This window comes from Candidatus Clostridium helianthi (genome assembly GCF_045310795.1).
In the GTDB taxonomy this organism is placed as follows: Bacteria; Bacillota; Clostridia; order Clostridiales; family Clostridiaceae; genus Clostridium; species Clostridium helianthi.
The window spans coordinates 1-115,343 of record NZ_JBJIAB010000006.1 but is presented as its reverse complement, the minus strand read 5'-3'; the positions used below and the strand labels follow the sequence as shown (position 1 = coordinate 115,343).

Genomic DNA, 115,343 nt, shown 5'->3' with positions numbered 1-115,343 from the left:
TAGTGGGACTGGGGAAATATTTTTAGAGCCTTCTTTCGGTCATTTTGCATTAATAGAACTAGAGGATGATGAAATAGTTGTGGGAGATAATATGTTCTATGCATGTGAAGAAGGTATAGAAATTGATGCAACAATGCAAAAAAATGTATCATCAGCCTTTCTAGGGAATGAGGGGTTATATCAAACTAGGATAGAAGGTAGCGGAATAGTTGTTCTTAAGGTTCCAGTTCCAGAAAGTGAAATATTTAAATGTATATTAATTAACGATACTTTAAAGGTAGATGGAAACTTTGCTATCTTAAGGACAGGAAACATTGAATTCTCAGTGGAGAAATCATCTAAATCAATTATAGGAACTGCAGTTAGTGGAGAAGGTATGGTTAATGTATATAGAGGTACTGGAGAAGTTTGGTTAGTACCTACAAAAAGCATATACAAGCATTTAAATATTAAGGGATTGGACGCGATAAGTGGCATAAACCCAGAAAGTAATGTTGAAGATTTATGATTAGAATATATAAATAGAGTATTATAAATTTAATTAAAGAAGAAGTGTATTATAAATTTTATTTTATAATAAGCTTCTTCTTTGTTTTATGAATTTTATGTAATTCATATTAATATATGCTTTGATATATTAAAGTTGTAAAGTAAGCTTTAGATGGTTATAATTAAAGAGAAAATAAGTATTACAAGAGGTGATAAAGTGAGTTCTTTAGAGTCAAAGCTAAAAAGTAAAGAATTAGATTTATTTTTTAAATCAATTTTAGAACTTAAAAATATAGATGAATGTTATAAATTCTTTGAAGATGTAGCTACAATAAATGAAGTTAAATCATTAGCACAAAGATTACATGTAGCAAAGCTACTTAAAGGTAAAAAGACTTATTCAGAAATAGCTGAAATAACTGGCGCGAGTACTGCAACTATTAGTAGAGTTAATAGATGTTTAAATTATGGAAGTGATGGATATAATTTAGTTTTAGAAAGATTAAATGATGAAAATATAGACTAACATAGATGCTGATTCTAGAAATACTATTCTTATATGTAATTAATTGTAAAATAGTAATATTATAACAGAAAGAGAAGATTGTAAATACGTGTTAAAAATATTATACTATTTAAGGTAGGCACTGAAGAAATTACAAATAATATTATCCATTGTAGATGATTAAGTATATTATAGTAATTGAGTGACTATAACAGAATAAAAAAGTGAGGTAAAATTATGGGTAGAATGTTTGGAACTGATGGCGTTAGAGGAGTTGCAAATACAGAATTAACAGCAAGAATTGCGTATGATCTTGGAAGAGCAGGAGCATATGTATTAACAGAAGGAGCTCATAAGCCTAAAATATTAGTGGCAAAAGATACAAGAATATCAGGAGATATGTTAGAATCAGCATTAATAGCAGGAATACTATCAGTTGGAGCTGAAGCAATAGTGCTTGGAGTAGTACCTACACCAGCTGTTGCATACTTAACAAGAAAATATGGAGCAGATGCGGGTGTTATGATTTCTGCATCGCATAATCCGGTAGAATATAATGGGATTAAGTTCTTTAACGATAAAGGGTACAAGCTTTCAGATGAATTGGAAGATGAGATTCAAAGAGTTATTGAAAGTGATTTTGAAGAAGTTCCAAGTCCAACAGGCACAGATTTGGGAAGAGAGACAATTGAAGTGTCAGCATTAGATGATTATATAGAATTTGCTAAAAACACAATACCTTATAGCTTGAAGGGATTAAAAATAGCATTAGATTGTGCCAATGGAGCTGCATATAAATCATCAGTAAAAGCGTTTAGAGAGCTAGGTGCTGATGTATTTGTAATTAATGACAATCCAGATGGAACAAACATAAATGAAAATTGTGGATCTACACATCCAGAAGAATTAATGGAATATGTAATTAAAAAGAAATGCGATTTAGGTTTTGCCTTTGATGGAGATGCAGATAGGTGTTTGGCTGTTGATGAAAAAGGTAATTTAATAAATGGTGATTTCATACTAATGTTATGTGCAAAATATTTAAAAGAACTTGGTAAGTTAAAAGATGATACATTAGTTGTAACTGTAATGAGTAATCTTGGATTAGATATTGCATGCAAAAATGAAAAAATAAACATTATTAAGACTGCTGTTGGAGATAGATATGTTTTAGAAGAAATGGTTAAAAACAAATATGTCTTAGGTGGAGAACAATCAGGACATGTTATATTTTTAGATTATAATTCAACTGGAGATGGATTAGTAACAGCGCTTCAAATTGCAGGGATAGTTAAGAAAAAGGAAAAAACATTATCTGAATTATGTTCAATAATGAAGGAATTACCACAAGTTTTAGCTAATGCAACAATACCAAATGATAAAAAAGATTTGTATTTGACAGATGATGAAATACAAAACGAAATAAGAAAGATAGAAGAAGCTTTAAATGGTGTTGGAAGAGTACTTATAAGACCATCTGGAACTGAACCGCTAGTAAGAGTAATGCTTGAAGGAGAAAATCAAGCTGAGATAGATGAAATGGCTCATAATTTAGCAAATTTAATCGAGAAGAAATATAATTAATTAAATAAGGTATATATAACTTTGTTAAGAGGAACTCTATTAAATGAGTTCCTTTTTTGTTTATCTATCTAAAATGGATAAAACTAATTTAAAATTGCTATAAGTTTATAAAATTGCTTGAAACTTTGCTTTTTACAGATAATTTTTTATGAATAACAAATGAGCAATAAGGGGATAAATAGATTAATACATAAAATAATAATACGTTGATAAAGGAGGCATTTATATGGACAAAGAACCTTATAATGAATATCTAGTAGTGATGCCAACTGGTAACTGCAAGGGATTTAACGATATAGAAGGAGCAAAAGCATATATTAATATGTATTATGAATTACGTCTTGATGATGTTTTTCATAAGGATGGTTATAATGATGCTACTGAAATAGGTGGAGATGAATATAGGTACAACGTATTTACACAGTTAGGTGCCGAAGAGGGAGCTAAATGCGAGATATATAAAACTGTGTCATTCATTGAAGAAATTAATAAAGAGTTAGTCTTTGAAGATGAAAAGGAAGAAATAATTTCAAAGTTATGTGAAGCAAAAATAAATTTTAACATATATGATTATAGTTTAGATACAGTTTTAGCAAACATTCAAGAAGTTGAATATATGGAGGATTATGGAACAAAGATTAGTAGAATGTAATACTCCAAATTAAAAAATCAATAAAAGCAAGCTTATTTAAATTGTTAATTTAAACTACTATAAAAATTGATATAATTAAATTAAGTATTGGTGTATTGATATATAGTTAAAAAAATGCGTAAAAAAATAACAAATAGTTAATTTTCATATATTGTAAATATATAAAAAAATGATAATGGAAAATATATAATTAAAATGTTGACAACAATAAAAACCGAGAGTACAATTTAGTCTAACAGGAAAATCAAATAGGTCCTTAAGCTATAAAATGCTGAGATGGAGAAAATTATTTAGTAGATAAGTTGCAGAGAGTCGATGGCTGGTGAGAATCGATACTTTAGCTCTATAATTATCACTCCTGAGCAGAATCCAGAAAGAGGAATAACCGTTCCTTGAGTAAAAGATATCCGGTGTGCATCCGTTATATGCAAGGGTTTGTTAGAACCTAGTGATATTATGTAAGGCGGAATATTATCCCACTTCTTATGATTTATATCATTAAGGGTGGATTTTTTTAACCATTTTTAAGGGGGGAAGGCAATGGAGAAGCATGTATTATCTGTCTTAGTAAAGAATTCATCTGGTGTTTTGAGTAGAGTAAGTGGATTGTTTTCAAGAAGAGGATACAATATCGATAGTTTAACTGTGGGTAGAACTGAAGATCCTTTGATTTCGAGAATGACAATTACACTTATGGGAGACGAGAATGTATTAGAACAGGTTAAAAAGCAATTAAACAAATTAGAAGATGTTATAAGGGTTATAAACTTTAAAGCTGATGATTCTGTTTATAGAGAATTAGTGCTAATTAAAGTAAAGGCAAATGCAGAAAACAGAGCAGCAATAAACGAAACTGTAAATATTTTTAGAAGCAAGATAATTGACCTGTCTACAGACACTTTAACGATAGAATTAACTGGGGATGAAAATAAAATATCAGCATTAATAAACCTGATGGAGGAGTATGGAATAGAAGAATTGGTTAGAACAGGTGTGACAGCACTACAAAGAGGGGAAAAAACTATAAGAAATTCCATTGAATCTTATTAATGTATATTAAATAAAGATAATCTAAAAGCAATAAGGCAATAAAATGAAAAGGGGGATAATCATATATGGCTCAGAATCAGGTGAAAATATTTGATTCTACTCTAAGAGATGGAGCCCAAGGTCAAGGAATTTCATTTTCATTAGAAGATAAAATTAAAATAGTAAAAGTTTTGGATGAGATTAAAGTTGATTACATTGAAGCTGGTAATCCAGGATCAAATCCGAAAGATATGGAATTCTTTAAAAGGCTTAAGGATGTGGAACTTAAGAACGCAAAGGTCGTAGCATTTGGATCTACACGAAGACCTAAAATTAACGTAGAAGATGACAAAAATCTAAAAGATTTACTGTCATCAGGGGCAGACACAATTGTTGTATTTGGGAAGTCATGGGGCTTTCAAGTAACAGATATTATAAAAACTTCTTTAAGTGAAAATGTAAATATGATAAAAGACACAATTGAGTATTTGTGTGTTAAGGGGAAAGAAGTAATATTTGATGCAGAACATTTTTATGATGGATATAAAGCTAACAAAGAGTATGCGATGGCAACTTTAAAGGCAGCAGAAGAAGCAGGGGCAAAAGTAGTTGTGCTATGTGACACTAATGGAGGAACTTTACCTCAAGAGATATATAACATAACTAAAAGCATAAAAGAAACAATGAAGGTTGAACTGGGAATTCATAGCCATGACGATATGGGGATGGCAGTTGCAAATTCGATTATGGCAGTGGAGGCAGGAGCGAGTCAGATTCAAGGAACCTTTATTGGAATAGGAGAAAGATGCGGGAATGCTAATTTAAGCACAATAATACCTACATTAAAACTAAAGCTTGGATATAAAGTTTTAAATGATAACGAGCTAGTAAATCTAACAAAAACATCTAGGTATATTGCTGAAATTTGTAATATCACATTATCAGATGAAGATCCATTTGTAGGAAATTCAGCGTTTGCTCATAAAGGTGGAATGCATATAGATGCAGTAACTAAATCACCAAAATCATATGAACATATAGAGCCAGAATTGGTAGGAAATAAGAGGCGCTTTTTAGTATCTGAGGTAAGTGGCAAAAGTACAATTTTACAGGAAATACAAAAGATATTTCCTAATATATCTAAGGATGATAAATCGGTTCAAAAAATTACAGATAGATTGAAAGAACTAGAATATGATGGGTATCAATTTGAAGGAGCAGAAGGAACAGTTGAATTAGTTATAAGAAAAATTATTGGAAAGTACAAACCGTTCTTTAAATTGAATCATTTTAAGATCATTGGTGAACAACCCTATGGATCCGAGGATTTCTCATCAACAGCAGTAATAAATATTACAGTTGATGGACAAAATGAGATGACAGCAGCAGAAGGGGAAGGACCTGTGAATGCTTTAGATAAGGCTATTAGGAAAGCACTAGAAGTTTTTTATCCAGAATTAAAACAGGCAAGATTAGTAGATTATAAAGTTAGGGTTTTGGATTCTGAAAGTGCTACTGAGGCAAAGGTAAGAGTATTAATTGAATCAACAGATGGGATTGAAAGTTGGAGTACTGTTGGGGTATCTCGGGATGTAATTCAAGCTAGTTGGATAGCTCTAGTGGATTCAATAGAATATAAATTAATAAAAGATATTGAAAGAAAAGTAAAAGCATATTTTTAAGGGGGACTAAAACATGGGAATGACAATGACTCAAAAAATCTTAGCAGCACATGCGGGATTGGAAGCTGTAAAAGCTGGACAATTAATTGAAGCAAATCTTGATTTAGTATTAGGAAATGATATTACAACTCCAGTAGCTGTAAATGAATTTAAGAAATTTGGAACAGATAAAGTATTTAGCAAAAGCCAAATTGCTATAGTACCAGATCACTTTACTCCTAACAAAGATATAAAGGCAGCAGAACAAGTTAAATATATTAGAGAATTTGCTCAAAATATGGAGATAGAAAATTTCTTTGAAGTTGGAGAAATGGGAATTGAACATTGCCTACTTCCTGAAAAAGGACTAGTTGTTGCTGGAGATGTTGTTATAGGAGCTGATTCACATACATGTACTTATGGAGCACTTGGGGCTTTCTCAACAGGTATTGGATCAACTGATATGGCAGCTGGTATGGCTACAGGAAAGTGTTGGTTTAAAGTGCCTTCAGCTTTAAAGTTTGTTCTTAAGAATAAACCAGCAAAATGGATAAGTGGTAAGGATATAATCTTACACATAATCGGAATGATTGGTGTTGACGGTGCTCTATATAAATCAATGGAATTTGTAGGTGATGGCTTACAATATCTTTCAATGGATGATAGATTTACAATGGCAAATATGGCAATAGAGGCTGGTGGAAAGAATGGAATTTTCCCAGTTGATGATAAAACAGAAGAATATTTAAAAGATCATGCTTCTAGGGAATGGAAGGTTTATGAAGCTGACGAAGATGCAGAATATGATAAAGTATTTGAAATTGATTTAAGTGAATTAAGACCAACAGTTTCATTTCCTCACTTACCAGACAATACAAGAACAATTGATAATACTGGAGATGTAGCTATTGATCAGGTTGTAATTGGATCATGCACAAATGGTAGGATTTCAGATTTAAGAATAGCTAGAGATATCTTAAAAGGAAAGAAAGTTAAAAAGGGTATTAGATGTATAGTTATCCCTGGAACTCAAAAAATTTATTTACAAGCAATAAAAGAAGGAATAGTTACTGACTTGGTAGAGGCTGGAGCTGCATTTTCAACACCGACTTGTGGACCATGTTTAGGTGGACATATGGGAATCTTAGCTAAAGGTGAAAGATGTGTATCGACAACAAATAGGAATTTTGTAGGAAGAATGGGGCATGTTGAGTCAGAAGTATATCTAGCAAGTCCAGCAGTGGCAGCAGCGTCTGCTTTAACCGGAAAAATAACTGATCCTGAATTAGTGTAGGAGGTATTTAGTAATGAGCGTAAAAGGTAAAGTATTCAAATATGGTGATAATGTAGATACAGACGTAATAATTCCAGCAAGATATTTAAACACTTCGGATGCTAAAGAACTTGCTGCACATTGTATGGAAGATATAGATGTGGATTTCGTTAAAAATGTAAAGAGTGGAGATATAATTGTTGCAAATAAAAATTTTGGATGTGGTTCTTCAAGAGAACATGCACCTTTAGCAATTAAAACAGCAGGGGTTAGCTGCGTTATTGCATCAACTTTCGCAAGAATATTTTATAGAAATGCAATCAATATTGGGTTACCAATTTTAGAATGTGATGAAGCTGTAAAAAATATTGATGCAGGAGATGAATTAGAAGTTGATTTCTCAACAGGTCTTATTAAAAATTTAACTAAGAGCCAAGAGTATCAAGGGGAAGCATTCCCTGAATTTATGCAAAAAATCATCGATAATGATGGATTGATTGGATATATAAGAAATAGATAGAGAAACTGATTATTAAAAGAAGAATCAAATTAAACTAATATATTTTCTTAAGAGAAGGATACTAATAACTAGAATTAATAATTAAATTTTGATTAAAAAGCAATAAGAAATAGGCAATTATAAGAGGGGGATTATCATAATGAAATGTAATATAGCTGTAATACCAGGGGATGGAATTGGCCCAGAAGTGATAGATGAAACAATAAAGGTTTTAAAAGTTATTGGAGATAAATTTGGGCATAGATTTGAATATGAATATGTATTAGCAGGTGGATGCGCTATTGATAAAGAAGGAACTCCGCTTCCAGAAGCAACTTTAGAAGCATGTAAAAAAAGTGATGCAGTTCTACTCGGAGCTGTTGGAGGCCCTAAGTGGGATGATCCTACTGCTAAAATAAGACCAGAGCAAGCACTACTAGGATTAAGGGGTGCATTAAATCTTTATTGTAATTTAAGACCAGCAGTACTATATGCTCCACTAAAAAATGAATCACCACTTAAAGATAGCATTGTTAAAGATGGGATAGATATCTGCATAGTTAGAGAATTAACAGGTGGAATTTACTTTGGAGAAAGAGGATTGGAAGAAGTAGATGGAGTAAAGAGTGCTTATGACACTGAAAGATATAATGTAAATGAAATAACTAGAATTGCTAAAATAGGATTTGAAACAGCAATGAAAAGAAATAAGAAACTTACAAGTGTAGATAAAGCTAACATATTAGAAAGTTCTAGACTTTGGAGAAGTGTAGTTAACGAGATGGCTAAGGATTACCCAGAAGTTGAAGTAAATCATTTGTATGTTGATAATACTGCTATGCAGTTAGTAAAAGATCCAAATCAATTTGATGTAATTGTAACTTCAAATATATTTGGAGACATATTATCAGATGAAGCAAGTATGGTTACAGGTTCAATAGGTATGTTACCTTCAGCATCGCTTGGGGAAGGAACTCTTGGAATGTATGAACCAATTCATGGAAGTGCTCCTGATATCGCAGGACAAGGAATTGCTAATCCGTTAGCAACTATTCTTTCAGCAGCAATGATGCTTAGGTATAGTTTTTCATTGGAGGAAGAAGCAAAATCTATTGAAAATGCAGTTTTAGCAGTTCTTGAAGATGGATATAGAACTGGAGATATAATGACTGAAGGTAAGAAGAAAGTTGGAACAATTGAAATGGGAAATCTAGTTCGCGAGAAATTAGAGGCAACAAAATAGAATCTAAATCAATTTATACATTGCTAGTTATCAAACAGAGATCATTTTATAAGCAAAGGAGTGAATAAAATGTTATTGACGGGGGCTGAAATATTAATAAAGTCATTGCTTGATGAAGGGGTAGAGACTATATTTGGATATCCAGGTGGGGCGGTATTAAATATATATGATGAGTTATACAAATATAAGGATAAAATTCGTCATGTTCTTACTTGTCATGAGCAGGGAGCATCACATGCGGCTGATGGATATGCAAGGGCCACTGGAAAAGTTGGAGTTTGTCTTGCAACTTCAGGACCTGGAGCTACCAACTTAGTAACAGGTATTGCCACTGCATATATGGATTCAATTCCAATGGTTGCTATTACGGGAAATGTGGCAAAGCCATTACTTGGAAAGGATAGTTTTCAAGAGGTTGATATAACTGGAATTACAATGCCTATAACAAAACATAATTATATTGTAAGGGATATTAATGAACTTCAGGATATAATAAGGGAAGCTTTTTATATAGCTAAGGAGGGTAGACCAGGCCCGGTATTAATAGATATTCCAAAAGATATTACTGCTGAAAAAACTCAATATAATAAAATAATTCCTAAAGAAATAGTTAGAAAATCAGAGCATATTACAGAAAAATCATTACAGGAAGCTGTTGAGTTAATAAATCAAAGCAAGAGACCTCTTATATATGCAGGCGGAGGTATAGGTATATCTGGAGCAACATCTGAATTAACAAAATTTGCAGAAAAGATCAATTGTCCTGTATCAACATCTCTTATGTGTATGGCAGAGTTTCCAAATGATCATGAATTATATACTGGTATGATCGGAATGCATGGAACAAAAGCATCAAATATTGCTGCAACTAAATGTGATTTATTAATAACTCTTGGAGCTAGATTTAGTGATAGAGTTATAAGCAATCAAAATCATATAAAAAATGCAAAGATTTTACAAATAGATGTTGATCCAGCAGAAATAAATAAAAATATAAAAGTTGATACATGTATCGTTGGAGATTTAAAGGTAGCACTGAATCAATTAATACCAATAATTGATGAAAAGAAAAATGACGAATGGTTGAATACTATAAATAATTTAAAAGAGAATAATAAATTAGTGCCATACTGTGACTTGACTCCGGAATTGTTCTTTGATAGGTTGAATAAATTAAATGACGGAAGTTTTATAATTTCTACTGAAGTTGGGCAACATCAAATGTGGACTGCTCAATATTTCAATTTTAAAAGTGAAAGAACATTTATAACATCAGGTGGACTTGGAACTATGGGATATGGTCTTGGAGCAGCAATTGGAGCTCAGATAGGCAGATTTGATAAAAGAGTATTTAATATTGCAGGAGATGGAAGTTTTGGAATGAACTGCAATGAATTAGTTACTGCTGTTAAAAACAATCTTCCATTAATTCAAGTTATTATGAATAACAATTGTTTAGGAATGGTAAGGCAATGGCAAGATTTCTTCTACGAAGGAAGATATTCTGAGACAACTTTAGATAGACCTACAGATTATGTTAAGCTTGCTGAAGCTTTTGGAGCTAAAGCATTTAGAATAACTCAAGTAGATGAAATAGACGATATACTTAGAAAAGCTCTGGATTCAGAAGGTCCAGTTCTTATAGATTATCTAATAAACAGTGATAAAAAAGTTTTTCCTATGGTTGCACCTGGTGCGCCAATTAACCAAATAATAAGTGAAGAAGATATTAATATTAACTAGGAGGTCATTAAAATGCCAAAAATGTATTATGAAAAAGACACAGATTTAAATTTATTAAGAGGAAAGAAAGTTGCTATAATAGGATATGGTAGCCAAGGGCATGCACATGCATTAAATCTTCATGAAAGTGGAGTAGATGTTGTTGTTGGATTGTATAACGGAAGTAAATCTTGGGCTAAAGCAGAAGCAGCAGGGTTGCAAGTTGCAACTGTTGCAGATGCGGCAAAAGCAGCAGATTTAATCATGATTTTATTACCAGATGAAAAGCAAGCAAAAATATATAATGAAGAAATTGCTCCAAACTTAGAAGAAGGAAATGCATTAGTTTTTGCTCATGGATTTAATATACACTTCGGTCAAGTGGTTCCACCTTCATACGTTGATGTATTTATGGTTGCGCCTAAAGGTCCAGGGCATTTAGTAAGAAGAACATATATTGAAGGTGCTGGAGTACCTTGTTTAATAGCTGTACATCAGGATGCAACAGGAAAAGCTAAACAATATGCATTAGCATATGCTAATGGAATTGGAGGAGCAAGAGCAGGAGTTCTTGAAACTACATTTAAAGATGAAACAGAAACAGATTTATTCGGAGAACAAGCAGTTCTTTGTGGCGGAGTTTCAGAACTTATCAAAGCTGGCTTTGAAACTTTAGTAGAAGCAGGCTATGCTCCAGAAAATGCTTACTTTGAATGTATGCATGAAATGAAATTAATTGTTGATTTATTATATCAAGGTGGATTAAGCATGATGAGATATTCAATTTCAGATACTGCTGAATATGGAGATTACCAAATTGGTAGAAGAATCATCACAGATGAAACTAAGAAAGAAATGAAGAAAGTTCTTACTGAAATTCAAGATGGTACATTTGCTAAGAATTGGTTGTTAGAAAACCAAACTAATAGACCAGGATTTAATGCAAGAAGAAGAATGGAAGCAGAACATCCAATTGAAAAAGTTGGTAAGGAATTAAGAGGAATGATGAGCTGGATTGATACAGCTAAAGTAGACTAATATTTAATTATATGTATTAGGGTAGCAGATTTTGAATCTGCTACTTTCTTTTTTTATGAATTTATAGTTTAGCAGAATCTGTGCATAACTATTGAAAGTAATAGAAATGCAGGGGCCACGAATTAGAACATGTTATTAATTCAGAAATATTTTATATGAGAAAAGTAATTTAAGTGGTATTATGATCAACTAAATGTTTAAAAAGTATATACAATAAACTTATATGCTATAGAATTAATAAAAATGAGAATATATTACATCCAAAAATGAAGTAAAAATGATATACAAGAAAAGTAAAATAGTGTACCATATCAGTATAAAAAATCGCGTAGTCTACAATGTTTTCGGTTACGCGATTTTTTGTATTTTTAGGAAATTGAATTATAAAGGGGGAGAATAGAAAAAATGACATTTCTATTTGGCACAAATTGTACCGTGGCATAGATATTGCTACTATAAGATATTATGGAATAAAAAGTATGAAAATAAACACATCATAATCACTAAGGTGCAAAATAATTATAGTATATCGTGGAGGGATTACATGCAAAGATTAATAGAACTTATTAATAGTGAGGATAAAAAGAATCCTTATACCGATCAAGAACTTGCAGAATTCTTATCTATACCAAGGCTAAAAGTAATACAAAAAAGAAATGAACTAAATATTCCAGATTCTAGGGATAGAAGAAAAGAACTGCTATTAGCAGATCTAAGAGAAATATTGAAAAAAAATATAAATTTATCGGAACGAAAAGTAACAGAACTAATGATGGAGAGAGGCTATAATATTTCACGTAGTATTATAAGTAAAAATATTAAAGACGTTATTCAAGAGATCAAAGGGGGAAATGAGTCTACACTTCCAAATGAAACTCTAGTGATTAAAGAAAAAGATAATAATAAAAATGAGGAAAGCTTTCAAAAACTTATAGGATATAGAGGGAGTCTTAGAAATAAGATAGACCTAGCAAAAGCGGCTATATTATATCCACCGAATGGACTTCACACCTTAATTTATGGGGGCTCTGGAGTTGGGAAAAGTGAGTTGGCGGAATGTATGTATGAGTTTTCTGTATTAAGTGGAGTAAAGTCTAAAGATGCCCCTTTCATAGTATTTAATTGCGCAGACTATGCAGAAAATCCAAATTTGCTCATAGCCCAGTTGTTTGGAGTAATTAAAGGCGCATATACTGGGGCTAATTCAGATAAAGAAGGATTAGTTGAAAAAGCAAATGGGGGAATTTTATTTTTAGATGAAATTCATAGACTTCCATCGGAAGGGCAAGAGATATTGTTTTATCTTATAGATAAAGGAAAGTATAGAAGGTTAGGTGAAACTAATGTTGAACGAAAAGTAAACGTTCTTATACTGGCGGCGACTACAGAAAACCCAGAATCTAATCTACTATTGACTTTTAGAAGAAGGATACCTGTACTTATTGAATTACCTAAATTAACGGAAAGACCGTTATCTGAAAGATTAGAGGTCATAGTAATGTTTTTAACAAGAGAGGCCAGAAGAATTAATAGAAATCTCTTGGTTAAAAAGGATGTATTAACGTGCTTGATGATGTATAACTGTAAAGCTAATATAGGTCAATTAAAGAGCGATATTCAAGTTATATGTGCGAAGAGTTATGTAAAATATATGTTTAAGAATACAGATGAAGTTGTTATAGATATAGAAGATTTGAGTCTTTCAATCAAGAGTGCACTTTCAGAAGGCCAGAAAGAGAAGAAGCAAGTTAAAAATCTTGGAATAGATGACTTATATATAGATATAAAGAATGAACAAAAAAATAAAGATGAAATATACAAATATGTAAACGAAAACGAGATATATCACTATATAGAGGAACAATTTAAGAAGCTTGAATTAGAAGGAATAAAAAATGAAGAGATGGATGAAATTCTTTTAGAAAAAGTTGAGAATAAGTTAGGTAAAATTATTGATAATAAAAAGATAACTAAACTTTTAAATATTAATGAGCTAAAAACAATAGTAAGACCAGAAGTTATAAACATAACAGAAGGAATTCTTGAATTAGTGAGGGAAAAATACAAATTTATAAATAATAGTTTTTTTATTGCCTTAGCAATCCATATTAATTTTACAATTGAAAGAGTAATGAATGGAAAAGTTATAACAAAATCAAATATTCATATGGAAAAGGCAACCATGGTACAAGAAATGAAAATTGCAGAGAAAATCAGAATAATGATAGAAAAATCCACAAAGTTAAAAATTCCAAAGGAAGAAACAACGTATATAGCAATTTATATAAAGAAATTCTGTTCAGATGTGTTTAATGTAAAACCAAAGGTTAGAGTAATCATAATAACTCATGGACATGTAGCCTGTGGAATTGCAGACATTGTTAATCAATTGTTGGGGGTGGAAGATACAGTTGGTATAGAAATAGCTTTAGATGAATCTCCAGAAAGCGGTATAGAAAGAACTATTGAGTTAGTTCAGGAAATAGACGAAGGACGGGGATGTTTACTACTTGTAGATATGGGGTCATTGGGAATGTTCTCAACAATAGTGGAAGAGAGGACTGGAATCAAAACTATGAGTCTAGCTAGAGTTGACACGTTATTGGCATTAGAAGCCGTTAGAAAAGCCTCTATAGAGGGAGCAAGCTTGGAAGATATAGTTGAAATGCTAAAGGAAGTTAAAGAATATAATGGTACGTTTAAGTCAGAAATAGCAGGTAAAAAGAATAAGAAAAAAGCAATAATAACTGTTTGTTTGACTGGGGAAGGAAACTCGCTAAGTATAAAGAAATACCTTGAAAGTCATCTGAAAACAGCTAACCATAGTATAGAAATTTTTGCAATGGGGCTTATTCGTGAAAAAGATGTGGAGGCTGAAATTACTAAGATGTCAAGTGAATACGATATTGTGGCAGTATGCGGAACAATAAAAGTAAATATTGCAAACATACCATTTATAGATTATGACAGTATATTAAATGGAAGTGGAATTAATAGATTAATCAAGCTTATGGAGATACAGTTTGATAATAAGGAAATGTTAGTTTATGAGAGGCTAAACAAGCTAATATATGAAGAATTTATTTTATTAAACTTAGACTGTGTATTTAAAGAAGAAGTCATAGATAAAATGGCAGAGTTACTTGAAGAAAAGGGATTTGTAAATAATAAGTTTATGTTAAATCTATATAAAAGAGAAGCAATGGGAAATAGTGTGTTTAATAAAGAGGTAGCTATTCCCCATGGACTTCCTGAAAATATAATTAGACCAGCTATAGTTATAGCAAAACTAAATAAACCAATCCAATGGGATAACGAAACAGCGGTAGATATAGTTTTTATGTTGGCACTTAAAGAAGACAATAGAGAAGAGATAAAAAAATTGTTTTATATGGTTAGAGAAAAAAACTTAGTAAACAACGTGCGTATAGCTCAATCTGAAAAAGAGGTAAAGAAATTGTTTTCATAAAATCAAAATATTCCAAAAGTTTGGCATGAGTCTTGCGATATAAATAGCCATAAAGGTTAAGTAAAAAATAGTGTAGTGAAAGGAGAAGTAATAATGGAACTAGTTAAGTTTATTAATGAAAAATTAATAAAAGTAAATTTACCATGCAAAGACAGAAATGAATTGTTCAAGATGATGCATGATGAAGCCTTTAAATATGGATATGTAGAATCAAGTTTTTTAGATGGCTTAATATCAAGGGAAAGCATTTTTCCAACAGGAATAAAACTAAATAATTATAGTGTTGCAATACCTCATACTGATGCAGTTCATGTCAAAAAGGAATTTATTGCAATAGTCGTACCAGAAAATCCAATACAATTTAAACTAATGGAAGATGAGAAACAGGAGGAAAAAGTAGATTTAGTATTTATGTTAGGACTGAACAAACCTCATAGTCAATTAGAAGTGTTAAGAGAGCTAATGGATCTTATACAAAGAGAGGATCTAGTAAAACAAATTATAAGAGCAACTAGTCAAGAAGACATTGAAAATATTTTGAATAAATTACAAAGTGTATAAAGGGAGGAATTAATTATGAAAAAACGTATTTTAGTGGCATGTGGGGCTGGAATAGCAACATCAACAGTGGTTTGTGACAGAGTGGAAAGATTAGTAAAGGAAAATAATATTGATGCAACTGTAACTCAATGCAAAATAGCAGAAGTTGGGTCATTAGAAGATCATGCGGATTTAATAATTTCAACAACTATTTTGCCAAGAGAATTTAAAATTCCAGCTATAAAGGCTACAGCGTATATTAGTGGAATAGGTACTGATAAGTTAGATGAAAAAATATTGAGCTATTTAAGATAACAAAGCTATAAATTACCTTTTTAATGATGTTAAGAAGGTAATTTAAATAAATAAAATAAAGGGAGGAAAAATGTCATGAATAATTTAATGGGAGTTATACAATATGTCCTAGGTCTTGGACCAACTGTAATTTTACCAATTGCTATTCTGATAATAGGATTAGTTTTTGGTATAGGATTGAAGAAAGCATTAAAAGCTGGTTTTACAATTGGAATTGGGTTTGTTGGCATAAATTTAGTAATTAATTTACTTACTGGAAGTCTAGGGCCAGCAGCACAACAAATGGTTGAAAGATTTGGATTAAAATTAACAGTACTAGATACGGGATGGCCGTCTGCAGCTGCAGGGGCTTGGGCTTCTCCAGTAGCAGCAATTTTAATACCTATAATCATGGGCGTTAATATATTAATGATATTAACTAAAACAACAAAGACTTTGAATATAGACATTTGGAATTATTGGCACTTTATAGCAGCTGGAGCAACAGGGTATATATTAACTAACAATTGGTTTTTCGCAATCTTCTGTGCAGTTCTCTTAGAAGTAGTAACTTTATTTATAGCAGATAAAACTGCCCCAATGATAGGAAATTTTTATGACTTAGAAGGTGTATCACTACCTACAGCCTCAACAGCATCTTTCGCACCTTTAGGATTTTTAGTGGGTTACTTAGTTGAAAAAATTCCGGGATTAAACAAAATAAAAGCTGATCCTGACACTATTCAAAAGAAATTTGGTATATTTGGTGAACCTATGATGATGGGAATAGTTATAGGTTGGGTACTAGGAATTTTAGCAGGATATGACATTGGTAAGACATTTAATATGGGAATAACAATGGGAGCAGTTATGCTTCTAATGCCAAGAATGGTTAAGATAATAATGGAAGGTCTAATACCAGTTTCAGAAGCAGCAAGAGAGTTTTTACAAAAGAAATACGGAGATAGAGAACTTTATATTGGATTAGATGCTGCAGTTGCAGTTGGGCATCCAGCAGTTATATCAACAGCACTAATTTTAGTACCAATTACAATCTTTTTAGCTGTAATATTGCCAGGAAATAAAGTATTACCATTTGCTGATTTAGCAACAATTCCTTTCTGTGTAGCATTTATAGTAGGATCAAGAAAAGGAAATATCGTGCACTCAGTTATAACAGGAACAATAGTAATGGCCATTTCATTATATATGGCTACAGATTTTGCACCAGTATTTACACAAATGTTGGCTTCAGCTCAATTTAAGATGCCAGAAGGTGTGGCATTAGTATCTAACATAGATACAGGTGGTAATTTGCTTAACTGGTTAGTACTAAAATTATCACAATTAGTTCAACCTTTATTTGGATAACAACGAAGTAATAAAAAATTTAATAGAATAAATAATTGTAGATTTATTTAAAGCAGGAGGTTAGCAATAATGAAAGCATTAACAAAAACAAATCCAGGATATGATCAAATGGAACTATTAGATATGCAGGAGCCAAAAGCTACTAAAAACTTTGTGAAAATAAAAGTAGAGTATAGTGGAATATGTGGATCAGATTTACATTCATTTAAAGGTGAATATGGAAATATAAAGACACCTGTAGTTTTGGGACATGAGTTTTCGGGAACAGTAGTTGAAGTAGGGGAAGAAGTTAAGGAAATTAAAATAGGAGATAGAGTAACAAGTGAGACTACATTTGAAACTTGTGGAACATGTGATTACTGTAAGAGTAAAGATTATAATTTATGTCCTTCAAGAAAGGGTATTGGAACTCAAGTAAATGGTAGTTTTGCAGAATATGTGCTATCACGAGAAGAAAGTGTACATGTATTACCTGATAATGTTAGTTTTTTGGCAGCCTCATTAACTGAACCACTTGCATGTTGTGTACATGCTGCTTTAGAGAAAACGACTATAGATAAAGATGATGTAGTTTTAATATTAGGACCAGGACCAATAGGATTACTTCTAGCTCAAGTAGTTAAGTCACAAGGTGCTAAAGTAATTTTAAGTGGAGTTACAAAGGACAAAGAAAGATTAGAGTTTGGTAAAAAATTAGGTGTTGATGTGATTGTTGATTCATTACAAGAAGATTTAGAAAAAATAGTAATGGAAAAGACTAATGGATATGGTGTTAATAGAGCGTTTGATTGCTCTGGAGCAGTTCCAGCTGTAAATCAGGGATTAAGACTTATAAAGAAAAAAGGTGAATTTGTTCAAGTAGGATTATTTGCAAATATTAAAAATCCATTAGACCAAGAAGCTATTATTCAAAGAGAGATTAAATACGTTGGATCTAGATCACAAAAACCAAGTTCTTGGATAAAATCACTAGAGTTAATGGAAGCAAAAAAAGTTGACCCAGAAGCATTAATAACAAAAATTGTAGATCTTAAGGATTGGAGATCTGGAATAGAGGCAGCTATGGAAGGTACAGAATTAAAAGTAGTAATAAGATCTTAATTACTTAGAAGGAAGTGTTATTTGTGAACGAAAATTTAAAAAAGATAGCGAACAATATAAGAATAAGCATTATTAAAAGTGTATCAGCAGCAAAATCGGGGCATCCAGGCGGTTCCTTATCAATTACAGATATTCTTACTGTATTATATTTTGAAAAGATGAATATAGATCCTCAAAATCCTAAGAATCCAAATAGAGATAGATTTGTATTATCAAAGGGACATTCAGCACCAGCGCTATATGCTACTTTAGCAGAAAGAGGATATTTTTCTAAGGAAGAACTTTTAGGATTAAGAAAGTACGAATCTAAATTACAAGGACATCCAGACATGAAAAAAATAATAGGTGTTGATATGTCTACAGGTTCACTAGGACAAGGGCTTTCAGCAGCAAATGGAATGGCTTTAGCAGGAAAGTTAGATAAAAGTTCTTACAGAGTTTATGCAATACTTGGAGATGGGGAAGTACAAGAAGGACAAATATGGGAAGCGGCAATGAGTTCAGCTCACTATAAGCTTGATAATTTAACTGCTTTTCTTGATCTTAATGGATTGCAGATAGATGGTTCTAATGATGAAGTAATGAGTATAGGTCTTGTTGACGAAAAGTTCAAATCATTTGGGTGGAATGTTTTAACTATAAATGGGCATTGTTTTGAAGAAATAGTTAAGGCAATAGATGAAGCCGCAGCTACAACAGGTAAGCCAACAATGATAGTTTGTAATACGGTAAAGGGAAAAGGCGTTTCATTTATGGAAAATAACGTTGCATGGCACGGATCAGCGCCAAATGAAGAACAAACTATGAAAGCGTTAGCTGAATTAGAAGGAGGCATAAGATAATGGGAATGGCAACAAGAGAAGCTTATGGAAAGGCTCTAAAGAAATTATCAGAAGACAGAAATGTTGTAGTATTAGAAGCTGATTTAGGAAAGGCAACTAAAAGTATAGAATTTAAAAAACATGCACCAGAAAGATATTTCGATATGGGAATAGCTGAAGGGGATATGATTGGAACTGCAGCAGGCCTTGCTACATGTGGAAAAATATCATTTGCAAGTACATTTGCTATGTTTGCAGCAGGAAGGGCATTTGAGCAAATAAGAAACTCAGTGGCATATCCAAATTTAAATGTTAAGATAGTAGCAACTCATGCAGGAATAACAGTTGGTGAAGATGGAGGAAGTCATCAAGCTATTGAAGATATTTCTTTAATGAGAAGTATACCTAATATGGTTGTATTGAATCCAGCAGATGCTATTGAGGCAGAAAAAGCAATATTTGCTGCGAAGGAATACTATGGACCAGTATATATAAGATTAGGAAGATCAGCAACTCCAGATATACACAGTGAAGACTATGAGTTCAAAATTGGAAAAGGAGAAGTCTTATTAAACGGTGAAGATATAGCTGTAGTTGCAACAGGATTGATGGTAGCAAAGGCATTAGAAGCAGCTAAAAAGTTGAGTGAGCAAGGAATAAACGCAACAGTTGTAAATATATCAACTATAAAACCTTTTGATAATGAATTAATTGTTGATATTGCAAAAAGAATAGGAAAGATTGTAACTGTAGAAGAACATAGCATAATAGGTGGATTGGGTTCAACAGTCGCAGAGTTATTGATTGAAGAACATCCAGTAAAGATTAAAAGAATTGGAATAAATGACGAATTTGGAAGATCAGGAAATGCTGAAGTTTTATTAGAAAAATATAATTTAACAGCAGCACATATAGTTGAAACAGTTAAGTCATTATTATAAGTCAAAATAAAGTAATAAATGAAGTAAGAATGGGGGATTGTAGATGGAAACAATAATTTCACCATCACTATTATCAGCAAATGTATGTAATTATTCAGATGATTTTAAAGTATTCAACGAAAAAAATATTCAAGTCATCCATATTGACATTATGGATGGGCATTATGTTCCTAATATATCCATAGGATTAGATCAAGTGGCTTCTTTAAGAAAGTTAACCGATGCTGAGTTTGATGTTCATTTAATGGTCACAAATCCAGATGAATTTGTTGAAGCTTTAGTGGAAGCAGGCGCGAATAGTATTACTATACATTCAGAAGTTGCAACTCACTTGTATAAAAGTATACATTATCTAAAAAGTTTTGGGATAAAAGCGGGAGTAGCTTTAAATCCAGCAACACCAATAAGTTGTTTAGAACACGTTTATTCTCTTCTAGATAGAGTTTTAGTAATGTCTGTAGAACCAGGATTTGGGGGACAAACGTTCATTCCGTTTAGTTTGGAGAAGATAAGGAAACTTAATGATATTAAAAGCGAGAACAATTATGGATTTACTATTCAGGTAGATGGAGGAATAAATTTAGATAATATAGAAGATGTGATTAAGTCAGGAGCTAGAGATATTGTTATAGGTTCATCATTATTTAGAGAAAACTTATCAGACAATATTGATTCATTTAATCAAAAAATAATAGGCATCAACAATACCCCATAACTCATTAAGAATAATTAAAATATCAGGAGAATATTGCGAGTATTCTCCTGTTAATTTAACATCAATTATACTACTAGTCAGCATAAGTTTCAATTAATAAATATAGAAAGAAGATGAAGCGAATGAAAATTGCATTAGGTTGCGATCATGGTGGCATTAATTTAAAAGGAGCTATAAAAAAGCATCTTATATCTAAAAATATAGAGGTTGAGGATTTTGGAACTAATAGCAGTGAAAGTGTAAATTATCCTGAATATGCAATTAAGGTTTCTAAAGCAGTGATATCTAAAGAATGCGATTTGGGAATATTATGTTGTGGGACAGGAATTGGAATGTCAATTGCAGCTAATAAACATAAAGGAATAAGAGCCGCTGTCGTTGGAGATTGCTTCTCAGCTAAAATGACAAGAGAGCATAATAATACAAATGTTTTATGTTTAGGTGAAAGAGTAACAGGAGAAGGATTAGCACTTACAATTGTAGACATTTGGATAAATTCAAAATTTCAAGGTGGACGTCATTCAGAAAGGCTTGCTTTAGTGGAAGAAATTGAAAATAAGTAAGTAACATTCAATAGTGAAAAAGTATTTATTAGTGTTTATTAAATATATTAAATTTATTGCAGTAGGTGTCTTATCATGAATTTTTGTTTTAGAGGGGAGTTATTATTATGCTACAAGAACTTAAAAAACTGCAAAGTGGAACTGACATAAGGGGAATAGCTATAGAATATGAAGGAGCTAAAAATCTTACACCTAATTTAGTGAATAATGTGGGATTTGGTTTTGTAGAGTGGCTTAAAAAAACTAAAGGACTCAGTAATAAAAATATAAAAATAGCAGTTGGCATGGATTCAAGGTTATCTGGACCAGAATTGAAAAAATCATTAATAGAAGCTTTAGTTGATTCTGGTTGCAATGTTTATGATTGTGGAATATGTACGACTCCTGCAATGTTTATGACAACTATATTAGAGAATTATTCATGCGATGGAGCTGTAATGATAACAGCAAGTCATCTTCCGTATTACTATAATGGATTGAAGTTTTTTACTAAAGAAGGTGGATGCGAAAAAGAAGATATTGAAAACATAATTGAATGTTCTAACTTAGTAGAAAAGAAATGTACTACTAAAGGGCTAGTTGAAACAATCTATTTCATAGATGTTTATTCAAATATATTAGTTGATAAGATACGAAAGAATGTAAATTCAAAAACAAATTATGAGAGACCTTTAGAGGGAACCAAAATAATTGTAGATGCAGGAAACGGAGCAGGTGGTTTTTTTGCATATAAAGTTCTAGAGAAATTAGGTGCGAGTGTTGAGGGAAGTCAATTTACAGAACCGGATGGAAATTTTCCTAACCATATTCCTAATCCAGAAAATGAAGAAGCTATGAATTCTATAAAAGAAGCAGTACTTAATAATAAAGCTGATTTAGGAATAATTTTTGATACAGATGTAGACAGAGCGGCTATAGTTAGTAGTGATGGAAAAGAAATAAATAAAAATGCACTTATAGCATTGATATCTTCAATAGTGCTAGAGGAAAATCCAAATTCAATTATCGTTACAGATTCAGTAACCTCTACTGGACTTTCAGATTTTATAACTAGTTTAGGTGGTATCCATCATAGATTTAAAAGAGGATATAAGAATGTAATAAATGAATCTAAAAGGTTAAATAAAGAAGGAAAGTTAAGCTGCTTAGCAATAGAAACATCAGGACACGCAGCTTTAAAAGAAAATTACTTTTTAGATGATGGGGCATATTTAATAGCCAAAATACTAATTAAGATGGCTAAGTTAAAAGATGAAGGAAAAGAAATATCAAGCCTTATAGAAAATTTAAAATATCCTAAGGAAAGTATGGATATGAGAATAAACATAAAGAGGGAAGATTTTAAATCATATGGAGAAATGATAATAGAAGGCTTGAAGAAATATGTAGATCATGTGAATGGATGGACTATTGAACCTAAAAATTATGAAGGAATAAAGATAAATTGCGATAAAGAAAATGGAGATGGCTGGTTATTGTTAAGATTATCGCTGCATGAGCCTGTGCTGCCATTAAATATAGAATCAGATTCTGAAAACTCCATTAATAAAATATTAGAAAGATTAATGCCATTTTTAAGAAAATATGAAGATTTGAACTTAGATAACTTTAGCAATGTATTTTTTGGAGACAGTTAAAAAAATAGAAGATTATAAATCTAAGATAAATGAGATAAAAGAAATTTAACATATGTTTTAAGTATAAACCGATTTTAAATAATACTATATTGTGTGAAACTATTAAATTGTTAATAATCATAGGACAATGAAAATATAAATTGTCTTATGATTATTTGCATTATAAAATATATATAGATTAATATAAGTTTTTTGGAATTGGAGAGCGAAATGAATTATGTGTATATTGTAGAATGTTCAGATAGAACACTTTATACAGGATGGACAAATAACTTAAGAAAAAGAATCCAAATGCATTCGGATGGAGGTGGAGCAAAGTATACAAGGGGAAGAGGGCCAGTTAAATTAGTATATCATGAAGTGTTTGAAAATAGAAAAGATGCAATGAAAAGAGAATATGAAATAAAAAAGTTAACAAGAAAAGATAAGTTAATATTAATAAGTACGTATAAAGCCGAAAATAGGTATGAATAAATGAGAAGAATCTATGCAACCGTTTTTATAAAGCGGCCTATAATTGAGTAAATGGTAATAAAACATAGAAAAGCCATCAAATTTAATCGAAAACAAAGGAAAATATAGGTTGTAAAAGTTTTCTTTAGTTGATATACTTATATCATTAAGAAGTAGATTTACTTAAGAAAAGGTTAACAAACAGGATCTGGATAGCTTGAAATGCTAAAAAGACTACATTTTTTTAGAACTTTCGCAATCGTTTGCGAAAGAAAGTGATTAACATACATGCTTAAATAAATTTTTGGGTATGTGTTATATAAATATATGTTTGGTATTCTTGAAAATCATTTAGAATGTTAAACAAAATTTTAATGGAGGGGTATTTAAATGAAAACAAAACAAATATTATCAACAATTTTAGCTTCTACATTATTGGCAGGTACTATGGTTGGATGTGGAAGCTCATCAGGAGCAAGTTCACAAAGTTCAAGCGATGCTGGAAGTGGAAAAACAATTAAAGTATATCAATTAAAGGTTGAAATTAATGATGCACTTCAAGAACTTGCTAAGAAATATGAAAAGGAAAAAGGTGTAAAAGTCGAAGTTACTTCAGTGGGCGGTGGAGCTGATTATGGCGCATCGTTAAAGGCAGAATTTCAAAAGGGTACTGAACCAGACATATTTATGATTCAAGGTGCTGGAGATTATGAAACTTGGAAACATAAAATTGATGATTTAAGCGATCAAGGTTGGGTTAAGAATGCTGTTAAAGGTACATTAGATACGGTGACTATTGATGGAAAAGTGTATGGAATGCCAGCAGCAACAGAAGGTTATGGATTATTATACAATAAAGATATTTTGGACAAGGCTGGTATCGATCCCAAGTCTCTAGATTCTTTTGACAAATTAAAAGCAGCGTTTGAAACACTAGATAATAAAAAGGCAGAATTAGGTCTTGATAATGTTGTGTCTTATACAACAAAAGAATTTTGGGTTACTGGTAATCATACATTTAATATACCGTTAGCAACTCAAGATAATCCAGCTCAATTTACAAAGGATTATCTTGCAGGTAAAGCGGACATAGTTAATAATAAACAATTTAATGATTGGATGAACTTAGTTGAATTACTTTGTAAATACGGTGGAGGAAAAAGTCTAGATACTATAGATTATAGTACTCAAGTTGGTAACTTTGCACTTGGAAAAACTGCATTTTTACATCAAGGTAACTGGGTTTCTGGAGATTTACAAAAGCTAGAAGATCCAAATAAGAAGTTCCATATGGGATTTGCACCACTTGCAATTAATAATGATCCAAAAATGAGTGGGTCTATTCCAGTGGGTGTTCCAATGTATTGGGTAGTAAATAAAGATTCTAAAATTAATAAAGAAGCTAAAGAATTCTTAGATTGGATGGTTACAAGTCAAACAGGTCAAGAGGCATTAGTTAAGGATATGAATATGATTCCAGCATTTACAAACTTTACAGTTGAAAGTGATAATGAATTAAATAAATCAATTTCGGAATATAACAAAGAAGGAAAGACTCTTCCTTGGGCATTCACTAATCTACCAGATGGATTTAACAAGAATAGCTTAGCGCCTTTATTCTCTAAATTTATTAATACTGATATGGGGCCACAAGCAAAGAAAGATATGTTACAAGGAATTCAGGATGCTACAAAAGCTAAATAATATTAGATAAGATTTATTCATGAGGGGATTAATACCTCCTCATGAATTTTGTATAAATATTTTAAATTATAAGATAGCGCTAAATATTATTAGGAAAGGAGAAAGTGTATGAGCAAGAAATCACGAGATATTAAAGATTTTTGGATTTTTGTCGGACCAGCATTATTTGCTATGACAATGGTTGTAATAATTCCGTTTATAATAGGTATATATTATACATTTACAAATTGGAATGGTGCTAATCCTCATTATGATTTTGTTGGAATAAAAAATTATACAGGAATCTTTAAAGATGTACAATTTATATATTCTCTTAAGATAACAGTATTATATACAATTGCGAGTGTAATCACTATAAATATAATAGGGTTTGGACTAGCATATATAGTAACTAGAAAATTAAAAACTAGTAGTTTCTTAAGAACCGGATTCTTTATGCCAAACTTAATAGGAGGATTAATTTTAGGTTTTATATGGCAATTTATGTTTAATTCAGTATTTACAGGAGTTGGTAAAGCATTGGGAAGTGCAACACTTTCAACATCACTTTTACAAGCTCCAACTACGGCAATGCTAGCAATGTTGATAGTTTCGACATGGCAATATGCTGGATATATAATGGTTATTTATGTGGCAGCCCTTGAAAATGTTCCAACTGACTTAATAGAGGCAGCGCATATTGATGGAGCTAATGGGTGGCATACATTTAAAAATATAACAATACCTATGGTTAGACAAGCAGTCACAATTTGCTTATTCTTAACTTTAGCAAATTCATTTAAGTTATTTGATTTAAATTTTTCACTTACACCAATGAAAACTACTGAAATGTTAGCATTAAATATTTACAATGAAGCTTTTATTGTGAACAATATGGGAATAGGACAAGCAAAAGCTATTATATTCTTTGTACTAGTAACTACTATTTCTTTAACTCAAGTTTACTTTAATAAGAAAAAGGAGGTAGAGGTATAATGGAGCCAAGTAAAGTTGTTAATAATATAGAAAAAGTTAAAGCAAATAAAAAGCTGAAGACACTAGATAGTTATACTGGTAGATTAAAACTATTAGAAGTATTTTCATGGTTACTATTGATAGCATATATGACACCATTTTACTTGATGCTTATAAATTCATTTAAGACACGAAGAGAGATCTTTTCAAACACAACTGGTCTTCCTGACACATGGAATTTTCAGAATTATTTAGATGCTATGAAAAAAATGAGTGTAATAAGTTCATTTGCAAATTCTATGATAATAACTATAGGAAGTGTGGTACTAATAATTCTTTTTTCATCAATGGCTTCATGGATGTTAGTAAGGGATCAGTCAAGAAAGAGTAAGATAATATTTTATATATTTACTTCAGGGATGATCGTTCCATTTCAAGCAGTAATGATACCACTTGTAAAATGGATGGCAAAAATTCAATTCGGGCCATTTCAAATGCTAGGAACACACTATGGACTCATATTCATGTACATAGGGTTTGGCGTTAGTATGAGCATATTTTTATATCATGGCTTTATTAAAGGAGTTCCAAAAGAAGTTGAAGAAGCCGCAACCATAGATGGATGCAGCAAATGGCAAACATATGTGAAAATTATATTACCATTATTGAAGCCAATTACTGTTACAGTCGCAGTTTTAAATAGTATATGGATATGGAATGACTTCTTACTTCCGTTTTTAACTATAAATGGAAAAATAAATACTATACCATTAGCCATGAACAATTTCTTCGGAGCATTCTCAAAGCAATGGGAATTAGCAATGGCAGCGTTAATTTTAGCAATAATTCCAATAATCATATTCTATTTCTTTGTTCAAAAGCATATTATTGCAGGTATTGTTCAAGGATCTATAAAATAGTTATTAATAAAGAGTTGAGAATAACTTAAAGGTATAGAGTATCTTAGGTAAGGTTTTTTAATCAAAGTTCAACTTTTGCTAGTTAAAGTATTTACTGAAAGTAAGGCAATATAATTTAAATTTTAGTTAGGAAACCTAAAAAATTAAAATGCTTTTGAGATGACCTTTTACTCTTTAGCTACTATATTTTATTAGTTTAATTTAATATGATTTTTCATGCAAGCGGTTGCCTAAGGCGTGAGAAGAATAGAGAATGGTTATAAAAATAAATTTTAAACAAAAGGTGGAAATTAGGAGGAAGATATGAATAGAAGTAGTGGTATAATAATGCACATTGCTTCTCTGCCAGGAAAGTATGGAATAGGGACATTTGGTAAAGAAGCATATAAGTTTGGAGATTTTCTAAAAAAGGCTGGTCAGAAGTATTGGCAGATATTACCGGTTGGGCCTACAAGTTTTGGAGATTCACCATATCAATCTTTCTCGGCATTTGCTGGGAATCCATATTTTATAGATTTTGATATTTTAAGACAGGATGGACTTTTAGATGCAAGTGATTATTATTCAGTGAACTTTGGAGAAAATTCAGAGGATATAGATTATGGTTTGATTTTTAAAGAAAAATTAAGAGTATTAAGAATAGCATATGAAAAATTTAAATTAAATCAAGATGAAGATTTAATTAAATTTCAAGAGGCTGAATCCTATTGGCTTGATGATTATGCATTGTATATGTCAGTAAAAAAACATTTTGATTTAAAGAGCTGGCACGAATGGGATGAGGACATTAGGTTAAGAGAAACAGAAGCAATAGATAGGTATAGAAGCTTATTAGAAGATGAAATAGGGCTTTGGAAGTTTTTGCAATATGAGTTCCATAAACAATGGAGAAATCTAAAAGCCTATGTTAATAATTTGGGAATTGAAATAATAGGAGACATGCCTATATATGTAGCAGAGGACAGTGCTGATGTATGGGGAAATCCCGAAGCATTCTTACTTAATAAAAAAACACTGAAACCATTAAAAATTGCTGGATGTCCTCCAGATATATTTGCCGCTACAGGACAATTATGGGGAAATCCAATCTATGATTGGTGCTATATGGAGAAAACGAACTATAAATGGTGGGTTGATCGCATAAGACAAAGTTTGAACTTATATGATGTACTTAGAATAGATCATTTTAAAGGATTTGAATCATATTGGTCAATTCCTTATGGAGATCTAACAGCAGAAAATGGTGAATGGGTTAAAGGTCCTGGAATAAAAGTTTTCAATGCAATTAAAGATGAGCTTGGCGATGTTAATATAATTGCAGAAGATCTAGGTACACTCACTGAAGAAACAATAAAGCTTAGAAATGATACGGGCTTCCCAGGAATGAAAATATTAACATTTGGGTTTGATTCAGATAGCTCAAATCCTTTTTTACCTCATAATTATGAAAAGAACTTTATAGTTTATACTGGTACACATGATAATGATACTGTAAGAGGATGGATTGAAAAAACAGCACCTAAAGAAGAAGTTCAAAGAGCAATAACGTATTTAGGTCTAAATAAAGAAGAGGGGTATAACTGGGGATTTATTAGGGGAGCTTGGAGCAGCATCGCTAATATTTCTATAGCACAAATGCAAGATTTCTTGAATCTAGGCAATGAAGCTAGAATTAATTTACCTTCAACATTGGGGAAGAATTGGCGCTGGAGAGTAAAAAAAGGCGTATTGACAGATCAGTTGGCAGAAAAAATTCATCAGATTACTAGAACTTATGGAAGGTCTAATAATTAGCAGGTACTATAGTAAAAGTAAAGGATAGTGATAATTTATATGAAAGATAATCTCTGCAATAATATATACTCATTAATTATGGTGGAGATTAGCTACATATCTAGTTGCTAATTAGAGGTATGCCTCAGTTTATACTTCATAGTAATAGAAGGAGAGATTATTTGATTGTTGTTTAATAAAACCATATATATGGTAATTGTAACATCATTTTAAGTATGTTAATATTAAAATTATTAGAGGAAAATAGTTATAAAGCATGACATAGATAAGTTTTTACTGTCATTAAGTGATTATTCCTAAAAAGATAGTATATTAGAATATGACTTAGATGTTTTTATGTTAATAAACTTTATGAGTGATTTATTATTGAGAATAGGAGTAAGTTATGAAAGTTACAATAAAGGAAGTAGCAAGAGAAGCGAATGTATCTCCATCAACTGTATCGAGAGTTATATCAGATAGTTCGCAGATAAGTGAAGAGACTAAGGAAAGAGTTAGAGATGCGATAAAAAGATTGAAATACAAGCCAAATGCAATAGCTAGGAGTCTTGCAAATAGGAAAAGTAGAATATTAGGTGTGGTTTTACCTAATGAAGCTCAAGATTTGATAACTAACACGTTTTTTATTCAAGCTATGAAGGGAATGAGCAAATATGCTCAAAATAAAAGGTATTATATTACATATGCATTTAGCGAGGATGAAAAAGCTGAATTAGAATATATAAATAATTTCATAACAAGTAACTTAGTTGATGGAATATGCTTATTACGTGCAAGAACTGATGATAGAAGTATTAAATATCTTAAAGAAACACAATTTCCATTCGTAGTAATAGGAAGGCCAGAAGAATCAGAAAATTTACTGTGGGTTGACAATGACAATTTTCAGGCGACTTACAATTTAGTAAATGAGCTTGTAAAAAAGGGACATAAATGCATTTCTTTTCTAGGGGCAAAGAAAGACTGGAATGTTACAAAAGATAGATTTAAAGGATTCAAAGTTGCATGCGAAATTAATGGCATTTCAATACAGGATAAAAATTTCGTAATTATGGATGATTTTAATGAACAAGAAGGAATAAACGGAACAATTAAATTGCTAGAAAACATTACTCCTACAGCAATTATAGCAGAAGATGATGTATTAGCATTTGGGATACTTAAGGTACTTAATGAGAGAAAAATTAAAAATATAGATGTGGTAGGATTTAATAATAGTCCATTAGCGGAGCTCCAAATACCACCATTATCATCAGTTGATATTAATTCTGAAGAATTAGGGTATCATGCTACAAAAATTTTAATAGATTTTTTAGAAAATGATTATACATCGATAAATCACTATATTATAGATACTAAGCTAGTAAAAAGAGAATCATTTAAGTAACAAAATATGAAATTTAAATTTATATAATTGCAGGTAATTGATGAGAGTTAAAACTTTATCAACACTTATTAGGTTTTATTAAATATTAGGAATATATTTTAAATAAAAGAATTCTTTTACGAACAAATATTGTTTGGATTTAGAGGAATTCTTTTATTCTTATTTACATAATTACTATTAATATTATTATAGGTGAGGAGAAATAAACAAGAACCGATACTTTGTTAACGTTTAATTTGATATAAGTGGTACTTTACAAGATATTGGTTTAGGTTAAAATCACTTTATTAAAGGAGAGATTATGATGGGGGAAAAAGATATATTATTAAAGAGAAGTAATAGGTATAGTCTTAAGAGTAAGGTATTATTGAGTTATGTTATAGTTTTAAGTTTTATGTTTTCTATTGCAACTATATGCTTATATCAAATGAAAAATGTTATAAATGAACTAGGAGTAACACAAAATATAATAAACAATGCAGCGGTACAAACTGTAACTAAACAAAATATGAGGGCATCGATTGTAGAAATGCAAAACTCAATAAATAAATTTACGAATATAGCAGGTATAATATCTATCATTGGCGTTGTAGTAACTATAATTCTATCCATAGGAATAATGAGAGGAATACTTAAGCCCCTAAAGGATTTAAGTAAACTTTCACATTCGTTAAAAGAAGGAGATTTAACTGCTAAGATTGAAGGGACTTATGATAGAGAAATTGGAGATGTTATAGAAAGCTTAAATGGGGCTATTAATGTAAACAGAGATATGGTTGGAGATATACATTCATATTCAAGGTTATTAACAGAATCAAGTGAAAAACTAGATAAAATAGTAAGTAATATAAATCAAAGAATAGTGGAAGTTAATTCATCTACTAAATCAATATCGAGTGAAGTTGAACAATTAAGTGAGATTTCTCAAATTGTTAATAAATCAACATTTGATATAAAAACAGTGGTTTCAGGATTAAATCAAATAGCCATAAAAGATAGTAAGTCAGCAGAAGTAATAAGATGCAAGGCTGTTAAAGTTAAAGAAAAAGGAGAAAGAGCGGCTCAGAAAGCAAGGGAAATCTGCGAAGAAAAGATTTATACTATTACAAATGCGATTGATCAAGGAAAGGTAGTTAGAGATATAAAGATAATGGCAGATGTAATAGCGAGCGTATCAGAGCAAACAAACCTATTAGCACTTAATGCATCTATAGAGGCCGCAAGAGCTGGAAATCAAGGGAAAGGCTTTGCTGTGGTTGCTGACGAGATAATGAAACTTGCAGAGCAAAGCAAAGAAACTGTTAACGAAATAAAAGATGTTATTAATGAAGTCCAAGAAGCATTCAATAATCTGAGTAATTATAGCAAGGACTTACTGACTTTTTTAGAGAATGATGTTTATAGTGATTATGATTTACTGATTCAGACTGCGACAAGTTATGAAAGTGATTCTGAATTGATTACTAAGATGGCAGAAGAAGTCAAAAATACAAGTGTAACAATTCAAAAGATCATAATGGAGATAACAAGGGGAATTAATGTAGTTAGTGTAAATTCAATGGAAGCAGCTAACAAGTCACAGGATATACAAAAGAATGTGAATGGAGTAACTAACCAAGTGCAAGTTATTGTTAATGCCATAAGGGAACAAATGAAAATAGCAGAAGAACTTAAATCTGTGATTAATATATATAAAATATAGAGTCAAAATGTATAATATGTTAGTATTTATATAAAGATAACTCAAAACTAAAAAGTTAGGGGTCTATATATGAATGATAAAAACTCTAGGATCAGCCATGGAGAAACATACATAAGAGATAAGAAGAAAAATAATTATTTAAAATATATAACTTTTATATTGGTAACTATATTAGTCTTAACTAGTTCATTAATTTATTTAAAGTATAGAGAAGGATTAAGCGATAAAAAAAATACAGCCAACGATAAAGTAAATGGAGAAACTGATAAGTCAATTGATGATGACAAGTATAAAACTAATCAACTCAAAGAACCAATAAAGAAAACGATTGTTATTTCTTTCGCAGGGGACTTCACTTTAGGGACTGATACTAAATTTCCTTATGATGGTAGTCTAACAGCAGCGTTTATAGGTAGTGGAAAGAATTACTCTTATTTCATGCAAAATGTATCGAGCATATTTAGTAAAGATGACTATACATTAGTGAATTTAGAAACTACATTTACAGATTCCAAAGATAAAGCACATAAAGATGGAGAAGTATTTTATAATTTTAAAGGACCTAAGGAATACGTTAATATTCTTACTAACGGATCAATAGAAGGTGTTACGATAGCAAATAATCATATTTATGATTATGGAAAGCAAGGGATAAATGATACGATTAATACTTTAAAAGAAAAGAATATTGATATATGTGGTGAAGGATATAAAATCTTAAAGGATATTCAAGGAATAAAATTTGGATTTTTAGGGTATACAGGTTGGGAATATTCTAATAATTTAAAATCTAAAATAATAAGCGATATTAGTGAGTTAAGAAAGCAGGGAGCAGAAGTTGTTATTCCATACTTTCATTGGGGAGTAGAGAGAAAATATGAACCAGATGATGTTCAAAAAAGTTTAGCTAGATTTTCTATAGATAATGGAGCTAATGCGGTTATTGGTTCTCATCCACATGTAATTGAAAGTATGGAAAATTATAAGGGGAGATTTATAGCATATTCCATGGGAAACTTTTGTTTTGGAGGAAATTCTAATCCATCAGATAAAAGAACTTTTATACTTCAAATTAAAGTTAATATTGAAGATGATAAATTATCTGGTCTTGAATATAAAGTAATTCCAGCAATGATTTCTTCAAGAAATGATAAAAATGATTATATTCCAACTTTAGCAGGTGGTGAGAGTAAGACTAGTATATTAAGGAAATTAAATGAATTATCGCCTACGCTAAATGGGAATATTAAAGATGAGTTTTTTAAAATTAAATAGAGTTTTTATTGTTAACAAATATAAAAGGCTGCTTTGGAATAAGTATTTCAAAGCAGCCTTTATGTTAAGTGGAATTATTCATAATGTATCTTTAGCTATATTATTGTTACAGAATTGAAAGGTAAATGTAAGGTTTATCAATATAAGAACAATTAAACTTAGGTTATTATATAAGTGATATGACAGTAATGGATTTGTATTAGCTTTTGTTTAAGGAAAAATTAATGTTTTGTTAAGGGTTATATTAAAGTATTAATGATATACTGATGAATATTAGGTTAATAAAGTTACATAAATTCTATATAGTGGACGTTTATAACAACAGTGTAAGTTTTAGTGGGACTTAAAGAGTAACATATATAATAATGTTAGTTAATTACTATTACATGGATAAAAAGGCTGTTAAGAATAGGGGGAAGTTTTAAAAATGCCGAAATTAGATGTGAAAAAGTTAAAACCTAAGGGCATAAGTCTTAAGGGGATGAAACTAAAAAAGAAGCCAAGCAAAAAAGTAGTATTAATATGTACAATATTTATAATAATTGGAGCTATCATAATAGGAAAGTTTATTATGCCTAAGTCAGCTCCGCAAGTAAAGAGTACAGTTCTTTCTAAGGGGAAGATTGTAAATAGTGTTAATGTTTTGGGAGAAATAAAAAGTAAAGAATCAACTAACATATACAGTACCTTGAACAATCCAGTCCAAGAGGTAAAAGTAAAAGAGGGAGATAAGGTTGAAGCAGGAGATGTTCTAGCGGTACTAGATTCAAATGGATTAGAAAAAGATATTGAACAGGCTATAGCTACAGCAGATGCAACTGAAGCTAATGCTAAGACACAGCTTGATTCAGCTCAAAAGGAATATAATGATGAATTGAATTTATATAATAACAATTCAAATGCAGATATTAAAAATGCAGAAGAAACACTAAGTTTAGCACAAATTACTCTTGATGATAAAGCGAAAATATATGATAAGAATAAAGCCTTATTTAACGCTCAAGCAATTTCTGAGAGCGACTTAAATAAGATAAAGATAGATTATGACACTGCTAAATCAGATTATGAGAAGGCAAAAACAGCTCTTGAAAATGCTAAGGTTAAAGTTGACCAAGCTCTTAATAAGGCTAAAAGTGACTATGAAACAGCACAAACAAACTATAATAATAAAAGCCAGAGAATTGCGATTGAGAAGCAAAAACAGCAGCTAGATGATTGCACTATTAAGGCTACAAGTGGTGGGATAGTTACAAATGTAAATGCTGTTGTTGGAAATTCAGGAAATGGAGTTTTATTTCAGATTGAAAATTTAGATAATATAGAAATAACTGTGCCAATTACGGAAGTCGACATAGCTAATGTTAAAGTAGGACAGAGAGCAGAAATAAAAACAGATGCAACAGGGGATGAAACCTTTGCAGGAGAAGTGGAAAGTGTTAGTCCAGCTGCTAAAAAGGGAGGGGGATCTGTACCTCAAGCACAATCTGAAAATTCACAAAGTCAGTCTCAAGGAGCAAGCTCAGATGCAGGTTTTGAGGCAAAAATTAAAGTGGATGATACAAATGAGAATATGAAGGTAGGAATGAGTGCAAGGATAAATATTATTACAAATGAAAAGTCTGATATTTATACAGTTGCATCTAATAGCATAGTTGAAAGTGGAGATACGAAGAGTATATATGTTGCAGAAAAAAGCAGTGAAAAACCAAATGAATATATAATTAAAGAGTTACCAGTAGATACAGGACTTGAATCTGATTTCAGTGTAGAAATTTCAGGTGAAGGAATATCAGATGGAATTATCATAATTGATGACCCTTCAACTCATAAAGTTGGAGAAAAAATTCGAATAAGTGGAAGGTGAGTTTTTTGAATGATAATATAATAGAAATGAGAAACATCGTAAAAAGCTTTTATATTGGAACTCCCAATCAATTAGATATTCTCAAGAATATAGATATAACAATAAAAGAGGGCGAATTTGTATCAATAGTTGGTGCGTCAGGGTCAGGAAAAAGCACTTTAATGAATATTATAGGAGCACTTGATAGACCAACATCTGGAACATATATTTTAAGTGGAACAAATGTTGGTGAAAAAACAGATAATGGATTATCAGAAGTTAGAAATAAGAAGATAGGATTTGTGTTTCAAACTTATAACTTAATACCGAGGAGTTCAGCTTTGAAAAATGTTGAGTTACCAATGCTTTATTATGGAATGGGAAAGCAGGAGAGAAAAGAACGGGCAGAAAAGCTTCTAGAACTTGTTGGAATGAAAGATAGAATGAAGCATCTTCCAAATGAATTATCAGGTGGACAGAAACAGAGAGTGGCAATTGCACGTGCACTTGCAAATGATCCAAGCATAATACTTGCTGATGAACCAACAGGAGCACTTGATTCATCAACTGGTAGGCTAGTTATGGATTTATTTCATAAGGTACATGAAATGGAGAAGAAGACAATTGTCTTTATAACTCATAATTATGAACTTGCAGGAGAAACAGAGAGAATCATAACATTGAAGGATGGGAAAATAGTATCAGAAGAACATAACGACAAATATACTAGAAGGTTTCAAAATGGTGAAAAGTTATGTTTATAAAAGAGAATATAGCACTTGCGATAGCAGGTATAAAATCAAGCAAAATGCGTTCATTATTAACTATGCTAGGAATTATAATAGGAATATCATCTGTTATAGGGATTGTTTCTATTGGAAGTGCAATTACATCTACAGTATCATCTCAAATGGATAAAATGGGTGCAAATAATATAGACATTGGTATAGCGATAAAAAAAGAAGACGGAACTGCTAGTGGGAATGGGACTAGTAAACAGCCAGAAGATAGTGATCTTATAACAATGGAACAGATAAATTCATTTAATGAAGTATTTAAAGATAAAATTAATAGTATAAGTGTACAGGAACAATTAGGACAAGGAAAAGTAAAAGATGGATATTCTTATGCAAATGTCAGCACCACAGGAGTAAATGAAGGATACAAACAGGTTAAAAACTTAAAACTAATTAGTGGAAGATTTATCACTGATAGGGATGTTAAAGCAAATTCTAAAGTCGCTATAGTTTCTGATAAGCTTGTTAATAATATATTTAAAGGAAAAACTGATCCGTTAGGTAAAGAAATTAAAGTCTATGCAAATGATGATATCCAGACATATGTTATAGCTGGTGTATATCAATATGAAAATTCATCATTATTTGGAATGGGTGAAGGTTCCACATCAGAAAAGGACAGAAGAACTTCTTTATATATCCCTATAACAACTGAAAAAGCACTACAAAAAAATAAAAACTTTGAGTATTTTACTGTAGTCCCTAAAATGGGGATAGACAAAGGGAAATTAGTTAGCGATATGCAAAAGTACGGGAATAAGATGTACAAGAATAATAAGAATTGGACATTAATGGTTCAGAATAATGAAGCTGATGCTGCAGAAATAACATCAGTGCTTGGTATGATATCTATGGGGATATCTGTAATTGCAGCTATAGCATTACTTGTAGGAGGAATAGGAGTAATGAATATAATGCTCGTATCTGTTACAGAGAGAACAAGAGAGATAGGAACAAGAAAGGCTCTCGGTGCTAAAAGTAGTCACATAAAGATGCAATTTATAATTGAATCAGTTATAATATGCACCATTGGTGGAACAATTGGTATAATACTTGGAATTGGTATGGGAATAATTGCATGTATAGTATTAAAATCACCAATATCGATATCTATTCCAACAATTTTAATAAGCTTTACTTTTTCAATGGCGATTGGTGTGTTCTTTGGATATTATCCAGCTAAAAAAGCGGCTAGCCTTGATCCGATTGAAGCCTTAAGATATGAGTAAGCAGTATGAAAAAGTAGTAGATAAAAAATAAAACACATATATCCTAAAGAAGTTTAATTCATCGAAGTTCACCTTAAACTAGTGAATAGTAAAAATTATATATTTTATAAAGAATGAATTGTATTATTTAAAATGTATATGCAAAATATGATTAGTGTTATGAAGGTTAAATTTGTGAAGATAGATATTTTATTAAGAATTAAAATATCTATCTGTTTTTTTATTTAGAAGAAGTCTTAAGGTAGGAATGAAACTTTCATAATTTAATTACATAGAAAGTCGATATTTTTACTAATAATTGTTGACAAGTTTCTGTAACTATGTATAATTAGTATTAACAAAAAAATATCTGGATAAGTTAATCTTATTAAGAGCGGTGGAGGGACTGGCCCTTTGAAGCCCGGCAACCTGAAAAATTTTTATATATAAATTTTTTCGTTGGTGCTAAATCCTGCAAGAGAATATCTTGAAAAATGAGAGGAATTAAGTTTTTGTAGAACTTATAATATGACTATAAAGTCACTTCTTGTTTTGGAAGTGGCTTTTTTTATTAATATTATCTCTGGTATTAGCAATAAGTAATGCATTAAGCAAGACAAATTTAAGGAGGCAAAATAATGACTTTAAAAAAATCTTTTGAAACAATTGCAGTCAGTGGAGTATCAGGTGGAGATAAAGAAACAGGTGCTATAAGTTTTCCAATATATCAATCTGCCACATTTAAACATCATGGCCTTAATAATAGCACAGGATATGATTATGCAAGAGCTCAAAATCCAACTAGAGAAGAAGCTGAAAAAACATTAGCTGTTTTAGAAGGCGGAAAATCAGCGATAGGGTTTTCTTCAGGAGTTGCAGCAATTACAGCCTGTATACATTTATTTAAGTCTGGAGATCATATAATCTTATCTGATGATTTATATGGTGGGACATATAGATTGTTTGATGATATTTTTAGGGATTTTGGATTAGAAGCTACCTTTGTTGATACTACAATTACTAAAAATATATTGAATTCTATAAAAGAAAATACAAAGGCGATACTTATAGAAACTCCATCTAACCCTATGATGAAGGTAACAGATATAAAAGCAGTTGCAGAAATAACAAAAGCAAATAAGTTACTGTTAATTGTGGATAATACTTTCTTAACTCCGTACTATCAAAGACCGCTAGAACTAGGAGCAGATTTAGTAGTTCACAGTGGAACAAAGTTTTTAGGTGGGCATCATGATTTACTTGCAGGGTTCATAGTAGCAAATGATGAAGAAATATTAGAAAAATTAAGAAGAATTCACATGTCAACAGGAGCAACTTTATCTCCTTTTGATTCATGGTTAATTTTAAGGGGTATAAAGACTTTACATATAAGGTTGGAAAGGTCGCAAGAGAATACACTTAAGATAGCTAAGTTTTTAGAAGGTAATCCTAAAGTAGAAAAGGTGTATTACGTGGGCTTAGAAGGTTTTGAAGGCTATGAATTAAATAAGAAACAATCGACAGGTTTTGGAGCAACATTATCTTTTAGAGTAAAAGAAAAAGAATTAGTTGCCAAGATTTTAGAAAGAGTTAAAGTAATAAGATTTGCAGAGAGCCTAGGGGGAGTAGAGACATTAATAACATATCCATTTACTCAAACACATTCAGAGATACCAGAAGAAATTAAGCAAAGACTTGGAGTAGATGAATATCTGCTTAGATTATCAGTAGGAATAGAGAATATAGAAGATTTGCTAAAGGATTTGGAAAATGCTATAGGAAAATAAAATTTATAATTAAAATAGAATGGGGCGTTAAATATGAATTTTGGAACTAAATTAATACATGCAAGTGGAGATATAGATCCGGCAACAGGATCAGTAAGCACTCCAATATATCAGACATCAACATTTCACCAATTTGATATAGAGAATTTCGGAAAATACGATTATGCAAGATCAGGAAATCCAACTAGAGATGTGGTAGAAAAATTAATTGCAGAACTTGAAGGTGGCGAGCGCGGATTTGCATTTGCATCAGGAATGGCAGCTATTTGCTCTGTATTATCAATATTCTCTGCAGGAGATCATATTATAATATGTGGCGATGTATATGGGGGGACATATAGAGCTACTACAAAATTATTCTCAAGATTCAATATAGAATTCACTTTTGTAGATGCATCAAATATTGAAGAGATAGAAAAAGCATTCAAAGAAAATACTAAAGGCCTTTATTTAGAAACACCTTCAAATCCACTGCTAAAAGTTATAGACTTAAGGACAGCTAGTAATTTAGCTAAAGAAAATGGAGCAATAACTATAGTAGATAATACATTTATGTCACCATACCTGCAAAGACCTATTGAACTAGGAGTAGATATTGTTGTTCACAGTGCAACTAAGTTTCTTGGAGGGCATAGTGATGTTATAGCAGGTCTTGTTGTAACTAAAACAAAGGAATTGGGAGATAGGGTTTATCAAATACAAAATACTTTTGGGGCAGTACTTGGACCACAAGACTCGTGGCTTTTGGTTAGAGGTATCAAAACATTAAAAGTTAGACTAGATGCACTTCAAAAAAGTGCTCAAAAGCTAGCAGAATGGCTTGAATCAAGAGAAGAAGTTGAAAAGGTATATTATCTTGGATTACATTCTATGGAGGGAAGAGAACTACATTTAGAACAAGCCGATGGAGCAGGTGCTGTATTATCATTTAAATTCAAAACATTTGAAAGAACAAAAATATTTTTAAATAATGTAAAGAATGTAGCGGTAGCTGTTAGCTTGGGTAGTGTTGAAACTATAGTTTCATATCCAGCTAAGATGAGTCATGCTTCAATTCCAAAAGAAGAAAGAGAAGAGCTTGGAATAACAGATACATTGATAAGAGTATCCGTAGGGTTAGAAGATATAGATGATTTAATAGAGTCATTTAGAGAAGCAATGGAGAAATAAAAAATTACAGAGATAAGTTATATATAAAAGTTGATGAAAAAGGGTGATTTATATAATCATCCTTTTTTCATGCTTCTGATTAGAGGAATAATTCGATTAAATTTGGTGAAATGAAAGAAATAGAATTAATCGAGATATTATAATTTAAAAAATATCCTTTATGTAAGCAAGTGATTAGGTAAGTGTTATTTTAATTTTTTTAATATATTTATAAGGTTTATTATGGAATCATCTAACGTAATTACTTCATCATCAGAAAGAGAAGAAATTTTTTCAGCGAAAGAGCTACAGATGGCATTACGAAGAGAATTCAGTAAATCATAAGCTTTTGGTGTTAGCTCAACTCTAAGAACCCTTCTATCATTAGGATCTGGATATCTATTAACTAATTCATAATTAATAAGGTTGTCTATAATTGGAGTCATATTAGATTTTGATATACCTATATTATCTGCTATTTGAGAAATAGGAGATGAATTACTGTGAAAAAGATAGAATATAACTCTGGCGTGTGAAGGAGGAATAGAAAAATCAGAGCAACATTGTTTATTATTTTCATGTAATGATTGAAAAATTTTAGATATATCTTGTACTTTTAATATATTACTTTGAATAATCCATAAAAAGTTAATTAAGGAATCTGCAACTTTAAATAAATTTTCTTTTTCCATATTAAAACAAATCCTTCCCGAGGTGGTATATTAGTAAATTATAAACTATTGATAAATTGAAGACAATAGATAAGGATTATTATAATATTTAATATACTTAATAGGTTAAAAACACTTACTAAGTATATTTTTTTGTTTTGTAAAGATAATAAAAGTATGCTTTCTTTTCGATCATTTTAGGCTATAACCATGTATTTTCAACAGTTTAACATTAACTTTAAATTTGTCATTGAAAACGTAACTCAAATTTGAAGTTGTTTAAATTGAAAAGGTATTCTTCATAGTTTAAGATAGTAAATGAAAGAACTAATAATAAATTATATAAATAAAAATAGATGGAGGTTTTATTATGGAAACTAACAAATCGTCTCTTAAAGGAAGCGTGCAAAGATTAGGTAGTTTTTTAAGCGGTATGGTATTACCTAACATTGGTGCATTTATTGCTTGGGGTTTAATTACAGCTTTATTCATTCCAACAGGATGGATTCCAAATGAATATTTCGGTAAAATGGTAGGCCCTATGTTAAGTTACTTATTACCATTACTTATTGGATATACAGGTGGTAAGATGGTATATGGTCAAAGAGGAGCAGTAGTTGGTGCAATAGCAACAACAGGAGTTGTAATTGGTGCTTCTATCCCAATGTTCTTAGGAGCAATGATCATGGGACCATTCGGTGGATTTGTAATTAAAAAAGTTGACCAATTCCTAGAAGGAAAAGTTCCAACAGGTTTTGAAATGCTTGTTAATAACTTCTCATCTGGAATTTTTGGAGGAATCGTAGCACTTATAGGTTATACTTGTATTGAACCAGTAGTTACAGCTTTTTCAAACACATTAGGAAGTTTAGCTACTATAGTTACAAATATGGGACTTTTACCTCTAATAGATATATTCATTGAACCAGCTAAAGTATTATTCTTGAATAATGCAATTAATCATGGAATATTATCTCCACTTGGAATACAACAAGCACAAGAAGTTGGTAAATCAATATTCTTCTTACTTGAAGCAAATCCAGGTCCAGGTCTTGGTATACTTTTAGCTTACACTTTCTATGGTAAAGGAAATGCAAAACAATCAGCTCCAGGAGCTATAATAATTCACTTCCTTGGAGGAATACATGAAATATATTTCCCTTACATTTTAATGAAACCAGCATTAATATTAGCAGCAATAGCTGGTGGAATATGTGCAGATTTAACTTTTGTATTAACTCATGCTGGACTTGCAGCACCAGCTTCACCAGGTAGTATATTTGCAGTACTTGCTATGACACCAAAAGGTAGCTATGTATCTGTTTTAGCAGGAGTTGTTGTAGGTGCAATTGTATCTTTCTTAGTTGGTTCAATAATTCTTAAGGCATCAAAGGACAATGGAGAAGAAGAAAATCTTGAAGAAGCTCAAGCTAAGATGAAAGGTATGAAAGCAGAAAGTAAAGGCGCAAAAGCTTCAGAAACTGCAGTTAATGTATCAAAAGCTGATGTTAAATTAATAGTTTTTGCTTGTGACGCAGGTATGGGATCTTCTGCAATGGGAGAATCTATTCTTAAAAAAGCATTAAAAGATGCTGGAATTACTGATGTTGGAGTTAAACATTCATCAGTTGATAGCATTCCACAAGAAGCAGATGTTGTATTCACTCAAGAAAACTTAGTTGAAAGAGCAAGAAAATCAGCTAGAACTGCTAATATAATTACAGTTAAGAACTTCTTGGATCGTTCTAAGTATGATGAGTTTATTAACACATTAAAATAATAAGATATTATTAATTAGAGTAGATTTTAGTAATATAACTTACAGGCATTGGTAAACGGACTGATTTACCAATGCCATTTTTAAATTTGATAAATAATAGAGATGAGAGTGAATGATAGTCAAACTTTAAATTTGTCATTAGAAATGCATCACAGTTTTGAACTTGTTTGAATTGAAAGGATGTTTCATATAGAGTAATATATATATTGAAAGAAGCAATAATTTATAGTAATTAAATAGGAGGTTTTATTATATAAAACTTTATTTAGACAAAGTGACTTCCAGCTTGAACTTTGGATAAACTGGTAGATCTGATGATAACGTTTATGATACAAAGGGTTATTAACTTTAAATTAGCAGTTTTATTTAAGATGTACGTATGGGATCTTCTTTAATAGGAAAATCTATTTTTAAAAGAATTTAATAAATTCAAAATCTAATGACATCTGAAGATTCTACTTGAAGTTAAAATTAATTGTTATAGATATGATCAGTCTATCAATATATACAAAATAATAGATAAATCAGGTGAGATATTATGAATAATTTAACGCCTAGACAACAATTCATATTAAGTACAGTATTAAATGAAGGAACTTTTAATATAAAACGGCTTCATAAAGATCTTGACATAAGTGAGAGAACTATTTTAAGAGAACTTTCTTCTATTAATAAAAGATTAAAGAAGAATAGTATAACTATATTTAATGACGAAAATATGAATTTAAGTATTTCAGGTAATAAAGAAAATATAGAAGAGATAAAGAAATCATTAGATATGGTTCCGATTCCTTGGCTATTAAGTAAAGAACAGAGACAAATAGTTATCATATGTGAATTATTAGTTAGTAATGAGCCACTAAAAGCTTCGTACTTTTGTCATAAGTTCAATGTTGTAATGGGAAGTATAAGCCTTGATATAGACAATATTGAAGAAAGGCTAATATCTAAGAATTTATGTGTGATTAGAAAACGTAGCTATGGGATAAGTATTCAAGGGTCAGAGTGGAATAAGAGAAATGCATTAGTGGAGCTATTCTTTGATTTTAAACCTTTTGAAGATTTAATAGCATTTCTTTATGATGAAAAAGTTGATCCGATAGTTAAAACTTTGTTTAACATTGTTTTTGGGAATGAGGCTATCCAATTAGTAAAGGATATATTAAAAGATATAGATTTTGATTATCTTAAAGGAAATGATGTCAAATACTTTAGTTTATTTATCCAAGTATTGCTATCTATAAAAAAGACAAAAAATGGAGAAATTATATATTTACCTCAAGAGATTAAAAATAGTATATTATCTTTAGAGGAATATAAAAAAATACAATATTTAGGTAGTGTTTTACAAAAGAATAATATAGATATATGTGAAGATGAACTTGTTTACTTATGTTTATATTTAAGTGATTACAAATACTTTTTTAACAATAAGCATCTTATAGAATCAGACATTAATTATGAGAATATTGCTAAAGAGGTTACAGAGGAAATATCAACAAAAATATATGTAGATATTACCAAAGATGAGCAGCTAATAAGGGATTTGACTCAGCATTTTAAACAAACATTTTATATGTTAAATTTAGGATTGAAAGTTATAAATCCTTTGATTAATGAAATAAAGGAACATTATTTAGAGTTATATAAAATTATAAAAAATACTTGCAGATTAATATTCTCTAGGTACAATTTTAAGATTCCTCCAGAAGAGGTTGGATATATAACAATGCATATTGCTGTTGCAGTACAAAAGCAACAGGCGATGTCAAAGAATATAAAAGCACTTGTTTTATGTCCAAGTGGAATAGGTACTGCAAGAATACTTTGTAGTAAAGTAAAGTCGATATTTAATGAAATCAATGTTATTGATGTAGTATCTTTACATGACATTAATAGTATAATTGATAAAAATAAATATGATTTGATCCTATCCACTGTTCCTGTAAACCTGAAAACAAAACATAACCTGATTGTTGTTTCTCACTTTATGACTGAAGTGGATATAGAGAATATAAGTAATTTTATTTCTAACTTTAAAGCTAGTAATAATGAAAGAGAACTAGAATTATTTGCTCAAACAAAAGATAATACAGTGACAAATCACGAATATGAATTAGCCAATACGATGGTTAAGAATTTTCAGCTAAAAAAATCAGATAGTGATTCATTTATTAATTTAATAAATTATATAGTAGATGATATTCACAAGATTGATATTGGAACAGATAAAGAGGTAATAAGGGATCTTATATTTAAGAGAGAGGAAAATGGAAATGTTGTAATTCCGGGAACTCATGTAGCCCTTATACACACAAGAAGTGATACAATAACTTCTCCATTTGTAGGAGTGTATAGAATAAATAAACCTTTATCTATGAAGAGTATAGGATTTTCAACAGAAGATGTAGATACCTTTATAGTAATGTTTGCAAGAAATACTGAAAGTAATTATATACTTAAGATTCTTGGAAAAATAAGCGTTTCATTAATAGAAAAGAAAGAATTTGTTGAAATGCTAAGACTAAGTAACACTATAGATATTAGAGATTATTTAATTAATATTATAAATAACGAGGAGGAAGACTAATGGAAAAAGGAATTTTAGTAAAAGAAGGAATAGTATTAAATGTTGCGTCAGAATCTAAGGACAAGGCAATAGAAAGAGTTGGTAAACTTTTAATTAATGGAGGATACGTTAAAGATAATTATATAGAGGGAATGAAAGCTAGAGAAGAAGAAGTTACAACTTACATGGGAAATGGTGTTGCTATTCCTCATGGTATGAATGAATACAAGAAAGAAATACTTGAAACAGGAATAGTTATAGCTCAATATCCTAATGGTGTAGATTTTGGCGAAGGCAATACTGCTTATATAGTAATAGGAATAGCAGGAAAAGGCGATGAACATATGGAGATATTATCAAAGATAGCTTTAACTATTCAATATGAAGAAAATGTTGAAAGACTTAGAAAAGCAAAGACACCAGAAGAAATAATGGAGATTATAGAAGAAGGAGAAATGTAATATGAAAGCAATTCAATTCGGTGCAGGAAACATAGGAAGAGGATTCATAGGTGCATTACTTTCAAAAGCAGGATATCATGTAGTATTTGCTGATGTAAATAAAGAAGTAATTGATAAAATCAATGAAGATAAAAAATATACAATACATGTAATGGATGTAAATTGTGAAGAAATAGTAGTTGAAAACATAAGCGGAGTTATTTCTATAAATGATGAAATTTTAGATGAAATAAAAGAAGCTGAAATTATAACAACAGCAGTAGGTCTTGTTGTATTACCAAGAATAGCTCCAACAATAGCTAAAGGAATACAACTTAGAAAAGAAGCAGGAATCAAAACACCATTAAATATAATTGCATGTGAAAATGCAATAAAAGCAAGTTCTCAATTAAAAGCAGAAGTTGAAAAATGTCTAAGCGAAGAAGAAAAAGCTTATTTAGAAGAATTTGTTGGATTCCCAGATTGCTCTGTAGACAGAATTGTTCCACCAGTTAAGAGTGAAAATATTCTAGATGTAGTAGTTGAAAAATTCTATGAATGGAATGTTGAAGAAAAAGCATTCAAAGGAAGTATTCCAGCAATTGAAGGAATGAATTTAGCAGATAATTTAATGGCTTATATAGAAAGAAAGCTATTCACATTAAATACTGGTCATGCCATTACAGCATATATAGGAAATTTAAAAGGTTATGGAACAATAGATGAAAGTATAGCTGATGAAAAAATATATAATGTTGTTAAGAAAGCAATGACAGAAAGTGGAATGGGCTTAGTAGAAAAGCATAAATTTGATAAAGAAGCTCACTTCAAATATATAGATAAGATTATTGGAAGATTCAAAAATCCTTACTTAAAAGATGATGTATCAAGAGTTGGAAGAGAACCACTTAGAAAATTAAGTGATAGTGATAGATTAATAAAACCATTAATGACTGCTAGAGGATTTGACTTAAGCGTTGACAATTTATTACTAGGAGTAGGTGCAGCATTACACTACAATAATCAAGAAGATACACAAAGTGTAAAACTACAAGAATTAATAAAAGAAAGGGACGTAAAAGGAGCTATAGCAGAAGTTGCTAATATCGATGATAATGACTTATTAGAAAAGATAGAAAAGGCATATAATGACGTTTTAGCAATATAGAAAACTCATTTAAGGTGGATAATTATCCACCTTAAATATTTTATTAATAATTTTTAGTGATTTAACATATTAATAATTAATTATCTGAAGATGATTTTGTAACCAAAAAGTAATAATAAAATATATATATAAATATAGACAATTGAAAATAATGTGATAAAATAGTCAAAGAGGCATAAATAAAGAAAACAGAGGTGATGAATGGAGAAGAAAGAAAATCTTAAAATCAATAAAAAGCGCCAGGACTAAGTGAGATTTAGTTGAAAGTGAATTTTTACAGGGTTGGTTTTTAGAAAAGGAATTTAGTTAATAGTAAGCTTTGATATAAGTTACGCGAATAGCTAATTAAATCTTTTTAAAGGAAACTCGACTCACGTTCGTTCGCTGAGTAAATTCAACTATCCAAATCGAAGATTTGGAGTTTCATTTACGTCGACGAGGTTGGGGAGTATCGAAACTTCGGCGGGTGCCCCACGGTATCGCACTACCGTAAACGACTGGTAAAACTGTGAAGTGATTCACAGGACAAATTCAGTCTGGTGTTAAAACCTTTGTTTTAATTTTAATTTCTAGGATTACTATGCCCTTTTATAATTGTGCTAGGAATGAAGTTAAAAGAAGAATTAAAATTAAATATTATATGAAAAAAGAGAGGAAGATAAATATGTGCGGAATAGTTGGATATTTTGGAAGTAAATCAGCAAAATCTTTTTTAGTAGATGGATTATCAAAGTTGGAGTATAGAGGTTATGATTCAGCAGGTATTGCAGTTGTTAATGATGGTAAGGTAAGCATCGAAAAGCATAAAGGTCGTCTTACTAACTTAACTGATAATTTAGGACAAGGCAAAGCTGAAGGAACACTTGGTATCGGTCATACTAGATGGGCAACTCATGGAGAGCCATCAGATATTAATTCACATCCACACCAAAGTTCAAAGGGAGATATTACTGTAGTTCATAACGGAATTATAGAAAACTATCTAGAACTTAGACAATGGCTTAAAGGAGAAGGATACGAATTTGTATCTCAAACAGATACTGAAGTAATACCAAATTTGATTCACTACTATTATGAAGGAGATCTTTTTAAAGCAGTAGTTAAAGCTACTGAAAGATTAGAAGGAAGTTATGCATTAGGTGTAGTAACTGGAGCAGAACCAGACAAGCTAATTGCAGTAAGAAAAGATAGTCCGCTAATTGTTGGTTTAGGACAAGATGAAACATTTATTGCTTCAGATATTCCAGCGATAATAAGCTATACAAGAGATATCTATCTTTTAGAAGATAGAGAATTTGTTGTTATAAGCAAAGATGGCGCTAAAATTTTAAGCGCTGATGGAAGTGAAATAAAGAAAGATGTTTTCAAAGTAACTTGGAATGAAGATGCTGCTGAAAAGGGTGGATATGATTCATTCATGTTAAAGGAAATCAACGAACAACCAAAAGCTATTAGAGATACAATGGCATCAAGATTATCAATGAGTCATGATATCACTTTTGGAGACTTTAAGTTATCAAAAGAGGATCTTAATAATATAGATAGAATCTTTATAGTAGCTTGTGGAACTGCATATAATGCAGGACTTATGGGAAGAGTAGCAATTGAAAAATTAGCAAGAATTCCAGTTGAAGTTGATATAGCATCAGAGTTTAGATATAAAGACCCATTAGTAACTGATAAATCCCTTGTAATAACATTAAGCCAATCAGGAGAAACTGCTGATACATTAGCGGTTCTTAGAGATTGTAAGAAAGCTGGAGCTAAAACTTTAGCTATAACAAATGTTGTAGGAAGTACAATTTCTAGAGAAGCTGACGACGTATTATATACAATGGCAGGTCCAGAAATAGCAGTAGCTTCTACTAAGGCATATACAACACAAGTTGTTGTTATGTATATGATGGCAATGTATTTCAGTGAATTAAAGGGATTAATGACTAAGGAATTAGAAAAAGAATTAAAAGAAGCATTATTATTAGTACCTGAAAAAGTTCAAGTAATTTTAGATAAAGCAAGTGAAGTAGAAGAAATTGCAAATCTTTTAACTGATGAAACAGATGTATTCTATTTAGGTAGAGGTGCTGACTATGCATTATCTATAGAAGCATCATTAAAGCTTAAAGAAATTTCATATATCCACTCAGAAGCATATGCTGGTGGAGAATTAAAACATGGAACAATTGCTTTAATTGAAGAAGGAACTAAAGTAATAGCATTATTAACTCAAAAATCATTAAGAGAAAAAATGGTAAGTAATATAGTTGAAGTTAAAGCTAGAGGAGCAGAAGTAATTGCAATTGCTTACGAAAATGATGTATTAGATGAATCAATTTTCGATAAAGTAATTAGAATTCCAGAACTTCTTAACTTAGTTTCACCAATAGTTGCTGTAGTTGCATTACAACTTTTAGCTTACTATACAGCTAGAAATAAAGGTTGTGATATAGACAAGCCAAGAAACTTAGCTAAATCAGTAACAGTAGAATAATTGATAATTTAAAACAATTTATATTTGTGGCTTTATAATAAAGTTGTATCGTTTATAACAAAGTCGTATCGTTTTGAATAAAGTTATATCATTTATAATAGAGTCGTATCAAAAATAATTGGATGGTAATACTAAACTTGATGTTTAGTATTACCATTTAAATTGATTATATAAGGTAATTCATAGAAGGCTAGACATTTTAAGTAAATTTAAATGTCTAGCTTTTTGCTATATTGGAGGTGAAGTGGTTGTGAAAAGAGAAAGAACAAAAGATATTGATAAAATGCTTAGGGAAGGCCGTGGAAGTGGTATAGGAAAAGAATATCTTCCGTGGATAAAGATACAAGACGTTGCGTCCTTAGGTAGGGTGACAAGAGTAAAAGGAATTAAAACAGGCAGGCAGCATGAATTAATGTCTGATATGGAAAGAAACTATTTTTATTTACTTGAGTTTTCAGATGAAGTAGTTGATATCAGAGAACAATATCCGTTACTTCCTTTGGAAGATACCTTGGCAATAGCTATAGAACTTGGAATAACACATCCGAAGGATCCTAAAACTAATGAGCCGATAGTTATGACTACGGATTTTCTAGTAACAATTGAAGAGGAGGGAGAATATTTTGAAGTTGCAAGAACCATAAAAAGTAAAGATGATCTTTTAAATAAAAGAATAATTGAAAAGTTTGAAATTGAAAGAAGGTATTGGGAGAAAAAAGAGATAGACTGGGGAATAGTAACTGAACAGGAAATCAATAAGATAATAGCTAACAATATAAGTTTTGTACAAGGATATAAAGATTTAATGTTAGTAGATTGTTTTCAGGCAATTGATAATTTAGATTTGAAAGATTTAATATATGAGTTTATAAAACGAATTGTTGATGATGAAAGAACTGTAAGGAAAATATGCTTTGAGTTTGATAAGGATATGGATTTGGAAAAAGGAAGTGGCTTAAGCATATTTAAATATTTAATTATAAATAAGATCATTCAAATAGACATTTCAAAAGAAATTGATGTTAATAAACATATCCCTATTATTAGTGTACGGGAAGAAGAAATTAAGAAGGTGGAAGCTATATGATGGAGATTAACTCTGTATATAAATATATTGATAATAAGGAAGAAAGAATTAGAGTTATTTATATAATAGATAAATTTACTTACATAGTAAATCTAGATGGTGCAACTTCAATGCCTAGAAAGGAATTAACAGAAACCATTTCACAAGAAATTAATGCTGAAGAATTAATATTGATTAAAGATCCTTTTGCAAAAATAATTGATGAAAAAGCTCTATCGGAATTACAAATAAGTAAAAGGGATTCAGATTGGGAAGTTATTTTAAAATATTGGTTTAATAATAGAGAAGAATTACTGGAAAAAAAGTCTAGAAACATGATGTTTGAGCAAATTTCACGAGAAATAGGTATAAGTGTTCCGAAGGTAAAAAAGTTGTTTAGTCGATATTGGCAAAGAGGAATGAATAAGAATGCTCTGTTACCTGATTACATTAATTCAGGAGCAAAAGGTAAGGAAAGAAAGTTAGCAATTAATAAGGTTGGAAGACCTAAAAAAACAAATTATCACGGTGAAATAGTTGAAGGAATTAATATAACAGCTGAAGTTAAAAAGCATTTTCAAGTAGCAATAAACAAGTATTATCGAAATAATAATAAGTTATCACTTAAAGAAGCATATATGTTTATGCTAAAGGATTTTTATTCAGATATTTATATAGAGAATAATGAAATTAAAAACAAAGTGTGGGACATAGCAAGAATACCTACCTATAATCAATTTTATTATTGGTTCAAGAAAGATGAAGACATAAAGAAAGACATCACTTTTAGAGAAAGTGAAAAAGAATTTAATCTTAAGCATAGAGAACTATTAAACAATTCAAAGCAAGAAACTGATGGACCAGGTACAAGATTTCAGGTGGATGCAACAATTGCTGATGTTTATTTAGTTAGTTCATTAAATAGAAATAGAATTATAGGAAGACCCATTGTATATGCGATTATAGATGTTTTCTCAAGACTCATTGCAGGAATCTATGTTGGTTTAGAAGGCCCTTCTTGGCTTGGTGGAATGATGGCTTTAGATAATATGCTTCAAGATAAGGTTGAATATTGTAAAGTGTATGGAATTAACATAGAAAAGGAACAATGGCCATGTGAACATATTCCTGAAATCATAATTGCAGATAGAGGAGAATTTGAAGGATATTCAGTAGAAAATTTAATAAATAATTTAAGCATTAAAATTGAGAACACTTCACCATATAGAGGAGATTTAAAGGGAATTGTTGAGCGAAGCTTTAGGACTACAAATGAGAAAATAAAACATACAACGCCAGGAGCAATTCAAAAAGAATTTAGAAAACGTGGTGATAGGGATTATAGACTAGATGCAACCTTAACCTTAGAAGAGTTTACTAGGATCTATATAAATATTGTGCTGCATCATAATAGTAAAATAATTGATAAATATCCGATGGATAAAGAAATGCTTGAGGATGAAATAACTCCTACTCCATTAAATCTATGGAAATGGGGAATTGAAAATAGAAAAGGCAGATTAAAAACTGTAAATCGAGAAATTCTAAGGCTTAATATATTGCCTAGAGGAAAAGCAAGTGTATCAAGAGCTGGAATAAGGTTCAAAGGTCTATATTATAGTTCAGATAAAGCTATTAAGGAGCAATGGTTTATAAATAATAAAGTCAGAAGTATTGAAATAGTATATGATCCTAGAAACATGAATAAAATATACATCCCTTTTGATAATGGCTTAAGTTATGATGAATGTTATTTGACTAGCACCTGTATTCAATATAAAGACTGCTTATTAGAAGAAATCATATTCAATGAGGAGCTTGAGGCGGAATTGAAAGAAAAACAAATGAAAGAGCAAAATCAAAATAATATAGATCTAGAAAAAGAAATTAATAAGATAGTTAGCAAAGCTAGGAAGATAAAAGAAAAAGATATTGATTATAGTAAGAGTACTTCAGAAAAATTGAAAGGGATAAAGCGAAACAGAAGTATAGAAAAGGCCATTAATAGAGAGAATGAGAGTTTTGATTTGAAGGAAGAAAATAGAAACAAGAAGACTGAGATAGCAGAAGTTATTGAAATAATCAGACCCAAGGACCTTAGTCAAGAAAATAAGGGAAATAATAGAGTAATGGAAATGATTAAAAGAAAAAGGAATGAGAAAAAGTGATGGATGAGGAAAAGATAACAATACTTAAGGGAAGTGTTGAGGAAGCAGTATATAAAGAACAAGAATTAGAAGAATATGCGTATAATCCTTTTATTGAAGCCTTGCCACCAATATTTAACGAGGAAGATGTGATAGAAAAATTTACGGTTTTACCACAAATATCTGATAAAGATAGAAATAAGCCAGATAATTTAAGATATCACATAATAAAAAGAACCAAAAACTTTATACAGCCGTTACCGATACATATTGAATTAGAACGAAGAATATCTTCTCTTATAAGGCGTGGATATCTAAGCAGAAATCCAGTAGATAAAATGTTCTTACAGAACTTAAGAATATTGAATGGCTTAGATGATAACTCAATTAAAGAAAATGATTTAAAGGATGAATTAGTCAATATAAGATCAACGGCCGATAGCTTATCAATTATAGGAATTTCAGGTATAGGAAAAACTACAGCTATTGAAAGACTTCTTTTAATGTATCCTCAAGTAATTAAACATTTTGAATACAAAGAAAATAAGCTTACTAGAACGCAAATAGTCTGGCTTAAGATTGACTGTCCCTATGATGGCAATTTATCTACATTGTGTAAGAACTTTTTTTCAGCAATAGATGATATCTTAGGAACTAGATACTTAGAGAAATTTGGATATTCAAATAGAGTTACCTCGACAATGTTAATTAATATGACAAAGTTAGCGTGGAGATATGGAATTGGTGTTTTAGTAATAGATGAAATACAACATCTATTAAACACAAAAAATGATATGGAAGAAATGTTGAATTTCTTTGTTACACTTACTAACACGGTTGGAATACCAACCATATTAATAGGAACTAGTAAGGCACAAAAGATTTTTAAAGGTAACTTCAGACAAGCAAGAAGAGCTGCCAGTGAAGGTTCAATTATGTGGGATAGAATGAAACGCGATAGTGAGGAATGGCATTTCTTCATGGAGTCTATATGGGATTTCCAAGGTTTGAGAGAAATAACACCCTTAACAGATAAACTTATCGATGCATTTTATGATGAGTGCCAAGGAATTACAGCAGTGGCAGTTAATTTGTTTCTATTAGCTCAGGAAAGAGCCTTACAAGAAGGCAAGGAAGAAATAACTGTAGATACTATTAGAAAGACTGCAAAAAATGACCTTCAGATGATTAAACCAATGATTAAAGCGCTTAGAAATAATAATATATCTGAAATCGCAAAATATGAAGATATATCAATTAATCTTGATGAGTTGGAAATAAACTACAAGGGAAATATAGAGCTTTCAGGTTTAATTAAGGAATCCTTTAAAGAAAGAAAAAAATCTATAGAACTTAAGAAAAGAAGTACAGTTGAAAATTTAATTTTAGATCTAGCAGCTATGAATATTTTTGATGAATTAAGCGTGGAAGATATTAAAAAAGTATGTGAAAAAGTAGTAGAAAAATCATTAATTGATGAAGAGTATAACTCACAAAAGCTTCAAGTTTTAAAGAAAGCAATGGAACTTAACGAAACCTTAAAAACCAATATAAGTAGAAAAAAATCCTTTGAAATGAAGGAAGGTTTAATAGGAATATACGAAGCATCTAAAGAGCAAAACGTACATCCATATGAACTATTAAAAGAAAAAGGTTTTATTAAGAATCCAATAGAGGAGTTTTTAAACATTAGCTAATAACTGGGGGATGGGATAATAAAGGAGCGAAAAATATTGTTAGATTTTTTTACTGATCCATATAAAGATGAACTTATATATTCAGCTATAGCTAGGTATCATTATTATTCAGGAAATGTGGATTTTAGGGATACTATTGAAGAATGTTTTGGAAAGAGAACCATGATACCAACCTTAGAAATAGGTGGTAACTTTGAATATTTATCTAAAGCTTTGGGCAAGAAATATGATTCAGAAAGCTTAATAGCCAAGCAGACAATTCTACCCTACTATTTACCTTTTATAGATGAAGAAATAAAGAAAGAAATAATTGGAGCAATAAAATTTGAAGGAAGTTCTTCAATATATACAAAGCTTGGAATTGTAGCAGGTGGTATATGTAAGAAAGCTGGTATTTTTTATTGTTCAATATGTGCAGCTGAAGATATTAGAGAAAAGGGAGAACCATATATTCATAGAGAACATCAATTAGAAGGAATACTACTCTGCCCTCACCACGGAATGTTATTAGAACCGTATCCATTAAAAAGAGCGGATGTAAGTAGGCTCGAATATATAAGATTTAGAGAACAAGGTATGGATTTGAAGGCTGAAAATATAGAAATCAAAGACTATGAAAAACATTTAAAGCTTGCAAAAGCTTCATATTACCTATTAGATAATAATTTAAATAAGGTTTGTAAAGCAAAAATATTTAATAGATATAGATATTTGTTATATAAAAAAGACTTACTTAAAGGCAATAACTCTATAAATCAAAGAAAACTATATGAAGAATTTATAAGCTATTATGGTGAAGGATTTTTAAAGCAGCTAAACTCAGAAATAGAATATGATAACGAATATAACTGGCTTAAGATAATATCAAGAAAATCAAAAAGAGCTTCACATCCTTTAAGGCACTTGCTATTTATTGATTTTTTGTGTGAAGATATTGAAGTGTTTTTTAGTGAAATTGATATTTGTACTGTGAATAAAATCAAAAAAAGAAATGAAGTATATTTTATCGAGAACGTTAATTTAAAAAAATTGAAGACTTATAAAGACACAATTCTAAAAGCTATAGGTAATGACAGTGGTGTTTCCAGATCTTGTATAAGAAATAAATGCAAAAAAGAATATATGTACCTTTATAGATATGAGAAAGAATGGCTTTTTAATAATTTGCCTGTTAAGGGTAAGGTAAAGCAGGATAAGCAAAGAGTAGATTGGTGCGAAAGAGATAAGCAATACTTAAAATTATTGAAAGATAAACATGAAGCGTTAATCAATGATGAAGCTATGATTAGAATTACTAAAGGGAATTTAGCTAAGTCTTTAGGATTATTAGCTAACATAGAAAAGAAAATAGAATTATTGCCATTAACAAAGAGTTTTTTTTATGAAGTTTGTGAAAGTACAGAAGCCTTTGAAATAAGAAGAGCAAAGAAAGTAATAGATAGGCTAATTAATGAAGAATTAGAAAATATACAAATGTGGAAGATTCAAAGAATAGCTGGGATTAGAAGTGAACATTTTAAAAATATAAAATGTGAATTACAGAAGTATTTAGAGGGGAAACAGGTGAAGACTAAATTATGAGGGAAAGAAAAAAACTTAAATTAGATAATTGGCCTTTTGAGAAAGGCAAAAAGACTAAATTGATATGGATTGGAGAACCATTTAAATTGAACAATAAGTGGATGCTTGATACATATTTTAATGATGGTGCAAGTACAGAAAGGATTATTCAAGATTGGGCTAACTTATATTTTTTATCGATAGATAAATATTATACAGATGGAGATTTAAATTCGGGAGAAATAATAGATGATGAAGGAGGAATGCAAACAATAGAGATAGATTTAAGCGGTATTACCCCTAAGTATAATGAAACAGAATGGTACATATTAAAAAGTAAATATAGAAGTAAGTCAAAAACCTTCAGCTTTTGGAAACACAATGTACTATATACTATTCCAATAATTGAAATAGTAAGAGCTGTTTTAGCACCAAATACCTTTATGTTAAATGCTATTTTATATAATGATGCATGGGAAGATTATTTTACGTATGAGCTTGAGGATAGAAAGCTTAAAATAGATTTCACTAATCAATATAAGAGATCCTATTTAAAAAACGAATATTATAATCATTTGGCTTGGATTATAAGTAATGAGGAAATTTTAAAAATGTGTGATGATATTGGATTCAATATGTTTAGCAAAGGAAAACTATATTTTGATTTCAATATGTCAAACTTAAGTATTACAGCTAGAGTGAAGAAAAATAAGTATGGCTTTACCATAATAGAAATATTAAAAGTTAATCAAAAAGAAATTAATATAGATGAATTAAAGGCATATCATCCTAGTTTTGAAGAACGTAAGAAAAGTAATGAAGCAAAATTAAGAACTTATACATACTTAAATAATAAGTCTGAGGATAGGACAATTGATAGTGGTATTGATGGAGCTAAGGATTATGGTGAAAGAATAAATAATAGGTTAATAATACAAGAGTATATTAATATCCCAATTGTAAAAAAGGAAAAAGAAGGTAGCCAAAATTTAAGAACAAAGGAGGATAATAATACTAAGAAATATATTTTAGATGATGATAATTTAAGAACTTTGTCTTCTGAAGGTGGAGTGAAGAAAGCAAGCGGGATTGAAACATCAGCACTAGATGAAACAATAATACCAGTGGAATTGAATGAATTCGTTTATAATCTAAGAGAATTAGAAAAGCTTGACTGGATTGAAAAGGTGGATATGAGAATTGTAATGTTGCCATTAGGAAGGAAATTTTCATATTTAAGTAATGGGATAGATAGACGAAAGTGTTTGATAATAGAAATATTGAAAACTAACGGCGATGCTTTTGGAATTATTGAAGTTCAAAGAGAAGTAAAATTAATATCTACTTTAATATTGAGTTTAACTTCAAGGAAAAAGTTTAAAGTGATATTTAGAGAATTACTAAATGGTTTAGTTCAAGAAAGTGGAAAGTGGAGCAATAAAATATTAGCTAATCTAGAAAAAGAAAATATTATGATATATAGAAAAAATCATAGTAAAAATTATTTGTATAATATTATGAGTTGTATAAAATAATATATTATTTTTTATGATATAAAAATATAAAGTATATAATTACCACTGATTAAAAAGTTTAGAAGGATTTAGGATCACTTTTTAAATCTTTTTTATATATTTTTATTGAATATTTAAGTGATTCTTCCAGTAAATGAACAAGTTTTATATTGTTTTGTTTAGAATAAATTTTAAAATCATTCCATAAGTTTTGATTGATAGTTAAATTTATAGGAGATCTAATGACGCTTCTTTTTGATGGAAGTAATTGCTTTTTTAAAGCATACTTCATTCCGAATTCAAGTATACGGCTTTGTGGAAAATCTAATGATTTTGAAATGTAATATAGTTCGTTTAATAACTCAGTATCTATATTTTGATTAATTCTAATTCTATTTCTTATTTGCATACAATACACCTCGATATAATGAATTATATAATATGAAAGGATCTTATGCAATCATTTTCTGTACATAATGCAGAAAATATGGTATGATTTACATATAGGAATAACTATTTTATATAGGCTTATTGGTATGATATAATAGTTTTATCATATGGAGGAATTATATGAAGAAGATGGAAAGGATTGCTGTGGATTTGTTTTCAGGAGCTGGTGGAGTTTCATGTGGTTTAGAAAAAGCAGGAATTCAAGTAAGCGTAGCAGTTGAATTATGGGGAGTAGCAGCAAATACTTATGAAAGAAATTTTGGTGAAAATAAAGTAATAAGAAAAGACATTAGGAATGTAAAAGGTAAAGAAATATTAAAAAAAATTGGAGTACGGAAAAACAGATTGTTTTTACTTGCGGGATGTCCACCATGTCAAGGCTTTTCTTCTCAACAGAAAAATAAAAAAGGCGAAGATGATGAAAGGAATTTATTAGTCTTTGAGTATTTTAGAATAATTGATGAAATAAGACCTGTCTTCATATTGATGGAGAATGTGCCAGGACTTAAAAATGAAAAAAAAATATTTGATAAGTTATTGGCTATGTTTGATGAAATAGGATATGAGATTAGATTTGATGTATTAAATGCTGTTAATTATGGCGTGCCTCAGACAAGAAAAAGATTAGTTTTACATGGAGTTAGAAGAGATGTTTATAAGAAAATGATTGCTAAAAATATTGATGTAGAGTTTCCAAAAGAGACACATTGCAAACTGGGAAGGCTAAATGGGGAAAACTTAAAAAAGTGGAAAACTGTAAGAGATACAATATCACATTATCCTAAAATTAAATGTGGAGAAAGTCATGAAATAATTCCTAATCATACTTCAGCTAATCTTAAGGAAATAAATCTTGAACGTATTAGAATGATACGAAAGTACGGTGGAAGCAGAAATTCTTTGCCTCAAAAATTGCAACTAGATTGTCATAATAACAAAGATGGAGAAAAGAAAGTTGGATATGGAGACGTATATGGAATTATGGATTGGGATAAACCAGCACCTACACTAACAGGAGGGTGTTTGTCATATAGTAAAGGCAGATTTGGACATCCGGAACAAGATAGGGCTATTTCAGCTAGAGAAGCAGCGGCATTACAAACATTTGATGATAATTTTATTTTTGAAGGTAATTTACAAGATATTGCTCAGCAAATAGGAAATGCTGTGCCAGTTGATATGGCGGCCGCAAGTGGTAATTATTTTATCGAATTAGCAAAAAGATTACATGTAATATAAATTATTAATACATTTATAAAAGATTGAGAGGTGAAATGATGTCAAAATTTAGGGCAAAGGCAAGAGCGATTGATTTATTGGGAAAAGGGCAAATTGCTGATTTACCTACAGCTATAACAGAACTTTGGAAGAATGGGTATGATGCGTATGCAGATAACATTCAATGTAATTTATATAGAGGTGGATACAAAAATTTAAAGAATATAATATTTACAGTAACTGATGATGGAATGGGAATGACAAGAGAAGACCTTGAGGAAAGATGGATTGTTCTGGGTACTGATTCGAAAACTAGAAGAAAGCCATTAGATATAGAGTTTTCTTCTAGTAAAAAGAAACGAGCGATAATGGGTGAAAAAGGTATTGGGAGATTATCTGTTTCATATTTAGGTAATCAAATGTTTTTGATATCCAAAAAGAAAAATGAAAAATGTGTCTGTTTATTTATGGATTGGAGAATATTGGAAAATTTCAATCTGTTTTTAGATGATATAGATATTGATATATATGATATTGAATCAGCAGATAATTTGTTTGATAATTATAAAAAAATAATAGAAAATTTTAAAAGAAATTTAAATACCGGCGATTGGAGCGAGCATGAAGAATTAAGAGAAAATATTTTAAATGAATTAAACAATATATCACTAACCAAAGAATTTGTAAATGATAGCATAAAGAATATTGAAGAAAATGATGAACATGGAACAACATTCATAATAGTTAACCCATATGAACAAATATTAGACTTTAGCTATTCGGCAATGGAGTTAAATAAGTATCAATATAATGACAATTACTTAAGAGGTTCATTGATAGGATTTTATAATTCATTCAAAAAAGAAAAACCAGATTTTAATGTCAATTTCTATATTCATGATGAAAATGGAAGATATGATTTAATTGATAATACAGATTTCTTTTCGTATGAGGATGTATTTGGCGCTGATCACTGGATTAATGGAGTTTTTGATGAACAAGGATTCTTTTCAGGAGAAGTAAAAGTATATAATAAAATAACCAAACATTCTTTTAGACCAACAAGATCTCCAGGAAAGACACCATATGGACCATTTGAAATATGCTTTGGATTTTTAGAGGGTGAAAAGAAAAAAAGTATTTTAGTAGAAGAAAAATGGGAAGAATATCAGAAAAAGTTAAATAACTATGGTGGATTATATATATATAGAGATGGTATAAGGGTTTTACCATATGGGAGGCAAGAGACAGACTTTTTAAACTTTGAAAAAAGACGTACATTAAGAGCTGGTCAATACTTTTTTAGCTATCGTAGAATGGCCGGATATATAGCGATAAGTAGAGATAAGAATTTTAATCTGATTGATAAAGCTGGCAGAGAAGGTTTTATTGCAAACAATGCATACAAGGAATTGGTAAGTAATTTGATAGAGTTCTTTATTGATTTAGCTGAAAGATATTTCGCGAGTAACGAAAATGATATAACAATGCGTCAAGAACAACTTGAAGACGTGATCTCTAAGAATGAAAAAATCTTGGAGGCTGAAAAGAAAAGAAATAAAATGACTCTGGCAAGTTTTAAAAGTGAACTAAAAAACAATCATTCAAAGGTAAATATGATAATAGATGAATTATATTGTTTAAGGGACAAACTTGATAAAGCATGTAATGAGAAGGAAATAATATATAATAATGTTAATTTATTAAGTGCAGAATTAGAAAATAAAAAAATTCAGTTGAAAAAATTAAAGATATCAAAGCCCAAAAGAGGTAAATTAACTGGTATACAAGAAAGAAAATACTTTGAATACAATGAAAAAATTGAAGAAGCAAACAATATTATAAAGGGAAATAATGAGTTAATAGCTAAAATTCAACCTAAATTATCGGAAGAAAATTTGTATAAAGAATTTGAGAATAGATATACTCAGTATAAAAAGGACATTAGAAATTCTTTGAATATGTATACTAACAGATATACTGATGCATCGTTATACTTAGGAAGCCAATTTCAAAATGAAAAAAAGAATTTAGAATCTATATTTATTGATAGAACTAAGAATTTGGTCGGTGAAAATTTGAATAAGATAGTAATACAGAACAATATAAAAAAATTAATGGATATACATGAACAGACTAAAGAAGAAATAGACAATAGAATTGAGCCTTTTATAAAGCATTTGGAGCAACTAGATTTTGACATTGATGAAGAACTGTTAGTAGGGTGGTATAAGCAAGAATATGATAAGTTGAAAAGTAAAATAGATGAATTACATGAACTATCTCAATTAGGATTAACTATAGAAATAATTGATCATGAGTTTAATGTTTTATATGCTCAAATGTCAGAATCAATAAAAATTATTGGGGAGTTTTCTAAAAAGAATGAAACGATTAGAGATACACATAATCAATTAAAAATTGCATTTCAGCATTTGGAAACTAATCATAAACTTTTAACACCATTATATAAAACTACAAGAAGAATGAAAACAGAAATAAGTGGAGAAAGAATAGCTGAATATATAGAAAGTTTTTTTAAAAAAGCATTTGAGAAGGAAAAAATAACATTTAAAATAACAGAAAGCTTTAAATATTACAAATTTTATACATTTGAATCCATTATAAACCCTGTATTCATAAATATAATAAATAATGCTATATATTGGTTAACTCCAGTTGAAAATAGGAATATATTAATAGATTATATAGATGATAAAATTTTAATAATTGATTCAGGAACACCTATTCATCCATTAGATATAGAAAAAATATTTGAATTATTTGTAACAAAAAAACCAGGAGGAAGAGGTATAGGGTTGTATTTGGCTAAAACTAATTTAAGAACAATAGGTTATGATATTTATGCTACTAACGATAGGAAGTACAATAAACTTAATGGAGCATGCTTTGTGATTAGCGAATTGGGAGGAGAATATAATGGTTAATTTTGAGGAAATAGCAAGTAAAATTGTTAAAAAGTCAATAGCAACAGCTGCATGTATAGATGATAGGTTTGTAGAACCTTTTGACAATGATAGTGAAGAATTGGATTTAGATCGCACTAAAAAGTTATATAGTACATTTAAAGAAAACGGATGCCTATTGGATATTAATAGATATAATGAGGAATACAATTCGAATAGAATTGATAGTATTATAGATAATAAAGATTTATTAATTTTAGATTGGGAACTAACTGAAAGTGATCCTAAATATACAAGCAGTTTAGAAATATTAGAACAAGCGGTTAATAAGGATAACTTGTTATTTGTATGTATTTATACACATATAACGGAAGCAGATATTGCAAATAAAATTGTACCACAATTGGATGCATATTTTTCTGGAATTAAAGAAGAAAACATGAACGAATTATATGAAAATATACTAGAAGATCTTGATGATAAATTGGGAGTTGACGGTGATATATTCTTTAAAGAGTTGAAATCAGCATGTTTTAATGAATGTATGAATCTAAATAAGAAAGTTGTTTATAGTGAAATTCAAAAATTAATAGAGAAGAATGAATTAGAGAAAGATGCATTAGGGAAAATTAATAATATATTGAAGAAATATCTAAAGTTAGACGGATTAACTGTAGAAGATCCAATAACTCTGATTAAAAATATATTCATTTATCAAGATAATTTTTATAGATATGTTGGACAATCAAAATATAAAGTGAATTATATTGAAGAAAATGCGTTATTTATAGGAACAACTTTAGTATTAATAAATTCTAAAAACATAGAACCTAAAGAACTATATTCAAATTTAGCTAATACAATTATTAAAAGGCCAAGCAGTATTTTCTCACTTTTAGGTTTAGAAATGCGCACAAGGTATAGAAATTGTGCATTATCAATTGGTAAAGATATGATAGATATCGAAGAAGATGCATTTTTATATTTTTATAATCAAATTCATGACAAAGAAATATTCGAAGAGTTAATGAGAAAAATATGGAATGATAAGATATCATTTAAATTGTTAGCAGAAGAATCGAATTTTATAAGTTTATTAGAAGATAAAATCAGTAGAACTAAAGCTGAAATTGATAAATTTCCTACGCTAAAAGATTCTAAATTCCATCTATCAAAATTAAATGCGTATTTTTCTCAATCAAAGATAAATAGGTTAAATAAAAAAATACGATTTGGAGATATCTTTGAAATGAATTATGATATGGATTCGTCCGATCAACATAAAGAATTTCTCTTATGCATAACGCCACACTGCGATTGTGCCAGACCTAGTAAAATAGACAATAATTTTTACTTTGTAAAAGGATTGGCGTTGAATAATAATGAATTGAATACAGCATTAGCAAATGCAGAAAAAGATTACTACTCTTTTACTACATTGAATAATGAAGCGTTGTGTATTAAATGGCAATACAAAATGTTTACAATTCATATTAAAGAAGAAAATAATAATGTAGATAACGAAATAAGTGGATATTATAAAAGTAAAAAAATAAGGCTAAAACATTTAAATTTGCAGGAAGAAAATTACACTCAACGTATTGCAAATGTAGCATCAAGTGATGCATCTAGAGTCGGCATTACATTTTCTCAAATAGTTAACTGTTGATATGTATTCATGATAAATAATCCACCATATAGTTTATGATATTATATTCATAATAGAATATGTAATATTAATATTACATATTGATTAGTAAATAAATGTAAGTTACATAGAGTACATATAAAACAGTTTGATTAAACTTTATTACAAAAATAAATACAAGCCTAAATCAAAAAAATAATATTTTGATCAAACTTTGTTCAAAATATTATTCTTTAATTTTACAAAAAAATCAGCTTTATAAGTATTGATTTGATCAAACTTTATTACAAACCTACAATATTGAGCATGAAGAACTCAGGTCTAATCCTGAATCTTCATGCTTCTTTTATTTTTGCAATTAATTATAGTAAAGAATATCTAGTGGGGATCAATATTGAAGATGTTTCGTCTAAGGGAAGGGGGGCAGGAATAAAAGTAGTAAGAGCAGCAGACAAAATTAATCTTTATTCAGCATTCCTACATATCCATTTTTAAAATAAGATCTAAATAAATAAGACATTTTCTCTGAATCAGGAGTACAGTTTGACTTTAACCACCAATCAATAGTGCCGATTAAAGCATTAGCGGTAAATAAGAATGCCATTTCTTGTATCTCTGGTGAGCAGTCTTCTTTGCTTACAATGAAGGAGCTTCGTAAATTTTCACGTTCTCTTAACATTGAGATGATGTAGCTGCGCAGTCTAGATATAAACCATATGTTACATGAATCATCCAGCATTGCCAGATATAATCTACTGTTTTCAGCAAAGTGATCAAATAGTTTCACCCATGGATCAGATTTTTGTTCTTCATTAAGATACTTAAGGCTGGATTTTGGAAGGCCTAAATCTTTCTTCATTTTTTCCATTGCGTCTTCAAAAATTTTTAGTACAACGTCGTATTTATCCTGATAATACCTATAAAAGGTAGAACGATTAATCATAGCTCTATTGGTGATATCACCAACTGTAATGTTATCGAAACGTTTTTCAAAAATAAGATCAATAAGAGAATCTCTTATTTGCTGATGTGTTCGTTTTGTTCGAATATCATGTTTATTCTGCAACATTTTCACTCCTTTGTTGTATATAAAACAAACTATAAGTATTGTTGGTTGAATATAAATCTGTATCTGATATATTTTAATTATAGCAACAACGTGTTGCATAAACAATAAATACTGTAAAGGAGAATGACCATGAATAATTTGATTTTTGAAGACGATCAATTCGCATCCAAGGTATTGGGCCTTCTTGGAGACACTGCTTTCAAAGCTGCAGATATAGGAGAAGTGGTTTCAACAGCAGAGAAAATTAAAGAGGGAGACTATCAAAGCTGGTGTGAAGAATGGACCAAAACAGCCAAGCGTTTGCAAAAAGTTGCAGAGGATAGCTATTCAGATGGTCACTTGATAAGTGCAAGAAAAGCCTATCTTAGAGCTTCTAATTATTATAGAATTGCAGAATTTTACCTTCATGAAAATCCAGAAGACTCAAAGGTAGAGGAATTATACAATTCAAGCCTAGATTGCTTTTCTAATGTTATGAAACTTAATAAGCCTGTTATTGAAGAAGTGAAAATCCCCTATGAAAATACAACACTTTCAGGACATTTTTATAAATTAGAGGATTCAAAGGAACCAAAACCAGTTTTAATTGCTATGACTGGCTTTGATGGAACAAAAGAAGCATTTTACGGAATGGCAATGGATGCACTTGAACACGGTATGCATTGTATTACCTTCGAGGGACCAGGACAAGGAGAAGCTGTACATAAACAAAAACTATTTTTTAGACATGACTACGAGAAGGTTATAACCCCAGTAGTAGACTATCTGCTTACAAGAAAGGAAATAGATCCAAAGAAAATTGTCTTATGGGGACAAAGCTTAGGCGGATATCTTGCACCAAGAGCTGCCGCTTTTGAACATCGACTTGCAGGCTGCATAGCTAATGGAGGAGTATATGACTTTTTAGTAGGATTTACAAGTATCTTTAATATGCCAAGAGAAGAATTTTTAAATTTCGCACTTTCTGATTCAGAGGGATTTAATAAAGCTGTTAAGGAAAAAATGGAATTAAACTCAAAAGCAAAATGGAGCTTTTCACATGGAATGTATGTATTTGGTGTAAATACCCCTGCTGAATTCATTCTAAAGGTTGGAGAGTTTTATATGAAAGGATTAACAGAAAAAATACAATGCCCTGCCTTAATCGTTGATTCGGAAAATGACAAATTTCTTAGAGATCAAGCAAGGCAATTGTATGAGGAGCTTACCTGCTATAAAGATTTTATTTTATTTACAGCTGAAGAAGGTGCTGAATTCCACTGCCAAGCTGGAGCTAAATTAATCGCAAATGAACGTATTTTCAGTTGGATTGAAAAGATTCTTAAGGGTATATAGATATCATAGAATTTAAATTTTTATATTATAAGGAGAGATGCGAAATGTCAAAAGTAGTTATTTTTAAAGGTAGTCCAAGAAAGAATGGATATACAACAAAATTATTAGATCAAGTAGCAAAAGGAGCAAAATCCAAAGGCGCTGAGGTTATTGAATTTGATTTAAATAACACCGGAATACGTGGATGCCAAGGATGTTTTTATTGTCGTACTCATGATGGCTGTGCTGTTAATGATTATTTACAACCAATGTATAAAGCTATTGCTGAGGCAGATGCTATTGTATTTGGTTCCCCAATATATATGTATCAAATTACAGGTCAGGCAAAAACTTGGTTAGATCGTACGTTTCCAATGGTTGAAGAGCTTCCCAATAAGTTTATTCCTAGACATCCAGGTAAAAAGTTAATAACTGTATTTGCTCAAGGAAGCTTAGATCCTAAAAAAGGTGCAGAAGCCATTAAATATGTTAATAATATTTTTGACGTATTTGGTTGGAAATTAGAGGATTGCATCCACTACTGTGGAACTGATGATGAAGTTTTTAATGAGTTATCTTTAAGAGCATTTAAGAATGGAGAAAATTTAGTTTAATAAAATGTATTTTAGAAGTTTAACTTTTGTGTCTAAGATATTCACATAACACTATCATGCAGGAAGAGAATTTGCCATACAGTTAGCTGCCATAATAATGTGATTGCTAGTTGTAGTGGAAAAAAGGTGGTTTTCATATCAAAACCACCTTTTGGAATGTTATTTTTAAATTAAAAACAGTTTACTGCATTAATCTAGATTATAGATAGAAGATCTAGATGGTGGCTTTATTGCCAGCATTTTTACTAACATAAAGATTGCGCGATGCGCCTAGACCGGCAAATAAGCATAATCCGGCAGCACCGATTAAGATAATAAGTGGCAACGTCCAGTTGTTAACCGCATCATGCAGAAAACCAAAAAGCATCGGCCCGAAAGCAGCGAGTAAGTAGCCTCCTGATTGAGCCATACCGGATAGTCTTGCTGCCTCGTCTGCATTTCTTGTACGAGAGCTGAAAAATATAAGAGCTAAGCAAAAAGTAAGAGCTCCGCCAATACCTAATATAATCATCCATAGTGCTGTAAGCTCTGTTTCTCCGAGGAATATTCCCAAAAGCCCTACCAAAACACATAGGGAAGCAGTGATAACTAATGGTCGTTGATTAGCCTTACGCCCAGCAAGTACAGAACCAACAAACGATGTAGGAAGAGATACCAGTTGGTAAAGGGAGAGCATCCATCCTGCTTTGCTTGAATCCATACCTTGATGCACTAAAATAGCTGGTAACCACGCAATCATGCAATAGAGTAGCATAGACTGTAATCCCATATATACTGTCACTTGCCATGCTAAAGGAGATTTCCAGAGATTAATCTTATTAATACTAGTACTATTTGCCTTAACGATCTCCATTTCATCTTTTTTTTCGTGGACGTCTTTGGCTTTTGTTCTAATGCCACTATGAACCGTTCTTTGAACAATAGATAGTTTTGTTTTCTTCGTATAATTTGAGGCATCCAGAGGACAATGGATAAGAAACTAAGTGAAGCCCAAATGCTTAAGGCTACTCCCCATCCTACTCCTGATTCTGAAGCAACGGGGACACTGATACCGGATGCTATAGCGCCAAAAAGGCCCATAGAAGCAGTATAGATACCCGTTATTACACCGACCCGCTCAGGAAATTCATGTTTTATTAAGCTGGGAATCAGCACATTACCTACAGAAATGGATAATCCAATGATTACTGTACCAAGAAACAGTCCTAAATCTCCAAACAATGAACGTAATATAATTCCCAAGGTCAGGAAAATAAGTGACCAAAAAAGCACTAACTTAGTGCCAAATTTTCGCGCCAAATTTGGAGCGAAAGGTGAAAATCCTGCAAAAGCGAATAACGGAAGTGTTGTAATCATACCCGCTAATGTATTTGAAATATGTAAGCTTCTACGAATTTCATCGATCAACGGACCAACTGCTGTTAAAGGTGCACGCAAATTTGCTGCAGTAAATGTAATTCCGATTATCAGTATTATTTGTATGGATCTTCTTGAATGTGGATGTGGTTTGGGTGTGTGTTCATTACGTAATTGATTCATTTATATAGTTTCTCCTTAAAATTATCATATGTTTATACTTGATTTAAATATTTCTTTAGAGCAAAAGTAGCTTCATCACTGATAATATGCTCAATTTTGCAGGCATCTTTACTTGCTGTTTGCTCATTAACATTGCAATAGGCAATTAAGAATTGTTTTATTAGCTGAAACTTAGCTATAATTATTTGGCCTTGTTTACGTCCTTCATCAGTGAGATGTATTTCCCCACCTAAGGGCTTAACAACTAATCCGGCCTCTTGCAATATAGCCACAGCATTATTAATGCTTGGCTTTGAAAATCCTAAATAAGCAGCAAGATCAATCGAACGTACCGAGTGTGTTTTTTCAGATAATTTATATATGGCTTTTAAATATTCTTCTTTTGAAGGACTAAGTTTTTTCTGTGAATAACGCCTACTTTGATACATCACTTATCCTCCTTGCATTAATTATAGATTAAAGCGTATTGGTGGCATACACTTTAGTATAATTCCTCATTTGTCTTATTTTTTTAGAGCCCATCAAATTTATTGTTTTCCAATTTGCTATTGGAAAGATTCGTTGGTGTAAATATCGGACATTCATATGGATAAGAACCAAAGAGAACGCATGAGGATAAAGAAGTATAGATAGCCCATAAACTCATTTCAGCAGTCCATAAACCTCTTTCATCAGCATCAAGTGTTTTAGGTTTATGCTTTCTCTTACTTACTTTACTATTATCAAAACTCAGAAATGACTTTAATAATGTTTTCTTTTTCATACTATTTCCTCCTAACTTAATTGTGATGAAAAAGCGTATAGCATACATACACATGTATAAAATTTTAATTGAAAAACTTAATTTTGCTTATTATGAATGAGAAAAATTTCAATTCACGTTTGGAGGCATTTTGTGGTTCATATCCAACTATATTTGACACAATAGAATGGTAGTTCACATAGTTAATATGAGTTTCTTGCTTTGATTATAGATAAAGGGTGTATGGTTGCCATATGCCTGGGGATAATTGTTTATATATTCACTTACATATTTTACTATTATCAGAAGTCATATCTGACCTCTGATAATTTTCTCTTTTTGATATTAGCATTTTCTAGCTTAAATTATAATGAAAATTAACATAGCAGCTATACACTTGCGTAAAGTATTTATTCATCAAAGTTTTCATTAAAAGATTTAACTTTGTTTATCATAGACGATAAAAAGTTTGACAAAAATTCTAATTCATATTCGGAAGCATTTTCTAGCTCATCTTCAAACATACTGTTTAAAATAGAATGATAGTACATATGGCTGCTATGAGCTTTTTTACCTTTTTCACTCAGGCTCAGCGAATATCTAGATAAATTAAGATTATCAATTTCCTTTACAACCAGAGCCTTTCTCTCTAGCTTTTTGAGGATTTCGGAAACAGACCCTTTTGTTACTCCTAGAATATCTGCTAATCCACCAACATGAATACCAGGATGTTCAGCAATGGCCTTTATTATATGAATTTCAGAGTGAAAAATCGGCACATCAGTTCCGAAATAGCGCGTCTTTTTATCAAGATCGATTAAGGAAAATGCTAAATCAAGAGAATCATATGCAATTTTATGTTTGTTATTTATATATCTATCCATGTCAATAGTATATGGCTGCCATACACTTTTGTCAAGTGACTGTTGAATTAACATTTCTTATATCGTAACAAAATGATATATAGTAGGCTAAAGGATAAAAAAGCCACTTTTGAAAAAAAGGCAAAAATGTGGCTGTGACATCATTTCTATAAATATTAAGCATGCATAAGTTCGTGTAAGTAAATTTCATGCATGCTTATATTTATATATTAATAGAAATTTAATATAAGTTTATATATCAGCAATTACTCTGCAAGAAAGTCCAGAAAAACCACTCATGTTTGTAGGAAAAGTATATACCGTAAAAGATTTTTTTAGTAATAAATCTAAGTTAACAAGATTTTCTTATAGACTCTATTCAGAACATATATATGGCATGAATAAATCAGATTTAATCCTGAATCTTCATACTTATTTCATTTTTACAATTAATTATAGAAATTATGCCATAGAGTAGTGTAGAAAATATACTATATCGATCTATATTTTTAGCTAATCTCTCATAAATTAAATAAAAATATTGTAGCATTTTAGGAGAAAATATTTTTAAAAATAGGTTTACAAATTTGCTGAAAAATAATATTTCATACATATAGAGGAAATATTATTTAAAGGAGATTGATTGATATGAGAGAGAGAAAATATGTCAAATTTAGAGTTGATATGTATGAGGATACTAAATTTAAAATAATAGATAGAAAACCTGAAAGAGATCTTATTAACTATATTTGGACAAGAGTTGTAATATTGGCTGGGAAAGTGAATAGAGAAGGCGATTTGTTTATGTCAAAAAATATTCCATATACAATTGAAACCTTAGCAATAGAGCTTAATAGGGATATTGATCAAGTTGAACTTGCACTAAAGGTGCTAATGGAATTAGAAATGATCGAAGTTATAGAACATAATGCATATAGGGTAAAGAATTTTGCTAAACATAAAAATATTAAGTTGAAGGAAAAAGTTGAAAGTAATAAGATATCAAATTCAGCAGAGATAGAAAAAGAAGAAGCTAGAAATGAAGAAATAAAAAGTGAAGAAAATTTAAAAAATGAAAGCACAATTGCTGTAAGTGAACATATAAACGCTGGAGATAATGTAGGTGAGAATGAGAGTAAATATATAAAAAGTGATGAGGTAGCTAACTTGGAAGATATGCATAAGGATATTAATAGTAATGAAGAAGATACAACTAAGGAAAAAGAGTCAAGTGATCTAAAAAATAACATCCATATTCCTGTAAAGGTTAAAAGAGGAAGGAGTAAAGGAAGAAAGAAGGAAAAAGCCTCAATAATTGAAGTTTTTGAAGGAGATATTATTGATGATGAAGTTAGTGGCTTTTTCGAAGAGGAGAGACCGTTAGGAAAAGATGAGCGCATTATTAAATCATTGACATTCGATTGATGAATGTGTTAAGGGTTTAGGTTTTAATCATAATATCAATATGTTTATATCATAAATTATTTTTATAGAAATTTATAAACCTAAAATTCATATGATAAATATACAAAATATAATATAAATATACAATCAGTTTTAATGCAAATTGATATAATAAGGCTAAATCGAAGATATTACTCATGAGTATAAAAATAAATAATTTATTTAAGGTGGGAAAGTTATATGTTAGAAAAGAATTTAAACGAAATCTTAAAGAAAAGGTTTAACAAGGTAATTAACGAGGCGAGTAACGAAGAAATCTATTTAGCATTATTAGAATTAACAAAAGGTACTATTAAAAAAAAGGGTGTTAATAAAGGTAAAAGAAAATTATATTATATTTCAGCTGAATTTTTAATTGGTAAATTACTATCAAATAACTTAATTAATTTAGGTCTTTATGAAGATGTTAAAGATGTTTTGACTAAGAATGGTAAGGAGTTAGCTGAAATTGAAGAAATTGAATTAGAACCTTCACTAGGAAATGGTGGACTTGGAAGATTAGCAGCTTGTTTTATAGACTCTATTGCAACTTTAGGACTAAATGGAGATGGTGTAGGACTAAACTATCACTTTGGATTATTTAAACAAGTTTTTGAAGATCATAAGCAAAAAGCTGTTAAGAATCCTTGGATAACAAGTGAAAGTTGGTTAAATAAATCTGATATTAAGTTTGAAGTTCCATTTGCAGGATTCACAGTCACTTCAACACTTTATGATATAGATGTAACAGGTTATGATGAAGAAGTCTCAAATAAACTTCGTCTATTTGATGTAGATACAATAGATGAAACTTTAGTTAAAGAAGGAATTGACTTTGACAAAGAAGATATTAAGAAGAATTTAACATTATTCTTATATCCTGATGACAGTGATGAGGCTGGACGCTTATTAAGAATATATCAACAATATTTTATGGTTAGCAATGCTGCACAATTAATATTACTTGAGGCAGATGAAAATGGGTATGATCTTCATAAATTACATGAACATGTTGTTGTTCAAATAAATGATACGCATCCATCTATGGTTATTCCTGAATTGATAAGGCTGCTTGGAGAAAGAGGTATCACTATGTCAGAAGCCATTGAAATAGTATCTAAGACTTGTGCTTATACAAACCATACAATATTAGCAGAAGCTTTGGAAAAGTGGCCAATAGCTTATTTGCAAAAGGTTGTTCCACACTTATTACCAATTATCAGAGAATTGGACAATCAAGTTAAACTTAAATTTAAAGATGAAAAAGTAGCTATTATAGATGAAGAGAAGAGAGTACACATGGCCCATATGGATATTCACTATGGATACAGCGTAAATGGAGTTGCAGCTCTCCATACTGATATCTTAAAAGAAGAAGAGTTAAAGCCATTCTATGATATATATCCTGAAAAATTCAATAATAAAACTAATGGCATAACCTTCAGAAGATGGTTAATTCATTGCAATAACAAACTTGCCAGCTATATTTCAGAACTTATCGGAGATGGATATAAGAAAGATGCTGCTAAGCTAGAAGAATTAGCTAAGTTCGTAAATGATAAGATAGTGTTAAGTAAGGTTGGGGAAATTAAAAAAGAAAATAAGATTGCACTAAAGGAATATTTAAAAGAAACTCAAGGAGTAGAAATTGATGAAAATTCTATCTTTGATATCCAAATTAAGAGACTTCACGAGTATAAGAGACAACAAATGAATGTACTTTATATTATTTATAAATATCTGGATATAAAGAAGGGGAATAAGCCAACTACACCAATAACAATGATATTCGGAGCTAAGGCTGCACCAGCCTATGTAATTGCACAAGATATAATTCATACTATTCTTTGTCTACAAGAAATAATTAATAATGATCCAGAAGTTAATAAATATCTAAAAGTTGTTATGGTTGAAAACTATAATGTGACTAAGGCTTCTAAGTTAATACCTGCCTGTGATGTTTCAGAACAAATCTCGCTTGCATCTAAGGAAGCATCAGGTACTGGTAACATGAAGTTCATGCTAAATGGTGCATTAACTTTAGGAACCGAAGATGGAGCTAACGTTGAAATTCACGAATTAGTTGGAGATGAAAATATTTATATATTTGGTGAATCTTCTGAAAAAGTTATCGAACATTATAAAAATGCAGATTATGTTTCTAAGGAATTCTATAAAAAGCCAGAAATAAAAGAATTGGTTGACTTTATCATAAGTGATAAAATGATAAAAGTTGGGGATGAAGAAAATCTTACAAGACTTCATAAGGAATTAGTTAATAAGGATTGGTTCATGACTTTACTCGATGTTGAAGATTATATCAAGACTAAAGATATAGTATTTAAAGATTATGAAGATAGAGAAGCTTGGAATAAAAAAGTATTAATTAATATCAGCAAAGCAGGATTCTTTTCTTCAGATCGTACAATTGCTCAATACAATGAAGACATTTGGAAGTTATAATTTATAAATAAAATAATAATTTAGTTTAAATGGGATCGATACCGGTTAGTACTAAATTCAACTGATAAGAAAGACTAAAAACTTGAAAGTTCAAGTTTTTAGTCTTCTTTTTATTAGAGTGAGTTTGTTTATTATCCAAAATTATTGTTTCTGTATTCAGAAGGTGAAACACCAGTAAATGATTTAAATACTTTATGGAAATGACTTTGATCATGAAAACCTAAGGTTAAGCCTATCTCTAAAATACTACTAGTTGTAGTTACAAGTAACACTTTAGCCCTATCTATCCTTATTTTTTTTGCATATTTCATAATAGTCATGCCCATATGTTTCTTAAAACAATCTGATATATAGCCCTCAGATAGATTTAATTCTCTAGACAATTTTTTCAATGAAATTTGGCTCTCGATATTAAGATGTAGGTGCTTCAAAATTCTATTTATAACAAAGTTATCTTTTACTTCAACGTCATTTATAAGGAGATTAATGTATGTATCTATCATTTGTATTTCAATAGTTTGTAAATCTTCTATAGTATTAAGAGTAGGAATTAAAGTATAGAATTTGTTATATATGGGATGAAGATATCTTGTTAAAATGCCATTTTCAACTATTTCTCTAGTATACATCGCATTCCAAATAAGCAAATCGTTTTTCTTATCTTGTATAGATATCTCATCGGAAATTTCGTCTAAGTGCTTTTTCTTAACTATTTCTAATATTTGTGGCTTTGCCCTAAGTTTTATTAAGAATGATATGTCATTATTAAAAATGTTCATATCTGATATAAATGAATTATCCAAGATAATTTCCTCCCCATATTCTAATATTATAAATGCATATTAAATATATACATATTATATTAAAAATATACAAGTATAATCAAGTATTAGTAAGTAAGGAAGATGTAATTAATTAATTAAAACATATATGGTAAAAAGGTGCAATTTTCGACTTGGTTTTATGATAAAAATTAATAATATTATAGTATATATGTAAAGAAATTGAACTCCCAGTGCGATAATAAAAAGAATATGTAAATTGTTATTGTAAAAATTAAGAGGGAAAATAATGTAAATAGATAACAGCTTTGATTAAATTAAATTGTTATTTATTCAATTTTATGAAAAGGGGTAATAGTAATGAAAACGGAAAAGCTTAGGGTTAATACTATTCGCAGCAAACTAGTTATTAGCTTAATGGGAATTTGTGTAATTCCTTTAATAATATTAGGTTATGGTGCTAATATACAAGCCAGATCAATTCTTAATGAAAAACTAAAATTAACAAGTCAGCAAACACTTTTAGAAGTAAATGATGGAATCAGTAATTATTTTGATGGATTTAGTAATATGATAATTATGATATCCACGGATTATAACTTTGTTAACAGTGATAAGAGTGAACAAGCAGCATACATACCAGAGAGTCTAAAGAATTTAAAAGAAAGTAATAGTAATATTTTCAGTTCATATTTTGCAACTACTGATGGGAAGTTTGATATATATCCTAACAGTAAAATGCCAGAAGGATTTAACCCCAAAGAAAGGCCTTGGTACAAACAGGCTGTAGATAATAAAGGAAAGGTAATAATAACTTTACCATTTATTGACGCTCAGACGGGAAAAAATGTTGTGTCTATTGCAAAGACAGTAGAAAGAGATGGAAAAGTCATAGGAGTTTGCGCTATGAATGTTTCCTTAGAGACACTTACAGAAAAAATAAGTACGAAAAAAATAGGAAGAACTGGATACGTTTTTATTTCTGACGTAGAAGGTAAAAATATGATAGCACATCCCAATAAAGATTTATTAGGAACTGATGCAGCATCTAAACAATCCTTTTGGAATGATGCTAAAACTAATGAAAAAGGATTTATAACGTATACCTTTAACAATGCAAAGAAGTTTGGAGTATATGAAACTAATAATATTACAGGTTGGAAATTAGTAGCGACGTTAGATGAAAAAGAGCTATCAAATGACACAAATTCAATATTAACTACAACTCTAATTATAGTAGTAGTTATATGTTTGATTTCTATAGTCTTATCTTTATTATTAAGTAAAGGAATAGCACATAATATTAAGAAATTAAAAGAAGTATTTGAAAAAGCTTCAAGTGGAGATTTAACTGTATCTATGACTTCATCCACAAAAGATGAATTTATGGATCTAGCTGATTCATTTAATGAAATGCTAAAGAATATTTCAGAGCTTATGAACAATGTAACTAAATCATCAAAAACAGTTTTGGAAACGTCATCGAATCTTGCAAGTATGTCTGAGGAAGTAACTGCATCTATAGGAGAGGTTGCAAAAGCAATAGAAGAGGTATCAGAAGGGGCAACAAATCAATCGCAAAATGCTCAAAATGGAGTTACAGAAATGAATGACTTATCTAGTAGACTAGATAAAATAAGTGTAAATTCTAATGAAATGGACAAACTATCAGCAAGCACCAAAGAATTAGGTGCTAAAGGATTATCTATGATAGATACACTAATAGAGAAATCAAAGAAAACTAAAATAGCTACAGGTGAAGTTGATAGCATAGTTAGAGATATGGATGAAAGTACTAGAAAGATAAATACTATATCTGAAACAATCTCGCAAATAACAGAGCAAACTAATTTACTGGCACTAAATGCAAGTATAGAATCTGCACGAGCAGGGGAAGCAGGAAAAGGGTTTGCAGTTGTAGCAGAGGAAATAAGAAAACTCGCGGAACAATCAAAATCATCAACAGAAGAAATCAAAGTTATTATTACAAATATCCAGAGTAAGTCTGATACAGCGGTTAAAGCGATTAAATCTACAGAAAGTGTAGTGACAGAGCAAGATTTAGCAGTAGGAAAGACACAGGAGATATTTAGCGAAATCCTTAGATCAATTGAAACAATGATAAGCAAGGTTGATGAGATAAAGACTTCTATTATTGATGTTGATGAGAAAAAGAAAAAAGCGGTATTAGAAATTGAGAATATATCACTAATATCACAGGAAACTGCTTCAGCTTCAGAAGAAGTAACTGCATCAACAGAGGAAATAACAGCAGTTATGGATAGATTCACAAAATATGCGGATGAGCTACAATTATTGGCGGAAAAGTTAGATGAAGAAATAAGTAAGTTTAAAATGACATAGGTAGAATTACAAGTTGAATTTGATGTAAGAATCTAATTCAACTTGTTCTTTATTTGTAGGAATAATAATGAATTAGAGTTAAAAGCATCCTAGATAATTTAATTATTTAGTGGTATCATTATATAGAGAATTTGTATATTGGAGGTATGATTATGAAGAGTTTAAAAGGAAGCAAAACAGCAGTAAATTTAATGAAATCATTCGCAGGGGAAAGCCAAGCTAGAACTAGATATACTTACTATTCTAGTATTGCTAAAAAAGAAGGGTTTGTGCAAATTGCGAACATATTCTTAGAAACAGCAGAACAAGAAAAGGAACATGCAAAAAGGTTTTATAAATTCCTTAAGGATGATTATGTTGACGAGCAGATAGAAATACAAGCATCTTACCCAGTCTCATTCCACGAAAGTACATTGAAAAACTTACTTGCAGCAGCTTCAGGAGAAAATGAAGAATGGACAGACCTTTATCCAAGTTTTGCAAAAACAGCTGAAGAGGAAGGATATCCAGAAATTGCAGTAGTTTATAGAAAGATAAGTGAAGTTGAAGCACGACATGAGGCTAGATATAAAAAACTAGCTAAAAATATTGAAGATGGAACAGTATTTAAGAAGGATGAAGTAACTCTTTGGAAGTGTGGCAATTGCGGATTTATATATGAAGGCAAAGAAGCACCAGTTGCATGTCCTGCATGTGCACATCCACAAGCATACTTTGAAGTATTTGTTGAAAATTATTAATATAGAAATCAAATAGACATGCATTGAGGGAACACTTATATTTAAGTTTAAATTAAGTGTTTCCTTTTTTGCGTTGGTATTTTTGAAAATTTAGACAGTTCATATTTACCGTGTTAAAATAAAAGAAGTATATAAAAATAAGACAGATGGTGAGTATATGATTAAAGCTAAATTAGAAAAGAATAAAAGTGGAAAAATAATATTTAAATTAAAAATAGATAGCGATTATAAAGAAAATATTTTATTTAAAAGAGCTATTATGGAATCAAAAGAAATTAAGGGACGATATCAATATGAAGTACCTTTAAGATTCTTTATTCCAATATGTAAAAATGTAGGTAGAGAGAATTTAGTATTAGATAAGAGATGCATATTATCTTATTTGGAATTCTCAGATTATTATGATGAAAATTATTATACAGATATAGATGCTACCGCAAAATATATGAAAAAATGGAGAGAAGAAGGTTGTCCTGATATTTATAGAATAACTATAGATAAAGATAGCTATGAAATAACAAAGGAGGTAGTCTTTAAGAAGCCTAAGGTAGTAATTAAGGACTTCAGTTTATAATATGTATTTTAAAAGAAAAATAAAAAGGAGTTATCTCAAATTAGAAGTAATTTGAGATGAAGCCTTTTTAATGCATTCTAGTATTATTGACTATAAATTACGCTTGCTATTATATTAGTAATTTCTAATGAATTGCTAGAGAGTAAAAATTCATGTATAGAACTTAGGTTTAAGGATTTAAGCAATAGCAAATCATTAGTATTAGCTTTGAAAATTTTATTGTTAATAGTAAATTTAAAGCTACCACTTACAACATAAAAACAAATGGCTATAAGTTCCTTATCTAATTGAACTTGATATTTGAATACACACTTTTTTCTAGGCGTAATATTTAAATGAACTAATTCACCATTATAATTCTCTCTTGTCATTAAGTTAAAAACAGAGGCTTTTCCATAAGTTTTTGTTTTCCAATCACCCATGAAGCTATCTTGTTCAAAGGCTTTTAGTAATTTCCTATACTTATTTTTATGATCAAGGGTTATTTTGCCTTCAGTAACCATAAATTTACGTGAAACATTTGTAAGATCGCTAAAAGTAGATTCCGGTATATCAATTTTAGCTATACCAAGTCTCCATAAGAAGTTCCGGCTTGCATAATCAGAATCTACTGGATATGTTATTAATTCTGTCGCCATTCCACCAGACCAAAATGTCGGCTTATAGCTCTTTTCTCTTATTAATTCAACATCGTAGTTCATAAATTACTCTCCCTTTATTTATCACATATTTTATGTTCATTATATTAAAAGATATATGTATAATCAATAAAGATAAGTACAATATAAAGCATAATTAATTTTACTACTATGTAAGGTTTACTATTTTTAGATATATAAAGAATAGACATAAGATGTTTTAGTAAGTAAAATTAAAATAATAAGTAAAGTGAATAGCTAGATAAAATATCTATAGATTTATTAATTTGAGAACAATATAAAGTTCATGATTGATATGAAGTATAATTATAGGAGTTGTTTGTATGGAAAGCTTTATTAATAAGAAAATACTAAGAAAAGAAATTTTAGATAAGCGAAAAAAAATAGATGCAACAGAAAAAGAAAAAATGGATGAAAAAATATTAGAAACAGTTTATAGTAGCGAGTATTATAAATTGGCAAAAAAAATTTTTGTTTATATATCGTTTGACACTGAAATAAATACAAGAGATTTTATAAAGGAATCTTTAAATAATAATAAAAGAATTTATGTTCCAAGGACGGAAATTAAAACTAGACTTATGGATGCAGTAGAAATTAAATCACTGGATAATTTGTTGGAGAGTTCATATGGAATACCAGAACCATCTATAAATGATCCATATATTGATCCAAACGAACTTGATTTAATTATAGTTCCAGGCGTAGCTTTTGACAGGCGTGGGGGAAGAGTTGGCTATGGAGCAGGTTTTTATGATAGATATTTCAAGAAAATTAACAAGGATAATATAAAAAGAATTACCAAATTAGCATTAGCATATGATTTTCAAGTACTTGATAAAGTTCCAACCAGTTATCATGATGTACCAGTAGATTACATTATAACTGAGAAAGAATTTATAAAGTTGGAATAATGTAATGGCGGATTAAAATAAACAGGGGGAATATATGGAATACATTGAAAGTAATTTTGGTTACCTAAAAGGAACCAAAATAGAAAAGTACTACAATGATCTGATAAAAGCAGAATTTTTATGCGAGTATTATCCAATAGTTACAAAGATTATTGTTAGAAAAGTAATGGAAATGCTTTTAAGAGATATAGCGCAGGACAGTGGAATGGATATGAATGTTTCTGCACTTACATTACTAAATGGTATTAAGTTAAAGTCTAATATTTCTTTTTCAGAAGAAATTTATAATAATATAGAGATTATATTGGCTAACGGGTATGAGAACATTTCAAAAAGAGATAGAAATAGAAAGATACCTAAACATCCAATAGAAATTTTAAAAATAGCTCAGAAGGTTCTATATTACTATTTGAAAGAAAAAGAAAATTTGATGCTAGATATAAAGAATTTAAGTTTTAGTGCTCCTAGTACTATAGAATATATGAAGAAAGAACTTTTAAAGATCAATAACGATATTGCTCAAAGAGAAAATTTAATCAATAATCTTAGGAAAAAGATTCTTGAGGTAGATAGTTCTCCAAAGCGAATAAGTGAAATAAATAACATCATAATATTAATAAAAGAAGAAAAAGCTTATTTAGAAGAAATCCAAGATATATTAAATAGAAAAGTAGAAATGCAAAATAAATGTGTATTGAATATGGAAACGGATTATAAAACATATGAAAAAAAGCTTAATGAAATGAAAATTAAGTTTAATGAGAATGAAGAACTTCTTCTAGAAAAAGAGGGGCAGCTTCTGAAGGCTGAGATACAAAATCAAGAATTGAAAATATCGACTGAGGAGTTAGATGACGAAGATGAATCAATAAAAAGGATGAAAGTATCACTGGATGAAGAATTAAGAATATTAAGACACGCATATGAAAGTTTATTAAACTTAACAGAAGAATATAATGATATTGTTGAAACAATAGAATTTTTATATGATAATGAGCTACGAAAAGAATTAGAAGCTAAAAAGAACAGTATTCAAATAAAAATAAACTTTGAAGATGCTGTATTTAATGAGAATATAATTATTTACAATAAAAATACAGTGGAGTATAAAAGAAAAGCGTTAATATTTAAAGAACTAGTAAATGAAAATATAAAACGAGAAATTAGGCATGAAAAATTTTATGATGGATTTTTAAGACTATCAGGAAAAGAGCTTAAAATCGTATATACAATCATTAATAATATTACTTCAAGTTTTAATTTGATAAGTAAACCTAAGGAATTATTGGGTAGATATAATGAAGATAAGTTTTTAGAATTACTAAATAGAAATTTAGAGAATTTAAAAAACATTAATGATAATGAAATAAAGCTAATTTTATATTATAAATTAATAAGTTTGTCAAATGCGCCTTATGGGAAGATATACAATAGAAGAAAATTTGTACAGACATTGGATTACATGGTAGATAAAGCTTATAGTCTTTTAGCCACTAAAAAGGATTTTAAAGCAAGAACAAAAAAGCTAGATGCAATAAATGAATATTATATGAATAGAACTATATCAGCATTAAAAAATAAAGGTTCAAATACACATATTACAGAAGAGCTTATAGAAAAGATTTATGATATAATCACAAAATTAAGACAAAGACCAGAAAATAAAGAGAAAAGGCTTTACTATGAAAAACTCGATTTAGATGTCATGACGGAGTCGGCCATTAAAGCAGCTATAAAATCTCAACCATATACATTTCTATATATGATAGCAGACTTAGCGAGCATTGATTCATATAAGGATATGTCTAGTATTATATTTCAAATTGAAAATTTAATTGAGAAAAGGTCTTTAATTAAAAATTTTTCTAATACCTATTTTATGGTTCTATTATATTTATCTAGCGATGCAATAGTTGTAAGCCAAAATCAGCAAGAAGAATTAGTACCATTAGCAGTGATGTTAATAACGAGTGTAAGTTTAGTCTCAGATAATGATTTTATAAATCTGGAAGGTTATAATGATTTGGCCAAGTTATGGAAACAAAAACAGCAAAAATATAACGATATCTGTATGAAGAAAGAGGAAGAGGAAAGTAGCTTAGCACTACTAATGAGAGAAAAATTAGAATTAGAAATTAACCAGAAAGAATTATCAGAAGCCTATGACTCATTATTGAGAAGGTATGGAAGCTACGAGAGTGAATTTAAAAATCTAGTTATGAATTCAGAAAAAAGAGTTCTCTTGCCATCATATTTTTACTATGATGATTTGTGCAATAAGAAAAAGTTAGCAGAAAAGCATATCAATGAATCAAAAAATAAAATCGGAACATTGAAAAGCATTTTTTCTATAGAGGTTTGGAAGGATCAAGCGAATAAGTTTATTAATGAATCCAATATGCTAGAAGCTGAAAAGTTGCTAATTAAAGAAGCAAAGCAAAAGCCTTACTTTAAAAAAGAATATTCAGTCTTCTTAGAATTAGAAGATCAAATTCAAAAAGTGAATGAATCTATGGAAAAAAATAAGGAGATGCTGAAAAGCAAAGATGCACTAGTTGATAATATAGGAAGTAAAATTATTGACTTGCAGAAGCAGTTAACTACTATGAAGAATGCGTATATAGACATAGAAGGTGGCTACTAAAAGGTTAATTGTAGATATATTATTATGATTTACTGAATATTATATTATTTTACAGAAAGAACATAAGCCTAGGCTCTGTAAAAAAAATTGTGTAAACTAAAAAAATGAGGATGCCTTATTTACAAGGGCATCCTCATTTTTTATATAAATTTTATAATTCTTTATTTTCTATTTCTTTAACGATTCTCTCGATAAACGCATCTAATTTAACAGCGCCTTCATCGTCATTCTTTCTGCTTCTTACAGATACTTCATTATTAGAAGCTTCTTTTTCTCCAACAACTAAAATGTAAGGAGTTCTTTCAAGTCTAGCTTCTCTAATCTTATAACCAATCTTTTCAGCTCTATAATCAGTTTCAACTCTAATACCTTTATTCTTTAAGGCTTTTGTAACTGCTTCAGCATAATCATTGTACTTATCAGAGATTGGTAATACTTTGGTTTGAACTGGAGATAACCATGTTGGGAAAGCACCAGCGTATTCTTCTATAAGCATAGCTAAAGTTCTTTCATAACATCCAATTGATGATCTATGGATTATATAAGGACGTTTCTTTTCTCCGTCTTTATCTACATAACTCATATCAAATCTTTCAGCTAAAGCAAAGTCAATTTGAACTGTGAATAAAGTATCTTCTTTACCATGAACATTTCTAAATTGTAAATCAAGTTTTGGACCATAGAAAGCAGCTTCATCATCAGCTTCAACATAATTGATATTTAAATGATCTAGGATATTTCTCATTGTATCTTGAGTTTTATTCCAAGCATCAGGATCATTGATGTATTTTTCGGTATTATTTGGATCCCATTTAGAGAATCTATAAGTTATCTTTTCAGCAATTCCTAAAGTTCCCATTAAATATTGAATTAATTCAAGTACACCTTTAAATTCTTCTTCCAATTGTTCAGGTGTAACAATTAAGTGACCATCAGCTAAAGTGAATTGTCTAACTCTTATAAGACCATGCATTTCGCCTGAAGCTTCATTTCTAAATAAAGTAGAAGTTTCACCGTATCTGAGTGGAAGATCTCTATAACTGTGTTGTTCAGCATTATAAATTGTATATTGGAATGGGCAAGTCATTGGCCTTAAAGCAAATACTTCATCGTCCTTTTCTTCATCACCTAATACAAACATACCATCTTTGTAATGATCCCAGTGACCAGAAATCTTATACAAATCGCTTTTAGCCATAAGTGGAGTCTTAGTTAAAAGATAACCTCTTTTTTCTTCCTCATCTTCAACCCATCTTTGAAGAAGTTGAACTATTTTTGCTCCTTTAGGCATTAATAATGGAAGTCCTTGACCTACATTTTCATCAGTTGTAAATAGTTTTAATTCTCTACCAAGTTTATTGTGATCTCTCTTTTTAGCCTCTTCTAAAGCTTCTAGGAAAGCATCTAAGTCTGATTTCTTTAAGAAAGCAGTACCATAGATTCTTGTAAGCATCTTATTTTTTTCATTCCCCTTCCAGTAAGCACCAGCACTTCTAGTAAGTTTAATTGCTTTAACTGATTTTATTGACATAAGATGAGGACCAACACATAAGTCTGTGAAATCACCCATTTTATAGAATGAGATTATTTCATTTTCAGGAAGATCGTTTATTAATTCAACTTTGTAAGGTTCATCCTTCATTAATTCTAAAGCTTCATTTCTTGGAAGCTCAAATCTAGATATTTCTGGATTTTCCTTAATTATTTTTTGCATTTCTGCTTCAAGTTTGTCTAAGTCGGCAGCAGTGAATGCACTTTCTCTATCGAAATCATAGTAGAAGCCAGTTGCAATTGAAGGTCCTATAGCTAACTTTGTTTCAGGGAATAATCTTTTTACGGCATAAGCTAAAACGTGAGATATGCTATGTCTTAGGGCATCTTTACCTTCTTGAGAGTCAAATGTGCATATGCTTAACTCAACATCTTCATTTATTTCTTTTCTAAGGTCTTCAACCTTTCCATTAACTATACCGCAGCAAGCATTTCTAGCTAAACCTTCGCTAATTGATTTGGCAATTTCATAAATAGATAAACCAGCTTCAAATTCTTTAATTGATCCATCTTTTAAAGTTACTTTTATCATTTTAAAACTCCTTTCAAATTTAAAAAAATTGTGATTCTGTGGCTTGTTAAATTTTAATAATAATATCGTTAAGAAAATTTATTACTAAAATCATACATTTTTGCAAACAAAAAAACCTCATCTCTAAAAATAGAGACGAAGTAATATCCGTGGTTCCACTCTAATTACCTAGAACAGACTGATTAAAATAGGCTAAATAAATGAAACATTAAAAACCTTTCTAAAAATCAGTTAAATAGGTCACTTGAATTTATCGTAACGCGATAATTACGGGCTTTATTAGAGCCACTCAGAGGTGGTTTTCAGTCTAAATTTATATAAGAATAATCGCACCAACATATTCTCTCTCTGAAAAATAAGATTTTAGCTTACTGTCCTCATCAACGTGTTTATTTATTATATTAATATTCTTAATTATAAGCACCTGATTTTTAGATGTCAACTAATTAACAAAAAAAATACAAAAGATATTAAGAATCTCAGAATATATTGGGTATTTTAACAAAATTATAATAAGGCTTTAACCTAGAATTTATTAAAATCAAATAAAATTTATGTATATTAGGTTGTATTTAGTATTTTTTTCAGGAGGTAAAGATGAATAGAAGTATTAAAAGTATAAAGGTTAAAATTATTATGTTCCTAATACCAATGTTATTAATTGCATTTATAGCTTTGTCGGGAATAGGATATAGATTTGCAAGTAAGTCATTAAAAGAGAGTAACTTAAATGTAATGGAAGAAATGACGAAAACTGCTGCATCACGAGCAGATGATCAAATAAAAAGTGAGATTAGGAACCTTGAAGTAATTGCAAGCAATCCGATAATAACGGATAAGAATGTACAAATAGAAGAAAAAATTCAAATACTTAAACCAGCATTGAAAACAGTTGGACAATTAGAAATGAGCATAAGTGATAAAGATGGAAATTCAATAGATACTTTAGGAAATAAGAAATCAATAAAGACAACACAAAGTTTCATGAAATCAATAAATGGTGAAAATTCAATAACCAATCCGTATATAGATCCAATCACAAAGAAAAAAGTCATATCATATTCAGTACCTATCAAGGATTCTTCAAATAGCATTATAGGAATTATTACCTCGATAAAAGATTGCAAAGATTTTGCTTCTTTAAACAAAGAAACTAATTTTTTGAAAACGGGAAATTTATTAATTGTAGATAGTAATGGTAATTTTATAGTTTCAGAAGATGAGAGCTTGGTAAATGAGAATAAAAATATAACCAATATGACATCTGATAAAGAAAATTTACAAGATCTAAATAACATAGGAAAAAGTATGACAATTGGGACTCAATCTGGAACAGGAAAATATACTTATGAGGGTAAAGAAAGATATATATCATATAGCCCAATAGGAAAAACAGGTCTTGCCATAGGAATCACAGTAGAAGAAAAAGACCTACTAAGTGCATTAAACAGTTTAGCTTTCATTGATATTATAGTGACTGTTATTATGACGCTACTAATATTAACTATTATAATAGGCTTCACAATTATAGTTGTAAACAGGTTACTTGGGGCAAAATATTATGTAGATAGTATTGCTAAAGGTGATTTTTATACTAAAGTTGATAATAAATATACTAAAGGTAATGATGAAATAAGTGAAATATGCCTAAGTGTAAGCCAAGCTAAAGAATCAGTAGGAAAAATGATAGAGGCAGTAAGAGAGGATTCAAATATAGTTAGAGAAGGTTCTGTATCATTAAATCAAATTTCAGAAGAACTATCAATTCTTACAGAGGAAATATCAGCATCCATAGGAGAGGTTTCTAATAACACTAATAAACAAAGCCATGACTTTGTACAAATAAGCACTAAGCTTGAAAACTTTGGTGAAAATATAACTGAAGTTAAGAATAATGTTCATTCGATTAATGAAGATATTGCAATAATCAATGATAAATCTTTAAAAGGAACTAAAGACATAGAAGAATTAGACGGTGGAATTATAAGTGTTAATGATAGTTTCGAAAAGTTTTTAATCAGTATAGAGTATATACAAGGTGACATGAAAAATGTTAATGGGATCACGAATATTATAAATGGAATATCTGAACAAATAAATCTTTTAGCATTAAATGCAGCAATTGAAGCAGCTAGTGCAGGAGAAGCAGGACGAGGGTTTAGCGTAATAGCATTAGAAGTGAAAAAGCTTTCAGACAAAAGTAAGGAGTCTGCACAGAATATTTATAAGATAATAAATAGACTTATAAATATAATAAATAAACTTGTAGAAGAGTCTAAAAATATGGAGAGTGAGTTGCATGAGCAGAAGGAAATGATTTATAATGCATCAAGTTCATTTTCAGAAATAGCACTTCTAGTTAAAGAAATAGCTCCTAAAGTATCTAATATAGATAGTGTGTTTAATAATATTAATCACAGCAAAGATTTAATAGTTGAAACTGTATATGAATTATCAGGAGAAATAACAGAGACATCAAATTCCTTGGAACAAGTAACGAATTCATCAGTGCAGCTTGCACGACTTGCAGAGAAAGTTAACAGTAGTTCTGATATTTTACTAGATAGAGCAGATGATTTGCTTCAAAAAGTTAATCAATTTAAAATCAAAGAAGAAGATTTAGCAAGAGATACTAGCATATCTGAACAAAATTCAAAAGCAAATAATCCATATGAAGAAAAATCATATTCCAGTGGGGGAGGAGGGTTAGACACTAAGAATAAGAGGTTAGAAAAAACGAATTTATTGAATAAGTTTGAAGACTCAATAGATAGTGATCAATATGAAAGAAATCTAGATCTTGATTTGGAAAAAGAATTAAAGGAACTATCAATGTTACCAGAGGAAGAAATTAAATTGGAATTTAGCAATTATGGGACAAGTGATCTGGATTTATCACTTGCAGAACACTTTGTTGATTTAAGTGTATCTCCGCTAGAAAAGTTGGAAGTAGATACATCAACTAAAGATTTTGGATGGGGATGTTCGAAGATAACAGAAATTAAAGAATATATTAAGCAAAAAGATGAGGGAGAATGCCCGGAGGATGATTTAGGAAGATATAATATATCATAGTTTGTTATATAAATATGTTTAAAAAATTATTATAAATGCATAAAATTTGATATTGATTTAATATATTGAATAGATGTATAATATTGGTATGCAGATGTGGCGGAATTGGCAGACGCACTAGACTTAGGATCTAGCGCCTTTTGGTGTAAGGGTTCGACTCCCTTCATCTGCACCAATAAGCGGGAATGACTCAATGGTAGAGTGTCACCTTCCCAAGGTGGACGTTGCGGGTTCGAGCCCCGTTTTCCGCTCCATTAAGAATATAAAGATTAAATTAAAATAACAAATATCTAAAACAAAAGTTTGTTTTAGATATTTGTTATTTTAATTTACACATGGTTACTAAGATAAATTTAATTATATAAACATAATAAGTTAATAATTGTCTTCAATTAATTTGTCTAAAGTTAAGTTGACAATCATTTCTTCAGAGTAAAATTTTTCACCCATTATTTTAAATATTACTTCTGATTTTTTATAACCTTCTTTATAAAGCTTTAAATTTCTTGTAATTCTTTTAAGAGTGTTTCTAGGTATATTTAATTCTAATGCTAGCTCCTTAAAAGAATAATAATCTTTTTTTAGCATATCGTATAATTTATTTTGAAGATCTAACTTATATCTATAATCAACTTCTTTGGATTGGTGGGGACCATATTTTCCTCTATGATGGGAAGGACATAAATATTTATAATTTAGTTCTATATCAAAGCCACCTTCACTTCTGTGAACAATATGATGTATATCAGCTTCGGCATTACATATTTCACATAAAGACAATTTTTAATCCTCCTTAGAATCTACCCTATATAAAAATATATTAATTATTAAAATTTATTTAAATTAAAAAAATAATAGAATTCTTAATATAATAATATGATAACTGTAAATAACTTGACATTTAATATTATAAAGTAATAAATAAGAAATATCAATTTGAATATCTATAATAAAAGTCTAAAATTTTGTAATAAAATAATAAAATGGGGATAATATATTAATATGTATATATTAAACAAATTTATCCAAGAATAAACAATTATGAGATAAATGAGTTATAATATAATTAGAACACAAAAGATAACTATTAATAATATATTTTATAAAATATTAGTTGGGAAGGTGAGTAAAGTGTGGGAAGTTTATAATTCATTTAATTATTGGGAAAACGTTATCAGCAAGAATAAGACAATAAGAGGACATATGTTTATGCAGAAACCACCAACAGAAAGAAGTATTTATTTTCATACCCTTATATTCGGAAACAATAATGGTATAAACAATATATGGGGATATTTCCCCAATAGAAAGTGTTTGATTGGGTATCTTCAGTATTCGTTCTTGCAGGAAGCTTTTTATAAGTGGATATATGGAAAAGAAAAATTAATTACTAGGATTCCACATTTAACTGTTGATAAGATCATTCGTGAGGGAGAAAAACTAAAGAAAATAGACAAAGAAGTTGCAAGTAATATGAGGAGAGACTATGATTTCTTAAGTACTTTATGGCATCTTCCATCTGAAAAGGCTCAAGCTAGGTTAGATAAATTCCCAGCAGAGTTTAACAAGAAGTGGATGGGGGATAACACAGAATTTTTATATATAAAAATTTTCAAGACTCCAGAGGAGCTTGGAGAATTTGTAATTTCCTCTTCGTTATTAACAAATACAAAAGAAGAATTAGAAAATAGAATAGGTATGTCTATTAATGAGTGGGAAGATATTTGTAAGAATGCAATAAGTGATCCTAATAAAGGGGAAGTATTCAGAGAGATTCTACTAAAGAAATTAAGTGAAGTATTTTAGCAAGTTAATATATAATTTAAGGAGATATAATTAGCAGATTCCAATCTGCTAATTATATCTCCCTTTTAATTATAAAGTACTATAAACTTTGAAAAGTATATTTCTAAATTATACTTTCAACAGAAGAAATGCTTTGAGAAGAAATTCCAAGCATTTCGCCAGTAAAACCAAGGCCTTCTTCAGTAGTAGCCTTAATATTTATTTTATTAATATCTATATTCAGCGCAATTGAAATGTTCTTTCTCATATTCTCAATATGAGGCAGCATTTTTGGCTTTTGAGCTATTATTGTAGCGTCTATGTTGTTTATGGCATAGCCGGACTTAAGAAGCAATTTACCTGTTTCTTCAAGAAGTATGATACTAGATATGCCACTAAATCTATTGTCTGTATCAGGAAAATGTTTTCCTATATCGCCAAGAGCACAAGCGCCCAATAAAGAGTCTATTATAGCGTGGATAAGAACATCTGCATCGGAATGACCTAGCAGCCCCTTCTCATATGGAATTTCTACTCCTCCTAAAATTAATTTTCTGTTTTCAACTAATCTATGAACATCATATCCTAATCCAATTCTCATATAATCACCTCATATGTGTTTTATTATTTTACTATTTTAACATATTATGAGGCTTTTTATATAAATAATTATACTAATTTAAAATACGTCTACGTTTATTTGTGGACATGTTGTTCAAAGAACTTGTCTTGGTTTTAATATAAAATTTAATGTTAAACCAAGAAATAAATCTATTTATATGAAAATGTATAAAGGTTATTCTACGTCTTTTTACAAAATCTACATATATAATTTTTCCTCTCATTAATAATCTCCAAAATATTGCTTTTAAATTAAATTTAGATAAAGAAAATTTTATAGATAAATAGCTTTATATGCTATAATATCATAGTATGAAGAACTTATACAAAGGGTTAATATTTTAAAGAGGTGTTAATTTTATGGAGAATTTGGGCTTTAGTAAAGACAAATATGTATTTTCATCCATGCCGTCAATGTTCTTAATAGGAGATACTGCGGAGGATATTAGAAAAAAACAGATATCTTTATTTATAAATGAATTAAGCTCATATAATGTTTTACTTAAAGATTTAGTAAATTTTCCAATTAAAGAAGCTGACAGAAATATAGCTTTAAATATAGCTTATTATATAGCTAGTGATGAGGATTTACTAAGAATAATCAATGAAAAGAGAGCTTTACCTATAGCTAAAATAAGTAAGTTAACTAGGATAAAATCTGAGATTATAAATAAATTTAGGGACTACATAATAGCTTATTGTATTATAATAACTAATTCAAATTATAAATTTATTCAAGATTATCTAAGAATAAAATTAAAAGAAGATAATCAAGTTGTAAGCATTTCAAGTAAAAATCAGCAACTATATAAAGGAATAGTAATAAAAGCTTTTAAAAATTCTGCATATATATTAACTTCAAAAGGAGAATTTTTAAAGATAAAGACTCCTAATAAATCAAAGGTTGGAGATGTATGTGAAGGAAAAGAAAAGAAAGGAATTAGGGGGTACAAAATACATATATCAATATTACTATTTATATTAATATTGATTGGTAGTGGTATAACTATTGAATATAGGACAACACAGAGCATAATAGTTATAGAAACAACTTCTAATATAAAGATTCATATTAATAAGTTTCACAAAGTTATATATGCCTATTCGCCTACAGATAAAGGAAAAGAACTTATAGGAAATATTGATGTTTTGAATAAAGATGTTGATGGGGCTATATCGGAGATATTTGAATACGCATTGGATAATGAAATGTTAGATTTAAGTAGGAAAACATTAATAACAATTAATGGACAAGCTTTAAAATATGGAGAGCTTACTAAAACAAATAAATTTATATACGAACATAATATACCTATAGCTATAAATAATGCAGGAAATCAACAAAAACTACCTAAATATTCAACTGAAGATAGCAAGGAAGAAAAAAAATAACTCTTTATTTAAGAGTTATTTTTTAGTTTGTGCTAAAACTTCCTTAAAAGTATTCATATCATATTTTGAGCTAATATAAATTCTATCAAGTTTAAGAATATTATCATCTCTATCAGAGAGCCCTCTCTTAGTAGTAAATGCTAACGTATAACCTGAGTTTTTAGCTGCGATAACACTATCATCATTAAAATCTCCAAATGGATAGGCAACAGCTTCAACTTTTTTTCCTGTTATTGATTCCAAGGTTTCTTTTGATTCCTTCAATTCGCTTAATTGTTTATCATATGGAAGCTGGTTAAGCTTAGGGTGATTAACAGTATGGCTTTCTATATCTATTCCGTAATCAGACATTTCTTTTATAGTTTCTTTTGATAAATAATAGGAACCATCTAGATCTGATGTTATACAAAATATTGTTGCTACCATATTTAGATTTTTCAAAATTGGAAAAGCGTTGTAGTAATTATCCATATAGCCATCATCAAAAGTAATAACTATGCTCTTCTCAGGAATTTGGGAATTGTTTAATAAGTAGTTTTTTAGTTCATCTAAAGTTAATGTTGTATAACCCTGATTTTTTATGTACTCAAGCTGCATTCGAAGATTTTCTGGAGTTATTGTAACCTCATTTTCAGCTGGTTCTCTTACGGAATGGTAATATAATACGGGAACTCCTCTATTGTCAGTAATTAAGTTTGAATTATTAAAAGATCTTTCGTTTTGAATTGTGTTTTGTTCTATGTTGGGAGGATCTTTCTCTAATCCATTTTTAGATTCAACATGATTTTCATCAATACTTGTATTATCAGAACCATGATTAGAAGCTATAGAATTTTTATAAGATATATTGTGTGTTATTAGGTAAAAAGAAAACATTACAAACAATAAGCTAAATATCAAAATACTTAAGGAAGTTTTATTTTTGAAAAATCTTTTGTAAGAAATGTTCCTTGATGGTAAATTTCCTTTTAACATGTTGTTATTATTCACCTCCTTGTAATTAAAACAAATATAATTTTCTTTTATAATTATACCCTAAACTTAAAGAAAAACTACAAGACCTAATATAAGTAATTTGTGATATATATTCTAATTAAAATTCTGAATCTCAGCCTTAATTGAACCATTAGATTACCAGGGGGGTAAATGTAAATTTATTATAGCAAAATATTATATAAAAAATTTATTTTTATAGAGTTTGAGCGGAATAACTTATTGAAAAAAGTAGCATAATATAAAAATAGTACAACTTACTAACATTATCCACATTGGCTTGTGGATAAAATGTTATAAAGCTGTTAACATACATAATTTTACATGTTGGTTTTGTGGATATAAAATATATTATGTCGCAAAATGCATAAATCAGGGAGGCGCTAAAATGGGTATTATAGCTAATATAACAGGGCTATTAATAGTAAGTTCAATGTTATCCACCGCTTGTCCACAGGAAATGTTTATAAGTAATAAAATGCAAAGTGAAAGTAAATTTAAAATTGTGGATAAATCTATAACTAAAAATCTAAATTACTTAAAATTAGACATAAATATGCCTCAATTAGTAGGCGGAAATGATGAAAAAAGAATAAATTTGATAAATAATGTAATTAGTCAAGATATTTTGCCAAGAGCTGAGGAGTCTGAAAAAACAGCGAAAGAATACTTCGGAGAAAAGGGACAAGAAACTCCAAGGTTTCCATATGAAATTTATTCAAGATACACAACGTCAGAAGATAATAATCAAATTCTTAGCTTATATAATGACTATTATGAGTTTCTTGGAGGAGCTCATGGTATGACAACAAGGACTTCATATACAATAGATAAGAAGAAAGAAGCTTTACTAACTTTAAAGGAATTATTCAGTGAAGGATATAATTATTCTGACATAATAAATAAAGAAATAGAAAATCAAATAAAGAAAAATCCAGAAAATTATTTTGATTCAGGTAATGCATTTAAGGGTATTAGTGAAAATCAAAGTTTTTATATAAGAGACGGTGACCTGGTAATATATTACCAGTTGTATGATATAGCGCCATATGTATTTGGAATTCCTGAATTTAAAATTCCCTTAAAGCTATTTGATAAGGATTTTGTTTATTATAAAAATTGGGATTCGGGAAGCAAGAAGTAGGATAACAATTTTAATTAGATAGGTCATTAAATCATAAGCTAATTGACATCTCATGATCAACTTTAACTTATAGACTTAAAATAGATAGTAATAAATTATAGAACAAATTTAAATAAAAGACATATATATAGAAATTAAATCATAGCAATTCATAAAAATATACCATATAGGATTATATTGTCTATCCTGTATGGTATATTTTACTTAATACTATGATTTAACTTATTGTTACTAATATTTTTTAATTATTATAGGCACTAGTGTTTTGATTTCCTCTAAATCCATAGCCATCTGATATTATTCTGCCTATTCCAGTTACTTTACCAGTTATGCATCCTCTGCAGTGTGCAGGTGTATCGCCTGTACATATTTTGCCTGGATATAATGCATAAAGCTTTCTATATTCACCTTCAGTAACGTTAGGCATTACAACATTAGCACCGCTTTGAAGTGCAACTATTCTTCCGTTTGGAGTTAAAGATTCCATTGCAGTTGTTGCAGGAATATTTATATCAGGAAGTATTAATCTGGTTAAAGCCATAACCTTTAATGCTAGAGTAAGATTTCCGCCTTGAGCATCCTTTAAAGGTGTATCTTCATTTGGTATAAATGGACCTATACCAATCATATCTGCATTAATTTCTTTAAAGAAAAGTATATCACTAGCTATAGATTCTAATGTTTGATTTGGTAGACCAACAAGAATACCACTTCCAACTTCATATCCTAAGTCTCTTAAATTTTTTAAACAATTCAATCTTTCCTCGAAGCTCATGTTAGGATCCATATCTTCATAAAGTTTCTTATCAGTAGTTTCAATTCTTATTAAATATCTATCAGCTCCAGCTTCTTTAAATGCCTTATATTCATCATAAGTTTTTTCACCTAAGCTTAAGGTTAAAGCGACGTTTAATTTCTTTATCTCTTTTACTATGTTTGTCATTCTTTCTTTAGTAAAATAATCATCTTCTCCACCTTGAAGCACAAGTGTTTTGTAGCCATAGCTAACAGCTTTTTTAGCAAAGTCTAGAATCTCTTCTTCAGTTAATCTATATCTTTCAAGATTTTTATTGTCTCTGCGTAAACCACAATAAAGGCAATTTCTTTTGCAGATATTTGTAAATTCTATGAGCCCTCTTAAATGAACATAATCCCCTAAGTATTTTTGACGTACTTCATCAGCGGCTTTAAATAATTCTTCATTTATATCATCGTTTTGTAGTAATTCAAGTATTTCATCTTTATTTAAGTCATGTGTAATTTTAGCTTTTTCAATAATTTTATTCATAGTTCCTCCTAAGTTAAAAGAAATTAATAGCTAACTGATATTAGTATACTATACAATCTAACAACATAACAACATAGTAGTTTGTGTAAAATATGACATTCATCATAACTGGCTATTATTGGGGCAATGTTTTTTTTAGGAATCAATTAATCTGCAGAAGATAGTTTTTATAGGGCTTATAATAATAGGAGTCATAGGATTAAATTTAACGTCTACAATACATTAATATCAATATAAAAGAAGCCTTGTTATAGACATGTAGAATAGGAAAAAGAATAACCTATTCTATCATGTCTATTATTTTACGATTTTTAGAAAATAATAGCATGAGATATGGATATGTACTTTGTTTTAATTGCAAATGAATATATAATTTATATTTTTATTAGATACCTTAGCAATTATTTTGATATGGGATAAATTAAATATTATTTTCAGGATAAACTATACACAGTTTGTTTATAGTAAGTAAAACTAATATACAAAAGTAATTTGAGTATAAAAATTTAGAAAATAATTTTGGAGGTAGAAAATGAGAGTTACAAATCCAGAAGAATTGACAAAAAGAATAGAGCAAATAAGAGAAGCTCAAAGAGAATTTGCAAAGTTTTCCCAAGAGGAGGTAGATGAGATATTTAGACAGGCAGCTATGGCAGCTAATGATGCAAGAATTACCCTTGCTAAAATGGCAGTAGAAGAAAGCGGCATGGGAATAGTAGAAGATAAAGTAATAAAAAATCACTTTGCAGCTGAGTACATATATAACCAATATAAAGATACAAAGACCTGTGGAGTTATAGAGAGAGATGAAATGTTCGGAATAACTCATATCGCTGAACCTATAGGGGTAATAGCTGCAATCGTGCCAACAACAAACCCAACATCAACAGCTATATTTAAAACATTGATTGCATTAAAAACAAGGAACGGAATAATTATAAGTCCACATCCTAGAGCAAAGAATTCAACTATAGCAGCAGCAAAAATAGTTCTAGAGGCAGCAGAAAGAGCTGGTGCACCAAAAGGAATAATTGGATGGATAGATGAGCCATCAATAGAATTATCCAGAAATGTAATGGCTGAATCAGATATTATATTAGCCACTGGAGGTCCAGGAATGGTTAGAGCTGCTTATTCATCAGGAAAACCAGCTATTGGAGTTGGAGCAGGAAATACTCCAGCTATAATTGATGATACAGCACATATAAAGATGGCTGTAAACTCAATTTTACTTTCTAAAACTTTTGATAACGGAGTAGTTTGCGCATCAGAACAAAGTATTATAGCTATGGAATCAGTATATGATGAAGTTAGAAAAGAACTAGATGAAAGAGGAGCTTATATACTTAAAGGTGATGAGGTAGATAAGGTTAGAAGTATAATATTAGATTCAAAGGGATCTTTAAATTCAGAGATTGTTGGTCAATCAGCTTACAAGATTGCAAAGATGGCTGGGGTTGAAGTATCTGAAGCTGTTAAAGTATTAATAGGTGAAGTTGAATCACCTGAATTAGAAGAACCATTTTCACATGAAAAATTGTCACCAATATTAGGCATGTATAAAGCTAAAACTTTTGATGATGCACTAAGATTGGCTTCAAGAATGATAGAATTAGGTGGATTTGGTCATACATCAATACTTTATACAAATCAAGTGGAATCAGTGGATAGAATAGAGAAGTTCGGAGTAGCCATGAAGACTGCTAGAACTTTAATAAATATGCCTGCATCTCAAGGTGCAATCGGAGATATATATAACTTTAAATTAGCACCATCATTGACTCTTGGCTGTGGATCTTGGGGTGGAAATTCAATATCGGAAAATGTAGGCCCTAAGCATCTAATTAATGTTAAAAGAATTGCTGAGAGGAGAGAAAATATGCTTTGGTTCAGAGTTCCAGACAAAATCTACTTTAAATTCGGATGTCTTCCAATTGCTTTAGAAGAATTAAATGCAATGAAGAAGAAAAGGGCATTCATAGTAACAGATAGAGTATTATTTGATTTAGGTTATACTCATAAGATTACAGATATCTTAAGTGAAAATCATATAGAATACAAGATATTTTCAGATGTAGAACCTGATCCAACATTAAAGGCTGCAAAGTTAGGTGCAGATGCAATGAGAGATTTTAATCCAGATGTTATTATAGCTATAGGTGGAGGATCGCCTATGGATGCTGCAAAAATTATGTGGGTAATGTATGAGCATCCAGATGTTAGATTTGAAGACTTAGCAATGAGATTTATGGATATTAGAAAGAGGGTATATGAATTCCCTCCAATGGGAGAAAAGGCAATTTTAGTTGCAATTCCAACATCAGCAGGAACTGGATCAGAAGTAACTCCATTTGCAGTTATAACAGATCAACAAACAGGAGTTAAGTATCCACTTGCAGATTATGCATTAACTCCTAATATGGCTATAATAGATGCAGAACTTATGATGAGTATGCCTAAAGGATTAACAGCAGCTTCAGGGATAGATGCTTTAGTTCATGCAATTGAGGCCTATGTTTCAGTGCTAGCGTCTGAGTATACAAATGGGTTAGCTCTAGAAGCAATAAGATTAACATTTAAATACTTACCAGATGCATATAATGGAGGAACTACAAATATTAAAGCTAGAGAAAAGATGGCCCATGCATCTTCTGTAGCAGGTATGGCCTTTGCTAATGCATTTTTGGGCGTATGCCACTCAATGGCTCATAAATTAGGTGCATTCCATCATGTACCTCACGGAATAGCAAATGCATTATTAATAGATGAAGTAATTAGATTTAATGCAACAGATGCACCTAGAAAGCAAGCAGCATTCCCACAATATAAATATCCAAATGCAGGATGGAGATATGCTAGAATAGCTGATTATCTAAATCTAGGAGGAAATACAGAAGAAGAAAAGGTTGAACTATTAATCAAAGCAATAGATGATTTAAAGGCCAAAGTTGGAATACCAAAAAGCATAAAAGAATTTGGAGTTTCAGAAGAAAAGTTCTATGCATCAATGGATGAAATGGTAGAACAGGCTTTTGATGATCAATGTACAGGTGCAAATCCAAGATATCCTTTAATGAGTGAAATTAAAGAGATGTACATAAAATCGTATAATGGCAGTAGTAAGTAAAAACTATAAATAATAGAAGAAAAGGAGCTGCATCAAAATAATTAAGTAATTTTGATACAGCTCTTTCATTAATTTAATTATATAATATTAAAGGTATTTTATGCAGCCCTCATAGTTGAATCATTAACGTCTCTATCTCTATTCTTTTCATTTTTTCTTTCAATAAAATCTCTAACAACCTTAATAGTTTGTATTATTAAAGTTGGAATGAAAGCAAATAAGTGAACTAACATTAACTCATTAGTAGTAAGTGGAGTTATTTCAAATAATCCTTGAAGTGCTGGTATAAGTAAAACTGCATTTACAAGTACAACACCTGATATAAAGGCAATCCAACTAAATTTATTATTAAAAACTCCAAGGGCAAAGATGGATTTTTTGCCTCGGCAGTTAAATCCGTGGAATAATCTAGCTAAACATAAGGTACTAAATGCCATAGTCATTGCAAGCCCATGGCTTCCAGTAGCTAAACCAATATGATAAGAAACCATAGTGAATATTCCAATCAGCAAACCTTGACTACAAATATCTATTATAAAATCTTTAGTTAAAATAGATTCTTTGGCATCTCTAGGTTTATCTTTTAAAACATCTTTTTTAGATTTTTCCATACCAATTGCTATAGCAGGTAAACTATCTGTTAATAAGTTTATGAATAATAAGTGCACAGCTGCAAATGGAACAGGGAGCGCAAATATTGATGAATATAGTACTGCAAGAATTCCAGAAGTATTACCTGAAAGTAGGAATTTTATTGAATTCTTTATATTAGCATAGATATTTCGCCCATTAGTAACTGATTTAACAATAGTAGCAAAGTTATCGTCTGTTAAAATCATTGAAGCAGCATCTTTTGAAACTTCAGTACCTGTTATACCCATTGCAATACCAATATCAGCTTGCTTTAATGCAGGTGCATCATTAACACCATCTCCAGTCATAGCTACAATTTTACCTTTGTTTTGCCATGCTTTAACTATTCTTATTTTATGTTCTGGAGATACTCTTGCGTAAACGGAAATGTGCTTTAATTTTGAGTTGAGTTCGTCATCGGACATTTTATCAAGCTCCAAGCCTTCTACAGCTAAGTCACCATCTTGCAATATTCCAATTTCTTTAGCAATAGCAGAAGCTGTAATCTTGTGGTCTCCAGTAATCATAATTGGTTTAATAGAAGCTTTAATACAGTCACTAACAGCTGCTTTAGATTCTTCTCTAGGTGGATCAATCATTGAAATTAAACCTAAGAAAGTATAATCATATTCATCATCTAAAGTGAGTTCTTTATTTTCATTAAGCTCTCTATAAGCAAATGCTAAAACTCTTAATCCTTGGGATGATAATTCTCTATTAACATTATTTATATTGATATTATCATTGTTAGTGAAGTGTGTTACTCCAGCTGAAGTTTTTATCGAAGTCACCCTATCTAGTAATACATCAAGAGCACCTTTAGTAACCATTATATATTTTCCATTAATCTTGTGAAGAGTACTCATTAGTTTTCTATCAGAATCAAAAGGAATCTCTTTAAGCCTCGGGTAATTATTTCTACATTCAATTTCATTTAAGGAGTATTTATGCCCTAAGTTTACTAAAGCAACTTCTGTTGGATCTCCTATCTCAGCACCATCTTTTGAAGTAGAATCGTTACATAGTACAGAGCTAGTTAAAAGGAAATTTGAATCAGAATTTTTGAAATCTATTTTAGTACTATCAATTAACTTATTATCAACGAAAATCTTTTTAACAGTCATCTTATTTTGAGTTAATGTACCAGTTTTATCAGAACAAATAACAGATACACATCCAAGGCCTTCAACAGCTTTTAGCTTTTTAATGATAGCATTCTCTTTGGCCATTGATTGTGTACCTATGGCAAGAACAATTGTAACTATAGAACTAAGCGCTTCAGGAATAGCGGCAACAGCAAGAGCAACAGCAAACATTAATGAATCTAATAGATCAATACCTCTATGCATACTTAATCCAAATACAATAACACAGATACCAATTATCCCAAAGGCTAACTTCTTAGAAAACTCATCCAAGGAAATTTGAAGCGGGGTACTTTTTTCTTGAGTTTCTTCCATAAGAGTAGCTATTTTACCAAGCTCAGTATTCATACCAGTATTAGTTACAAGAACAGTAGCACGTCCATAAGTGACTAGTGAACTAGAGAAAACCATATTTTTTTGATCACCTAAAGCAACCTCATCTTTATCAATAACATCAGAGAACTTATCCACACTCTCAGATTCACCAGTTAATGAACTCTCATTAACTTTAAGAGAGAAGTTTTCTAAAATTCTACCATCAGCAACAACTAAGTCTCCAGCCTCTAGTATCAAAATATCTCCTGGAACTACAGTTTTAGAAGGTATTTCAATTTTAACTCCATTCCGAATAACTTTAGCATTAGGCGCAGATAGCGCTTTTAGACTAGCTAGAGATTGTTCAGCTTTAACGTATTGAACGGTACCTAAAATAGAATTCATAGTTATAACAGCTAAAATTACAAAAGTACTTTCCATATTTCCAGTCATAGCTGAAATTATAGCAGCAGCAATTAATATAATTACTAATAAGTCCTTAAATTGTTCTAGAAATACGGATAGAATGCTTTTTTTCTTTTTTTCATTTAAGGTATTTTCGCCTACAGAGTCTAATATTTCATTAGCTTTTTCGCTCGTCAGTCCATTTAAAGTCACATCGAAGGTTTTAAGAGATTCTTCTACTGTTTTAGAAAAATATTTTTTCATTATGGCATCTTCCTTTCAAAGAAAAAATTTAATAAGTACATAATTGGCTAAAGTCTATAAAGTGAACATTTTCAGGTAGAGTTTAACTTATACCCTCAAGGGGTACCTCATCCAGAAATGTACAGTTGTTATACCCAATTGAAGAAGGGGTGTTACTGATGATAGATATCGGATAAATTAACAACAAAAAAGACTTTTAATATAACTTCAAAAATTTGAAGTTATATTAAAAGTCTCGTTACCTGTTAGGGTATATAACACCAGACTAACAATATAGTCGCGATTGTTGATGCTATATTTATAACTACTCCCTTTTAATGTAGTGATTTATTTTATGTAATGATTATAGCATTTTATATAGTTTACGTCAATACACTAAGCGGTATTTCATACGATATATATTATTTATATTATATAAAAATGTAAATAAGTGAATTATTGTTTTGTATGTATGTAAAATTATAACTATTGTTATAATTTTAATTAATATGTATAATTATAACTGCACACGTTAACAATGCGATGTTATGTATGTATATGTTTAAACCATAGGGGGAAGTTGAAGTGAGATTAAAAAAAGTAAAAGATGTGAAAATCATAAGGAGTATAATTATAATAGTAATTTTATCTTTGATATCTACAATTACTATTGGAGTTTTAGGTTATTTAAATACATCTAAAATGTATGATGCCAACTTGACAATGTATAATAATGTTATTCCAAAACTTAGTGATTGGGGTGATGTTAATGGCAGTATGGGCGTTTTAAGAAATACTTTAACAAAAATAATAGATAGACCATTTGATGAAGCAAATGAAAAGACCATGCTAGAATTAAATGCGAATATAACGGAAATAGTAAATAGACAGGCCAAAGAATCAGAAAATAATTCAGAAGAACACCAATTAGTTATGAAATTTAAAGAAGAATATGAACAATATTATTCGTACATACCTGGTATTATTGATCAAAGAAAACAAGACTTAACTCCAGATAAAAAGATTACAAATGATGCTATGGGGGTATATGGAAATCAAATTGCTCAAGATAATAAGGCATTGGTTCAACTTCAAAAGGATAAAGCTACAAGCGAGATTAATAAATCTATGAGTGCATATAGAAAAAATATATTTATGTTTATAAGTATATTGAGTATATCAATTCTGGCTCTGGCGTTTATGTCAACATATATAATATTCATGATTAAGAATTCAATTAAAGAATTTGTACATAAAGTTTCGATTTTATCAGAAGGAAATTTCACTGTAAAGTTTGATACTGAATCCACGAACGAATTTGGAGTGATGCAGAATGCATTAAGCAAGACTATAGCATCTATTGCATCAATTATATCTACAGTAAAGGAAGATTCGAATCTTGTTACAGAACAATCAATAGAGCTTTCAAGGGTTTCAGAAAAAATGAAGCATTATATAGGAGATGTATCTAGTTCAATTCATGATATAGCAGAAGGATCTAATGAACAATCTGAAAGACTTATGTCAATAAACAATAATTTAAGTTCTTTTAGTGATAAATTAGATTCAATAACAAGATCTGTAGAGAAAGTGGACAAAAGCACTATTAATATTAGTAATGAAGCTAATATTAGCGATGAAAGATTGAGAAATATAGGTATATCGATAAATGAAATTGCAGAATCTTATAATGAAGCACAAAGGAAAGTTAATAAATTAAGTTTAAGTGTAAATAAAATAACAGAAATAACTAATATGATTAATGAAATAGCAGATGAAACTAATTTATTAGCCTTAAATGCAGCTATTGAAGCGGCAAGAGCAGGTGAAGCAGGTAAGGGATTTTCAATTGTTGCAGATGAAATTAGAAAATTAGCAGAGCAATCTAAAAGTTCATCAGAAGATATTAATAATTTGCTAGGTGACATAAGTTCCGAAACTAAATTAGTTGAAGAAACAACAGGTGTTGCTAACAAGAAATTAGAGGAGCAGATTCATACAATAGCATCAACCATAGTTTCATTTAAAGAAATAGTAGAATCTATAGGTGATATAGTTCCTCAAGTTCATGAGATAAATGATTCAATAGTTGATATTAATAATAGAAAAAACAATATAGTAGAAAATGTGGAATTATCATCGGCGGTATCGGAAGAAAATTCAGCTGCATCTCAGGAGATATCGGTATCAGCTCATGAAATGGATAATTCAGCACATAAGGTTTCTAAATCTGCAGAAGAGTTGAAAGATATAATGCAGCAAATTACATCCCAAATTGAGAAGTTCGTTTTTTAATGTTAAAAATAGATAAACATAAATATTAATTTATCATGGGAATCTCTATGTTATTAGAATTATAGAGATTCTCATTTTTATTATAAATTTAAGAAATTTAATATATAGCAACTAAGAATAAATGACTTTATTAAAAAACTAGAAACTCCATTTATGTAAGTTTTTATGTGATTAAATTTATTATTTAAGTTATAATATATAATAGTATTTATTGCGTATGGAGGTTTTTTTATGACAGGACTTGTACTTGAAGGCGGAGCATTCAGAGGATTATTTACAGCAGGTGTGTTAGACGCATTTTTGGATATAAAAGCAGAAATAAAGTATATAGTAGGGGTATCTGCAGGCGCTACTAACGCATATTCATATGTTTCTAAGCAAAGAGGAAGAAACTTAGAGATAATGGAAAGATTTATGGATAATAAGAGGTATATCAGTTATAGAAATTTAATTAGATGTAAATCTCTTATGGATTTAGAATTTGTATTTGACGAGATACCTAATAAGCATTGTCCATTTGATTATAAGGCATTTTATGAATTTGATGGAAAGATGTTAGCAGGTGCTTTTAATATTGAGACTGGGAAGAATGAGTATTTTGATAAAGATTTATTGGATAAGAGGAATTCAATTCTTAGAGCAAGTATAGCAATACCATTAGTATTTCCATTTGAAAAGATAGATGGACAATATTATGCTGACGGAGGTCTTTCAGAGCCTATACCAATTAATAAGTCAATAGAGGATGGCAATGACAAACATATAATAGTATTAACAAGGAATGAAGGGTATAGAAAGGCAAAATCTAAAGCCAATGAAGTGACTTATAGACTTTATAAAAATAAGTATCCAAAGCTTGCAGATGTACTAAAAAATAGGCATATTAAATATAATGAGCAACTTGATTACTGCAAAGAATTAGAGGAAAGTGGGAAAGCATTTATAATAAGACCAAGTATAAGTATGGATATAAGTAGATTTGAGAGAAATAAAAGTAAACTAAAAGCAATATATCAAAATGGGTATGATTTGATTATTCAAAATAAAGAAAAAATACTTAAGTATATTGGATAGTATTTAAATATAATATTTTAGAGAAGTATTTTTAAATAGATAAATTAGTATGTATTGTGAATGTGCTTAAGTAGAATAGAACTAATTTTAAAATCTGCAAATGTAGGATTCTAGCTGTTTTTGATGTATAATGTACTAATAAAATATAAAATTTTAGACAATAAAGCGAACAAGGGAGATATATATGTTTACATCCAATAGCAAAACACCTAAAGTATATCATCAAGTTATAGAACAAATTAAGAACAACATAAAAAGTGGTAAATTAAAAAAGGGAGATAGATTACCATCAGAAAGAGAAATGTCAGAATCTCTAGGAGTATCACGTGCATCAATAAGAGAGGCATTGAGAGCGTTAGAAGTGGTAGGGCTTGTGGAAAGCAGGCAAGGCGCAGGAAATTATATAAAAACTAATTTTGATAATTCACTATTTGAACCTCTTTCTGTCATGTTTATGTTACAAGAAAGTTCAATTGAAGAAATGTATGATTTAAGAGAAACATTAGAGCTTCGTTGTGCTAGGTTATCCGCTAAAAATATAGAAAATAATGAGCTGGAGCTTTTAGCAGCAATATTAGATAGAATGTATATAGCAGAAAATGAGGCCGAGAGTCTTGAACTTGATATTAAGTTCCATTATTTAATAGCGAAAACCTCAAGAAATACTTTACTTATAAATGTTCTTGAAGTCATATCCCAGCTTATGGATGAATTCATTCGAAAATCAAGAGCGCAAATTTTACATACAGGAAAAACTAGGGGGAATTTATTAGAGATTCATGAGAATTTAGTAAGGGCTTTGAAATGCAGAGATGCTAATAAAGCTCATAATGCTATGGTAGAGCACTTTGATTTAATTCGAGAAGCCTATGGGTATAAAAAATAAAAATATACTGTTTTAAAAATAAGATGGATAAAAGATAATCGTCAGTGAGGTTATTTTTTTTATCCATTTTATTTTTGTTATATTTTAAACAAAAAATGTTAAATTATGATCAATCAAAAATATAAATTGAATTTTTATTAAATTTTATATAAGCAAAAAGATATAGAATATGAGGCACTAAGGAGTATATTGGAATAAAGACAATGTAAACATTTTTTGTTAAATAAATAACAATACTTTACAAACTATATTTTGGAAAGTATAATTAAGTTGAAATTGGTCATACCAATTTAAGATTGGTATGACATGTTGAGAAAGAGGAGGAATAAATTAGTTTTATTGTGACTCTAGCAAAAACTATTATATATAGCGGAATAATTAAACTGATATTGGATTTTATCAAGAAGTATATTGGAATAAGTTTTAAAAGTTTGTTTATTCCACATTGTTTTGACAAGATTACTACTATTACTTTGCCAATCAGTGTTTGGAATTTAAAATACAGTTTTAGGAGGAAGTTATCATGAATATTTTAGTTTGCATTAAGCAGGTACCAGGAACATCTAAAGTTGAGGTTGATCCAGTTACAGGAGTTTTGAAAAGAGATGGCATAGACTCCAAAATGAATCCATATGATTTGTATGCTCTTGAAACAGCTCTTAAGATTAGGGAGAGTGAAGGAGGAACTGTTAAAGTCTTAAGTATGGGCCCAAATCAAGCTTTAAGTGTAATTAAGGAAGCTTACACAATGGGTGCTGATGAAGGTACATTATTATCAGACAGAAAATTTGGAGGAGCTGATGTTCTAGCTACATCGTATACAATAGCTCAAGGCGTGAAAAAGATGGGAGATTTCGAACTTATTATTTGCGGTAAGCAAACAACAGATGGAGATACAGCGCAGGTAGGATCTGAAATGGCTGAATGGTTAAACATACCACATGTAGCTAACGTTAAGGACATAGTTAAAGTAGAAGACTCAACAATCACAGTTGAAATGGATATGCCAGAAAGTATTGAAACAGTAAAGATAGCTTATCCATGCCTAATAACTGTAGATAAAGGAATTTTCGAACCTAGGTTACCTTCTTATAGAAAAAAACTTTCAACTAAAGACAGAGAAATAAAGATATTAAGCCTAAAAGATTTTGATGATAAAGATGAGAAAAATTATGGACTTAATGGATCACCAACTCAAGTAGAGAGAATATTTCCACCAGAGGTTAATAATGATAGAGAAATGTGGACAGGCAGTTCTAGTGAATTAAGCGGAAAAATGGGAGAGAAATTAAAAGAATTGAAATTCATTTAGGTATTAAATATTTAGTAAAGATATCTCACAAAGATAATTAAAGGGGAGAATGCGTTATGGCAAAGTTAGTAGTAAATCAAGAGAAAATATTAGATATTGATGAGTTAATTAAAATATGTCCTTTTGGTGCCCTTGAAAATAATAATGGAGTTGTTGAAATAAGTGGAGCATGTAAAATGTGTAAGCTTTGCGTTAAAAAGGGACCTAAAGGAGCTGTTGAATATATAGAGGAGCAAGTCAAAGAGATAGATAAAAGTCTTTGGAATGGAATAGGCGTTTATGTTGATCATGTAGATGGAGAAATACATCCTGTTACTTATGAGCTAATAGGAAAGGCAAGAGAATTAGCAGGAAAGATAAATCATCCAGTATATGCTGTATTTATCGGAAATAATATTTCTCATAAAGCTGAAGAATTATTACATTATGGTGTAGATAAGGTATTTGTATATGACGATGAGGAATTAAAATATTTTAGAATAGAACCATATACAGCTGCTTTCGGAGATTTTATAAATAATGTAAAACCAACAGCGATTTTAGTTGGTGCCACAACTATAGGTAGATCTTTAGCGCCAAGAATAGCAGCTAGGTTTAAAACTGGACTTACAGCAGATTGTACAATATTAGATATGAAGGAAAATACAGATTTGGTTCAAATTAGACCAGCATTTGGTGGTAATATAATGGCTCAGATAGTTACTCCAAATTCTAGACCTCAATTAGCAACTGTTAGATATAAAGTTATGACAGCTCCAAAAAGAAATGATGATATTTCAGGAGAAATAGTAGAATGTTCTATAGATAAGGAAAAACTTTTATCTAAAATTACAGCCCTTAGTATAAAGAAAAAAGATGCTGAAGTAGGAATAAGTGATGCTGAAGTAATAGTTGCAGCAGGAAGAGGAATTAAATCAGAAAAGGATTTAGAATTAGTAAAAGAATTAGCTAAACTTTTAGGAGCAGAATTTGCATGTACTAGACCTCTAATAGAGGCAGGCTGGGTTGATGCAAAGAGACAAATTGGATTAAGCGGTAGAACTGTAAGGCCAAGACTTATCATAGCTTGTGGAATATCTGGAGCAGTTCAATTTACAGCTGGAATGAATAATTCAGATTATATATTTGCTATAAATGCTGATGATAAAGCACCAATATTTAAGGTTGCTCACTATGGAGTTGTTGGAAACTTGTATGAAATAATTCCAGAATTAATAGAAAAAATAAAAATGGCTAAGGAGGCATAGGTGATGAGTTACAAAGAAGTTGAATTAAAAGATTATGAATATATATTATCTATAGCAGAGAATGATTTGGAGAGAGTTTTCTTTAGAGAAGAAATAAATGAAGACTATAGCCATGATGAATTAGGCGGAATTAAGAAAATGCCTGATATAGTTATTCAAACTATAAGTGCTGATGAAGTTTCAAAAGTAATGAAATATGCCTATGAGAATAATATTCCTGTTACTCCAAGGGGATCAGGAACAGGACTTGTTGGAGCAGCGGTTCCACTTAAAGGCGGAATAGTTATAGACCTTAGCAGGATGAATAAAATTTTAGAATTAGATGAAGAAAATTTGACTCTTACATTAGAACCAGGTGTATTACTTATGGAGATAGGTAAATATGTTCAAGAATTTGACTTATTTTATCCACCAGATCCAGGTGAAAAATCAGCAACAATTGGAGGAAATATAAGTACTAATGCAGGAGGTATGAGAGCTGTAAAATATGGAGTGACTAGAGACTATGTAAGAGGACTTGAGGTTGTATTACCAAATGGCGATATAGTAAATCTAGGAGGAAAAGTAGTTAAAAACAGCTCAGGATATGCACTAAAGGATTTAATTGTTGGTTCAGAAGGAACTTTAGGAATAGTAACAAAGGCTATTTTGAAATTGTTACCACTTCCTAAAAAGGCTTTAAGCTTGCTTATTCCTTTTGAAAGTCTCGAAAGAGCGATAGAGACTGTTCCTAAAATAATTAAATCTAAGTCAATACCAACAGCAATCGAATTTATGCAGAGAGAAGCGATACTTGCTGCAGAAGAATTTTTAGGAAAAAGTTTTCCAGATAAATCATCTGATGCATACCTATTATTAACTTTCGATGGAAATTCCACAGAAGAAATTGAAAAGGATTATGAAAACGTAGCGAATATTTGTTTAGAAGCTGGAGCTTTAGATGTATTAATATCAGACACTGAAGAAAGACAAGAATCAATATGGTCAGCTAGAGGTTGTTTCCTTGAAGCAATTAAAGCATTAACTACTGAAATGGATGAAGTTGATGTTGTTGTTCCAAGAAATCAAATAGGAAAATTTGTAACATTTACTCATGAACTTGAACGTACTGCTAATATAAGAATAAAAAGCTTTGGGCATGCAGGCGATGGAAATCTTCATATATATATATTAAGAGATGACCTTGACCAAGAAGCATGGGAATCTAAATTAAAAGAAGTTATGCAAATAATGTATAATAAAGCTAAAGAATTAGATGGACAGGTGTCAGGAGAACATGGAATAGGATTTGCAAAGAAGGGATATTTAAAAGAATCACTTCCAAGTGAATGTATTGGAATAATGCAAGGAATTAAATTAGCTTTTGATCCTAAGAACATATTAAATCCAGGAAAAGTATGTGAATAGAATAAAAAAGTATTTAATTAGAATACTAGCAAATTATAAATATAAGTAATTTAACTACGCTTTATTTACAAATCAAAGCTGTCTTAAAATAGAAATTTAGATTTCTATCTTGAGACAGCTTATTTTTTATTTAGAATGAATTAATCATAAAGCTTTTAAGATTTAATAATTAATTTTTAATTATAAGATAAACTAGATAGCTAAACTTTTATCTATGCTTAAGTCAAATAGCCTTCAATAAATAAACCAATATTAGTTTAATAAAACTATAAGAAATAATAAAAAATACATTGAAAATTAATTTTAAATAATATAAAATAAGAATATAATGATAGCAAATAATAATAAGTAAGCAGAAAGGAGAAAGAGAAATGGATGAATTAGCAATGTCTCGAAGAATTAAAAATTTAAAGAAGAAGATGTTATCTGAAAAAAGATATGCATCTATAGAACAAGCACTTATAATAACTGAAACTTATAAAGAGAATGAAGATAAACCAGTTATTATAAAAAGGGCATTAGCATTAAAGAGTTCTCTTTCAAAATTAGAAATTGGTGTTGATGATGAAGAGTTAATAGTGGGTAACCGTACTAAAGGGGTGAGATATGGTGTTGTTTTTCCAGAGAGCGGTAGCTCATGGATTGATAAAGAATTTGAATCCTTGCCAACTAGACCTCAAGATAAATTTAATGTGAATTTAAATGATATAGAAACATTTCGAAAAGTGATTAAGCCATATTGGGATGGAAACTCATTAGAGGATGTCATTAGACAGAGATATGGAAAAGAAATTGATGAAATTGCAAAAGTGGTAAAGATAAATCAAAAAGACCATGCTCAAGGACATATTTGTCCAAATTGTAGAGAGTGGCTTGCTTTAGGTCCAGAAGGAATTAAACAAAGAGCTATTAAAAAAATGAAGAATGCTACAAAAGAAAGTAAAGAATTTTATGAAAGTGTAATCATTGTTATGGAAGGTGCTCAAGAATTTATGATGAGATACCATGACTTGCTGAAAGAAAAAGCTGAGTCAATCTGCGAGGAAGAATTAGTATCAGATATGCTTCAAGTTGCAGAGATTTGTAAGAATATTTCTAGAAGGCCGGCACAAACTTTCCATGAGGCAGTGCAAGCAATTTGGTTTCTATTTGTGATACTTCACATGGAGTCAAATGCATCATCATTCTCACCAGGAAGAATGGATGAATTTTTATATCCATATTATAAAAGAGATATACAACTTGGAAATATAGATGATAAAAAGGCTTTAGAAATAATTGAATGTCTTTGGCTTAAGTTTAATGAAATAGTTTATTTAAGAAATTCCCATAGTGCTAAATTTTTTGCAGGATTTCCTATAGGATTTAATATTGCAATTGGTGGCCAAGATGAAAAAGGTAATGATTTTTCAAATGAATTATCTTTCTTATTCCTAAAAGCTCAAGAACATTTAGGTCTGCCACAACCTAACTTATCTGTAAGACTTCATAAGAACACATCAGAAAAACTATTGAAAGAGAGCATAAAAGTTGTGGCAAAAGGCAGTGGAATGCCACAGTTCTTTAACGATGAATCAGTAGTGCCGTCTATGATAGACTTAGGAATTAAAGAGAAAGATGCAAGAGACTATGCAATTGTTGGATGCGTAGAGCTTACAACTCAAGGTAATAATCTTGGTTGGAGTGATGCAGCAATGTTCAATTTAAATAAGGTTTTAGAGCTTACTCTAAATGGTGGAAAATGCTTAATTTCAGGAGATTCATTGGCTCAAGACTTAGGTAACCTAATCACTTACGAAAAGTATGAAGATTTAGAAGAAGCATTTGCTAAGCAAATAGATTATTTCATCGATAGAATGATTTTAGCATGTGAACAAGTTGAAAAAGCTCATATAGATGTTTTACCTTCGCCATTCTTATCGTCAGTTATTGACGATTGCATTGAGAAAGGTGTAGATGTTACAGCAGGTGGAGCAGTATATAATTTGTCAGGAATTCAAATGATACAAGTTGCAAATTTAGCAGATAGCTTGGCTGCAATAAAACTTTTAGTATACGATGAAAAGAGAATTTCTAAAGAGGATTTGTTAAAAGCTCTTCAAAATAACTTTGAGGGATATGAAGTTATAAGGGCTATGCTATTAAATCGTGCACCTAAATACGGGAATGATATTGAATGGGTAGATGAAATTGGTGCTAAATGGGCAAGATATTTCAATGGAAAGCTTAAATCTTATACAAACTATCGTGGAGGTAAATATCATACAGGAATGTATACAGTATCGGCCCATGTTCCAATGGGTGAAAATGTAGGAGCATCTGCAGATGGAAGATATGCAAAGGCACCTTTAGCTGACGGGGGCATGTCACCTGTATATGGAAGAGACATTTCAGGACCTACAGCTGTTTTAAAATCTGTATCAAAATTAGATAATGTATTAACTACTAATGGTGGCTTATTAAATATGAAGTTCTTGCCTGAGTTTTTTAAGAATGAGATTGGGAGAGATAAGTTTGCTAGCTTCTTAAGAACCTTTGTAGATTTAGAAATACCACATATTCAATTTAATGTTTTGCGTAAAGAAGATTTATTAGCAGCACAAAAAGATCCTGAAAATTATCGTAGTTTAACTGTGCGTGTAGCAGGATATACAGCATATTTCACTGAACTTGCAGGAGAATTGCAAAACGAAATTATAGCAAGAACAAGTTATGGGGATATATAGCATATGGAAAAATATTATACATCTTTAACAGGAAGAATTTTTGATATAAGGAGATTTTCAATACATGATGGTGATGGCATAAGAACAACAATTTTTTTAAAAGGATGTCCGCTTAAATGTGTTTGGTGTCAGAATCCGGAAGGTATTTCTCCAGAGGAGCATTTGATTCATTTTGAAAATAAATGTATTAATTGTGAGTTATGTATTAAAAAATGCTCTAATAAATCAATTATACGAGAAAATAATAAAATATGTGTTGTTCAAGATAAATGTACAGATGAACAAAATAAGATTGCTACAGATATTTGTCCGACCGGTGCGTTGACTATGGATTCTAAAAATTATACTTTAGATGAAGTTATAGAAATAGCACTGAAGGATAAAGTGTTTTTTAAATACGGTGGTGGAGTAACTTTATCTGGAGGAGAACCATTGTACCAGAAAGAATTTGTAGTTGCATTACTTAAAATGTTAAAAGAGGCTGGGATAAACACAGCAATTGAAACTTCTTTATTCGTTCCGACTGAATATATAATAGAAGCGCTGCCTTATTTAGATACAATTTTTGCAGATTTAAAGGTATTTGATAATGATAAGCATAAGGTTTTTACTGGTGTAGGTAATGAACTAATCAAAAAGAACATCAAGTTTATTTTAGAAAGCAATAAGAAAGACAATGTGATTATCAGAACTCCGCTAATACCTCAATTTACAGCAACTAAAAATAATATTTATGATATAAGTGGATATATTTCAAGCATTTACTCAAAAGCAAGATATGAATTATTAAATTACAATCCACTTGCAAAATCAAAATATAACTTAATCAATAATTTAGATTACTGTTTTGAGGAGAATCCTAAAATGTATACTGAGACTCAAATGGAGGAATTTTATTATATAGCTTATTCAGCAGGGATAGAAAATTTAGTCAAGTAGTTGATTTATGCATATGCATTTATTGTTGAATAAAAAGATATGAATAAAAATGTTTTATTCTAATATTCTAAAGTTCTAAAATTCTTAAGAATATATATTGTTTAGAATATTACAATATAAGAATATATATTCTTGGAATAGTAGTATTGCTTTATAGTGTTTATAACACATTTACTTAATTTAAGTATATAAATTAAAAAGAGAGAGGGAGAAGAAAAATGTTAATGTTAATTGATGATGCAAACTTAGAGGCTATTAAAAGGATTTATGAATTTTACCCATGTGATGGAGTTACAACAAATCCATCTATATTAAAAAAACAGGGTGGGAATCCAATGGAGGTATTAAAATCAATTAGAGGATTCTTGCCTGAAGGTGCACAATTACATGCACAAGTAGTATCGCTAACTGCTGAGAAAATGATTAATGAAGCACATCATATGTTAGATGTCCTTGGAAAAGATACTTATATTAAAATTCCTGTAACACCTGAAGGAATAAAAGCTATGAAATTATTAAGCAAGGAAAATGTAAATATCACAGCAACAGCTATTTATACTTCAATGCAAGCATTCATGGCAGCAAAAGCAGGGGCAAGATATACAGCACCTTATGTAAATAGGATTGATAATATGGGAGCTGATGGAGTCCAAGTTGCAAAAGATATTCATGACATGTTTAAGATGCATGGATTAAATTCGGATGTATTAGCTGCAAGTTTCAAAAATTCACAACAAGTTTTAAATTTGTGCAAGTATGGAATTGGATCAGTTACAGCAGCACCAGATGTGATAGAAGGATTAATAAAACATGATGCGACTAAAAGCGCAGTAGAGGTATTTACAAAAGATTTCTATAGCCTAGTTGGTGAAGGAAATACAATGGAAGGTCTATAATTCATGGAGGAGAGCATTTAAAGGAAATAATTTAGTGTTCTTTTTACTATAGACTCACACATACAAATATTTTGACATATAATGAACTAGTATCATTACATGGAGTTGAAAATGCGTGATATACGGGCTGATTTTAGCTGGAGGTAAGGGCAGTAGACTATATCCTCTATCAAGAGCCGATCAACCAAAACAATTTTTAAAGCTAATTAACGATAAAAGTTTCTTAGTTAATACTGTTGATAGGATAATACCATTAATAGACAGAGATAATATTTATATTGTGACCAACATGGACTACAAAGAAAAGGTTAAGGATGAACTAATAGGAATTAGAGAGGAAAATATTTTTGTAGAGCCTGCTAATAAGGAAACTGCAACTTGTATAGGTTTGTCTGCAGTAAAATTATTAAAACAAGATGCTAATGCAGTAATGGTTGTATTACCATCAGATCACTATATTCAGGGTGAGAAGAATTATATAGATACTTTATCACAAGCAATAGAAATGGCAAATAGGAGAAGGTGTATCGTTACACTTGGGATTGAACCTAGTAGACCTGAAACAGGATATGGATATATAGAAATGGGGGAAAGAACTGCTGGAAGTATTCCAACTTATAAAATTGCAAGGTTTACAGAAAAACCAAATTCAGAGGTGGCTAAGGACTTTATATTAAAAGGAACTTATTTATGGAATTCTGGAATGTTTATATTTAGAGCTGATGTTATCCTAAGAGAAATAGAAAAATACTTGCCTAAATTGCATAAATCATTGATGGAAATATATAAAAATTTAGGAGAAGAAAATGAAGAGAGTGTTATAAAAGAGCAATATGAACTTATAGACGGAATTTCTATAGACTTTGGAGTTATGCAAAGAACAAGAAAAGCATATGTTATTAAATGTGATTTTAGTTGGGATGATATGGGAAGCTTTGGCGCTTTAAGTAGGCTACTGAGCACTTATAGAAATAATAGTATATCTAAGAATGTTTATATTGACGATTGCGAGAATTGCTCTATATTTGGGGACAAGAATCTAATAATTGGGTTTGGAATAAAAGATCTAGTTGTAGTAGATGCTGGAGATGTCATTCTTGTAATGGATAAAAATAAGGATCAGGAAATAAAGCATTTATTAAATAGGCTAAACGAAAATAAAGAATATAATAAATTTCTATAGTAAGTAAGCTGTTTCGAGATATCTTAATGATATTGAAGCAGCTTATTTATCTTTGGAAATGCACTTAGAAAGCATGTGCAAGTTAGAGCAAGTCAATTATTAGAGGTATGAGTGAAGTTCAGCAGATAACAATGAAGGGGGTCATGGAAGAACACTATTTAAAATCTAAAACAATAGATGGTCGCATATAATAATATAGGTTGTTGAATAACTAATTTTTACAAATAGTTATTCGAGAAAATATTCTTAGGAATCAAAGATTCCAAGGATATTTTCTGGATTTTATTCCCTGCTGTTTTTTATTAAATTCATCTATTAAATAGGCTAATAAAACCCATTTTATATGACGTTCGTATCGGGCTTGCCCATAGAGCCTTGGATTTTCTAAGTTATATAAACCTTTTAAAACTGAGAATAATTGCTCTATTTTCAATCTATTTTTATATAGGTTCGCTCCGATAGGAGATTCAAAAAATAAAGCATTTTCATATCGTTTATCAATGAACGCCTCAATGCTTTTAGCTTTACGCATATTTATATCAGCTAATAAATTAAATTCTAGTTTTGCAGCAATTTCAAACCATTCAACTGAGTCATATGCTGCATCAGCAAGTATTAAAAATGGATTATAATTTTTAGCTTCATATAGTAAATCCTGAACTTGATTATCGTAAACATTAGCTGTTGTTAAACTAAAAACTAGAGGAATCATAGTATCAGTAACTGTTGCAATGCAGTGTAACTTGTAACCTTTATAATATCCAAGACGTGTACCTTTGCCGGATTTAGCTTCGCTATCGTATTTTGAACTTCTTAGGGCAGTAGCATCAATTGCACATAGTCTAGTTTCTGGGTTAATAAGTTCAACAAACATAGCATAAATACCATAATATATATGTTTCTCTAAAGTCTTAGCTCTTAACGAAAAGGTAGAATAAT

The 115,343-nt window shown here is 30.1% G+C and carries 86 protein-coding genes, 2 tRNA genes, 1 pseudogene, 1 riboswitch and 1 other annotated feature (1 of these 91 running past the window's edge); of the genes and pseudogenes, 73 read left to right on the top strand and 16 right to left on the bottom strand.

The annotated features are described in order from the left end of the window. From ACJDTP_RS06920 to ACJDTP_RS06755, 34 genes are all read left to right on the top strand, one after another. Nucleotides 1-508, top strand: partial view of an AIM24 family protein gene (locus ACJDTP_RS06920; RefSeq protein WP_406760840.1) — the 3' portion only. Its footprint begins 329 nt before the window's first position; 508 of the gene's 837 nt are visible here — the last part of the coding sequence; its start codon lies off the left edge, out of view; it ends in the stop codon at nucleotides 506-508. Between the two features lie 198 nt (nucleotides 509-706). Further along, nucleotides 707-1,015: a YerC/YecD family TrpR-related protein gene (locus tag ACJDTP_RS06915; protein WP_077837302.1), complete on the top strand. Its 309-nt coding sequence runs from the start codon at nucleotides 707-709 to the stop codon at nucleotides 1,013-1,015. Nucleotides 1,016-1,231: 216 nt separating this feature from the next. Next, nucleotides 1,232-2,578, top strand: a complete 1,347-nt coding sequence (gene glmM, locus ACJDTP_RS06910; RefSeq protein ID WP_077842541.1) for a phosphoglucosamine mutase — start codon at nucleotides 1,232-1,234, stop codon at nucleotides 2,576-2,578. Between the two features lie 226 nt (nucleotides 2,579-2,804). After that, entirely contained in the window at nucleotides 2,805-3,230 is a 426-nt protein-coding gene (locus ACJDTP_RS06905; protein ID WP_077837264.1) for a hypothetical protein, read from the top strand. A gap of 540 nt (nucleotides 3,231-3,770) precedes the next feature. Then, the gene (gene ilvN / locus ACJDTP_RS06900; protein WP_077837263.1) at nucleotides 3,771-4,280 is read left to right on the top strand and encodes an acetolactate synthase small subunit; all 510 of its coding nucleotides are present in this window, start codon (nucleotides 3,771-3,773) and stop codon (nucleotides 4,278-4,280) included. Nucleotides 4,281-4,345: 65 nt separating this feature from the next. Then, nucleotides 4,346-5,941 carry a citramalate synthase gene (gene cimA, locus ACJDTP_RS06895; protein WP_406760839.1) on the top strand — a complete coding sequence of 532 codons (1,596 nt, stop codon included), beginning with the start codon at nucleotides 4,346-4,348 and terminating at the stop codon, nucleotides 5,939-5,941. A 13-nt stretch (nucleotides 5,942-5,954) separates the two neighbouring features. Continuing rightward, nucleotides 5,955-7,214 (top strand): 3-isopropylmalate dehydratase large subunit, encoded by a 1,260-nt coding sequence (leuC, locus tag ACJDTP_RS06890; RefSeq protein ID WP_039772689.1) that lies wholly within the window; start codon nucleotides 5,955-5,957, stop codon nucleotides 7,212-7,214. 13 nt (nucleotides 7,215-7,227) lie between these two features. Next, nucleotides 7,228-7,713: a 3-isopropylmalate dehydratase small subunit gene (leuD, locus tag ACJDTP_RS06885; protein ID WP_017209668.1), complete on the top strand. Its 486-nt coding sequence runs from the start codon at nucleotides 7,228-7,230 to the stop codon at nucleotides 7,711-7,713. 139 nt (nucleotides 7,714-7,852) lie between these two features. Further along, nucleotides 7,853-8,935: a 3-isopropylmalate dehydrogenase gene (leuB, locus tag ACJDTP_RS06880; RefSeq protein WP_011967568.1), complete on the top strand. Its 1,083-nt coding sequence runs from the start codon at nucleotides 7,853-7,855 to the stop codon at nucleotides 8,933-8,935. A 69-nt stretch (nucleotides 8,936-9,004) separates the two neighbouring features. Then, nucleotides 9,005-10,678, top strand: a complete 1,674-nt coding sequence (gene ilvB / locus ACJDTP_RS06875) for a biosynthetic-type acetolactate synthase large subunit (protein ID WP_406760838.1) — start codon at nucleotides 9,005-9,007, stop codon at nucleotides 10,676-10,678. A 12-nt stretch (nucleotides 10,679-10,690) separates the two neighbouring features. Next, nucleotides 10,691-11,695 carry a ketol-acid reductoisomerase gene (gene ilvC / locus ACJDTP_RS06870; protein ID WP_168981908.1) on the top strand — a complete coding sequence of 335 codons (1,005 nt, stop codon included), beginning with the start codon at nucleotides 10,691-10,693 and terminating at the stop codon, nucleotides 11,693-11,695. 508 nt (nucleotides 11,696-12,203) lie between these two features. Next, nucleotides 12,204-15,164 (top strand): sigma 54-interacting transcriptional regulator, encoded by a 2,961-nt coding sequence (locus ACJDTP_RS06865; RefSeq protein WP_391510210.1) that lies wholly within the window; start codon nucleotides 12,204-12,206, stop codon nucleotides 15,162-15,164. Nucleotides 15,165-15,257: 93 nt separating this feature from the next. Next, on the top strand, nucleotides 15,258-15,725 hold the full coding sequence (locus ACJDTP_RS06860; protein ID WP_406760837.1) for a PTS sugar transporter subunit IIA: 468 nt from the start codon (nucleotides 15,258-15,260) through the stop codon (nucleotides 15,723-15,725). 15 nt (nucleotides 15,726-15,740) lie between these two features. Further along, nucleotides 15,741-16,019, top strand: coding sequence for a PTS sugar transporter subunit IIB (locus ACJDTP_RS06855; RefSeq protein WP_011967573.1), 279 nt, complete (start codon nucleotides 15,741-15,743; stop codon nucleotides 16,017-16,019). A 75-nt stretch (nucleotides 16,020-16,094) separates the two neighbouring features. Beyond that, a complete protein-coding gene (locus tag ACJDTP_RS06850) occupies nucleotides 16,095-17,369 on the top strand; it encodes a PTS galactitol transporter subunit IIC (protein ID WP_017209664.1) in 1,275 nt (424 codons plus the stop codon). Between the two features lie 69 nt (nucleotides 17,370-17,438). Further along, nucleotides 17,439-18,470, top strand: a complete 1,032-nt coding sequence (locus ACJDTP_RS06845) for a zinc-binding dehydrogenase (protein ID WP_011967575.1) — start codon at nucleotides 17,439-17,441, stop codon at nucleotides 18,468-18,470. A 23-nt stretch (nucleotides 18,471-18,493) separates the two neighbouring features. Next, on the top strand, nucleotides 18,494-19,312 hold the full coding sequence (locus ACJDTP_RS06840) for a transketolase (RefSeq protein WP_406760836.1): 819 nt from the start codon (nucleotides 18,494-18,496) through the stop codon (nucleotides 19,310-19,312). Then, complete coding sequence (locus ACJDTP_RS06835) at nucleotides 19,312-20,232, top strand: transketolase family protein (RefSeq protein WP_406760835.1); 921 nt, start codon at nucleotides 19,312-19,314, stop codon at nucleotides 20,230-20,232. Before ACJDTP_RS06840 ends, ACJDTP_RS06835 begins: the two co-directional genes overlap by 1 nt. Nucleotides 20,233-20,275: 43 nt before the next feature. After that, nucleotides 20,276-20,947, top strand: coding sequence for a ribulose-phosphate 3-epimerase (gene rpe / locus ACJDTP_RS06830; protein WP_017209662.1), 672 nt, complete (start codon nucleotides 20,276-20,278; stop codon nucleotides 20,945-20,947). A 122-nt stretch (nucleotides 20,948-21,069) separates the two neighbouring features. Next, nucleotides 21,070-21,510: a ribose 5-phosphate isomerase B gene (gene rpiB / locus ACJDTP_RS06825; RefSeq protein WP_406760834.1), complete on the top strand. Its 441-nt coding sequence runs from the start codon at nucleotides 21,070-21,072 to the stop codon at nucleotides 21,508-21,510. A gap of 107 nt (nucleotides 21,511-21,617) precedes the next feature. Continuing rightward, complete coding sequence (locus tag ACJDTP_RS06820) at nucleotides 21,618-23,147, top strand: phosphohexomutase domain-containing protein (protein WP_406760833.1); 1,530 nt, start codon at nucleotides 21,618-21,620, stop codon at nucleotides 23,145-23,147. 210 nt (nucleotides 23,148-23,357) lie between these two features. Next, on the top strand, nucleotides 23,358-23,621 hold the full coding sequence (locus ACJDTP_RS06815; RefSeq protein WP_406760832.1) for a GIY-YIG nuclease family protein: 264 nt from the start codon (nucleotides 23,358-23,360) through the stop codon (nucleotides 23,619-23,621). Nucleotides 23,622-23,990: 369 nt separating this feature from the next. Beyond that, a complete protein-coding gene (locus tag ACJDTP_RS06810) occupies nucleotides 23,991-25,304 on the top strand; it encodes an ABC transporter substrate-binding protein (protein ID WP_406760831.1) in 1,314 nt (437 codons plus the stop codon). Nucleotides 25,305-25,412: 108 nt separating this feature from the next. Further along, the gene (locus tag ACJDTP_RS06805) at nucleotides 25,413-26,279 is read left to right on the top strand and encodes a carbohydrate ABC transporter permease (protein ID WP_017209786.1); all 867 of its coding nucleotides are present in this window, start codon (nucleotides 25,413-25,415) and stop codon (nucleotides 26,277-26,279) included. Then, nucleotides 26,279-27,178, top strand: coding sequence for a carbohydrate ABC transporter permease (locus ACJDTP_RS06800; RefSeq protein ID WP_406760830.1), 900 nt, complete (start codon nucleotides 26,279-26,281; stop codon nucleotides 27,176-27,178). The genes ACJDTP_RS06805 and ACJDTP_RS06800 overlap by 1 nt, the downstream gene beginning before the upstream one ends. A 303-nt stretch (nucleotides 27,179-27,481) precedes the next feature. Further along, nucleotides 27,482-28,972, top strand: a complete 1,491-nt coding sequence (gene malQ, locus ACJDTP_RS06795) for a 4-alpha-glucanotransferase (RefSeq protein ID WP_406760829.1) — start codon at nucleotides 27,482-27,484, stop codon at nucleotides 28,970-28,972. Nucleotides 28,973-29,357: 385 nt separating this feature from the next. After that, nucleotides 29,358-30,359: a LacI family DNA-binding transcriptional regulator gene (locus ACJDTP_RS06790; RefSeq protein WP_171786879.1), complete on the top strand. Its 1,002-nt coding sequence runs from the start codon at nucleotides 29,358-29,360 to the stop codon at nucleotides 30,357-30,359. Between the two features lie 304 nt (nucleotides 30,360-30,663). Next, nucleotides 30,664-32,061 carry a methyl-accepting chemotaxis protein gene (locus ACJDTP_RS06785; protein WP_406760828.1) on the top strand — a complete coding sequence of 466 codons (1,398 nt, stop codon included), beginning with the start codon at nucleotides 30,664-30,666 and terminating at the stop codon, nucleotides 32,059-32,061. 69 nt (nucleotides 32,062-32,130) lie between these two features. Beyond that, a complete protein-coding gene (locus tag ACJDTP_RS06780; RefSeq protein ID WP_406760827.1) occupies nucleotides 32,131-33,336 on the top strand; it encodes a CapA family protein in 1,206 nt (401 codons plus the stop codon). A 427-nt stretch (nucleotides 33,337-33,763) separates the two neighbouring features. Next, nucleotides 33,764-35,200, top strand: coding sequence for an HlyD family secretion protein (locus ACJDTP_RS06775; protein ID WP_406760826.1), 1,437 nt, complete (start codon nucleotides 33,764-33,766; stop codon nucleotides 35,198-35,200). Between the two features lie 5 nt (nucleotides 35,201-35,205). Next, nucleotides 35,206-35,943: an ABC transporter ATP-binding protein gene (locus ACJDTP_RS06770; protein WP_011967589.1), complete on the top strand. Its 738-nt coding sequence runs from the start codon at nucleotides 35,206-35,208 to the stop codon at nucleotides 35,941-35,943. After that, nucleotides 35,934-37,205, top strand: a complete 1,272-nt coding sequence (locus ACJDTP_RS06765) for an ABC transporter permease (RefSeq protein WP_039772669.1) — start codon at nucleotides 35,934-35,936, stop codon at nucleotides 37,203-37,205. The genes ACJDTP_RS06770 and ACJDTP_RS06765 overlap by 10 nt, the downstream gene beginning before the upstream one ends. Before the next feature lie 361 nt (nucleotides 37,206-37,566). Then, nucleotides 37,567-37,685: riboswitch (SAM riboswitch) on the top strand. A 137-nt stretch (nucleotides 37,686-37,822) separates the two neighbouring features. Continuing rightward, on the top strand, nucleotides 37,823-38,971 hold the full coding sequence (locus ACJDTP_RS06760) for a trans-sulfuration enzyme family protein (protein ID WP_406760825.1): 1,149 nt from the start codon (nucleotides 37,823-37,825) through the stop codon (nucleotides 38,969-38,971). 33 nt (nucleotides 38,972-39,004) lie between these two features. Further along, nucleotides 39,005-40,141 carry a trans-sulfuration enzyme family protein gene (locus ACJDTP_RS06755; RefSeq protein ID WP_171779788.1) on the top strand — a complete coding sequence of 379 codons (1,137 nt, stop codon included), beginning with the start codon at nucleotides 39,005-39,007 and terminating at the stop codon, nucleotides 40,139-40,141. A gap of 185 nt (nucleotides 40,142-40,326) precedes the next feature. On the opposite strand, the gene ACJDTP_RS06750 is transcribed toward ACJDTP_RS06755, so the two are convergent. Further along, nucleotides 40,327-40,812: a MarR family winged helix-turn-helix transcriptional regulator gene (locus ACJDTP_RS06750; protein ID WP_406760824.1), complete on the bottom strand. Its 486-nt coding sequence runs from the start codon at nucleotides 40,810-40,812 to the stop codon at nucleotides 40,327-40,329. Between the two features lie 349 nt (nucleotides 40,813-41,161). Here ACJDTP_RS06750 and ACJDTP_RS06745 point away from each other — a divergent pair, with 349 nt between their 5' ends. The 10 genes from ACJDTP_RS06745 to ACJDTP_RS06700 all read left to right on the top strand — a co-directional run bounded on the left by ACJDTP_RS06745 (nucleotide 41,162) and on the right by ACJDTP_RS06700 (nucleotide 57,244). After that, complete coding sequence (locus ACJDTP_RS06745; RefSeq protein WP_017209775.1) at nucleotides 41,162-42,571, top strand: PTS mannitol transporter subunit IIBC; 1,410 nt, start codon at nucleotides 41,162-41,164, stop codon at nucleotides 42,569-42,571. 538 nt (nucleotides 42,572-43,109) lie between these two features. Further along, on the top strand, nucleotides 43,110-45,161 hold the full coding sequence (locus tag ACJDTP_RS06740) for a BglG family transcription antiterminator (protein WP_077868899.1): 2,052 nt from the start codon (nucleotides 43,110-43,112) through the stop codon (nucleotides 45,159-45,161). Then, nucleotides 45,161-45,601, top strand: coding sequence for a PTS mannitol transporter subunit IIA (locus ACJDTP_RS06735; protein ID WP_011967596.1), 441 nt, complete (start codon nucleotides 45,161-45,163; stop codon nucleotides 45,599-45,601). Before ACJDTP_RS06740 ends, ACJDTP_RS06735 begins: the two co-directional genes overlap by 1 nt. 1 nt (nucleotide 45,602) lies before the next feature. Continuing rightward, nucleotides 45,603-46,748: a mannitol-1-phosphate 5-dehydrogenase gene (locus tag ACJDTP_RS06730; RefSeq protein WP_406760823.1), complete on the top strand. Its 1,146-nt coding sequence runs from the start codon at nucleotides 45,603-45,605 to the stop codon at nucleotides 46,746-46,748. Between the two features lie 664 nt (nucleotides 46,749-47,412). Further along, nucleotides 47,413-49,239, top strand: coding sequence for a glutamine--fructose-6-phosphate transaminase (isomerizing) (glmS, locus tag ACJDTP_RS06725; RefSeq protein ID WP_023974767.1), 1,827 nt, complete (start codon nucleotides 47,413-47,415; stop codon nucleotides 49,237-49,239). 250 nt (nucleotides 49,240-49,489) lie between these two features. Beyond that, nucleotides 49,490-50,326 carry a TnsA endonuclease N-terminal domain-containing protein gene (locus ACJDTP_RS06720; RefSeq protein ID WP_406760822.1) on the top strand — a complete coding sequence of 279 codons (837 nt, stop codon included), beginning with the start codon at nucleotides 49,490-49,492 and terminating at the stop codon, nucleotides 50,324-50,326. After that, on the top strand, nucleotides 50,323-52,473 hold the full coding sequence (locus ACJDTP_RS06715) for a Mu transposase C-terminal domain-containing protein (protein ID WP_406760821.1): 2,151 nt from the start codon (nucleotides 50,323-50,325) through the stop codon (nucleotides 52,471-52,473). The genes ACJDTP_RS06720 and ACJDTP_RS06715 overlap by 4 nt, the downstream gene beginning before the upstream one ends. Beyond that, a complete protein-coding gene (locus ACJDTP_RS06710; RefSeq protein ID WP_406760820.1) occupies nucleotides 52,473-54,149 on the top strand; it encodes an ATP-binding protein in 1,677 nt (558 codons plus the stop codon). Before ACJDTP_RS06715 ends, ACJDTP_RS06710 begins: the two co-directional genes overlap by 1 nt. A 36-nt stretch (nucleotides 54,150-54,185) precedes the next feature. After that, the gene (locus ACJDTP_RS06705; RefSeq protein WP_406760819.1) at nucleotides 54,186-55,730 is read left to right on the top strand and encodes a TnsD family Tn7-like transposition protein; all 1,545 of its coding nucleotides are present in this window, start codon (nucleotides 54,186-54,188) and stop codon (nucleotides 55,728-55,730) included. Further along, nucleotides 55,727-57,244 carry a Tn7-like element transposition protein TnsE gene (locus ACJDTP_RS06700; RefSeq protein ID WP_406760818.1) on the top strand — a complete coding sequence of 506 codons (1,518 nt, stop codon included), beginning with the start codon at nucleotides 55,727-55,729 and terminating at the stop codon, nucleotides 57,242-57,244. The genes ACJDTP_RS06705 and ACJDTP_RS06700 overlap by 4 nt, the downstream gene beginning before the upstream one ends. Nucleotides 57,245-57,302: 58 nt before the next feature. On the opposite strand, the gene ACJDTP_RS06695 is transcribed toward ACJDTP_RS06700, so the two are convergent. Further along, entirely contained in the window at nucleotides 57,303-57,632 is a 330-nt protein-coding gene (locus ACJDTP_RS06695) for a hypothetical protein (RefSeq protein ID WP_406760817.1), read from the bottom strand. Between the two features lie 161 nt (nucleotides 57,633-57,793). On the opposite strand from ACJDTP_RS06695, the gene ACJDTP_RS06690 reads away from it, so the two are divergent. The 3 genes from ACJDTP_RS06690 to ACJDTP_RS06680 are packed head-to-tail and all read left to right on the top strand — an operon-like array spanning nucleotide 57,794 to nucleotide 63,487. Continuing rightward, nucleotides 57,794-58,912, top strand: a complete 1,119-nt coding sequence (locus ACJDTP_RS06690; protein WP_406760816.1) for a DNA cytosine methyltransferase — start codon at nucleotides 57,794-57,796, stop codon at nucleotides 58,910-58,912. Between the two features lie 38 nt (nucleotides 58,913-58,950). After that, nucleotides 58,951-61,839, top strand: a complete 2,889-nt coding sequence (locus tag ACJDTP_RS06685; RefSeq protein ID WP_406760815.1) for an ATP-binding protein — start codon at nucleotides 58,951-58,953, stop codon at nucleotides 61,837-61,839. Then, nucleotides 61,832-63,487 carry a response regulator receiver domain gene (locus ACJDTP_RS06680; RefSeq protein ID WP_406760814.1) on the top strand — a complete coding sequence of 552 codons (1,656 nt, stop codon included), beginning with the start codon at nucleotides 61,832-61,834 and terminating at the stop codon, nucleotides 63,485-63,487. The genes ACJDTP_RS06685 and ACJDTP_RS06680 overlap by 8 nt, the downstream gene beginning before the upstream one ends. Before the next feature lie 436 nt (nucleotides 63,488-63,923). On the opposite strand, the gene ACJDTP_RS06675 is transcribed toward ACJDTP_RS06680, so the two are convergent. Next, entirely contained in the window at nucleotides 63,924-64,535 is a 612-nt protein-coding gene (locus ACJDTP_RS06675; protein WP_077868913.1) for a TetR/AcrR family transcriptional regulator, read from the bottom strand. A gap of 129 nt (nucleotides 64,536-64,664) precedes the next feature. Here ACJDTP_RS06675 and ACJDTP_RS06670 point away from each other — a divergent pair, with 129 nt between their 5' ends. Next, nucleotides 64,665-65,870 carry an alpha/beta hydrolase family protein gene (locus tag ACJDTP_RS06670; protein ID WP_406760813.1) on the top strand — a complete coding sequence of 402 codons (1,206 nt, stop codon included), beginning with the start codon at nucleotides 64,665-64,667 and terminating at the stop codon, nucleotides 65,868-65,870. A 44-nt stretch (nucleotides 65,871-65,914) separates the two neighbouring features. Next, nucleotides 65,915-66,463 (top strand): flavodoxin family protein, encoded by a 549-nt coding sequence (locus ACJDTP_RS06665; RefSeq protein ID WP_406760812.1) that lies wholly within the window; start codon nucleotides 65,915-65,917, stop codon nucleotides 66,461-66,463. Between the two features lie 214 nt (nucleotides 66,464-66,677). Here the strand turns inward: ACJDTP_RS06665 and ACJDTP_RS06660 are convergent. From ACJDTP_RS06660 to ACJDTP_RS06645, 4 genes and pseudogenes are all read right to left on the bottom strand, one after another. Next, nucleotides 66,678-68,002 (bottom strand): annotated as a pseudogene (locus ACJDTP_RS06660) (CynX/NimT family MFS transporter). A 32-nt stretch (nucleotides 68,003-68,034) separates the two neighbouring features. Next, nucleotides 68,035-68,430 carry a metal-dependent transcriptional regulator gene (locus ACJDTP_RS06655; RefSeq protein WP_077868904.1) on the bottom strand — a complete coding sequence of 132 codons (396 nt, stop codon included), beginning with the start codon at nucleotides 68,428-68,430 and terminating at the stop codon, nucleotides 68,035-68,037. Between the two features lie 83 nt (nucleotides 68,431-68,513). Next, a complete protein-coding gene (locus ACJDTP_RS06650) occupies nucleotides 68,514-68,765 on the bottom strand; it encodes a hypothetical protein (RefSeq protein WP_172462783.1) in 252 nt (83 codons plus the stop codon). A 389-nt stretch (nucleotides 68,766-69,154) separates the two neighbouring features. After that, nucleotides 69,155-69,628, bottom strand: coding sequence for a MarR family winged helix-turn-helix transcriptional regulator (locus tag ACJDTP_RS06645; RefSeq protein ID WP_077868914.1), 474 nt, complete (start codon nucleotides 69,626-69,628; stop codon nucleotides 69,155-69,157). 627 nt (nucleotides 69,629-70,255) lie between these two features. Here ACJDTP_RS06645 and ACJDTP_RS06640 point away from each other — a divergent pair. After that, nucleotides 70,256-71,032, top strand: a complete 777-nt coding sequence (locus ACJDTP_RS06640; protein WP_077868906.1) for a phage replisome organizer N-terminal domain-containing protein — start codon at nucleotides 70,256-70,258, stop codon at nucleotides 71,030-71,032. A gap of 219 nt (nucleotides 71,033-71,251) precedes the next feature. Continuing rightward, nucleotides 71,252-73,513, top strand: a complete 2,262-nt coding sequence (locus ACJDTP_RS06635; protein WP_279269676.1) for a glycogen/starch/alpha-glucan phosphorylase — start codon at nucleotides 71,252-71,254, stop codon at nucleotides 73,511-73,513. A gap of 131 nt (nucleotides 73,514-73,644) precedes the next feature. Here the strand turns inward: ACJDTP_RS06635 and ACJDTP_RS06630 are convergent, their stop codons facing one another. After that, the gene (locus ACJDTP_RS06630) at nucleotides 73,645-74,316 is read right to left on the bottom strand and encodes a helix-turn-helix domain-containing protein (RefSeq protein WP_077868908.1); all 672 of its coding nucleotides are present in this window, start codon (nucleotides 74,314-74,316) and stop codon (nucleotides 73,645-73,647) included. A gap of 339 nt (nucleotides 74,317-74,655) precedes the next feature. On the opposite strand from ACJDTP_RS06630, the gene ACJDTP_RS06625 reads away from it, so the two are divergent. From ACJDTP_RS06625 to ACJDTP_RS06615, 3 genes are all read left to right on the top strand, one after another. Continuing rightward, complete coding sequence (locus ACJDTP_RS06625; protein WP_406760811.1) at nucleotides 74,656-76,659, top strand: methyl-accepting chemotaxis protein; 2,004 nt, start codon at nucleotides 74,656-74,658, stop codon at nucleotides 76,657-76,659. A gap of 152 nt (nucleotides 76,660-76,811) precedes the next feature. Then, nucleotides 76,812-77,399 carry a rubrerythrin gene (gene rbr, locus ACJDTP_RS06620; protein WP_017209758.1) on the top strand — a complete coding sequence of 196 codons (588 nt, stop codon included), beginning with the start codon at nucleotides 76,812-76,814 and terminating at the stop codon, nucleotides 77,397-77,399. A gap of 157 nt (nucleotides 77,400-77,556) precedes the next feature. Beyond that, nucleotides 77,557-77,973 carry a hypothetical protein gene (locus tag ACJDTP_RS06615; protein WP_011967639.1) on the top strand — a complete coding sequence of 139 codons (417 nt, stop codon included), beginning with the start codon at nucleotides 77,557-77,559 and terminating at the stop codon, nucleotides 77,971-77,973. A gap of 83 nt (nucleotides 77,974-78,056) precedes the next feature. On the opposite strand, the gene ACJDTP_RS06610 is transcribed toward ACJDTP_RS06615, so the two are convergent. Further along, the gene (locus tag ACJDTP_RS06610; RefSeq protein WP_039772633.1) at nucleotides 78,057-78,674 is read right to left on the bottom strand and encodes a HutD family protein; all 618 of its coding nucleotides are present in this window, start codon (nucleotides 78,672-78,674) and stop codon (nucleotides 78,057-78,059) included. Nucleotides 78,675-78,955: 281 nt separating this feature from the next. Between ACJDTP_RS06610 and ACJDTP_RS06605 the strand changes: the two genes are divergently transcribed. Both ACJDTP_RS06605 and ACJDTP_RS06600 read left to right on the top strand, forming a co-directional pair. Then, nucleotides 78,956-79,546 (top strand): 5-formyltetrahydrofolate cyclo-ligase, encoded by a 591-nt coding sequence (locus tag ACJDTP_RS06605; RefSeq protein WP_077868910.1) that lies wholly within the window; start codon nucleotides 78,956-78,958, stop codon nucleotides 79,544-79,546. A 34-nt stretch (nucleotides 79,547-79,580) separates the two neighbouring features. Then, entirely contained in the window at nucleotides 79,581-82,190 is a 2,610-nt protein-coding gene (locus ACJDTP_RS06600) for a transcriptional regulator (RefSeq protein ID WP_406760810.1), read from the top strand. 151 nt (nucleotides 82,191-82,341) lie between these two features. Here ACJDTP_RS06600 and thrS read toward each other — a convergent pair whose 3' ends face one another. Then, complete coding sequence (gene thrS / locus ACJDTP_RS06595; protein ID WP_406760809.1) at nucleotides 82,342-84,273, bottom strand: threonine--tRNA ligase; 1,932 nt, start codon at nucleotides 84,271-84,273, stop codon at nucleotides 82,342-82,344. Nucleotides 84,274-84,401: 128 nt separating this feature from the next. Beyond that, nucleotides 84,402-84,666: a binding site (T-box leader), on the bottom strand. A gap of 204 nt (nucleotides 84,667-84,870) precedes the next feature. Between thrS and ACJDTP_RS06590 the strand changes: the two genes are divergently transcribed. The 3 genes from ACJDTP_RS06590 (at nucleotide 84,871) to ACJDTP_RS06580 (ending at nucleotide 87,602) form a co-directional block, all read left to right on the top strand. Then, entirely contained in the window at nucleotides 84,871-87,348 is a 2,478-nt protein-coding gene (locus ACJDTP_RS06590) for a methyl-accepting chemotaxis protein (protein WP_078116929.1), read from the top strand. Nucleotides 87,349-87,438: 90 nt separating this feature from the next. Continuing rightward, nucleotides 87,439-87,523, top strand: a tRNA-Leu gene (locus ACJDTP_RS06585). Nucleotides 87,524-87,527: 4 nt separating this feature from the next. Beyond that, nucleotides 87,528-87,602, top strand: a tRNA-Gly gene (locus ACJDTP_RS06580). Nucleotides 87,603-87,723: 121 nt separating this feature from the next. Here ACJDTP_RS06580 and ACJDTP_RS06575 read toward each other — a convergent pair. After that, nucleotides 87,724-88,128: an HNH endonuclease gene (locus tag ACJDTP_RS06575; RefSeq protein ID WP_011967645.1), complete on the bottom strand. Its 405-nt coding sequence runs from the start codon at nucleotides 88,126-88,128 to the stop codon at nucleotides 87,724-87,726. Between the two features lie 429 nt (nucleotides 88,129-88,557). On the opposite strand from ACJDTP_RS06575, the gene ACJDTP_RS06570 reads away from it, so the two are divergent. Continuing rightward, entirely contained in the window at nucleotides 88,558-89,154 is a 597-nt protein-coding gene (locus ACJDTP_RS06570; protein ID WP_406760849.1) for a hypothetical protein, read from the top strand. A gap of 103 nt (nucleotides 89,155-89,257) precedes the next feature. Here the strand turns inward: ACJDTP_RS06570 and ispF are convergent, their stop codons facing one another. Beyond that, the gene (ispF, locus tag ACJDTP_RS06565) at nucleotides 89,258-89,734 is read right to left on the bottom strand and encodes a 2-C-methyl-D-erythritol 2,4-cyclodiphosphate synthase (RefSeq protein WP_103698139.1); all 477 of its coding nucleotides are present in this window, start codon (nucleotides 89,732-89,734) and stop codon (nucleotides 89,258-89,260) included. A gap of 380 nt (nucleotides 89,735-90,114) precedes the next feature. Between ispF and ACJDTP_RS06560 the strand changes: the two genes are divergently transcribed. Beyond that, nucleotides 90,115-91,146, top strand: a complete 1,032-nt coding sequence (locus tag ACJDTP_RS06560; RefSeq protein ID WP_171773190.1) for an anti-sigma factor domain-containing protein — start codon at nucleotides 90,115-90,117, stop codon at nucleotides 91,144-91,146. 15 nt (nucleotides 91,147-91,161) lie between these two features. Here ACJDTP_RS06560 and ACJDTP_RS06555 read toward each other — a convergent pair whose 3' ends face one another. Continuing rightward, the gene (locus ACJDTP_RS06555) at nucleotides 91,162-92,121 is read right to left on the bottom strand and encodes a polysaccharide deacetylase family protein (protein WP_406760808.1); all 960 of its coding nucleotides are present in this window, start codon (nucleotides 92,119-92,121) and stop codon (nucleotides 91,162-91,164) included. 406 nt (nucleotides 92,122-92,527) lie between these two features. On the opposite strand from ACJDTP_RS06555, the gene ACJDTP_RS06550 reads away from it, so the two are divergent. Beyond that, nucleotides 92,528-93,283: a DUF3298 and DUF4163 domain-containing protein gene (locus tag ACJDTP_RS06550; protein ID WP_078116934.1), complete on the top strand. Its 756-nt coding sequence runs from the start codon at nucleotides 92,528-92,530 to the stop codon at nucleotides 93,281-93,283. A 241-nt stretch (nucleotides 93,284-93,524) separates the two neighbouring features. On the opposite strand, the gene hydE is transcribed toward ACJDTP_RS06550, so the two are convergent. Beyond that, on the bottom strand, nucleotides 93,525-94,571 hold the full coding sequence (gene hydE, locus ACJDTP_RS06545; protein WP_078116935.1) for a [FeFe] hydrogenase H-cluster radical SAM maturase HydE: 1,047 nt from the start codon (nucleotides 94,569-94,571) through the stop codon (nucleotides 93,525-93,527). Nucleotides 94,572-95,103: 532 nt separating this feature from the next. Here hydE and adhE point away from each other — a divergent pair. Further along, nucleotides 95,104-97,698 (top strand): bifunctional acetaldehyde-CoA/alcohol dehydrogenase, encoded by a 2,595-nt coding sequence (gene adhE, locus ACJDTP_RS06540; RefSeq protein WP_078116936.1) that lies wholly within the window; start codon nucleotides 95,104-95,106, stop codon nucleotides 97,696-97,698. Nucleotides 97,699-97,796: 98 nt separating this feature from the next. On the opposite strand, the gene ACJDTP_RS06535 is transcribed toward adhE, so the two are convergent. Then, entirely contained in the window at nucleotides 97,797-100,460 is a 2,664-nt protein-coding gene (locus ACJDTP_RS06535; protein ID WP_078116937.1) for a cation-translocating P-type ATPase, read from the bottom strand. Between the two features lie 564 nt (nucleotides 100,461-101,024). Here ACJDTP_RS06535 and ACJDTP_RS06530 point away from each other — a divergent pair. From ACJDTP_RS06530 to ACJDTP_RS06485, 10 genes are all read left to right on the top strand, one after another. Next, nucleotides 101,025-102,734, top strand: a complete 1,710-nt coding sequence (locus tag ACJDTP_RS06530; protein ID WP_406760807.1) for a methyl-accepting chemotaxis protein — start codon at nucleotides 101,025-101,027, stop codon at nucleotides 102,732-102,734. A gap of 231 nt (nucleotides 102,735-102,965) precedes the next feature. Continuing rightward, nucleotides 102,966-103,808 (top strand): patatin-like phospholipase family protein, encoded by an 843-nt coding sequence (locus ACJDTP_RS06525; protein ID WP_406760806.1) that lies wholly within the window; start codon nucleotides 102,966-102,968, stop codon nucleotides 103,806-103,808. Nucleotides 103,809-103,992: 184 nt separating this feature from the next. Then, entirely contained in the window at nucleotides 103,993-104,694 is a 702-nt protein-coding gene (locus ACJDTP_RS06520) for a FadR/GntR family transcriptional regulator (protein ID WP_078116940.1), read from the top strand. 523 nt (nucleotides 104,695-105,217) lie between these two features. Then, complete coding sequence (locus ACJDTP_RS06515) at nucleotides 105,218-106,006, top strand: electron transfer flavoprotein subunit beta/FixA family protein (protein ID WP_065417003.1); 789 nt, start codon at nucleotides 105,218-105,220, stop codon at nucleotides 106,004-106,006. Between the two features lie 56 nt (nucleotides 106,007-106,062). Next, a complete protein-coding gene (locus ACJDTP_RS06510) occupies nucleotides 106,063-107,253 on the top strand; it encodes an electron transfer flavoprotein subunit alpha (protein ID WP_026886581.1) in 1,191 nt (396 codons plus the stop codon). A 3-nt stretch (nucleotides 107,254-107,256) separates the two neighbouring features. Then, on the top strand, nucleotides 107,257-108,660 hold the full coding sequence (locus tag ACJDTP_RS06505) for an FAD-binding oxidoreductase (protein WP_011967662.1): 1,404 nt from the start codon (nucleotides 107,257-107,259) through the stop codon (nucleotides 108,658-108,660). A 371-nt stretch (nucleotides 108,661-109,031) separates the two neighbouring features. Continuing rightward, entirely contained in the window at nucleotides 109,032-111,386 is a 2,355-nt protein-coding gene (locus ACJDTP_RS06500) for a glycyl radical protein (RefSeq protein WP_406760805.1), read from the top strand. 3 nt (nucleotides 111,387-111,389) lie between these two features. Next, nucleotides 111,390-112,325, top strand: coding sequence for a glycyl-radical enzyme activating protein (locus ACJDTP_RS06495; protein WP_406760804.1), 936 nt, complete (start codon nucleotides 111,390-111,392; stop codon nucleotides 112,323-112,325). 218 nt (nucleotides 112,326-112,543) lie between these two features. Then, nucleotides 112,544-113,221, top strand: a complete 678-nt coding sequence (locus tag ACJDTP_RS06490) for a transaldolase family protein (RefSeq protein WP_406760803.1) — start codon at nucleotides 112,544-112,546, stop codon at nucleotides 113,219-113,221. Nucleotides 113,222-113,336: 115 nt separating this feature from the next. Continuing rightward, nucleotides 113,337-114,404: a mannose-1-phosphate guanylyltransferase gene (locus ACJDTP_RS06485; protein WP_078116945.1), complete on the top strand. Its 1,068-nt coding sequence runs from the start codon at nucleotides 113,337-113,339 to the stop codon at nucleotides 114,402-114,404. A 253-nt stretch (nucleotides 114,405-114,657) separates the two neighbouring features. Here the strand turns inward: ACJDTP_RS06485 and ACJDTP_RS06480 are convergent. Continuing rightward, the coding region (locus ACJDTP_RS06480) for a transposase (protein WP_406760802.1) at nucleotides 114,658-115,343 on the bottom strand (686 nt) is incomplete at its 5' end.

Bases quoted from the DNA above. Each gene is read 5' to 3' on its own strand.
- glmM (WP_077842541.1), top strand. From the start codon at position 1,232: ATGGGTAGAATGTTTGGAACTGATGGCGTTAGAGGAGTTGCAAATACA.
- ACJDTP_RS06905 (WP_077837264.1), top strand. From the start codon at position 2,805: ATGGACAAAGAACCTTATAATGAATATCTAGTAGTGATGCCAACTGGT.
- ilvN (WP_077837263.1), top strand. From the start codon at position 3,771: ATGGAGAAGCATGTATTATCTGTCTTAGTAAAGAATTCATCTGGTGTT.
- cimA (WP_406760839.1), top strand. From the start codon at position 4,346: ATGGCTCAGAATCAGGTGAAAATATTTGATTCTACTCTAAGAGATGGA.
- leuC (WP_039772689.1), top strand. From the start codon at position 5,955: ATGGGAATGACAATGACTCAAAAAATCTTAGCAGCACATGCGGGATTG.
- leuD (WP_017209668.1), top strand. From the start codon at position 7,228: ATGAGCGTAAAAGGTAAAGTATTCAAATATGGTGATAATGTAGATACA.
- leuB (WP_011967568.1), top strand. From the start codon at position 7,853: ATGAAATGTAATATAGCTGTAATACCAGGGGATGGAATTGGCCCAGAA.
- ilvB (WP_406760838.1), top strand. From the start codon at position 9,005: ATGTTATTGACGGGGGCTGAAATATTAATAAAGTCATTGCTTGATGAA.
- ilvC (WP_168981908.1), top strand. From the start codon at position 10,691: ATGCCAAAAATGTATTATGAAAAAGACACAGATTTAAATTTATTAAGA.
- ACJDTP_RS06860 (WP_406760837.1), top strand. From the start codon at position 15,258: ATGGAACTAGTTAAGTTTATTAATGAAAAATTAATAAAAGTAAATTTA.
- ACJDTP_RS06855 (WP_011967573.1), top strand. From the start codon at position 15,741: ATGAAAAAACGTATTTTAGTGGCATGTGGGGCTGGAATAGCAACATCA.
- ACJDTP_RS06850 (WP_017209664.1), top strand. From the start codon at position 16,095: ATGAATAATTTAATGGGAGTTATACAATATGTCCTAGGTCTTGGACCA.
- ACJDTP_RS06845 (WP_011967575.1), top strand. From the start codon at position 17,439: ATGAAAGCATTAACAAAAACAAATCCAGGATATGATCAAATGGAACTA.
- ACJDTP_RS06835 (WP_406760835.1), top strand. From the start codon at position 19,312: ATGGGAATGGCAACAAGAGAAGCTTATGGAAAGGCTCTAAAGAAATTA.
- rpe (WP_017209662.1), top strand. From the start codon at position 20,276: ATGGAAACAATAATTTCACCATCACTATTATCAGCAAATGTATGTAAT.
- rpiB (WP_406760834.1), top strand. From the start codon at position 21,070: ATGAAAATTGCATTAGGTTGCGATCATGGTGGCATTAATTTAAAAGGA.
- ACJDTP_RS06820 (WP_406760833.1), top strand. From the start codon at position 21,618: ATGCTACAAGAACTTAAAAAACTGCAAAGTGGAACTGACATAAGGGGA.
- ACJDTP_RS06815 (WP_406760832.1), top strand. From the start codon at position 23,358: ATGAATTATGTGTATATTGTAGAATGTTCAGATAGAACACTTTATACA.
- ACJDTP_RS06810 (WP_406760831.1), top strand. From the start codon at position 23,991: ATGAAAACAAAACAAATATTATCAACAATTTTAGCTTCTACATTATTG.
- ACJDTP_RS06805 (WP_017209786.1), top strand. From the start codon at position 25,413: ATGAGCAAGAAATCACGAGATATTAAAGATTTTTGGATTTTTGTCGGA.
- ACJDTP_RS06800 (WP_406760830.1), top strand. From the start codon at position 26,279: ATGGAGCCAAGTAAAGTTGTTAATAATATAGAAAAAGTTAAAGCAAAT.
- malQ (WP_406760829.1), top strand. From the start codon at position 27,482: ATGAATAGAAGTAGTGGTATAATAATGCACATTGCTTCTCTGCCAGGA.
- ACJDTP_RS06790 (WP_171786879.1), top strand. From the start codon at position 29,358: ATGAAAGTTACAATAAAGGAAGTAGCAAGAGAAGCGAATGTATCTCCA.
- ACJDTP_RS06785 (WP_406760828.1), top strand. From the start codon at position 30,664: ATGGGGGAAAAAGATATATTATTAAAGAGAAGTAATAGGTATAGTCTT.
- ACJDTP_RS06780 (WP_406760827.1), top strand. From the start codon at position 32,131: ATGAATGATAAAAACTCTAGGATCAGCCATGGAGAAACATACATAAGA.
- ACJDTP_RS06775 (WP_406760826.1), top strand. From the start codon at position 33,764: ATGCCGAAATTAGATGTGAAAAAGTTAAAACCTAAGGGCATAAGTCTT.
- ACJDTP_RS06765 (WP_039772669.1), top strand. From the start codon at position 35,934: ATGTTTATAAAAGAGAATATAGCACTTGCGATAGCAGGTATAAAATCA.
- ACJDTP_RS06760 (WP_406760825.1), top strand. From the start codon at position 37,823: ATGACTTTAAAAAAATCTTTTGAAACAATTGCAGTCAGTGGAGTATCA.
- ACJDTP_RS06755 (WP_171779788.1), top strand. From the start codon at position 39,005: ATGAATTTTGGAACTAAATTAATACATGCAAGTGGAGATATAGATCCG.
- ACJDTP_RS06750 (WP_406760824.1), bottom strand. From the start codon at position 40,812: ATGGAAAAAGAAAATTTATTTAAAGTTGCAGATTCCTTAATTAACTTT.
- ACJDTP_RS06745 (WP_017209775.1), top strand. From the start codon at position 41,162: ATGGAAACTAACAAATCGTCTCTTAAAGGAAGCGTGCAAAGATTAGGT.
- ACJDTP_RS06740 (WP_077868899.1), top strand. From the start codon at position 43,110: ATGAATAATTTAACGCCTAGACAACAATTCATATTAAGTACAGTATTA.
- ACJDTP_RS06735 (WP_011967596.1), top strand. From the start codon at position 45,161: ATGGAAAAAGGAATTTTAGTAAAAGAAGGAATAGTATTAAATGTTGCG.
- ACJDTP_RS06730 (WP_406760823.1), top strand. From the start codon at position 45,603: ATGAAAGCAATTCAATTCGGTGCAGGAAACATAGGAAGAGGATTCATA.
- glmS (WP_023974767.1), top strand. From the start codon at position 47,413: ATGTGCGGAATAGTTGGATATTTTGGAAGTAAATCAGCAAAATCTTTT.
- ACJDTP_RS06715 (WP_406760821.1), top strand. From the start codon at position 50,323: ATGATGGAGATTAACTCTGTATATAAATATATTGATAATAAGGAAGAA.
- ACJDTP_RS06710 (WP_406760820.1), top strand. From the start codon at position 52,473: ATGGATGAGGAAAAGATAACAATACTTAAGGGAAGTGTTGAGGAAGCA.
- ACJDTP_RS06700 (WP_406760818.1), top strand. From the start codon at position 55,727: ATGAGGGAAAGAAAAAAACTTAAATTAGATAATTGGCCTTTTGAGAAA.
- ACJDTP_RS06695 (WP_406760817.1), bottom strand. From the start codon at position 57,632: ATGCAAATAAGAAATAGAATTAGAATTAATCAAAATATAGATACTGAG.
- ACJDTP_RS06690 (WP_406760816.1), top strand. From the start codon at position 57,794: ATGAAGAAGATGGAAAGGATTGCTGTGGATTTGTTTTCAGGAGCTGGT.
- ACJDTP_RS06685 (WP_406760815.1), top strand. From the start codon at position 58,951: ATGTCAAAATTTAGGGCAAAGGCAAGAGCGATTGATTTATTGGGAAAA.
- ACJDTP_RS06680 (WP_406760814.1), top strand. From the start codon at position 61,832: ATGGTTAATTTTGAGGAAATAGCAAGTAAAATTGTTAAAAAGTCAATA.
- ACJDTP_RS06675 (WP_077868913.1), bottom strand. From the start codon at position 64,535: ATGTTGCAGAATAAACATGATATTCGAACAAAACGAACACATCAGCAA.
- ACJDTP_RS06670 (WP_406760813.1), top strand. From the start codon at position 64,665: ATGAATAATTTGATTTTTGAAGACGATCAATTCGCATCCAAGGTATTG.
- ACJDTP_RS06665 (WP_406760812.1), top strand. From the start codon at position 65,915: ATGTCAAAAGTAGTTATTTTTAAAGGTAGTCCAAGAAAGAATGGATAT.
- ACJDTP_RS06655 (WP_077868904.1), bottom strand. From the start codon at position 68,430: ATGTATCAAAGTAGGCGTTATTCACAGAAAAAACTTAGTCCTTCAAAA.
- ACJDTP_RS06650 (WP_172462783.1), bottom strand. From the start codon at position 68,765: ATGAAAAAGAAAACATTATTAAAGTCATTTCTGAGTTTTGATAATAGT.
- ACJDTP_RS06645 (WP_077868914.1), bottom strand. From the start codon at position 69,628: ATGGATAGATATATAAATAACAAACATAAAATTGCATATGATTCTCTT.
- ACJDTP_RS06640 (WP_077868906.1), top strand. From the start codon at position 70,256: ATGAGAGAGAGAAAATATGTCAAATTTAGAGTTGATATGTATGAGGAT.
- ACJDTP_RS06635 (WP_279269676.1), top strand. From the start codon at position 71,252: ATGTTAGAAAAGAATTTAAACGAAATCTTAAAGAAAAGGTTTAACAAG.
- ACJDTP_RS06625 (WP_406760811.1), top strand. From the start codon at position 74,656: ATGAAAACGGAAAAGCTTAGGGTTAATACTATTCGCAGCAAACTAGTT.
- rbr (WP_017209758.1), top strand. From the start codon at position 76,812: ATGAAGAGTTTAAAAGGAAGCAAAACAGCAGTAAATTTAATGAAATCA.
- ACJDTP_RS06615 (WP_011967639.1), top strand. From the start codon at position 77,557: ATGATTAAAGCTAAATTAGAAAAGAATAAAAGTGGAAAAATAATATTT.
- ACJDTP_RS06610 (WP_039772633.1), bottom strand. From the start codon at position 78,674: ATGAACTACGATGTTGAATTAATAAGAGAAAAGAGCTATAAGCCGACA.
- ACJDTP_RS06605 (WP_077868910.1), top strand. From the start codon at position 78,956: ATGGAAAGCTTTATTAATAAGAAAATACTAAGAAAAGAAATTTTAGAT.
- ACJDTP_RS06600 (WP_406760810.1), top strand. From the start codon at position 79,581: ATGGAATACATTGAAAGTAATTTTGGTTACCTAAAAGGAACCAAAATA.
- thrS (WP_406760809.1), bottom strand. From the start codon at position 84,273: ATGATAAAAGTAACTTTAAAAGATGGATCAATTAAAGAATTTGAAGCT.
- ACJDTP_RS06590 (WP_078116929.1), top strand. From the start codon at position 84,871: ATGAATAGAAGTATTAAAAGTATAAAGGTTAAAATTATTATGTTCCTA.
- ACJDTP_RS06570 (WP_406760849.1), top strand. From the start codon at position 88,558: ATGCAGAAACCACCAACAGAAAGAAGTATTTATTTTCATACCCTTATA.
- ispF (WP_103698139.1), bottom strand. From the start codon at position 89,734: ATGAGAATTGGATTAGGATATGATGTTCATAGATTAGTTGAAAACAGA.
- ACJDTP_RS06560 (WP_171773190.1), top strand. From the start codon at position 90,115: ATGGAGAATTTGGGCTTTAGTAAAGACAAATATGTATTTTCATCCATG.
- ACJDTP_RS06555 (WP_406760808.1), bottom strand. From the start codon at position 92,121: ATGTTAAAAGGAAATTTACCATCAAGGAACATTTCTTACAAAAGATTT.
- ACJDTP_RS06550 (WP_078116934.1), top strand. From the start codon at position 92,528: ATGGGTATTATAGCTAATATAACAGGGCTATTAATAGTAAGTTCAATG.
- hydE (WP_078116935.1), bottom strand. From the start codon at position 94,571: ATGAATAAAATTATTGAAAAAGCTAAAATTACACATGACTTAAATAAA.
- adhE (WP_078116936.1), top strand. From the start codon at position 95,104: ATGAGAGTTACAAATCCAGAAGAATTGACAAAAAGAATAGAGCAAATA.
- ACJDTP_RS06535 (WP_078116937.1), bottom strand. From the start codon at position 100,460: ATGAAAAAATATTTTTCTAAAACAGTAGAAGAATCTCTTAAAACCTTC.
- ACJDTP_RS06525 (WP_406760806.1), top strand. From the start codon at position 102,966: ATGACAGGACTTGTACTTGAAGGCGGAGCATTCAGAGGATTATTTACA.
- ACJDTP_RS06520 (WP_078116940.1), top strand. From the start codon at position 103,993: ATGTTTACATCCAATAGCAAAACACCTAAAGTATATCATCAAGTTATA.
- ACJDTP_RS06515 (WP_065417003.1), top strand. From the start codon at position 105,218: ATGAATATTTTAGTTTGCATTAAGCAGGTACCAGGAACATCTAAAGTT.
- ACJDTP_RS06510 (WP_026886581.1), top strand. From the start codon at position 106,063: ATGGCAAAGTTAGTAGTAAATCAAGAGAAAATATTAGATATTGATGAG.
- ACJDTP_RS06505 (WP_011967662.1), top strand. From the start codon at position 107,257: ATGAGTTACAAAGAAGTTGAATTAAAAGATTATGAATATATATTATCT.
- ACJDTP_RS06500 (WP_406760805.1), top strand. From the start codon at position 109,032: ATGGATGAATTAGCAATGTCTCGAAGAATTAAAAATTTAAAGAAGAAG.
- ACJDTP_RS06495 (WP_406760804.1), top strand. From the start codon at position 111,390: ATGGAAAAATATTATACATCTTTAACAGGAAGAATTTTTGATATAAGG.
- ACJDTP_RS06490 (WP_406760803.1), top strand. From the start codon at position 112,544: ATGTTAATGTTAATTGATGATGCAAACTTAGAGGCTATTAAAAGGATT.